General features: G+C 31.8%; 95 protein-coding genes, 5 tRNA genes and 14 pseudogenes (2 of these 114 running past the window's edge). 34 read left to right on the top strand and 80 right to left on the bottom strand.

Going from position 1 to position 115,343, the window contains the following annotated elements; all coding sequences use genetic code 11:
- Positions 1–290 (top strand): annotated as a pseudogene (locus tag JJC03_RS07460) (pirin family protein) (it extends 425 nt beyond the left edge of the window).
- A 123-nt stretch (positions 291–413) separates the two neighbouring features.
- On the top strand, positions 414–794 hold the full coding sequence (locus JJC03_RS07455) for a VOC family protein (protein WP_103715288.1): 381 nt from the start codon (positions 414–416) through the stop codon (positions 792–794).
- Between the two features lie 145 nt (positions 795–939).
- On the opposite strand, the gene JJC03_RS07450 is transcribed toward JJC03_RS07455, so the two are convergent.
- Entirely contained in the window at positions 940–2,565 is a 1,626-nt protein-coding gene (locus JJC03_RS07450) for a hypothetical protein (protein WP_088444731.1), read from the bottom strand.
- 142 nt (positions 2,566–2,707) lie between these two features.
- Here JJC03_RS07450 and fabD point away from each other — a divergent pair, with 142 nt between their 5' ends.
- Positions 2,708–3,577, top strand: a complete 870-nt coding sequence (gene fabD, locus JJC03_RS07445) for an ACP S-malonyltransferase (RefSeq protein WP_088399446.1) — start codon at positions 2,708–2,710, stop codon at positions 3,575–3,577.
- A 55-nt stretch (positions 3,578–3,632) separates the two neighbouring features.
- On the opposite strand, the gene JJC03_RS07440 is transcribed toward fabD, so the two are convergent.
- From JJC03_RS07440 to JJC03_RS07395, 11 genes are all read right to left on the bottom strand, one after another.
- Entirely contained in the window at positions 3,633–4,934 is a 1,302-nt protein-coding gene (locus tag JJC03_RS07440) for a slipin family protein (RefSeq protein WP_258932549.1), read from the bottom strand.
- Positions 4,935–5,638: 704 nt separating this feature from the next.
- A complete protein-coding gene (locus tag JJC03_RS07435) occupies positions 5,639–6,649 on the bottom strand; it encodes an RNA ligase family protein (RefSeq protein WP_235874262.1) in 1,011 nt (336 codons plus the stop codon).
- A 91-nt stretch (positions 6,650–6,740) separates the two neighbouring features.
- Positions 6,741–7,523 carry a hypothetical protein gene (locus tag JJC03_RS07430; RefSeq protein ID WP_235874261.1) on the bottom strand — a complete coding sequence of 261 codons (783 nt, stop codon included), beginning with the start codon at positions 7,521–7,523 and terminating at the stop codon, positions 6,741–6,743.
- A gap of 55 nt (positions 7,524–7,578) precedes the next feature.
- Positions 7,579–7,842: a hypothetical protein gene (locus JJC03_RS07425; protein ID WP_088399439.1), complete on the bottom strand. Its 264-nt coding sequence runs from the start codon at positions 7,840–7,842 to the stop codon at positions 7,579–7,581.
- A 183-nt stretch (positions 7,843–8,025) separates the two neighbouring features.
- Positions 8,026–8,098, bottom strand: a tRNA-Phe gene (locus JJC03_RS07420).
- An 8-nt stretch (positions 8,099–8,106) separates the two neighbouring features.
- Positions 8,107–8,179 (bottom strand) — tRNA-Pro (locus JJC03_RS07415).
- A gap of 84 nt (positions 8,180–8,263) precedes the next feature.
- Positions 8,264–8,335, bottom strand: a tRNA-Asp gene (locus tag JJC03_RS07410).
- A gap of 398 nt (positions 8,336–8,733) precedes the next feature.
- A tRNA-Arg gene (locus tag JJC03_RS07405) sits at positions 8,734–8,807 on the bottom strand.
- A gap of 125 nt (positions 8,808–8,932) precedes the next feature.
- The gene (locus JJC03_RS17600; protein WP_258932548.1) at positions 8,933–9,061 is read right to left on the bottom strand and encodes a hypothetical protein; all 129 of its coding nucleotides are present in this window, start codon (positions 9,059–9,061) and stop codon (positions 8,933–8,935) included.
- Between the two features lie 604 nt (positions 9,062–9,665).
- Positions 9,666–10,214, bottom strand: coding sequence for an ExbD/TolR family protein (locus tag JJC03_RS07400; protein ID WP_088444734.1), 549 nt, complete (start codon positions 10,212–10,214; stop codon positions 9,666–9,668).
- 53 nt (positions 10,215–10,267) lie between these two features.
- Positions 10,268–11,323, bottom strand: a complete 1,056-nt coding sequence (locus tag JJC03_RS07395) for a nucleotidyltransferase domain-containing protein (protein WP_088399435.1) — start codon at positions 11,321–11,323, stop codon at positions 10,268–10,270.
- A 573-nt stretch (positions 11,324–11,896) separates the two neighbouring features.
- Between JJC03_RS07395 and JJC03_RS07390 the strand changes: the two genes are divergently transcribed.
- Together JJC03_RS07390 and JJC03_RS07385 are read left to right on the top strand one after the other, a co-directional pair.
- Complete coding sequence (locus JJC03_RS07390) at positions 11,897–12,241, top strand: hypothetical protein (protein WP_235874260.1); 345 nt, start codon at positions 11,897–11,899, stop codon at positions 12,239–12,241.
- 47 nt (positions 12,242–12,288) lie between these two features.
- Positions 12,289–12,579, top strand: a complete 291-nt coding sequence (locus JJC03_RS07385) for a carboxypeptidase-like regulatory domain-containing protein (protein WP_235874259.1) — start codon at positions 12,289–12,291, stop codon at positions 12,577–12,579.
- Positions 12,580–12,725: 146 nt separating this feature from the next.
- Here JJC03_RS07385 and JJC03_RS07380 read toward each other — a convergent pair whose 3' ends face one another.
- The 6 genes from JJC03_RS07380 to JJC03_RS07355 all read right to left on the bottom strand — a co-directional run bounded on the left by JJC03_RS07380 (position 12,726) and on the right by JJC03_RS07355 (position 16,853).
- On the bottom strand, positions 12,726–13,550 hold the full coding sequence (locus JJC03_RS07380; RefSeq protein WP_235874258.1) for a TatD family hydrolase: 825 nt from the start codon (positions 13,548–13,550) through the stop codon (positions 12,726–12,728).
- Positions 13,551–13,699: 149 nt separating this feature from the next.
- The gene (locus JJC03_RS07375) at positions 13,700–13,915 is read right to left on the bottom strand and encodes a hypothetical protein (RefSeq protein WP_235874257.1); all 216 of its coding nucleotides are present in this window, start codon (positions 13,913–13,915) and stop codon (positions 13,700–13,702) included.
- A gap of 194 nt (positions 13,916–14,109) precedes the next feature.
- Positions 14,110–14,185 (bottom strand) — tRNA-Ser (locus tag JJC03_RS07370).
- Positions 14,186–14,283: 98 nt separating this feature from the next.
- On the bottom strand, positions 14,284–15,642 hold the full coding sequence (locus tag JJC03_RS07365) for an SDR family NAD(P)-dependent oxidoreductase (protein WP_235874256.1): 1,359 nt from the start codon (positions 15,640–15,642) through the stop codon (positions 14,284–14,286).
- Between the two features lie 290 nt (positions 15,643–15,932).
- Positions 15,933–16,169: a hypothetical protein gene (locus JJC03_RS07360; protein ID WP_235874255.1), complete on the bottom strand. Its 237-nt coding sequence runs from the start codon at positions 16,167–16,169 to the stop codon at positions 15,933–15,935.
- A 12-nt stretch (positions 16,170–16,181) separates the two neighbouring features.
- Entirely contained in the window at positions 16,182–16,853 is a 672-nt protein-coding gene (locus tag JJC03_RS07355; protein WP_235874254.1) for a tRNase toxin domain-containing protein, read from the bottom strand.
- Between the two features lie 131 nt (positions 16,854–16,984).
- Here JJC03_RS07355 and JJC03_RS07350 point away from each other — a divergent pair, with 131 nt between their 5' ends.
- Positions 16,985–17,350 (top strand): hypothetical protein, encoded by a 366-nt coding sequence (locus tag JJC03_RS07350; RefSeq protein WP_235874253.1) that lies wholly within the window; start codon positions 16,985–16,987, stop codon positions 17,348–17,350.
- Positions 17,351–17,613: 263 nt separating this feature from the next.
- Here JJC03_RS07350 and JJC03_RS07345 read toward each other — a convergent pair whose 3' ends face one another.
- The 22 genes and pseudogenes from JJC03_RS07345 to JJC03_RS07245 all read right to left on the bottom strand — a co-directional run bounded on the left by JJC03_RS07345 (position 17,614) and on the right by JJC03_RS07245 (position 35,945).
- Complete coding sequence (locus JJC03_RS07345; RefSeq protein WP_088399886.1) at positions 17,614–18,327, bottom strand: hypothetical protein; 714 nt, start codon at positions 18,325–18,327, stop codon at positions 17,614–17,616.
- Between the two features lie 125 nt (positions 18,328–18,452).
- Positions 18,453–19,157, bottom strand: a complete 705-nt coding sequence (locus tag JJC03_RS07340; RefSeq protein ID WP_088399884.1) for a DUF434 domain-containing protein — start codon at positions 19,155–19,157, stop codon at positions 18,453–18,455.
- 139 nt (positions 19,158–19,296) lie between these two features.
- A pseudogene (locus JJC03_RS19410) lies at positions 19,297–19,665 on the bottom strand (phosphatase domain-containing protein).
- A gap of 116 nt (positions 19,666–19,781) precedes the next feature.
- A complete protein-coding gene (locus JJC03_RS17590; RefSeq protein WP_258932546.1) occupies positions 19,782–20,207 on the bottom strand; it encodes an AAA family ATPase in 426 nt (141 codons plus the stop codon).
- Positions 20,208–20,318: 111 nt separating this feature from the next.
- Entirely contained in the window at positions 20,319–20,792 is a 474-nt protein-coding gene (locus JJC03_RS07330) for a cysteine peptidase family C39 domain-containing protein (RefSeq protein WP_235874252.1), read from the bottom strand.
- A gap of 70 nt (positions 20,793–20,862) precedes the next feature.
- Positions 20,863–23,379: a hypothetical protein gene (locus tag JJC03_RS17585; RefSeq protein WP_258932545.1), complete on the bottom strand. Its 2,517-nt coding sequence runs from the start codon at positions 23,377–23,379 to the stop codon at positions 20,863–20,865.
- Positions 23,380–23,403: 24 nt separating this feature from the next.
- On the bottom strand, positions 23,404–24,429 hold the full coding sequence (locus JJC03_RS07320) for an RNA ligase (RefSeq protein ID WP_235874251.1): 1,026 nt from the start codon (positions 24,427–24,429) through the stop codon (positions 23,404–23,406).
- Positions 24,430–24,513: 84 nt separating this feature from the next.
- Positions 24,514–25,185, bottom strand: coding sequence for a soluble NSF attachment family protein (locus JJC03_RS07315; RefSeq protein ID WP_235874250.1), 672 nt, complete (start codon positions 25,183–25,185; stop codon positions 24,514–24,516).
- A 2-nt stretch (positions 25,186–25,187) separates the two neighbouring features.
- Positions 25,188–25,826 (bottom strand): hypothetical protein, encoded by a 639-nt coding sequence (locus tag JJC03_RS07310; protein ID WP_235874249.1) that lies wholly within the window; start codon positions 25,824–25,826, stop codon positions 25,188–25,190.
- A 32-nt stretch (positions 25,827–25,858) separates the two neighbouring features.
- A complete protein-coding gene (locus tag JJC03_RS07305; RefSeq protein ID WP_235874248.1) occupies positions 25,859–26,287 on the bottom strand; it encodes a bpX3 domain-containing protein in 429 nt (142 codons plus the stop codon).
- Complete coding sequence (locus JJC03_RS07300; RefSeq protein WP_235874247.1) at positions 26,277–27,167, bottom strand: hypothetical protein; 891 nt, start codon at positions 27,165–27,167, stop codon at positions 26,277–26,279. Before JJC03_RS07300 ends, JJC03_RS07305 begins: the two co-directional genes overlap by 11 nt.
- Positions 27,140–28,279, bottom strand: a complete 1,140-nt coding sequence (locus JJC03_RS07295; RefSeq protein WP_235874246.1) for a hypothetical protein — start codon at positions 28,277–28,279, stop codon at positions 27,140–27,142. Before JJC03_RS07295 ends, JJC03_RS07300 begins: the two co-directional genes overlap by 28 nt.
- Positions 28,239–28,697, bottom strand: coding sequence for a hypothetical protein (locus JJC03_RS07290; RefSeq protein WP_235874245.1), 459 nt, complete (start codon positions 28,695–28,697; stop codon positions 28,239–28,241). Before JJC03_RS07290 ends, JJC03_RS07295 begins: the two co-directional genes overlap by 41 nt.
- The gene (locus JJC03_RS07285; protein WP_235874244.1) at positions 28,687–29,397 is read right to left on the bottom strand and encodes a hypothetical protein; all 711 of its coding nucleotides are present in this window, start codon (positions 29,395–29,397) and stop codon (positions 28,687–28,689) included. Before JJC03_RS07285 ends, JJC03_RS07290 begins: the two co-directional genes overlap by 11 nt.
- A 20-nt stretch (positions 29,398–29,417) precedes the next feature.
- Complete coding sequence (locus JJC03_RS07280) at positions 29,418–30,557, bottom strand: AAA family ATPase (protein ID WP_235874243.1); 1,140 nt, start codon at positions 30,555–30,557, stop codon at positions 29,418–29,420.
- 2 nt (positions 30,558–30,559) lie between these two features.
- Positions 30,560–31,174 carry a conflict system bpX4 domain-containing protein gene (locus JJC03_RS07275; protein ID WP_165624339.1) on the bottom strand — a complete coding sequence of 205 codons (615 nt, stop codon included), beginning with the start codon at positions 31,172–31,174 and terminating at the stop codon, positions 30,560–30,562.
- 110 nt (positions 31,175–31,284) lie between these two features.
- Positions 31,285–31,455, bottom strand: coding sequence for a hypothetical protein (locus JJC03_RS07270; RefSeq protein WP_235874242.1), 171 nt, complete (start codon positions 31,453–31,455; stop codon positions 31,285–31,287).
- A gap of 152 nt (positions 31,456–31,607) precedes the next feature.
- Entirely contained in the window at positions 31,608–32,054 is a 447-nt protein-coding gene (locus JJC03_RS07265; protein ID WP_235874241.1) for a hypothetical protein, read from the bottom strand.
- 55 nt (positions 32,055–32,109) lie between these two features.
- Positions 32,110–32,487: a hypothetical protein gene (locus JJC03_RS07260; RefSeq protein WP_235874240.1), complete on the bottom strand. Its 378-nt coding sequence runs from the start codon at positions 32,485–32,487 to the stop codon at positions 32,110–32,112.
- The gene (locus JJC03_RS07255; RefSeq protein WP_235874239.1) at positions 32,484–32,837 is read right to left on the bottom strand and encodes a hypothetical protein; all 354 of its coding nucleotides are present in this window, start codon (positions 32,835–32,837) and stop codon (positions 32,484–32,486) included. The genes JJC03_RS07260 and JJC03_RS07255 overlap by 4 nt, the downstream gene beginning before the upstream one ends.
- Positions 32,838–33,190: 353 nt before the next feature.
- A complete protein-coding gene (locus JJC03_RS07250) occupies positions 33,191–33,442 on the bottom strand; it encodes a phosphate ABC transporter substrate-binding protein (protein ID WP_088444756.1) in 252 nt (83 codons plus the stop codon).
- Positions 33,443–34,427: 985 nt separating this feature from the next.
- On the bottom strand, positions 34,428–35,945 hold the full coding sequence (locus JJC03_RS07245) for a TROVE domain-containing protein (RefSeq protein WP_235874238.1): 1,518 nt from the start codon (positions 35,943–35,945) through the stop codon (positions 34,428–34,430).
- Between the two features lie 117 nt (positions 35,946–36,062).
- Between JJC03_RS07245 and JJC03_RS07240 the strand changes: the two genes are divergently transcribed.
- Positions 36,063–36,671, top strand: coding sequence for an HD domain-containing protein (locus tag JJC03_RS07240; RefSeq protein ID WP_235874237.1), 609 nt, complete (start codon positions 36,063–36,065; stop codon positions 36,669–36,671).
- Positions 36,672–36,705: 34 nt separating this feature from the next.
- A complete protein-coding gene (locus JJC03_RS07235; RefSeq protein WP_088399866.1) occupies positions 36,706–37,722 on the top strand; it encodes a helix-turn-helix transcriptional regulator in 1,017 nt (338 codons plus the stop codon).
- A 472-nt stretch (positions 37,723–38,194) separates the two neighbouring features.
- On the opposite strand, the gene JJC03_RS07230 is transcribed toward JJC03_RS07235, so the two are convergent.
- Entirely contained in the window at positions 38,195–39,382 is a 1,188-nt protein-coding gene (locus JJC03_RS07230; RefSeq protein WP_088399864.1) for a pyridoxal phosphate-dependent aminotransferase, read from the bottom strand.
- Positions 39,383–39,403: 21 nt separating this feature from the next.
- Positions 39,404–40,498: a fatty acid desaturase family protein gene (locus JJC03_RS07225; protein WP_088399862.1), complete on the bottom strand. Its 1,095-nt coding sequence runs from the start codon at positions 40,496–40,498 to the stop codon at positions 39,404–39,406.
- A 108-nt stretch (positions 40,499–40,606) separates the two neighbouring features.
- On the opposite strand from JJC03_RS07225, the gene rsmG reads away from it, so the two are divergent.
- On the top strand, positions 40,607–41,227 hold the full coding sequence (rsmG, locus tag JJC03_RS07220; protein WP_088399860.1) for a 16S rRNA (guanine(527)-N(7))-methyltransferase RsmG: 621 nt from the start codon (positions 40,607–40,609) through the stop codon (positions 41,225–41,227).
- Between the two features lie 146 nt (positions 41,228–41,373).
- On the opposite strand, the pseudogene pruA reads toward rsmG, so the two are convergent.
- The 8 genes and pseudogenes from pruA to map form a co-directional block, all read right to left on the bottom strand.
- A pseudogene (gene pruA, locus JJC03_RS07215) lies at positions 41,374–42,998 on the bottom strand (L-glutamate gamma-semialdehyde dehydrogenase).
- Positions 42,999–43,120: 122 nt separating this feature from the next.
- The gene (gene apaG, locus JJC03_RS07210) at positions 43,121–43,507 is read right to left on the bottom strand and encodes a Co2+/Mg2+ efflux facilitator ApaG/CorD (RefSeq protein ID WP_088399856.1); all 387 of its coding nucleotides are present in this window, start codon (positions 43,505–43,507) and stop codon (positions 43,121–43,123) included.
- A 69-nt stretch (positions 43,508–43,576) separates the two neighbouring features.
- On the bottom strand, positions 43,577–44,824 hold the full coding sequence (locus JJC03_RS07205; RefSeq protein WP_088399854.1) for a type IX secretion system plug protein: 1,248 nt from the start codon (positions 44,822–44,824) through the stop codon (positions 43,577–43,579).
- An 80-nt stretch (positions 44,825–44,904) separates the two neighbouring features.
- On the bottom strand, positions 44,905–45,615 hold the full coding sequence (locus JJC03_RS07200) for a DEAD/DEAH box helicase (protein WP_235874236.1): 711 nt from the start codon (positions 45,613–45,615) through the stop codon (positions 44,905–44,907).
- Positions 45,608–47,149: an SNF2-related protein gene (locus tag JJC03_RS07195; RefSeq protein WP_235874235.1), complete on the bottom strand. Its 1,542-nt coding sequence runs from the start codon at positions 47,147–47,149 to the stop codon at positions 45,608–45,610. The genes JJC03_RS07200 and JJC03_RS07195 overlap by 8 nt, the downstream gene beginning before the upstream one ends.
- Before the next feature lie 234 nt (positions 47,150–47,383).
- Positions 47,384–47,785, bottom strand: coding sequence for a hypothetical protein (locus JJC03_RS07190; RefSeq protein ID WP_235874234.1), 402 nt, complete (start codon positions 47,783–47,785; stop codon positions 47,384–47,386).
- Positions 47,786–47,887: 102 nt separating this feature from the next.
- Entirely contained in the window at positions 47,888–48,658 is a 771-nt protein-coding gene (locus tag JJC03_RS07185; RefSeq protein WP_088399850.1) for a class I SAM-dependent methyltransferase, read from the bottom strand.
- Positions 48,659–49,077: 419 nt separating this feature from the next.
- On the bottom strand, positions 49,078–49,902 hold the full coding sequence (gene map / locus JJC03_RS07180) for a type I methionyl aminopeptidase (protein WP_088399848.1): 825 nt from the start codon (positions 49,900–49,902) through the stop codon (positions 49,078–49,080).
- Between the two features lie 121 nt (positions 49,903–50,023).
- Here map and JJC03_RS07175 point away from each other — a divergent pair.
- The 17 genes and pseudogenes from JJC03_RS07175 to JJC03_RS07100 all read left to right on the top strand — a co-directional run bounded on the left by JJC03_RS07175 (position 50,024) and on the right by JJC03_RS07100 (position 70,892).
- Positions 50,024–51,297, top strand: a pseudogene (locus tag JJC03_RS07175) (acetyl-CoA hydrolase/transferase family protein).
- 929 nt (positions 51,298–52,226) lie between these two features.
- Positions 52,227–54,137 carry a type VI secretion system Vgr family protein gene (locus JJC03_RS07170; RefSeq protein ID WP_235874233.1) on the top strand — a complete coding sequence of 637 codons (1,911 nt, stop codon included), beginning with the start codon at positions 52,227–52,229 and terminating at the stop codon, positions 54,135–54,137.
- Between the two features lie 2 nt (positions 54,138–54,139).
- The gene (locus JJC03_RS07165) at positions 54,140–54,523 is read left to right on the top strand and encodes a hypothetical protein (RefSeq protein WP_235874232.1); all 384 of its coding nucleotides are present in this window, start codon (positions 54,140–54,142) and stop codon (positions 54,521–54,523) included.
- 149 nt (positions 54,524–54,672) lie between these two features.
- The gene (locus tag JJC03_RS07160) at positions 54,673–56,847 is read left to right on the top strand and encodes an HET-C-related protein (RefSeq protein WP_235874231.1); all 2,175 of its coding nucleotides are present in this window, start codon (positions 54,673–54,675) and stop codon (positions 56,845–56,847) included.
- Between the two features lie 4 nt (positions 56,848–56,851).
- Complete coding sequence (locus JJC03_RS07155; RefSeq protein WP_235874230.1) at positions 56,852–57,181, top strand: hypothetical protein; 330 nt, start codon at positions 56,852–56,854, stop codon at positions 57,179–57,181.
- A gap of 31 nt (positions 57,182–57,212) precedes the next feature.
- Complete coding sequence (locus JJC03_RS07150) at positions 57,213–58,076, top strand: DUF7738 domain-containing protein (RefSeq protein WP_235874229.1); 864 nt, start codon at positions 57,213–57,215, stop codon at positions 58,074–58,076.
- Positions 58,069–58,902 carry a DUF7738 domain-containing protein gene (locus JJC03_RS07145; protein ID WP_235874228.1) on the top strand — a complete coding sequence of 278 codons (834 nt, stop codon included), beginning with the start codon at positions 58,069–58,071 and terminating at the stop codon, positions 58,900–58,902. The genes JJC03_RS07150 and JJC03_RS07145 overlap by 8 nt, the downstream gene beginning before the upstream one ends.
- A gap of 149 nt (positions 58,903–59,051) precedes the next feature.
- Positions 59,052–59,372: pseudogene (locus JJC03_RS19130) on the top strand (DUF2931 family protein); the annotation flags it as partial.
- Positions 59,373–59,374: 2 nt separating this feature from the next.
- A complete protein-coding gene (locus JJC03_RS07135; protein WP_235874227.1) occupies positions 59,375–59,998 on the top strand; it encodes a DUF2931 family protein in 624 nt (207 codons plus the stop codon).
- A gap of 56 nt (positions 59,999–60,054) precedes the next feature.
- Entirely contained in the window at positions 60,055–60,351 is a 297-nt protein-coding gene (locus JJC03_RS07130; protein WP_235874226.1) for a DUF7738 domain-containing protein, read from the top strand.
- Positions 60,336–60,887: a DUF7738 domain-containing protein gene (locus tag JJC03_RS19405; protein WP_445297853.1), complete on the top strand. Its 552-nt coding sequence runs from the start codon at positions 60,336–60,338 to the stop codon at positions 60,885–60,887. Before JJC03_RS07130 ends, JJC03_RS19405 begins: the two co-directional genes overlap by 16 nt.
- A gap of 149 nt (positions 60,888–61,036) precedes the next feature.
- Positions 61,037–61,984, top strand: a pseudogene (locus JJC03_RS07120) (DUF2931 family protein); the annotation flags it as partial.
- A gap of 937 nt (positions 61,985–62,921) precedes the next feature.
- Positions 62,922–63,248: a DUF6660 family protein gene (locus tag JJC03_RS07115; protein WP_254424653.1), complete on the top strand. Its 327-nt coding sequence runs from the start codon at positions 62,922–62,924 to the stop codon at positions 63,246–63,248.
- Between the two features lie 96 nt (positions 63,249–63,344).
- Positions 63,345–67,659: pseudogene (locus JJC03_RS07110) on the top strand (CusA/CzcA family heavy metal efflux RND transporter).
- A gap of 11 nt (positions 67,660–67,670) precedes the next feature.
- A complete protein-coding gene (locus JJC03_RS17580) occupies positions 67,671–68,207 on the top strand; it encodes an efflux RND transporter periplasmic adaptor subunit (protein WP_258932544.1) in 537 nt (178 codons plus the stop codon).
- Positions 68,147–68,875, top strand: a complete 729-nt coding sequence (locus JJC03_RS17575) for an efflux RND transporter periplasmic adaptor subunit (RefSeq protein ID WP_309597791.1) — start codon at positions 68,147–68,149, stop codon at positions 68,873–68,875. The genes JJC03_RS17580 and JJC03_RS17575 overlap by 61 nt, the downstream gene beginning before the upstream one ends.
- Positions 68,876–68,886: 11 nt before the next feature.
- Positions 68,887–70,892 (top strand): annotated as a pseudogene (locus JJC03_RS07100) (heavy metal translocating P-type ATPase).
- Positions 70,893–71,070: 178 nt separating this feature from the next.
- On the opposite strand, the gene JJC03_RS07095 reads toward JJC03_RS07100, so the two are convergent.
- From JJC03_RS07095 to JJC03_RS07080, 4 genes are read right to left on the bottom strand one after another with little or no spacing between them, the layout of a single operon-like run.
- Complete coding sequence (locus JJC03_RS07095; RefSeq protein WP_088397898.1) at positions 71,071–72,447, bottom strand: TolC family protein; 1,377 nt, start codon at positions 72,445–72,447, stop codon at positions 71,071–71,073.
- Positions 72,447–73,799, bottom strand: coding sequence for an HlyD family secretion protein (locus JJC03_RS07090; RefSeq protein ID WP_088397897.1), 1,353 nt, complete (start codon positions 73,797–73,799; stop codon positions 72,447–72,449). The genes JJC03_RS07095 and JJC03_RS07090 overlap by 1 nt, the downstream gene beginning before the upstream one ends.
- Positions 73,800–73,801: 2 nt before the next feature.
- The gene (locus JJC03_RS07085; RefSeq protein WP_088397896.1) at positions 73,802–75,454 is read right to left on the bottom strand and encodes a peptidase domain-containing ABC transporter; all 1,653 of its coding nucleotides are present in this window, start codon (positions 75,452–75,454) and stop codon (positions 73,802–73,804) included.
- Entirely contained in the window at positions 75,451–76,122 is a 672-nt protein-coding gene (locus JJC03_RS07080; protein ID WP_088397895.1) for a TetR/AcrR family transcriptional regulator, read from the bottom strand. The genes JJC03_RS07085 and JJC03_RS07080 overlap by 4 nt, the downstream gene beginning before the upstream one ends.
- A 183-nt stretch (positions 76,123–76,305) precedes the next feature.
- On the opposite strand from JJC03_RS07080, the gene JJC03_RS07075 reads away from it, so the two are divergent.
- Both JJC03_RS07075 and JJC03_RS07070 read left to right on the top strand, forming a co-directional pair.
- Entirely contained in the window at positions 76,306–77,070 is a 765-nt protein-coding gene (locus tag JJC03_RS07075; protein ID WP_235874224.1) for a DUF5686 family protein, read from the top strand.
- Between the two features lie 235 nt (positions 77,071–77,305).
- The gene (locus tag JJC03_RS07070; RefSeq protein WP_235874223.1) at positions 77,306–78,538 is read left to right on the top strand and encodes a DUF5686 family C-terminal domain-containing protein; all 1,233 of its coding nucleotides are present in this window, start codon (positions 77,306–77,308) and stop codon (positions 78,536–78,538) included.
- Here JJC03_RS07070 and JJC03_RS07065 read toward each other — a convergent pair.
- Positions 78,521–80,731 (bottom strand): annotated as a pseudogene (locus JJC03_RS07065) (cation:proton antiporter). The gene JJC03_RS07070 and the pseudogene JJC03_RS07065 sit on opposite strands and share 18 nt — an antisense overlap.
- Positions 80,732–80,965: 234 nt before the next feature.
- Between JJC03_RS07065 and JJC03_RS07060 the strand changes: the two are divergent.
- The 4 genes and pseudogenes from JJC03_RS07060 to rpoN all read left to right on the top strand — a co-directional run bounded on the left by JJC03_RS07060 (position 80,966) and on the right by rpoN (position 86,966).
- Positions 80,966–83,378: pseudogene (locus tag JJC03_RS07060) on the top strand (efflux RND transporter permease subunit).
- A gap of 109 nt (positions 83,379–83,487) precedes the next feature.
- Positions 83,488–83,808 carry a hypothetical protein gene (locus tag JJC03_RS07055; protein ID WP_235874222.1) on the top strand — a complete coding sequence of 107 codons (321 nt, stop codon included), beginning with the start codon at positions 83,488–83,490 and terminating at the stop codon, positions 83,806–83,808.
- A gap of 165 nt (positions 83,809–83,973) precedes the next feature.
- Positions 83,974–85,419 carry an asparagine--tRNA ligase gene (asnS, locus tag JJC03_RS07050; protein WP_235874221.1) on the top strand — a complete coding sequence of 482 codons (1,446 nt, stop codon included), beginning with the start codon at positions 83,974–83,976 and terminating at the stop codon, positions 85,417–85,419.
- 77 nt (positions 85,420–85,496) lie between these two features.
- Positions 85,497–86,966 carry an RNA polymerase factor sigma-54 gene (gene rpoN / locus JJC03_RS07045; RefSeq protein WP_088444540.1) on the top strand — a complete coding sequence of 490 codons (1,470 nt, stop codon included), beginning with the start codon at positions 85,497–85,499 and terminating at the stop codon, positions 86,964–86,966.
- A 615-nt stretch (positions 86,967–87,581) separates the two neighbouring features.
- Here rpoN and JJC03_RS07040 read toward each other — a convergent pair.
- A complete protein-coding gene (locus tag JJC03_RS07040; RefSeq protein WP_088397888.1) occupies positions 87,582–87,989 on the bottom strand; it encodes a hypothetical protein in 408 nt (135 codons plus the stop codon).
- A gap of 225 nt (positions 87,990–88,214) precedes the next feature.
- A pseudogene (locus tag JJC03_RS19400) lies at positions 88,215–88,806 on the bottom strand (IS982 family transposase).
- A 158-nt stretch (positions 88,807–88,964) separates the two neighbouring features.
- On the opposite strand from JJC03_RS19400, the gene JJC03_RS07035 reads away from it, so the two are divergent.
- Positions 88,965–89,567: a hypothetical protein gene (locus tag JJC03_RS07035; RefSeq protein ID WP_235874220.1), complete on the top strand. Its 603-nt coding sequence runs from the start codon at positions 88,965–88,967 to the stop codon at positions 89,565–89,567.
- A gap of 32 nt (positions 89,568–89,599) precedes the next feature.
- On the opposite strand, the gene JJC03_RS07030 is transcribed toward JJC03_RS07035, so the two are convergent.
- From JJC03_RS07030 to JJC03_RS06990, 9 genes and pseudogenes are all read right to left on the bottom strand, one after another.
- On the bottom strand, positions 89,600–90,283 hold the full coding sequence (locus tag JJC03_RS07030) for a porin family protein (protein ID WP_103714770.1): 684 nt from the start codon (positions 90,281–90,283) through the stop codon (positions 89,600–89,602).
- 77 nt (positions 90,284–90,360) lie between these two features.
- A complete protein-coding gene (locus JJC03_RS07025; protein WP_088397885.1) occupies positions 90,361–92,163 on the bottom strand; it encodes a cytochrome c oxidase subunit I in 1,803 nt (600 codons plus the stop codon).
- A gap of 33 nt (positions 92,164–92,196) precedes the next feature.
- Positions 92,197–93,375 (bottom strand): cytochrome c oxidase subunit II, encoded by a 1,179-nt coding sequence (locus tag JJC03_RS07020; RefSeq protein ID WP_235874219.1) that lies wholly within the window; start codon positions 93,373–93,375, stop codon positions 92,197–92,199.
- Positions 93,376–93,394: 19 nt separating this feature from the next.
- Positions 93,395–94,882 carry a cation-translocating P-type ATPase gene (locus JJC03_RS07015; RefSeq protein ID WP_088397883.1) on the bottom strand — a complete coding sequence of 496 codons (1,488 nt, stop codon included), beginning with the start codon at positions 94,880–94,882 and terminating at the stop codon, positions 93,395–93,397.
- Positions 94,883–94,901: 19 nt separating this feature from the next.
- Complete coding sequence (locus JJC03_RS07010; protein ID WP_088397882.1) at positions 94,902–95,450, bottom strand: c-type cytochrome; 549 nt, start codon at positions 95,448–95,450, stop codon at positions 94,902–94,904.
- A gap of 7 nt (positions 95,451–95,457) precedes the next feature.
- Positions 95,458–95,981, bottom strand: a pseudogene (locus JJC03_RS07005) (DUF3341 domain-containing protein).
- Between the two features lie 6 nt (positions 95,982–95,987).
- Positions 95,988–97,394, bottom strand: a complete 1,407-nt coding sequence (gene nrfD, locus JJC03_RS07000; RefSeq protein WP_088397881.1) for an NrfD/PsrC family molybdoenzyme membrane anchor subunit — start codon at positions 97,392–97,394, stop codon at positions 95,988–95,990.
- 26 nt (positions 97,395–97,420) lie between these two features.
- Positions 97,421–100,447 carry a TAT-variant-translocated molybdopterin oxidoreductase gene (locus JJC03_RS06995; RefSeq protein WP_088397880.1) on the bottom strand — a complete coding sequence of 1,009 codons (3,027 nt, stop codon included), beginning with the start codon at positions 100,445–100,447 and terminating at the stop codon, positions 97,421–97,423.
- A gap of 33 nt (positions 100,448–100,480) precedes the next feature.
- The gene (locus JJC03_RS06990) at positions 100,481–101,815 is read right to left on the bottom strand and encodes a c-type cytochrome (RefSeq protein ID WP_088397879.1); all 1,335 of its coding nucleotides are present in this window, start codon (positions 101,813–101,815) and stop codon (positions 100,481–100,483) included.
- A gap of 215 nt (positions 101,816–102,030) precedes the next feature.
- Between JJC03_RS06990 and JJC03_RS06985 the strand changes: the two genes are divergently transcribed.
- Positions 102,031–102,420 (top strand): SPOR domain-containing protein, encoded by a 390-nt coding sequence (locus JJC03_RS06985; protein ID WP_088397878.1) that lies wholly within the window; start codon positions 102,031–102,033, stop codon positions 102,418–102,420.
- 79 nt (positions 102,421–102,499) lie between these two features.
- On the opposite strand, the gene JJC03_RS06980 is transcribed toward JJC03_RS06985, so the two are convergent.
- From JJC03_RS06980 to JJC03_RS06915, 14 genes and pseudogenes are all read right to left on the bottom strand, one after another.
- Positions 102,500–103,873, bottom strand: a complete 1,374-nt coding sequence (locus JJC03_RS06980; protein WP_088397877.1) for an NADH-quinone oxidoreductase subunit N — start codon at positions 103,871–103,873, stop codon at positions 102,500–102,502.
- Between the two features lie 70 nt (positions 103,874–103,943).
- Positions 103,944–105,379 (bottom strand): annotated as a pseudogene (locus tag JJC03_RS06975) (complex I subunit 4 family protein).
- 12 nt (positions 105,380–105,391) lie between these two features.
- Positions 105,392–107,275, bottom strand: a complete 1,884-nt coding sequence (gene nuoL, locus JJC03_RS06970) for an NADH-quinone oxidoreductase subunit L (protein ID WP_235874218.1) — start codon at positions 107,273–107,275, stop codon at positions 105,392–105,394.
- Between the two features lie 6 nt (positions 107,276–107,281).
- A complete protein-coding gene (nuoK, locus tag JJC03_RS06965) occupies positions 107,282–107,602 on the bottom strand; it encodes an NADH-quinone oxidoreductase subunit NuoK (protein ID WP_088397874.1) in 321 nt (106 codons plus the stop codon).
- A gap of 1 nt (position 107,603) precedes the next feature.
- Positions 107,604–108,113 (bottom strand): NADH-quinone oxidoreductase subunit J family protein, encoded by a 510-nt coding sequence (locus tag JJC03_RS06960; RefSeq protein WP_088397873.1) that lies wholly within the window; start codon positions 108,111–108,113, stop codon positions 107,604–107,606.
- A gap of 1 nt (position 108,114) precedes the next feature.
- Positions 108,115–108,650, bottom strand: a pseudogene (gene nuoI / locus JJC03_RS06955) (NADH-quinone oxidoreductase subunit NuoI).
- Between the two features lie 6 nt (positions 108,651–108,656).
- Positions 108,657–109,694 (bottom strand): NADH-quinone oxidoreductase subunit NuoH, encoded by a 1,038-nt coding sequence (nuoH, locus tag JJC03_RS06950; protein ID WP_235874216.1) that lies wholly within the window; start codon positions 109,692–109,694, stop codon positions 108,657–108,659.
- A 3-nt stretch (positions 109,695–109,697) separates the two neighbouring features.
- On the bottom strand, positions 109,698–110,726 hold the full coding sequence (locus JJC03_RS06945) for an NADH-quinone oxidoreductase subunit G (protein WP_088397870.1): 1,029 nt from the start codon (positions 110,724–110,726) through the stop codon (positions 109,698–109,700).
- Between the two features lie 97 nt (positions 110,727–110,823).
- Positions 110,824–112,191, bottom strand: coding sequence for an NADH-quinone oxidoreductase subunit NuoF (gene nuoF, locus JJC03_RS06940; protein WP_235874215.1), 1,368 nt, complete (start codon positions 112,189–112,191; stop codon positions 110,824–110,826).
- A gap of 4 nt (positions 112,192–112,195) precedes the next feature.
- The gene (locus JJC03_RS06935) at positions 112,196–112,735 is read right to left on the bottom strand and encodes an NADH-quinone oxidoreductase subunit NuoE family protein (RefSeq protein ID WP_088397903.1); all 540 of its coding nucleotides are present in this window, start codon (positions 112,733–112,735) and stop codon (positions 112,196–112,198) included.
- Between the two features lie 4 nt (positions 112,736–112,739).
- Positions 112,740–113,975 (bottom strand): NADH-quinone oxidoreductase subunit D, encoded by a 1,236-nt coding sequence (locus JJC03_RS06930; RefSeq protein ID WP_088397867.1) that lies wholly within the window; start codon positions 113,973–113,975, stop codon positions 112,740–112,742.
- Positions 113,976–113,983: 8 nt separating this feature from the next.
- A complete protein-coding gene (locus JJC03_RS06925) occupies positions 113,984–114,367 on the bottom strand; it encodes a glycosyl transferase (RefSeq protein WP_088444533.1) in 384 nt (127 codons plus the stop codon).
- A gap of 5 nt (positions 114,368–114,372) precedes the next feature.
- Entirely contained in the window at positions 114,373–114,894 is a 522-nt protein-coding gene (locus JJC03_RS06920; RefSeq protein ID WP_088397866.1) for an NADH-quinone oxidoreductase subunit C, read from the bottom strand.
- A gap of 1 nt (position 114,895) precedes the next feature.
- On the bottom strand, positions 114,896–115,343 hold the 3' portion of the coding sequence (locus JJC03_RS06915; RefSeq protein WP_088397865.1) for an NADH-quinone oxidoreductase subunit B. The gene runs 104 nt beyond the window's last position; only the last 448 of its 552 coding nucleotides appear in the window; its start codon lies off the right edge, out of view; its stop codon occupies positions 114,896–114,898.

Raw genomic sequence — 115,343 nt, 5'->3', positions numbered from 1 at the left:
AAATAATTTCTCTCAAATTCTTTCACCAAATCCACACGATGAAGGTGTTTGGATTTATCAAGATGCTTGGTTTTATATGAGTGAATTTGACAACGGATTTTCTAAAAAACTCCCATTAAAAAAAAGAAGGCAACGGTTTTTATGTGATGAATATTGAAGGCGAAATCAAAGTCAGTGGTCAAAAACTAGAAAAAAGAGACGCTATAGGCATTTGGGAAACCAATGAAATAGAAATCAAAGCCAATACCGATTCCAAATTTTTAATCATAGAAGTTCCCTTGAAACAATAGTTCCAATTAAAAGAATATAACAGTTTGTAAAATAATATTATGCCATTTCTTTTAATGATTATTCATTAAATCCTCTTGTCATTTACCTCTTTTTTTATAAGTATAATTCATTTTTTAAAGCTGATGAATTTAAATCAAATCACTGTTCCTTCGTTAAATTTAACGAGATCTACTCCTTTCTATGAAAAATTAGGATTGAAACTTATTGTCAAATCACTTCCTCATTATGCACGATTTGAATGTCCTAAGGGTAATGCAACTTTTTCTATTCATAAAACGAATGAATTACCAAAAGGAGAGGATATATGTGTCTATTTTGAATGCGAAAATCTGGATGAACAAGTTAATAAACTAAAAAAAATTGGAATCGTATTTGAACAAGAACCTACTAATGAACCGTGGTTATGGCGCGAAGCTAGACTCAAAGATCCAGATGGCAATCAACTGATATTATTCTATGCTGGTAATAACAGACTGAATCCTCCTTGGCGAATTGATAATTAGCATTTTTTTATAAAAACTAACAAAAAAAGAGGCTGTAAAATAGTAAAAATTTAATACTTAGCTCAAGATTGGAAAGATCTCACAATGAATTTTCTTTCTTAAGTTAAAATGAAAAACTTTTTGACAGCCTCTTTTTATTATTTCTTTATTTTCCTATTGAAAAATTCTTAAAACTTGATATATCAATTACCTCCTCCGTATCCACATCGTATGTAATTTCTACTTCATCTCCCACACGTGTGATAGGTAGTTCATTAGATAACTGAGAGGAACCAATAAAGATTTTATTTTCACCCTGAATGGTAAAATAATAAAAACTATTTCCATTTTTTACATCATTTTGTATACGACTTACGGCTGCTTTAATTGTTTTCTTATCAGTTGAGGCATCTAATTTCACAGTATCTCCAGACATATTATAGGCATTTTTATAGGCCATCAAAGTCTCACGCATCGTATTACCTACCCCTACTATAGTGTAGTCATGTATAGACACCATAGCAAACATTTTCACCAAACCACCACGATCTTTGAGTGTCATAACATAAGTAGGAATATTATTAATATTATACGGAATAGGTAATGAAGCATTATACCCTTTTTCTTGAACTTTTCCTTGAGCTGAATTTTGAGCTGCAAATTCAGTGGCACCACTTTGTCTATAAAATGTAGCTTGTTTGGTTCGTGTATCTACTAATACAAAACCTACGGATGACTCATCTTTACCTACTGAAGTTAAACCGGTGTACCAATACGATTTATTATCTTTACCATATACTAAACTCATATCCTCAGTAATTTGTAATTTATCAGCATTTGAAAAATTCCAATAACCATGTACTAATTCTCCCCAATCGTTTAACTGATCCTCAATAAAATTAATAGGCTGAATACGGTCAATCCATTTTGGTGTATTGGCTATACTATATTCTTTTATAGCTCCCGTTTGTGCATTTACTACGACTACTCCTGTAGCATCATTTCCTGTAAAGCCTATTTTCTTATCATACTTAGTAACCACCCAAAACGGTTTACCTGTATCATCAATTTCAAACGTAAAATCAGTTAACCCTGTAGAAGTATATCCGTTAAAATAAATATGTCGTTTAATTTCATCTCCAAAATACGCTTTGGGCTGATATTTAATCTTAATTGGATTTCCATTACAATTTTGAACGAGCTTTACATCCCTTTCATTCGTTGCTGAAACCATTACATAACCCGCTGTTCCTTCTATATTATTCAACCATTTAAAAAATCCAGAATGCAATAAAGGAGCTACCCAATACAATTTATTATTTACTTTTTGAATATAAAATTCACCTAGGTGCACTTGACTTCCTAAAGCAGGTTGTGAACCTAATATTTTTTCACCTAATAAATAAGCTAAGTCTTCATCTACTACTCGAATTTCGCTCAAAGAAATGGGTGCTATGTGCTTAGACATTTTATCACCATTAGCTACTTTACCAATTAATTCTTGATGTTTTTTAGTTTGTATTAAACGAGAACTAAAAATTGGTAATACAAATATATATACTAACAAAGCGCCTATAATATACACAAATACTTTTGAAGGGAAGCTTAGCATTTTTACTTGCTTTCCATCACGAGAAATTTGGAATTTTGTAGAAAGAATAATCCATACAAAAACTAAAATCAAAAGCAAAAAAGGAAGACTTACAAATCCGTAATTTAATACCGGTAAATTAAAATAAACAAGTAGAGTTCCTAATACAATTAGAATAAGGACTTTAATAAAATAATTCATTATATAAAAAGTTAAATTAATTTTTAGACGCTATTTATTGAAAAAAGTTACAAAAGTAGTTTCCGAATAATTTTGCTTATTTTTGCTCAGAATTTTAATACTAATTAAAATTTAAAAGTTTTAAAAATAAAAACTATTTTAAATGAAAGCATACGTTTTTCCAGGACAAGGAGCTCAATTTACCGGAATGGGTAAAGATTTATACGAATCATCTGTGTTAGCAAAAGAATTATTTGAAAAAGCCAATGAAATTTTAGGTTTTCGTATTACAGATATCATGTTTGAAGGTACTGCAGAAGAATTAAAAGAAACAAAAGTAACACAACCTGCTGTTTTCTTACATTCAGTTATTTTAGCCAAGGTTTTAGATATAAAACCAGACATGGTAGCAGGGCATTCCTTAGGTGAATTTTCAGCATTAGTAGCTAATGGTTCTTTATCTTTTGAAGATGGATTACAATTAGTTTCTCAACGTGCTTTAGCCATGCAAGAAGCTTGTGAAATTACGCCTTCAACCATGGCTGCAGTATTAAACTTAGAAGACAAAGTAGTAGAAGATATCTGTGCATCAATTGATGGTGTGGTAGTAGCTGCAAACTATAATTGCCCAGGTCAATTAGTGATTTCTGGAGAATTAAAAGCAGTAGAGCTTGCTTGTGAAAAAATGAAAGAAGCAGGTGCTAAACGCGCACTAATATTACCTGTAGGAGGTGCTTTTCATTCACCAATGATGGAACCTGCAAGAGAAAAATTAGCCGCTGCTATAGAGGCTACCTCTTTCAACACGCCTTCATGTCCCGTGTACCAAAATGTAACAGCAAATGCTGTTAGTGACGCTGTGGAAATTAAGAAAAACTTAATTGCGCAATTAACAGGCGCTGTAAAATGGACACAATCCGTAAACCAAATGATTGCTGATGGCGCTACTAGCTTTACTGAAGTAGGTCCTGGAAAAGTTTTAGTAGGCTTAGTTAATAAAATTAATAAAGAAGTAGAAACCATTTCTGCTTAATTTGATAGATTTAAAGAAACGATCCCGCTAATCAGAATAATTAGTGGGATTGTTTTTATTTTACAAAAATTTCTTTCAATTGGCCTATGATGTTTCCACCGCCTGAAATAGAGATTTCCCCTATTTTATCGGCAATTTTTTCTACATATTCCATTTCTTTCAATTTCCATAAGGTTTCGTTTTCTTCCATTAATTTGGCGGTGTTCAACAAACTTCTCATAGAAGCTGTTTCTTCCCGTCTCATAATAATATTAGCTTGTGCTTTTTTCTCAGCTACCAAAACCTGGTTCATAATTTCTTTCATATCACCTGGCAATATGATGTCTCTAATACCAGCATCAAAAACTTCTACCCCTAATTGGGCAACTTTTGCTTTAGACTCTGCTAAAATAACTTGAGTAATTTCATCCTTTTTAGTCAATAACTCGTCTAAAGTGAAGCCGCCCACATAGGCTCTTAATGCCAATTGCAACAAGATATATAATTGCTTTTCAAAATCCTTATTTTCAGTCAATGCTTTTTGAATATCAGTTACTTGATATTTAGCAAAAAAGTTGATTCTTAAATTGGCTTTATCTTTAGTCAATAATTCTTGACCAGAAATTTCCATTTGTTGCTGTCTTAAATCGGCTGATTTAATTTCAATACGAGTAGCATTATTCCAGAAATTATAGGTTCCTGCATCAAGTGTCTTTACAAATTCGCCATTGATAAACAACAAGCCTTTTTCGTGACTTAAAATATCAAATTTTCTTGTAAAAGGTTTCAATTTTGGATGCTCTACTACCGTTTTATCCATTTCATCATTGATGTATAAATCGTTTAAATGAATCCTAACAAATTTGTAATTGATGATTCCTTTCCAAAAAGCATAACGCCCTGCTGAGAACACTTCTCTAAAGTTTCCGTTGATATACTGCAAAACAATTTCGTTATCAGCCACCTCAATAACGTCCAACATATTAGCTAACTTTTCGTTTTGCAACATAATATCTAAATTTACTGAAGGTAAAAATTCTAAAGTCATATTAAATAATGAAAACTGTATATCATCTACATTTTTCCAAAAAGCATATTTGCCTGTAGTTAATACTTCTTCAAATGATTTATTGACAAACTTCAAGGCTACTTGAAATTTTGGTACTTCTACAACCTGCAACATATTTGCTAAGGTTACATTTTTCAATAAAACATCTAAATCTTGAGTAGGTTCAAAAGCTTCTTTCATAGAGAAATACTGAACTTCCTTATTGTTCCCTATCAACCAATGCTTGCCTTCAGTTAAGACCTGAATCAATTTATTTTCTTTAAAAACCAATCCTACTTGGAAAGTTTCTATGGTAATTTTCTTGAACATATCTTTAAATTTTAATCATTTTTACTAATAAAAAACGCAAGAACTTATTCGCTCTTTCAAAAACGGAAAAAAGGGAGTTTACCGAAGTATTAAACTGGTTCTGTATTATTTTTTGTTTGTCTTTTAAACCAGTTAAAATCCAAACCTTCAAATACCGAAGCAAAAAAATAGTTTTGCAAACCGTTCTTTTTCAGGTTTTGTCAAAAGTGTTTCTTATGTAAAGCTTTCAAATAGTCGGAACTAAAATGATTACTTAAAATAAAAAACTTGACAAGTTCTTTACGTTTTTCAATCTTTTTTGGTGAATCTTTTTAACGAGAGATTCCACTCTTTCAAAAAAGCTACATTTTAAGTGTAGTGCTCTATCCAACTGAGCTAATGCAAGTGGAAATTGCATATCGGACTCGAACCGATGCTTTGATTGCTGAAACCCTATTTCAGTGCGTCTGCCATTTTCGCCATTCTTCTTTTACGAAGAAGTAGGAATCGAACCTACAAATCATTGTATTTTATGGTAAATACTAAAACCTTCAAATCAAGTTGCATAGTAAGTTGTAACACGCCTCACGCGTAACCCTCACCACATTAGTGCTATACCGAAACACCCAACAGGACTTGTTTGATATTTTTATAATTCAATGAACTTATTTTCCTTTAACAAAGATTCAAAATAAGCTACGCAATTATTTTGCGCAGCTTTTTGATTATACTTTAAAAGTCATAAATTCTTCTTTAATCTCTTTAACAATCAAAGTGTTTAAGCGTTTGTTGATTGTTTTTTGATGTTCTTTTTCTAAACTATCCCACTCGGTAGGATGATCCTTTTGAAAGTCGGTCATCACGTCTTGACTCATCCAACCTGTTAATTTCCCAAAGATTTTGGGGTGAAATTCCCCTTCTTTGCTCAATACATTGTAGATACGGTTTACCGTTACATAGTCCGTAATTTTTGACCAAATACTTTGTACTTCTGGAGGAAAATCAACCATTTGATGTTCTTTTTTAGGTTTCTCATTTTTTCCTCTTTCCGACCATTTTTCGTTTTTATTTTTTAATAAAACACGGCTTCCGTTTCCAAAGAATAAAGTATCCACAGGACGTATAATCACCCCTTCTACTATGTTGCTTTCCAAAGTGGGTAAGCCTAACCATTCAGGAATTAAACTAGTAAAGTCATTTGGGTATTTCAAACAATCCGTTAAACTTCCTTTAAATAAAGTCTTTGCATAGAAGAATCCTATTTTCTCAAACAATTTGTTCGCTAATTCAACATTCATATAGTGTGAATTATCCACTTTAATATCGAAAGCATAAAAATCATTTTCTGGACTGTAATCAATACCCTTTTGAACCTTGATAGCACCTTGTACCGTGGGAACTTCGGGATGATTGTAATGACCACCAAATAATTCACCAAACACGGTAATAAACTGTGTATTTGGGAATAATTCTTTTATTTCAAAAAATAATGACTTCACTTTAGTATGGTATTTTTCAGCCACTTTATGAGCATTGTAAAACGTATCATTCTCTTCGATAAAATCAGAACGTTTTGTAATTTTAACTTGGATACCATTAGTATAAAACGCAAAGTTTGCCCCGTGCACTTTTTCTTGTACTACATAGTCGACTGTATCAAATTCGTGTTTGATAATTTGTTCCAAAACTGTTTTTTGGTACGTATTTTCTATTGAGTTGTATTTTCTAAATTCCATTTTTTGTTTTTTGTAGTTACACAAAGTCTCACTAAGTTTTCACGAGGTCACACGAAGTTTAATTTCAACCTCTTTGTGAAACTTTATGTAATTATTTATTAATCCATTCTATAACCGTTTCCAAATACACTTGTCTAACTTCTTCAAATCGAGTGATATTCGGAATATGATTCACTTCTAATAATTTTTTATCACCATTAGGCATCACAATATAATCGTTGCCAATCATATCCATCCCTAAATGCTGCTTGATATGCTTGGTATCTGCTAATAATTCATCATCGATTTCCATCAAACAGGCATTATCTGGATGAATTGATTTTAACCAATCGTTACCTTCTAACTTAATTTGCCAATACGTATTTCCTATATTCATTATTCGGACGGCATCTCCTTCAAAATAAGGTTCTAAAGTCGATGTAAATGAACTTGTCCATTCGCCTTGAAACTTTTCTTTGTTTTCGCCACAATGCCAATTTCCCCATTTTGCTACAGTTTCTGTAGCCAAATGCACTTCTGTATGAGCGGATATAAAACCTCTTTGGTGTGGAAATTTAGTTAGCTGCATTGCTTTGATCAAACACGGAATTTTTAGTCGGCATTCAAGCATTGCCAATGGGTTAGGAAAACAAGCTCCATTCCACAAGGCTAAACCTGTAATAAAATCAAAATCATTATCATAAATTCCGTAATAGATCACTTTATCAACAGGAAGCATTCCTACTCCATTTTGTTTTTCCATAAATAGCGTACCTTCTTTTACCAGTATTTTAGGTATGGCTTGATGCCAAATGATATGTCCGTCAAAATTTTGTTTTATGGCTTGATATTCTTCTGTTTCTATGCCTATTAAGGCAATTCTATTGTGTATCATAATTCTTTATTTTGTAAACCTGTCAAGTTGTATCCCTCAACAGGTTTATTTTTGATTATTCAATTATTCCAAGTCTTCGCTGATGTTCTTTATCTCTAACATCTATGGCTCCAAAAGGGCTTCCTTTAAAATAGCCTATATTCTGGAAACCATTTTCTTCGGTAATGAGCGATTCTTTTTTAGTCACTGCACCCGTATATTTTGAGCCATAATTACCTGTTAACTTTTTTGTGGCGGGATCTACATCGCCCCAGGCAGGTGCTTTACCATTGTAAATTGGCTCAACAAAATAAGTGATACCTGTTATTCGAGATTTCATATATGTAAAATTTATTTTTTAGCGGTCATATATGTTATCGCTTTTATTTATTGGTGTTTGCAAGCAAACGAGTCATTTATAGCGATTTCATAATGAGTCTTCCTGTTTCATCGGTATTTGTTAAAAACCTTTTTAAAATGTCTGGTCTCATAATTACTTAATTTAAAATTAAACTTCATTTAGTGGACCAGATTCGACTCGAACGAATACCTCCTGTTCTTCAGACAGGCGTGCACACCGTGTACACCACTAATCCATTTTTTGTCTAGGAAGCAGGACTCGAACCTGCAACCTCCTGCTTCCAATGCAGGTAAACAACCAATCGTTATCTTCCTAGTTTTGTTGATTTGTCTGGATTCGAACCAGAACAAAGAGAGTCAAAGTCTCTTATGCTAACCCATTACATCACAAATCACTTTAGCGGCTCATACGAGAGTCGAACTCGTATCACCTGAGAGACAGTCAGGTAGGATAACCTTTACCACAATGAGCCCGTATTTTTTTAACCTTAGCAAGACTTTCACTTGCACCTGCTGAATAGAAGTCAGCTATTCTATTTTTAAACTATAAGGTCTATTATTCATAAAAAAAGCACCTTAAATAAGGTGCTCAAGATTGAAAACTATTTATATATAGCTATTTAATCACACCTTTGTGTTTTGTATTTGAATGGTAGCGCATCGCTAAATGCAACCGGTTGATATTGAAATTTATTTTCTATTGTATGTAACATATATCTTTAAAATTATTATTTATTAACCATTTATTTTCTTTTAGGGCTCCCACACTCCCAATGAATATTGGGAGTGTGATGGTCCTGAGAGATTGTCAGGAAATCTCGAAACTTCGAGGAAATTGAGCCTGTTGTTCCCTTTCTAAAGAACGCTTTTGTGATTTCATCAGGAGTCGAACCTGAACCCTTTCGCTTCGTAGGCGAACGCTCTATCCTATTGAGCTATGAAACCAGTAAGAGAGTAAGCAGATTGAAGAAGATTATTAACAAACTAATTAAAATTTAAAAGCTTACTCTCATTTAGGAATATAAAAAAGCACCCTAAATAGGATGCTTTTCTTATATCTATTATTTTCACTAATAGGTATATTTTTTTACATCCATGACTTCTAAATCAAAATCTTCAATACATTCAATGCGAACTTCTTGGGGTCCTAATTGTAGATTTTTTTGTGAACTTATCATATGTATATCTATTGTTTTCATTTTATTTTACGTTATTAGAAATGATTTATTATTTCTTTTTTTCTGGGGCAAAGATAAAGTCAAAAAAATGTAACTTCCAAATATTTTTTAAACATATTAGATTGATTTTCAATTAGTTATACTTACTTTTAAACATAAAAATTCCTGTCCGCAAACTTGCAGATGAACTCAAAATAGCCAAATGACTGTCTCTCACTTGATTAACTTTCAATCGTATTTATTTTATATTTTGTTTAAACATGTAACATTTTTTCATCTTTTTTTTGAAAAACTTTTCTTTATTGTTCAACATTCCTTTATTTCTTAGTATGTTTCAAAATTGGGAACAAAAAAAGCGTCCCTTTTGGAAGGACGCTTGATCTATTTTTTAGTTTAAAAACTTACTTCTAATACACTATCATTCAAAACATCCTGAAAATACTATGTAAAAACGATCCTTTGACACTAATTCTAGTATCATTGCGTTTAAACGAATAGGTTGTTTTGTTGTTTTCATCGGCACAAATGTAAGATAATTTTTAAAATCTCTGATTTTGAAAAGATTATTTCCTAAAAAATCCACCATCAATTCAAAAAATCTGCTTGTAAACACTGTTTAAATTGGTTAATGGGTTTCAAACGACCTCAGCAACTGGTTTTCTTCCGGTGTGATGTCCAGAACAGTATAAACAGGAATTTTTACGATTGCCATTTCATCTAGCACATCCACTAGATTTTTATAAGTAGCTTTTTTACTCGGTTTAATCTTAACAATTAATCCTTTTTTAGGATCAGCTGTTTGACTTAGTATTAATTTCGACTTTTCTACCAATTCCTTTCTTAACGATTCTTTATTGTAAGTTAAAAGCTTAGGTGATTCAATGGGTGATTCAAAATTTCCGTGGTAACTTATTATTTTATCATTTTCGCCAATTAAAATTGTCATAGTTCTTAAATCAGATAAATCAAAACACCCAATATAATCTACACAACCTCTTCCTTCAGGCATTCCTAAATCCATTATCTGGGGTCTAGACATATAAGATGTTAACATAAAAAACACCATTAATAAAAAAGCGATGCTTACCATCGCGGATAGATCCAATCGAACTGGTAACTTTTTTGACTTTTGGGTAATTGATTTTCTTCCGAATTGATTTCTTGTCTCGCTCATAACTTTTGGCCTTTAATTTACAAACACCTCCAAAAATCATACCTTTTTATTAATCAATTATAAAGTTGTTTTCGTATGTTTATTAAAATCGCTATTGCTCTATTATTGGGTAATTCGGGTAATAGTGATGATTCAGTTAATTTTTCAATAGAAGTAATTAAATCATCTGCTTTTTGTAATAACGTATCATATTCCATTGCCCCTGATTTGATAGTCAATAATTCTTCACGATTTGTAACACGGATATTCAATCTTTGTGTCTCTAAAATTTGTTGAGCTGTTTGGAGTAAACGTATGGTGTGCATCATATTTTTGCTGTCATAATTTTTTCCGTGTAGCTGATTGGTTTCGTAACGCTCTTCATTACGTTTTTCAATCCAATCCCAATACGTTGCATATTCTTTACAATATTTGGAATAGCCTTCTAAATTACATGATAGATAGCCCAGTTCTTTTGCTCCTTTTGGAATAGAGGAAACGGATACTTCATTAGAAAGTTCATTTTTTATAACGCCTTTATACCCTAACTTTTTATGTTCATCATAAAATAGTGCATATATTCCTTTAGCATTAGGAATATTAATCAAACCGCATTGTTCTTGCTTTAATTGATATTTAAATAACCAATTGGCTAGTGAAATAGAATCATAACCTTGCAAAACAGAACAAAAGTCTAACAAACTTTTACGTTCTTTACTCATTGGATTCACAATTTTCTTTTTTAATCCTCTTGCTTTTTTGATTTGAGTTATGGCATAACCTGCAAAAGTATCTTTGCAAAGTTTAGAAAGAAAGTCTTCAATTTTTAATTGATTCATTAAAGGATGCTTGTATAAAATACAATCTTCTGGAGAAGCTAAAACCTCTAAAATATTTGGATTATTTTTTAATAACAATTCCACAAAACGACCTAATTCATAATATACAATATCATTCGTTTCATTGCTAATTTGTGGAATATATTCTAAACCATAAAATTTATCTTTAGGCATGTAAAATACACCTTTTATATCAGTATCTGATGTTGGAGTATCTAACCCAAAGGACTTACTTCCCGAAATCACTTCGAAAAGGATTAGATTTTGCGATTTAAGGTCTTGTATCGTCATAATGCGTATTTTAAGTGACAAAGCTGACTCTAAAGTACGTAATTATTTTACGGAGTGGTGTTTATTTTTTAATCGCAGTTGAACTACCTTTTTGCAACCGAATTATTTAAGAGTATTATGTAGCTTCATTTATGCTAGAGGGTCGTTATTATATACCAGCAGTTGTCAATTCTATACTAGCAGATTGCAATTCTATACTAGCGATAGTCAATAGCAGCGAATGTCCTAAAAACTGTGGGAGACTATGCCATTTTTTTAAGTAACACAACGTTTCACAAAGTATGACTCAAAGTTACTCAAAGTTTCTAACCATAAAGAACGCTAGGTTTTACGCTACGTTCGCAAAGTTGCTCCGCACAGTTTGTCACTCCAAGGAACGAGGAGTCTCATAATCTTTTTTATAACTTCTAATTTCTAAATCCCTTCCTATCCCAATCTTTTCATAAAAAAAGACCTCTTCTATAAAAGTTAGAAGCAGGAAGATGAAAAAAAATATTACTTGTAATTTTACCTACTTTGTGATTTAATGTCAGCTATGTGCTTAATAAAGAATAAAAGAAAAAATACATCAAAATGAAAAATATAAAAATCACGATACCGCAGCCTTGTCACGAAAACTGGAATGAAATGACTCCAGCGGAAAAAGGTAGGTTTTGTGCGGTTTGTCAAAAAACAGTAATTGATTTTACAAAATCTACCGATAAGCAAATTGCGGAGACATTTGCAACAACACCGCAATTGTGCGGAAGGTTTTTGACCTCGCAATTGGATAGGGATTTGGTTGTACAAAACGAACGAAAATCGTTTTGGTTAGCCTCTTTATTTTTTGGATGTATCAGTTTAACCAACTTTAAAGCACAAGCACAGGGCGAACCTAGAAAAACTGTTATCACTGAGGCTACCAAAAAGCTCAGTTAAAAGTAACAGGCGATACTATTGTTGCTCCTAAAATTGTAACTGGAGTAGTGAGTGATAAAAATGGCTCTATACCTGGAGCAATTGTAAAGATTAAAGGAACAGAAACTTTCACTACTACTAATTTTGAAGGAAAATATACAATAAATGTAAAAGAAGGTGATGTATTAGTTTATACTTTTATGGGTATGGAAGAAGCTACAAAAAATGTAGGTGAATCTAGTGTAATTAATGTAGTATTAAATGATGACAATACACTTTTAGGTGAAATAGGTGTAATAAATAGAAAGAAAACCTTTATGGGAAGGATATTTCATAGAATTGGGAATTGGTTTAGATGAGAAAAAGCCAACTTAATTAGCTTTTAGAATAGAGAAACACGGATTAGAATAATTATTAAAATTTCAAGAATCTGTGTTTCAAAATAAAAGTAGGAAATGCAGATTAAGATAATTATTGGAATTTCAAAAATCTGGGTTTAAAAATTTTAGATGGTGCCTTTAATTAAAAGTTTAAATCCCAAAAAATCTCTTGCCACATCAGTAGTTGTTTCGGCTACTTCGTGAAGGGAAACCTTTTTAACCTGTGCGATAGTTTGGGCTACAAAAGGTAAAAAAGCGGGTTCGTTACGGCGTTCGTTAAATTGGGTTAATTGGCTACGGGGAACATTTTTAGGAAGCATAAAAGGCGCATCGGTTTCAATCATCATTCGGTTCAAAGGTACATATTGTATCACTTCTTTTAAATGAGCAAACCGATTCGCATCTGATATAGCTCCAGTAAAACCAAGGTAAAATCCATTATCAAGGTAATATTTAGCTTGCTGTAAAGTTCCCGTAAAACAATGAACTACCGCTGGTGGTAACTTCGATTGGTATTCTTTACAGATGACTGTAAATCGGTCAAATGCCTCTCGTTCGTGTAAAAACAATGGTTTTTTAACTTCGATAGCCAGTTCGAGTTGGGCTCTGAAACATTTTTCTTGAACTGGTCTGGGAGAAAAATCTCGGTCAAAATCAAGTCCACACTCCCCTACCGAAACCACGTGCTTTTTCTGCAAAAGCTTTCGCAATGTAGGAATACTTTGTTCGTTCATACTCTTAGCTTCATGCGGATGTATTCCTGCGGTACTATATAAGGTGTGTGGAAAATCGGCAACAATTTTATCTGATTCAATGCTGTTTTTTACGCTAGTTCCTGTAAGAATTATTTGTTCAACATCAGCATCGTGTGCATTTTGAACAATTTCGTCAATTTCATCTTCAAACTGACGATTGGTTAGGTTTATACCTATGTCAATGTACGTGATCATTATTTATTATTTGTTTGAAATTTAAAGTTTAAAGTTTGAGGTTTTGGGGTTATTTAAAAACTACATTTATTACATTATTTCTTTTTATACTATCATTCAGTTTTTCTCACTTGAATAAGTACAATAACAGGATTATTTGTTACTTTGATCTAAAAGGGTAATTTTAACGTTTGTACGCTGGTTCCTTTTAGATTTCTTTTTTGTAAATGTACACAAGCTACAGTTTTTAAGGAAAGTTCTTTTTCCAGCTCTTTTTGAGTATTTGACCTCCATTTCCTATTACCTAACTTTTTCATGTAAGGTGGTATTTTCCCATATTCATAACTTCTATAAGTTCCTTTATTGTATAGATTTCTATTTGTCATTTTTAAGAAGTCTAAAAATTTATCTTTTAGGTGCAAAGATGAACTAGTAATACGAAATTATTTTACGTAGTATTGTAATAATAGATTTTGAAAAACTTGTAAAGTTCAAAAAGAAGGCGTTTGGGACTCAAACCCAAAACTCTAGCTTGACTGGCTAGTATTCTTTCAATTAAACTAACGCCTTCTTATATGATTGGAAGCTATTAGGATTCGAACCTAAATCTCCCGATTAGCGATCGGACATTTTTCCAAAATTAAACTATTACTTCCTTTTATTGTTTTTTGCTTTAGGGAAATTGTTGGGATTCAAACCTAAAACTCCATCTGGTTGAATAGTATTTTTCCAAATTTAAACTACTATTTGCATATTACCAATTAGTAACTTTATAATTTTTTAATAAAACACCGTACCAATAGTTACTCCCTTGTATGCCTTGAATAATAGGATCCATAATTCGAGAGGCTCCATCTACTGAATCAAGTGGCGGAATATAACCCGCTTTAAACTGTTTTTCCCTCAAGGCCTCATTGGCACCAGTAGAAATCCAACCTACATCAACGCTCGTCATAAAGATATTATCATTAACAAAATCTTTTCCTGAAGTCAAGGTCATCATATTCAAAGCTGCTTTGGTCATATTTGTATGGGGATGACACTCGGTTTTATTCGTATAACTAAACATTCCTTCAGAGGAAGTTACATTCACTATAAATCTTTCTGTAAACTCCGAATTCAAAAATAACGATTTTAATTCCTTAATCAAAATATAAGGTGCGATATGATTAATTAAATTCACTTCTAATAACTCTGGTAATCCTATTTCATCTAATCTGGAATTCCAACTGTTTTTTTCTCTTTCATCAACAGGTAATCCAAACCGACTTAAACGAATGTCATTGAATGAAGTTTCACCAAAATCTAACTTTTTGATATTTGGTATAACATCTGTTGAGTTAGGAATAAGTAACGTTTCTCTACTTCCAATTTGTAATAGTTTATGTTCTTTTGCGATTAATGAGGCATAATATTTTTCATCATATTTAATCGTTTGAGCTGCATTATTAATCAATATATCAATTGATGAAAATTTACTTTTATAAAATGCCAAAAACTCATGTATCGCATTTAAGTTTCGCAAATCTAAACCATAAATAATTAAATTATCTTTCCAATTGTCATAATCTTCCTCCTGTCGTAGTTGTTCTAATGCCAACGCAGGAAAACGCGTTGTAAGTACAACGGTCGCTTTAGCACGAAGTAGTTTTAAAGCAGTGGCAAAACCTACTTTTACTCTTCCTCCAGTAAGTAGCACTTTTCGTCCTGAAAGATCAATAGTTTGAAAACGTTTATCGTAATTTTCAATAGCGCAATTAGGACAAAGACGAGGATAAAAAAAATGATTCAAATTAAACACTAAATTACAGCAATAACAATGCTTAGAAGTAGTTAAAGTTGAAAATTCGTGCTGCTTTTGTTGGTCATCATAATATAATGTTTTACCATTTAATGCGTGATTAACAATTACTGTTTCTTTAGTAATGTTTAAATCATTATCTTTTTTATCAGAGGCAATAGCCTTTTTATTTAATTTTTTTGCAGTAGTATGAATCTTAGTGATAAGTCCCGAAAACAATTTGTTATCAGGATTATCAAATGGATTGTCTTTAAGTGCTGTGAGTACTTTAAGACAAATTTCCCATTCCTTGTTCGTAAATTTATGATCCATAATTATTTTTTGGACTTATTTATAATGCAAAAGTAAATTAGAACTACGCAATTATTTTACATAAAAAAAATTCTCTATAATTAATCACACTTAATCCACTGTTTATTATGAAAATCCCACCATGATTGATTATCAAAATTTATTTCTAATAAGCATTCTATCCCCTGTTTAAAAGAATTGCCTAGTTTGGTTAGTGTTTCATCGTAGATATAAATGATTAAATTTTCGTCACATAGAATTAAATTATTTTCTTCTTGCCACTCGCCAATTTTATATAATGTAACATCACATCATTCGCTAAATAGTATTTTTTTATTTTTTAATAGCCTAACTGAAAAGTCATATTCATCAGAATAAAGGTTTTGATAAGGTTCTAGAACCAAATCTCCGTATTCAAATAGAAATTCTTTAATTTTTTCAGGTAACTTATTTATTCCTTTTACTTTCGAATAGCGATTTTTGACATTCCGATTTGGATACCATCCTGCTTTTATAAAAGAAGTTTTTATTTTTTCATTAAAATTCATATCACAATTCGTTTATTCATCCAAAAAAGGTTCTAAAAACCCAATTAATTTTGTTCCCTCTTGATTCCAGCGAATACCATTACCATTTTCGATTCGTATTTCATACACATAACCGTGTTTGTAATGACCAAAAATATTCCACCAAGAAGCATTCTTGATCACGTGGTTTATTTTTTGAACTACTAGTGCTTCCTTTTCCTGATTGTTCCCTTTCATCGTACCCCAAAAATCAGTATAACCTCGACTTAAATGTTTCTCCCAAGCCCGTCGGGCGCAACTAATTTCGTGGTTAAAAGGCAATTGACAACTCGCTAAAAGTGTTTCTTTGAGCGGCGGAATACCGTTTTCATCATTCACGCTCGCCGAGGTAAGTCGCTGACCTAAAATGAGCAACAGATTTTGAAATGGTGTTACTTCTAGTAATTGAGCGATTTTGAGACATAACTCTTCTTTATCTTCGGTTAATTCAAATACCATTTTGAACTCGTGTACGGTTTCCGAAAAATCAATTTTGATTTCTTCCTTGTATTGAGGAAGTCTATCTAAATGAACATCATTTTCAAAATAGTAATCGAGGTTATGGCAAAATTGTGTTAGGATTTCGGGATGCAGGAAACGATGGTATTTTTCTTTCCAGTCGGGATTAATTTGATTAATAGATGTTTGAATGTAGTAATTGAGCATATTTTTAACTAACCTTTGGCAAAAATAGAAAAACAAGCTGATTGAAAATAATTTACTCTTATCAATAAGTAACTATTTTCAGTAATTTTGCGATTTAATTTTTAATAATTCATTCCAAAATTCTCATTATAATGAAATCAAAATCATTATTAGTCTTATTCTTTTTTATCTCTTCACTTATTTATTGTCAAAATTATAGCTTTAACAATAATTTGTATAGGAATCAGATGCAGCAACAAGTTCAAATCAATAATCAAATGCGTATGCAGCAGCAGCAGCAAATAAACCAGATGCATATACAAATGCAAATGCAAAATATGATGAGAATGCAAATGCAATCAGTAGTTACCAAAGAAGAGAAGTTGGCTCAAGTTCAAAAAAGCATTGAAAAACTGAATAAAAACATTGAAGATAAGAAAGCTGAAATTGCTGAAAACGAGCAAAAAAAGGAAAATGCTACTGATGAAAAAAGTAAAGATGAAGCTGAAAAAAAATAAATAAATTACAAAAGAAGCTTCAAAAATATAAAGAGAAACTAAACTCAAAAAATGAAGATGCTACTCAATTAAAATCAGAAATTGCTGAAAATAATAAATTAGCTGCTGAAAGTAAAGCTAAATATGAAGCTGAAAAAGCAAAAAAAGAAGCTGAGAAAAAACAAGAAAAAGAAGAAAAGGCTGAAAAATAAAAAATTAGATAGCCGCTATAAATAAGAAGTTTATAGCGGTTTTTAATTTGGTAGAATATGTCGTATACAAGTTTACATCAAAAAATAAGGCGAAAAATCAATTCCTTGTACACAACCAACCATAGGCAAGACGTTATCGCCATTCATCGTTACTTGATACGCCTCACAGGTTAACTTGGCTATGTCTTGATACCAACTTTTAGCATACTCTGTCTGTATTTGTTCTAATTTTATTAAACAATGCAAACCTCCATGGGTTCTAATAAATGTCAAACAATCTGGATTAATAACTTTACTGACATCTTCTTTGAAACGAAGTATCGTTTCTTCAAAATCGGTTGAATTAAAATCAATATCCAAATCGAAAAATAGTTTTCTAGTAGTAGTAGTCTGAATAGCATTCAAGGCTAGTACTTGCGGATTGTATCGATGATCTTTTTGGATAATCTTATCCGTAATTTCCTTAATCGTTTTTAATCCAGCCTGATACAAATCTCTTGGATTAGGAGTAATATAAACCACCAAATTTTCTTGTTGAACGGGCAAACCATCCGATTCATAAGAACCCAACTTTACTTCCATTTGTTTCAGTTTACCTAAAATACGCTCTTTAGTGGCTGTGGTTCTTTTCAGCTGTCCTTTATCGGCTTTTAATCCTGATTCTGGATAGTATTTCTTTCGAGCTAAAAGCGTTATATAATATTGTTCATTAGGCAATAAATCAGGAAGCCAATTGATGAATTCCTTTAGTTTTTCTTCGTTTTTGATTATTTTATAGGTTGACATATTATTTAATATTAAGGTTCACAATGTTACTCAAAGTTCAACACGAAGTTTCACAAAGTACTATAAATCTTTACACATTGAGTAACATTGTACTAAACTTTGTGTGACGTTGTGTTACATTGATTCTAAAACACATTCGCCTTAAATCCTTTACTTTCAATTAAAAACGCGATTAAATTAAACCATTTGGCAGCATTTTCAAGAATATAGGCATCAGACGAAATGATTATTCCTGTTTGCTTTATAATAGTATCATCAGCTTTATCCTCCAAGCGGATTGTCCAAGTCAAATTTTCTTGACTAGCGGTTTCTTCTAGCATTTTCTTGATTCGACCGCTATTAGAAACAGGTTTATCGAAAATCCAAATTATTTCCTTTATTCCAACTACTTTATGAAAATCGACAATTGTTTGAATTGCTATAGGCGTTTGCGATACTTTTTTATAAGTTCCGTGCACACTGGATAAATCTCGATAACAACCATCAGCTCCCTGAAACAAATAAGCGCCAGAAAACAAACTTTCTAATAGAATCAAAACATTAAACCCGTCTATCACAATTGTATTTGCTTGTAACTGGTCTATATCGCACTGAGTAATTTTTACTTTATCCAGATATTGCTCTGAAGCTCCCATTCCCTGCAAAGCTTTGATTTGGCGTTGGCTCAATCGATATCGAGTACCAACTGTATGCAAGGCATTTTTAGGACTATAAGCTCTTGTTAAAAGATAATTCAAATCTTGTAAAGCTTCTTTGAAAATGGATTTTGCTTCTTGATTAAAAAAGAGATCATCTTTTGCTTCTTTGCCTCTATTGGTTTGTTTTGTCATTTGTATTTTAACTTTTACTAAGAATCATTTTTTTATAAATGCCACAGATTATATTTTAAAATTAAGTGTTTTATCCATTTAAACTACCGCGTCTTATCTTGTTGTGCAGAATGGATTCGAACTAGTATCTCTTAAATTGTTAAAAATCCCCATAAAAAACCTGAAAACAAGGCAAATGCAATTCTTTTCGCCACGTATCTACGACCTGATTTCTATCGTCCAATACAAATTCAACGAAGTATTTTTCTACAATATGCTCTTTGTAAATTTCTTTTTGATGATCGAATCTTTACGGCTGTCTTTTGTTTTTCGCATTAACAATTCATCAAATGGGATTTGGTGTTTTTCCAAAAAAACGCAACGTAGGTGCTTGGAATTTATCTTCTCTACCCGAAACCAATAATATCTTATATCCTAATTGGTGGTAATTTTTCAACACATTGGCCACAGGGACATTCAACAAATCTTCATCACATTTGCTCGCATCAAAGGGGTTTCTCCCATTCATTAAGGCTAATGTTCCGTCTAAATCACAGATAATAGCTTTAGGCAATGCTTCATTTTGCGCGATAAGTATGTTATCCAATGGCTGTCTTTTTCGGGTGGAAAAATCGAAATTGGATTTCAAGAATTGCAATTCTTTAAAGTACTTTTCAGTGACTTTTTCTGGAATAAACCGACCTGTTTCTTCAAACCTTTTTTACATCGCTTCTTTAACTCCTCTAACTCTACATCAAAAACCTTGAAACTAATATGTGCTTTTTCTATATATTTATCAATATACGTATTGATGTACTCTGCACGACAATGCGTAGCATCAACTAATACATTCACCCCTTTGTTAATCAATGCCGTAATAGATCCATCGACCATCTCGGTGATTTTTGACTCGTCTTCTGGTGCTAAGTTCGTGTTACTAAAATTCATCATTCTAAAATCGTCTCGACTCACACGCATCCAGTTAGGCTCAGTTCGTAACCAATATTCAGCAAAAGTTGATTTCCCTGCTCCTGTTGCGCCTATCAATATTTTTATTTCGGGTGTTTTCATTTCTTATTTTCTTTTTACAAAGGTTTGAAAAAATATACGCAATTATCTTGCGTTGTTTTTAAATCACACAAAATAATTATGTGCTAATAATAAACTAAAAAATTATGATAGTCATTTTAACTTTTCAAATAATAATGCAATTCCTTCTTCTTTACCCTCATCATCTTTTATCCAATAATTTTTAAACAAATTTAAATCAATATCAAATTTTCCTAATTCAGGATCAGCTATGTAAAATCGATTATTATGTATCCAATACAATAAAATAAACTTTGAATCATCCCAATGCAAGAGCAATGGTAAAGGAGCTTGATGTAGAGCTAATATATCTAATTTAACACCCAATGTTCTAAAATTAAACTGTTTTAAACATTCCTCAACTCCTAAAAGGTTGGTACCATACTCTTCATCCCATTTTGAATGTGTTTTTATTTCATCTAAAGAAGTCTCAATTTTATAATAATCACAAATCATTTTTATGCATACAGGTCCACATTCACTCTCCTGACTTTGAATAATAATTGGAAAATCTGGAATTGAATGATGAGTTGGTTTGAATATTTTATTAAAAAAAGATTTAAACATAATATATTGTTTTAAAAATTTATTTAAGATTGTTTATACCTGACAGGTTTATAAAACCTGTCAGGTATAACTACAACCTCATATCCAACTTATTTTCAATGCTTTCTCCTAAAATTCGGTCTAAAACCAAATTCTTGAGCTTGTAATTTTCGGAATGGATTTCTTGATACGGAATTTGTATCAATTTCCAATTAATCATCCAATCATTGATCGAGCATTTTAATTTGGAATCTATTTTTCGTTTTCCAATATTTGGCTTGAAATTTTCCATAAAATCTATACCGTAGATCATCGTTAAATAATGATTGTTTCGAACCTTAAACGCAGGTGGCATATTAGCAATAAAACTTTGTACAGGTTTGATCATAATGCCTTCTTCCATTTCGCTGGTAAGGCTTTCAAACCATTGATAAACTTTATGTATCGTTTCATTTCTAGTACTTTCATCCGTAAAATCGAGTACTAACATTTCATCGTCATTTACCCAACTGAAAGACGTATTATCATTAGGTATTACTTCTGTACCATCAGAAAATACTTTCTTCAAAATATTGAAGGGTTTGAATTCGATTTCACCCTCGCGACCAAAATGCTCAATTTGTGAACGATAATCGGTTAAGCCTTTTTCGTAAATTGTAAAATCCTTTAGCTTAAATGCTTCTATAGCATCGTATTGACGAATGATATGACTGGCGTATTTTTTCTTAAAATCGGAATTTGAAAGCGTTTTTTGATCACTTTGATAGTTTTGATAAGCTTCTGATTGCTTTACCTTTTCGATTTTAGCATACAAACTAGATTGTTTTAAATGGTCAAAATGTGTTTGATGGGCGTCTAAATAGCCTTTGAAATCATTTTCGACAAGTCCTTTTCCTAAAGCGTTCCAGGGTAATAACTCACTTTGAATAATAACTAATTCCAAATTTTCATTTTGCCAATCAAACTTCTCGTGAATTATTTTCAACTTTTTGATTACTTGGTCTTTATCTAACGAAGCTATTTTATAACCGTTACGGCTAACCAAATAGCTTTCTTCTAAATTTTTATTCAGATAAATATCGCAATACGACCCCATATATTTCTTTTGAAAAACCAACTTAGTAATTCCTTTACTGATGTAATATTCGATGCCTTTTTCGATACTTTCAATTTCATTACGTTCCAACGATTTGGGTGCTGGTGAAATGGTAGGTGAAAAGGCGTTGATTTTGAATTCACAAAATTTGTCAATTCGATATTTTATTTTGGTTACTTCTTCTATAGGTAAATTAATCATACTGTTCTTTTTAGTGATGATACAAACTTGTGTTGGTGACACGTTATCTAATGAATCCCCTATTTGGTCAAACACCAATTCGAAGGTATCATTCTGAAACTGATACATAAATTGGTGGAATTCATTTCCAGTCATTTCAAAATCGTGATCGTCGTGTCGCTTACTGTCTTCATCCTCAAAATAATACTTATTAAAGTCTTTATTTGGTGTAGTTATGACAATTTGGTTAAAGTTATACTTTAGCAGCTTTTCAATTAAAAGTTTAGCCTCTTCTTCCGAATTATGTTCAATTACCTCAGTCAATAAAATATCTAATTTTTGTTGTTGGTACACACCATCAAAAGCTTCCAACGAATTGAAAAAACATAAATTATCGACATTTAATTTTTGTTGTATTTGTTCACCCAAAGCCTCGAATTTCTCCTCTTCATCGATAGCATAATACGGCATTTCATACCCCATTTTTACCAATTTTCTAAAATAGATAAATTCGCCACAGCCCACATCCAAAATCTCATTGGTCAAACTGAGTTTGTCAGCAATATAATTCACTCGTTCCTGATGGTTGAAACCATAACTAAAATTGGCTACAATTCCTTGTTTGGCAAAATAGTCTTCCAACTTTGGCTTTAACAACTCAAACTGTTTATGTGTTTTGATGGCTTTTTTAATATACAGATAGAACACAAAATAAGGAACCTCCTCAAGATTGGTTAATAATCGGGTATATTTTTCAGCAAAACTATCATCAATAAAAGTGAATGGTCCATAATTGTTGGTAATATGCACAAAGACCGAAATCAAATTGAGCAAATTCACTGCTTCAAAAACGGTTTTACCCTCAATGGTCAAATGGTAATTTCGCCCTACTTTATGTTGGACACTAACCTTTGGAAAATAACGAGAGAGTAAAAACTCATTCCCTTTGATCCAACTGGAATTGATGTAAAAGGATAATACGTCAATCGTACAAGACTGATTATCTATTTCTTGATAGCTTTTAGCTAACCATTTAATTGAACTAGAAAAATAGTCCTCACGAGGTTTTAACAAAGTACCCAAAAAATCATTGCTGATATGTAGCACCACTAACGGACTCACATAACTTTGAAAATCGATAGCATTACTATCTTCAGGCAAATAACTGTATTTACTGTCTTGAAAAGTGATTTCATACTCATTTGGTGAAACACAATTACCTATGACTACACCATTTTTTAAATTTTTGGCATATAACCCAAAATCTGTGTTGGGGTTTTTATGCAGAATATCCAGTAAATACGGATTTTCAGATTTTATTTTTAGTATCATTTTTATTTATTTTCTTTATTCCTGTCAGGTTTTGGAAACCTGACAGGTGCCGAATGGCTTTTCAAATTTAGGTTTTATTTTTCTCCAAATGGTTTTAGTATAATCCTTTTCGTTTAGCATATTAAACAAAACATCTTTATGTGGATGTGCTAAAAAATAAAAAGCAGTCTCTTTTCTGGTTTCTAGTACTTTATAATAATTCTTACAATCTTCCTCAATTGCTTGGAATTGCTTTTTTAAATCAGATTCCACTTTTTTAACCCATTCAAAAAACTCATCGGGTACATTCTCTAGCAATACCTGTAAAGAAGACTCACCCGATACACATTCCCAAATATCTACCGTGGAAAATTGGGTTAGAATTCGGTGCAAACGCACATATTCTTCAAATTTAACTTTCACTCTAAATCCATTTTCAAAACGAATCACAAAACCTTCGTGATTATCCCATTGCTGTTGCGTTAACTCTTCAATTTTAGAAAAATGATTATACTCTTTCACTAATGGAAAACCTATATCGACAAGAGGCAATTCGATTCCTGTTTTTGTTTCTATAATGCCGATAAGTACCAATTTCTCTTCGTTTCCATAATCGACCACTACCCTATTTTCAGGGTAAATGATTTCAAATAAATAGGTATTACTCGGATTAAGATACGGAATCACATCCCCATACTTTTTATACAACAATTCGTTGGCTTTATCTGATTGCTCGCTCGAAAACGAACCCCGACTCGCTATAAAAGGTTTATCCTCTAACCAGTATAAAATCCCTAACGATCCATCCAATTTGTCAAAAACTTGAAACGATGAAGCAGGCAATTCTTTGGCTTCTGGTTCGCCTAAATTGAAAAACTTCGGGAAAGGTCTTGCTATAATTTTCTGTTCATCATCTAAAATTAATCCTCTACAAGCTAAAGTAACTTCATTCCAAATACGATCAAATTGGGTAAATTGGGTGTAATTATAGATATACAATTCGGCATTAGGGTGTTTATTGACCTTAATGTAGTCTTGCGCAATCATTTGCTGTAAAAGTTGTAAATCCATTTTTAATTTCTTTGCTGCAAAGGTTTAAAGGCAGTGCGCAGTTATTTTGCGTAAATTAAAAAGAATTAAAAAAACATACTTTAACTATCTTTTTTTCTTAAGGTTATATATACTTATATCATCCCTTAATAAATAATTTTCAGGAACAAAGTGCACTAATGTATTAATTATACTAGGATGTTTTTCCATCCTATTGGTAATAACTTCAAAAGCTAAAGGAGTAATACAATTTTGTAAATTGGGAACAGAATTAAAAAGCGTTTTTAAAACATCAAGAAATTGATTTGAATTTGCATCAGTAACTACATTTGTATAGAGTGAATGAATAGCTATAATTTTAGATTCATCTTCTTCTATATTGTTGATATATTTAGTTAAACACTGATGTTTGTGTTTACTGTTATGCCAACCTTCAAGAAGCCACTTTTGTCCTTCTTCGAACCGATCTAATTTATAGATTAATAAATCAGAGGCTTGTACATATTTATGTTCAGATTTAAGTCTGTCTAAAGCAATGGTATAATATTTCAATGCTTCTTCTTCATTGGCTAATAAACGATATAAATCGGCAATTTTTTCTTCATAATTTTTATAGGTTTGGTAAATCGCAATAGCTTTTTGATAGGAATGACCTAATTCATAACAACGAGCTGCTTCTATTCGTAAATAATTTTCTTTTTCATAAATGCTTGCCGCATCATTATAAAATTTACCTGTTTCTAATGCTTTTCCTGCCTTGTTAGTATCTTTTAGCAATTTTAAATAAATATGACTAGCTTTATGATATTGCCCTTTTGAATATAGTCTTCAGCTAGTTTTTCATATTGCTTTCTAAGGGCTTCAAATTTTTTATTTTCTAAGAGTACTGACGAACCTCCATTACCTGAACTATATCCCGAAAAATTTTCAGAAGATCGTAAAAATAGAAATGAAAGTAAAAATAATAGAACTACTAAGACTACTACAAAAGCTAAACCAGAAACAAGGCTTCCTATCATTCCTTTCGACATCGACATCAGTAAACAACTAATAAAAATAGCTATGAAAATTCCTGAAATAGAATTTATTCCTTTTATTTTAGTTCCTATTTTTCCAATTTCTTCGCTTAAACCTTTACCAAGGTTAGATATAACGTTTGAACCTCTAAACTCATATTTCCCGAGTAAATTCCCACGGGAGCTTCCTATGGTATCTAAAGGCAAGGCAAATTTTAAAGCTAGGTCTGGGTTTTTCTCCAAACAAGCTAGAAACTTATCCATTTCTTTTGCATTCCCTTTCATTAACTTATCTAAATTAAAAGGGGAATCCTCGGCGGTGGCTCCATCGCCCTGAATCATTTCGAGCATTTTCTTTTCGATGTCTTCCTCCTTTTTTTCAACAAAAATGCTTCTAATCATCGAAGGAATATACACCTGTTTGAAGGGAGTAACTACGGTAACTTCTTTTTCTGTAAAAAAAAATCAAGTAGTACACTCCAGTCGATAGGCGCTTCAAGTTGGTAAAAGCCAACTTCTGGATGCATCAGAAAAATGCCTTCTTCAAATAATGTTGAAAAATCGGTCTGTGACATAGTAGGTGACACAGTTGTAAACTCAGGTATAAAAAGTGTATTCTCGATACCTTGTAACAATTGGTGCACTCCTAAATTGTCTTTCATTTTTTCGGTTATATTTCCTATAACTAAACAGCCATAAAGCACATTAGCCTCCCGACTAGGAATGGCATAAAAACGTAGGTTTTGTTCCTGTATCCCTAACTGATCAAATGCAACGAGCCATTGCGAAACGGTTTCGCCACGCACTAGTAGTCCTTGTATAGGATAATTGCTTTGTGATGAAAGTTCTAATTTAAGTTGCATTGGGTATGGATTTATGAATGAATAAATTTAAAAATCTAGTTTTGAATTCTTCTTCTGTAATTTTTTTTAGATTGGAATTCTCAGGGATATAAAAATCATTACCAGCATAATACTCGTGAGTAGCTGCCACGGTGTGACTTTTCAATAAAAAAGGTATATAAATACATAGATTAGTAGAGCCGTCTTCTAATTTTAAAGTTCCGTTATCAATGGTAATTCTTCTACCATCGGCAGTATATAAACTAGAAATTTTAAAATAACACACCGCACCTAAGTCTTCTAACTTTTTCTTTAATGCTTCTACTTCTACTAAATATACATCTTCAAGAATTAGTCCACCAGAGGTGTTAATTATACTAGTCGCTTCTTTAAGTGTTTTATTAGAATTAGTGGTTATACATTTTATTATCTCAAGATTAGCTCCACTCCTATTTTTTTTAAAATATAAATTGGCTTTTTGACTGAATTGAACTCTGTTATTTCTAGTGAATTTATCCAAACCACGATGAGCAAAACCATCTCTTTTAAAATAAAAATTATCAAATTCGAATCCATTGATAAATAATGAATTTTCTACAATAAAAGCACTATCTAAAGTTTGTTTTACCGTTATTTTTAAATAACCGCTTTTTTGGAGTTGTAAGAAAGTTTGGTTATTATCTTCTATGACATCACTAGGAAATTCTATCTCTCTATCTAATCTACCAAATTCTTTAGTTGTAATATTAGCTCTATATAGTATGTTTTTTTCACTTTTACAAGTTAAAACCAAATGACCTTTATTATTTTTTTTAAGAAAGAATTGACCACTTGTTACTGGCAAATTTGCAAAAACTAACGCTACCCCTTTTTTTAAATCGGGTTTATGGAATTTAAACAAACAGAAGTTTTTAACGAAATAAAAATCGTTTTCGAACACAAACATTTTATTAAATTCAGGAACAACGTGATATAAAACAGGAGAATTCCCATCGCTTGAAAAGTTGGGTATTTCTTGTTTGTGTTGTTCTTTTTCCACAAGTCTTCAAGGGGTAAACTAATGGTTTGCAAACAGATTTTTGCTTTTGTTTGATGTTTAAAAACCTGTACAAAACCTTCTAACGAAATTGAAAAAGCATAATTAATTTGGTTAAAATGGTCGTACATCACTTTTTGAAACTTTTCTATACCAAAAACAGATTCTGATGCTATAAAAAATACTTCCGCTTGATTAGGAACTATAGTGTTTTCGTTGAAAAAAGAAACGATACCCGATGCACAATCTAATTTTCCAGAAATATTTTTAGTTGCCGTAATAATATCTGTAACCGAGGCAAAAGCCATTTCTTCTGCCTTTTCCCCTACTAAAATTATTTTGGTTGACACATCACTTTTAGGATGTTTTGCAATCGCTAGTGCTAAGGCAAACGCAATTTTTTTAGGAATCCCCCAGTTGTATATGGAAGTGTCCAAAAGAATATAGCGAACAAAAGTATTTTTTTGTGGCGGAATTTCCCTTTCTATAAATAACGCTTCATTGTTTGCCAAACGCGACATAAAAATATCATCATCATAAGCAAATTCAGAGATTAGAAGCTTGTCAAAATCTCCTTTATTGGTCAAATCAGTAACCCCTCCTAAAGGCTGAAGTCCTGCAAAATTATGATGCATAGGGACAGACAAACCTGCCCAAATGTTTTTAATTAAACTACCTATATGAAAAGTCGCTGCATCATTTATTAGAATGGTATCAAAATTAGCACCAAGCAAGGAAGTTTCTTTTTCATTAGCTACCAGCTCTTCTTTTAAAGAGGATTGAAAGTTTACATCAGTAACATTATGAAAAGCGTTGATAATGGATTCTTTTAACGGAAACGCTTTTTTTAATAAGGCTATTGTTCTAAAGTCGTTTATAAAAACAGCCTTATTAAAACGTTCTTTTTCGGTTGAAGTTAATTTATCTAAAGATATCTCAAAATCCTGAAGTACTTTTTTTTGCTTTCTTCCCTCCAATAGTATTATGCCCGTTTTGGAATAAACGTCTTATCAATAATTTTCTATTTTCACCCTGTTTGTATTCTTCAGGTAATGATTTTAAAAGATATAAAAAATCAATCGCCGATTGATAGCGGAAAAAGTCTTCTTTCAAAACAAATCTTTGTTTGTTTTCTTGGAAATTATTTTTAACAAATTCAATATCATCTTTACAGTCTGGATTAGTAGCAATTATCACGAGAAGCAATGCTCCTAAAGAAGGACAACCAGAATCTGCAATAAATTCAATAACTTCTTTGATATAGTTATGATAGGCAATTGTCACTTGGTTTGTTAACTCAAACACATATTGGGGTGGATCAGTATAATTTTCTTCACTGATATTCCAAAAATTATGTTCATAAATATTTAAATATTTTAATGCTTCATTTTCCATTTTGTACTGTCAATCTAAAGGAGCTTATTGAAAGTGGTCTCAAATTGCCTTTTTCTATTTTTATAAAACTTGATCCTTGATCAAGCACGTAAAAGTTATCCTGTGCCGGATTAATCTTCTGTTGTAGTGGTTTAACTATAAAATTATGGGGTAATTCATAGCCTGTGGGTATCACAAAACTATGGGTTATCCAGTAGGTTTGTCCTTGTATAGGCAACAAAGGTTCACCAAAAATAAAAGCTTCTTTTTCTATAATTACCCAACTTAATCGTTGTAAACGTACCAAAGAGGCCTTTGTAATATAGTCTTCTAGTAACTGTATAGGTACTTTTAAGACTAAAGGTTCGCGTACTTCTTTTGAAGGCACTAGATTTGGAATGATTTTGTCTTGAATACCAAAAAAATTGAAATTTAGTTTAGGTAATGTTATACTAAGTCCTGTTTGAATAGGTTGCCATTGAAATATATCTACCCACTTTTTTTGTGGAAGTAGCGCATTTTTTTTGAATAAGAAACCATCTTTGATTTCCCAAATCACCACGAATGGATTTTTTGCAATTTGAGGACTATTTATTTGGTCAAAAGTAAATCCTTTTAAAAATACACTTTCTGAGGCAAAAGCAATAGTAATTTCCTCCCACCCACGGAGGTTATAAATGGAATCTATGTAATTATTTTCTATTTCGATTAACCAATTCATATTCTGGTCTTCCTTTTCCGTTAGTTTTCTAAAACGAGTTTCCAAATGGAATTTACTTCGTTTAATAAATACTCTTTTTGTTCATCATTTTTAACCCAATCGCATCTGGTTTGCAAGTATCTAAGCTTGTCTTTTAGTACACTTTGCTCATTTAAGTTTACGGCTTTTGATTCCCATTTTTGCTTTAATGAAACTAGATCTTTCATTAATTCTTCAGCATTAGCTATATGATTTTGAAAGGCTTGGGGGTGATTTATTAAAGTCTCACTTTCGTTTTTATTTTTTTCTAAAGTTTCCTTAACTATCGTTTCTAATAATTCGATTTGTTCTTCATTATCCCAAATAAACTTTAAAACCCATAAATCAGAAATTATGGCCTTATCTCTGCCACATAAAACCGCACTTGCAGCAATTAAGTTTTGCAATTTAACTGCTCTACGATCGGATACTTTGATGCCTGTGTTACGTAACACGTGAATCACTTCAATAAAAGCTTGTCTAATCCCTGTAAGATCTACTTGCTTACATAGTGCTTGTAATTCTTGTATGGTATCGACCGAAATAGTTACTTTTTCGCTTACATTTTGATTTTGCTGATTCCAACCCGCTAATAATACTTCTAATAGTAAATCTGGATTTACATAATCGCATTTAACCCGAATTAAGAAACGGTCTAATAAGGCAGCTAATGCTTCATCTTCGGGCAAAGCATTACTGGCTCCCACAAACATTAAGGCTGGGAGTTTTTTTGTTTCTTTACCTCGTTTGAAGATTTTTTCATTCAATGCCATCAGTAAACTATTTAATATCGCTGAGTTTGCATTGAATATTTCATCTAAAAAAACAACCGAAGCTTCTGGTAACATACCTTCAGTATTGGTCATTAACTCGCCTTCTTTTAATTTTCTAATATCAAATGGTCCAAATATCTCATTGGGTTCTGTAAAACGTGTTAGTAAATATTCAAAATTTTTACCTCCGCTAATACGGTTTGAAAGTTCGCGTACTATAGCACTTTTTGCTGTGCCTGGAGGACCAAAAAGAAAAGCATTTTCTCGCGCCACAAGCGCAATTCCTAATAAGTCAACGATCTCATTTTTACCTACAAATACTTTTTTTACTTGTAGTAATACATTATTTAAATTTTCAACATTTTTCATTCTTATAATTCTTTCCAAAATTTTTCTTTATAATCTCCAAAATTCTCTTCTAATCCTTCTTTAAATAAACTATGTCGACCGAGTGTACTGTCATTTCGTTCATAAATGCGATCTAGCAACATTTGTTTCATACAGGGATCATCGAGTAACTGGGGTTCAATTTTTAGATTCTCTATTCTAAAACCAACAGATGAATAATAGAATTTTTGCAATTCTATTTTTAATAAATCAACCAATATATCACCGCTATCAATTTCTTCCAACTTTAAAAATAATTGAGGTAAAAAGCGCAGACATAAATCAGCCGAAAGCATAGCTCCAGGAGTTATTTTTTTATCGAACCCTATCCAGGAATTTTTAAGTTGGTCAATAGTATTCGCTCTACAAAGTAAAAATTGTGTGGTTAGATATACCGTTTTTGCGGCCCATAATGCTGCTTCTTTGTCAAAAGGTGGCACTTGATAGGGATAATCTATTGATTCTCGATGGTATTCATCTTCTAAAAAATCAATCACTTCATCACAATCCTCAGAAGGAATTTTAAAAATTTCTTCGTAAAGAATAAGATGCTCTACTGTTCTAAGGTGATATAGGGTGTTTAAAAAATTATTTTTCATTAGTAACTATCAATAATGCAAATATATTTTATAACTCTAATCATTTATAGAGTTTTTTTTCTAAACAAAGATTCAAAAATAAGTACGTAATTATTTTGCGTAAGTAAAAATCAATACTTTTCATTTAGCATATCCGCATATTCATCATTACAATACAAAAAACCATTTTCTGATTTAAAAACACCAAAATTTTGAATCAAAGCTATCCATTGACTTATAAATCTTTGCAAAATTATTTTATCAGCAATGGTTATATTTTGTCTGTACACAAAAGGAAGCATTTCAGGAAATTTTACTATTAAATCGGCTTTAGTGTATATTTCTTCATCCTCTTTAATTAAAGCGATGTTCTGTCCTACATAAAAAGCAATAATCTTCCAAACATCTGCATCCGAAGTATTTTTTTGATTGAATGTTTCAATATTTTCAAAGTCTATTTTTTTAACACTTCTACTTTTAAATTGAAATCATGGATTCCTTTTAAAATGGGACGAATTTCAGATCTATAGCTAGTACGTGTTAACATAGTTAAAACTGTTCGAACAGCTTTATAAATAGCCAATACTTTATTCCGTTTTATCTTATGATTTATCAGTAAAGGATATACCTGACTATGATGGCAGTATGTTTTTAGTAACGCATTATTAAGTGAATCGATCCAAGATTTTGTATAAATAGTATCAATCATCATTCCATTTTCAATAACTGCCAAGGTCGCATTCCAATTAAACTCGTATATATTTTTCAAATCTAGAACAAAATTTTTACGCTGTTCTTGGGTTGCTGGCATTTCATTTTTAGATATCACTATGACAACATCAGTATCAGTAGAATCGGATGAACCATAAATATAATAAGGATAAGGAAAATCTGTTTTCATTTAATATCTTAATTAAAAAAATTAGAAAAAACAACGTTTAATATTAAGTATGCGATTATTTTACGTAAGTATTTATATACTCATACTCCTCTAAATAGTTCATTTTTGTGGCTCTAATTTCAAGTATTTCTACATACTTAATTAACCAAAATTGCAAATTACTCAAATCAGAATTGATTTCCCTTACGAGGTAACTTCTTAATTCAGGAAAACAGTCGGCAATTTGACTTTTGGTATAGCATTCCTTACCATTATGAAGTGCCATACTTTGCCCTATTTGAAAAGCAATACTTTTGAGAATAGTTATCTCATTTTTTGACTTTCCAAAATTGGCTAAAGTTGCCAAATCAATCTCTTTCAGAACTTGAATTTTGTGATGCAAATTATTTCGCAGTGCGTCTTTTATACTTGTTCTATATTTTGTTTTGCTCAAAAAGAAAGGATTATTCGGCTGCTTCTTAAGAACTTCAAATCAATATCTCTTGGTAAAGATTTTATAATTTGGTTATCAAACTTTTGATTATGTAAACCATAGGTATAGTATAACGCATTATTCAATTCGTCGACCGTGCCTTTATAAACGTGTTTGACTATACCATTTTCTAGAACAGCCAAATTAGGATTAATATTTTTTGTTGGAAATTCGGGTTGTAAAATTGCACTGTATTCTTTTGATAAATTCAATTTTTCCTGAATGGTTTCAGGCATTTTATCGATAAAGAAAACCACATCTACATCTTGTGAATCTTGTGAACCAAAAATTTGATAATTTAAGCTATTCATCAAACTAATTTTTAAACACTTTTTAAGTAATTTATTAAAACAATCAAGGTAAAAAGCAAGAAGAGCTATTGCTCTTAAAAGAGCAGCCGTTCTTATCCGTTGTACGGACAGTGAACCGGTAATTCTACATCTACGAGAGACTTCCATTTTCTTGCGAAAACTTTTACCCTGTTGGTTTTTAACCCAACTTCGCTCATTCGGTCGCCCGAACTACGCAACCTTAGGGCCGTTATAGTACGAAGTAACTCTTCTTTACGACACTTGATTGTTTTTAATTTACAACAACCAATGTTTACTAGGTAATAAGCAAAAAGTCATTTTCTCTTTTTCAAGAGTTTGGACTCGAACCAAAATTAACCAGCGATGTATGACTTTTTTACGACACTAGTTTTCCATTGTGTTTTTCTGTATTTTTTCCAATTGCGTTGGTACTTATTTTCCTTTGAATTAATGGTTTCATACCCGTGTGGAAAACATCTGGAACATCCCATAAAATTTCCATATAAAATTCTTGAAAAACCAGTACCCGACATTTTTTTTGGAATAGCTATAATTCCTAATTCATTTAAACCAAAAGCATCTTTTAGTTTTTTACAATTTTTCATACGTTTTCTATTAAGTTAAACTTAATAGAACGTGTCTTTTAGGGTGTGTTTTATCATATTGTTTTATTTTTAAAATCAAGGTTACAGTCAAAAAGAAACTTATACAGGGTGTTACCATTACACTACTCCTCTCGGAGTCAGGACTCGAACCTGAAATACCGGAACCTAAATCGAAGCAATTCTTTTTACGACACTTGAATATTTATTTTTAAATCAAGGCAAAATGCAAAGAGAGACTATAATAGTATTTTTATTAAACTAATAGATTTCTCAATCTATATAAGGTTTTACTTATATCTCTAGCGGGAAAGGCGAAGTAACTCTCTTTTACGGCACTTGATTGTTTTATTTTTAAAAACCTAAGAGTAAAAAGCAAGAAAAGTCCAGGAGTGCTCTTACCATTGAGCTATCTTGAGTATTATCCCTGATAACTTAAACAAGTGTAGGAATCGAACCTACGGTTCTTACTAATTTTCGAAGTATCTCTTCTTTACGACATCTTTTCTTTTTAAATATTTTTAGCTTTTTCAAGGAACAAATTTATTTTATCACTACGCAATTATTTTTCATTGTTTAAAAAAGAGGCGATTACTATAAAAAGTTGGGCTTTGTTGGAATCGAAGTAACTTTTTACAACGGCACTCTTTGTATATATAAAAGCAATGGACTAAAAGTGTTTTAAATATTTCTATTTCACTATCTTGGAACGATGGAACACTTTTAAAACGGCATTTTATATTTTCTTGACAAATTTATTTTTTTACTACGCAATTATTTTTCGTTGGTATAAAAACAAGGTAAAAATCGATAAATGAAATATATCGTGCTCTACCACTGAGCTACTCTCCCAAATACTTATTCTTTTGCGGAAGAGACGGGATTCGAACCCGCGACCACGTCGTTAACAGCGAAGTAACACTTATCTACGACACTTGTTTTTCTTTAATGCCCTGCCTGCAAAAGACAGGGCTATTATATTTCTAAATTAAAGTGTTATTTCTTTAATTCTTGTTAATGCATTTTCACCATTTTCAATAGCATCAAGAACGTCAAATATTTTATCTGACCAACCCGCTATCAAATGAACATCATTTCGTTTGATATCTAATGGCACTTGACCATAACCTGCCAAGTCGAACAAATACAATTTAGCTTTTGGCGCTATTTGTTTGTAACGATTCCAAGAGTTTTCAAATGTATGCTGTGTTTGGTTACTATTCCACATTTGAACATCCGTAAACAACATTACTTTATCTACAATTTCTTTACGCTGTATCAAATCTTCGATAACTAGATAACCATTAGTAGAATATCCCACCTCACCTTCTCTACGGTAAAATTCTTGAACATTCGCCAATACATTTCGTGGTGACATATTGATAATTTTCCATTTATCACCAAACATACCGCTAACCACATTCTTACATCTCGATTGCATTAGCATACCCAACATCAAACCTATATCATAAAGCAATACTTTACTTTTAGCTGAAATAGGTTGTTGCATTGATCCCGAAACGTCACAAGCAATTACTACGGAAGTAGTACCATCAAAACCTTTGATGTTTTTAGAACTTAGAATTACTGCTTCTTCAAGAGCTTCAAGAATCATAGCCGTAAATTTTGATTTCAGCTCTTTGATTTCACGATATGCCGCTAAAAATCTAAAAGGCAATTGCTTCGAATTGGCAATCGCTTTTTCGTTAGATAAATATTTGCATGCTTTATCTATATACTCAAAAGATACTTCAGCTTGTACTATATTTCTCAAGTTACGCATCGTTGCCATATAACCTAAACGGTTACTATCAATCAATTCTTCCCATTTTTGCTTAACAGCTTCTTTTTTTGCTTGGTCGCTTTCATATTTTTGTTTACCTAATTCTGATAATTCTGTTTCCCAAGTATAAGGTGTTTCAAGAGTATCAGAGGCAATTTTATCAAAGATTGCTTGTTGGCTTTCATCTTTTGCTTTGGGATGTACTAAAAATAATGCATCACGCAATTTTACTTCACCGCTTCGGTTATATTTAGCAAATTGATATTCATCAAAAGTATTGAATGATTCCGCCAAACCTTTTTGAATTTGTTTAGACAAACGATTCAACTTTTTGGTACCCTTACGTTCATTTGCCATTTGGTAATATGCCAATAGTTCTGTGATTTCATCAGCACGTTTTACCACACCTTGCACTGTATTTTTCACAATACTAGTCCCTTGTGACTGCTTTGCTAATTCTACAGTAAGCACCATTGGTATAGAACGCATATACATTTGGTTACGAACATAAATGGCTAATTTTGCTGTAAATTCTGGATTACACTTAGTTATCAATTGTTGAATACGTTGTAAGCGATCATTGCTTTTTTCATAAGTAACATCATTTAATCCTGTAGTTACCACGGCTGTATATAATTCCATTTCAGGATTCATTTTATAGGCTTTTGCTCCTTCATAATTAGAAGTCACTTTTGTCTGTTTGTTAAGAAAATTAAATTTCATGGTTTCTATAATTTTAGATTAACGTGTCACTCATTGACAAGACAAAGATTCAAAACACACTACGTAATTATTTTGCGTAGAAAATAATTCTTTTTATTTTTACGAAAAACTATTCTGATGAATCACCAGAAATTATTTTTAGAAACCCTTTCTACACTTGGCTTTAGCGATATAGAAACCAATATAAAATGGGAATTACTTCATAAAAACTATTCTAAAAAAAATCGCTACTATCATAATTGGTTTCATATTGAAGCAATGATAAAGAGTTGGTCGGACTATAAAAAACAATTAGAAAATCCAGTTGAAGTACTTTTAGCCATTTATTATCACGATGTCATTTATGTAAGCACAAGTAAAAACAATGAATTAAAAAGTGCCGAACTTGCAGTAGCAGCATTACAAAAAGCTACCCAAATTAATACTAAAATCATTTATGATTTGATTTTATGCACTAAAAGTCATGAAGCGAAAACGAATGATGAAAAATGGTTGGTTGATTTTGATTTACAAATCCTAGGCAAGAATTGGGAAATTTATGAAATGTATTATAAACAAATCAGAAAAGAATATCGAATGTATCCCAACTTCATGTATAATCCAGGTAGAAAAAAAGCATTACAGCATTTTTTAGAAAAAGAAGTTATTTACCAAACTTCTATTTTTAGGGATTTGTTTGAAAACCAAGCGAGAGAAAATATTCTAAAAGAAATAGCACTACTTTGATTACGGAACACTAAAAACTGAACACTAAAATAAAATGGCTCAAAATAAAAACGCACTTATCCGCTATAAAACGATTGATAAATGTTTACAAAACAAATACCGTCAATGGACCTTAGACGATTTAATAGAAGCATGCTCAAATGCTTTATACGAATATGAAGGTAAAGAAACCTCTGTAAGTAAACGAACGGTACAGTTAGATATCCAAATGATGCGCAGTGATAAACTAGGCTATAATGCTCCCATTGAGGTTTATGATAAAAAATACTATCATTATACTGAAGAAGACTTTTCTATCACCGATATTCCGTTAACTGAAACCGATATTAATGTATTAACAGAAACGGTTTCGATGTTAAAACAATTTAAAGATTTCTCCCTTTTTAATGATGTTTCGGATATTTTACAACGTTTGGAAGATAAAATCTATGCCGAAAAAACGCATACACAACCCATCATTCATTTAGATAAAAATGAAAATTTAAAAGGGTTGCATTTTTTAGATGAAATTTATCAAGCCATTGTTAAAAAAGTAGTTTTAAAAATCTGTTACAAATCATTTAAATCAAGAAATGAAAATAATTTTTTGTTTCATCCTTTTATACTCAAAGAATATAACAATCGCTGGTTTGTTATTGGAAAAAAGAAAGAAAGCCAACCTATTACCAATTTAGCATTAGATCGAATTATTTCAATTGATTATGATTTTCAAACACCTTATTTAGACGAAGAGTTTAATGCTGATGCTTATTATAAATATACGGTAGGAGTTACAGTAAATAACGGATTACAACCGCAAAAAATAGAATTGAAAGTAAACGCTGAACACGCCCCTTATGTCATGACTAAACCATTGCATCAATCGCAATCTTTGATACAAAGAAATCAAGATGGAAGTGCTATTATACACTTATTTTTAATAGAAAACTTTGAATTTGAACGCATCATTTTAGGTTTTGGAAATGGTATTGAAATTTTAAAACCAGAACATTTACGCAAAAGAATGCAATACCTTTTAGAAAAAGCTTTAAAAAACTATCAAAGCATTTAAAAATGATGATTCATGTATCTTTCCACAACTATTTTCTTAGTTCATTCTACTATTTATATTAGGATTGATATCGCATCATTACAACTCCTAAAGTTTGTAAAGATCTTGATTAGAATAATTAAGCAGTGGTCTATATCAGATTTATCATAGATAAAATGACTTTAAATCTAAAAGAGTACTCTATTTTTTGTTCTAGATATAGGAAAAAACTTCTGTACATTTTTATCTTTTTGCTCTTTCTTCTTTATGGCAAAATATAGAGGCTGTCCTAAAAGTAAAAAATCAACACACAGTTTGTCACTCCTACGTAAGGAGGAATCTCATAATCAGTGCTATGCAATTTGCTTTGCCTGTTCAAGCAGAGCTCTCAGGTCTCCCTTTGGTCGACTAGAGCAAAGCGACTGGACGAAGTCAAATGACAAGATTGCGGACTTTTTGGACAGCCTCGTTTATAGAATTTTAGTAAGTTTTTTTAAACTAAAGCTTCTTTAATACGTTTCATTGCTTCTCTTAATAGTTCTTCGCTGGTTGCATAAGATAATCGAATACAATTTGGGTTACCAAAAGCGTCACCTGTAACTGTTGCCACATTTGCTTCGGCTAAAAGATACATGGCAAAATCATTAGCGTCTTTAATTTCTTTTCCTCTTAAAGTTTTTCCAAAATAAGCAGAAACATCTGGAAAGAAATAAAAAGCTCCTTCTGGCATGGTTAATTTAAAACCTGGAATTTCAGATAATAATTGATATACAATACCTCTGCGGTTCTTAAATGAATCTACCATATATTTAATAGCTGATGGATTAGCTTCTACAGCTGCTTTAGTAGCGCGTTGTGCAATAGTATTAGCCCCACTGGTTACCTGACCTTGCATTTTTGTACATGCTTTTGCAATAAATTCTGGTGCTCCTATATAACCTATTCGCCATCCTGTCATAGCAAATGCTTTTGCCACACCATTTACCGTAATTACATTATTTTCCATACCTGCAATTGAACCGATGCTACAATAGTCGCCAGTATAATTAATATGCTCATAGATTTCGTCTGAAACCACATAAATATTTGGGTGTTTTTTTAACACTTCTGCTAGAGCGACTAATTCTTCTTGACTATAAACAGAGCCCGAAGGATTACAAGGAGAACTAAACCACATCATTTTAGTCTTAGGTGTAATAGCAGCTTCTAATTGATCTGGAGTAATTTTAAAATTAGACTCTACAGATGTAGGCACTTCTACTGGTACTCCTCCAGATAGTTTTATGATTTCAAAATAAGAAACCCAGTAAGGTGCTGGCAAAATTACCTCATCACCATCATTTAACATGACTTGTGCAATATTATATAAGGATTGTTTAGCTCCTGTAGAAACTACAATTTGAGCTGGAGTATAATTTAAATTATTATCTCTTTTAAACTTAGCGCAGATTGCTTCTTTTAAATCTAAATATCCTTCTACTGGCGGATAAGCTGAATAATTATCATCAATAGCTTGTTTAGCGGCTTCTTTTATAAAGTCAGGCGTATTAAAATCAGGCTCTCCTAAACTTAAACTGATGATGTCTTTCCCTTGTGCTTTTAATTCTCTTGCTAAAGCTGCCATAGCCAACGTTTGTGAAACGGCTAGGCTATTAATTCTATCTGATAAGATATGGTTCATGGTAACTATATATGTGTTGTTTTATGCTAATTGTGGTTTTTGTCCTAACTCTCTTAAATGTCTAAAATGAGAAACTATAGCTGCTCTAGTAGTTTTATATTCATGATAAGGCAGGTTGCATTCTTTAGCTGTTTGTTTTACGATTTCAGCTATTTTACCGTAATGAATATGACTAATATTAGGAAAAATATGATGTTCTATTTGATGATTTAATCCTCCAGTATACCAATTGATTAACCAATTTTTAGGAGCAAAATTTACGGTAGTAAACAACTGATGAATAGCCCAAGTATTTTCCATTTCTCCTTCTACATTAGGCACAGGGGTTTCAGTATCTTCTATCACGTGTGCTAATTGAAAAATTACACTTAAGATTAATCCTGCTGTATAGTGCATTACAACAAAACCTAAAACGACTTTCCACCAAGTAATTCCTAAAACGATTGGAACCACTAACCAAATAGAAAAATAAATAATTTTTGTTATGATTAAGGTAGTCCAACGAATAGCAGGATTAATAAATTCTCCATACGATAATTTACGTTTTAAATAACGTTTCATTTGAAGAAAATCAGTTGTAATAGCCCAGTTAAAGGTTAATAAACCGTATAAAAAAATAGAATAATAATGTTGAAATTTATGAAAACGATGCCATTTTGCTTGTTTACTAAAACGCAAAATACGTCCTGCTTCTAAATCTTCATCATGCCCTGGGATATTAGTATAAGTATGATGTAATACATTGTGTTGTACTTGCCAATTGTATACGTTTCCAGCTAGTATATAAATACTTCCTCCCATAATTTTATTTAACCACTGTTTTGAAGAATATGATCCATGGTTACCATCGTGCATTACATTCATCCCTACACCAGCCATTCCTATTCCAATAACAACGTTTAACAATAGGTATGCCCAAAACGGCATTTCCATACCGATTAGGAAGAAGTAAGGTGTAAGGAAAATAGAAAACATTACAATCGTTTTTAGATATAGTTTCCAGTTTCCCGTTTTTTGTATATTATTTTCCTTAAAATAGTTATTCACTCTTGTGTTTAAGGTTCTAAAGAACTTCATCGAATCCGTTCTAGAGAAAATTGGCTCTTTTGTTTGCATAATTATTAATAAATGTGCTCAAATTTAATTATTAATAAATTGAATTGGTAACGAAAAGGGATAATTTTTAAAGATTAAATTGTTTAATTTTGTCAAAAAAAAATAAAGATGGAGCAAATCCTTAGGTATTTCCCTAACTTATCTGAGTTACAAATCAAACAATTCAAGGAATTAGAAGCATTATACAAGGACTGGAATGCTAAAATTAATGTTATATCAAGGAAAGATATTGATGAACTGTATGAAAAACATATTTTGCATTCTATGGCTATAGCTAAAATACAGGAATTCAAACCAGGAAGTACGGTAATGGATGTTGGAACAGGAGGTGGTTTTCCTGGAATCCCTTTAGCCATTTTATTTCCTGAAACACAATTTTATCTAATAGATGTTATTGCTAAAAAAATAAAAGTAGTAAATGCTGTAGCAGAAGGAATAGGTCTTACGAATTTAAAAGCCGAACAAAAACGTGCACATACTGTAAATGAAAAATTTGATTTCATCGTAAGTCGTGCGGTAACTAACATGCCTGATTTTGTAGAATGGGTAAAAGGGAAAACAATGAAAAGTCATAAACATCCTGAAAGAAATAATGGCATTCTTTATTTAAAAGGAGGTGATTTAAGCGAAGAATTAAAAGATTACCCTGAAGCCATTCTATACAATATAGCGGATTTTTTTACCGAAGATTTTTTTGAAACAAAAAAAGTAGTGTACTTACCTTTATAAAGGAGAGACTGTCCTAAAAGTCAGTATGTTTATCATTTTTTAACTGAGGCAACAACCGCATAATACGGATTATGAGACTCCTCTTTACGTTAGAGAGAGAAACGATACGTTACTTTTTACTTTTAGGACACCCTCTTTTTATTGTATTACCCTAAGAAAGGATATCTATAATCTACTGGAGTTACAAACGTTTCTTTAATCGTTCTTGGTGAAACCCAACGTAATAAGTTTTGTGCAGAACCTGCTTTATCGTTAGTTCCTGAAGCTCTAGCTCCACCAAATGGTTGCATCCCTACCACTGCACCTGTAGGCTTATCGTTAATATAGAAGTTCCCTGCACAATTTTGTAAAGCAACTGTTGCCTCTTCTATTGCATAACGGCATCCACTAAATACGGCTCCTGTTAAAGCATATTCTGAAGTAGCATCTACTAACTTTAATGTAGTTGCCCAATCTTTATCTTCATATACATAAACCGTTAATACAGGACCGAATAATTCTGTTTCCATTGTAGCATACTTAGGGTTCGTTGTCAAGATAACCGTTGGTTCTACAAAGTAACCTTTTGACTTGTCATAACCACCACCAAAAATAATTTCTGCGTCAGTATCTGCTTTAGCTTGATCAATATACCTAGCTAGTTTATCAAAAGAACCTTCGTGAATTACTGCTGTCACAAAGTTTGAGAAGTCTTCTGGAGAACCTTGTTTAAAAGTAGCTAATTCTTTAGCCATTTCCTCTTTTATAGCAGGCCATAAAGAAGCTGGAAAATAAGCTCTTGAAGCCGCTGAACATTTTTGTCCTTGGAACTCAAAGGCACCACGTAATGTGTTAGCAACTACTTGTTTTACATTAGCCGTTGGGTGTACTAAAACGAAATCTTTCCCCCTGTTTCTCCTACAATTCTTGGATATGTTTTGTATGTATGGATATTTTCACCTATTTTTTTCCACAACTCTTTAAAAATAAAAGTAGAACCTGTGTAATGAATACCTGCAAAATCAGGTGAAGCTAACACGGTATCCGTTACCATTACAGGATCACCAAAGACCACATTAATTACTCCATCAGGAACGCCTGCTTCTTTGAAAACATCAATAATTACTTTAGCTGAAAAAACCTGACTATCAGATGGTTTCCAAACCACCACATTCCCCATTAAAGCAGCACTTGCAGGTAAGTTAGCAGCAATAGCTGTAAAGTTAAATGGTGTAATGGCATATACAAAACCTTCTAGCGGACGGTACTCTACTCTATTCCATACAGAAGAATCAGATGCCGGTTGATCTTGATAAATTTGCGTCATAAACTCTACGTTATAACGTAGGAAATCTATTAATTCACATGCCGCGTCAATTTCAGCTTGATGAATTGTTTTAGATTGTGCAATCATAGTAGCAGCATTAATTTTAGCACGGTAAGGACCTGCAATTAATTCTGCTGCTTTTAAAAAGATAGCGGCTCTTTGTTCCCATGCCATGTTAGCCCATTTTGTGCGGCTTTCTAAAGCATTTGCAATAGCTTGTTCTACATGCACCTTTTCAGCTAAATGGTAGGTTCCTACCACATGTTGATGATCGTGTGGCGCAGACATAGTACGTGTGTTACCTGTACGAATTTCTTCGCTACCGATATATAGAGGAACATCTACTTTTGAATTCCACATTTCTTGATAAGCAGCTAACACAGCTGCTCTTTCTGGAGAATTTGGAGCGTACGATTTTACTGGTTCATTAACCGCTTTTGGTACGTTAAAAAATCCTTTAAGCATTGTATTGTTATATTTAAATTATACGTTCATTTTATTTAACTCTAACAAAAGTACAAAATGCCTTTCTAAAAAAGGGATTGTCTAAGAAAGTTTTTGATTTTCATAAAATAAATAGCAAATACCTAACTAAGTGCAAAAGGGGCATTTAAATAGAAAATAGGTATTGCAACATCAAATTTTTTAGTAGTAGCAAAATTAATCATTGTAAAATATCCTGTCATACTACCATGAGGAGAAGAAAGTAAACACCCTGAACTATAGGTATATACCTCCCCTGATTTTAAAATGGGCTTTTCTCCAACAACTCCCTCTCCCTCAACTGTTTCTTGATAATTGAGCGCATCATATATATCCCAATGACGCGATAAAAGCTGCACCTGATCTTTACTATGATTTTCAATGGTAATATGATATGAAAATGCAAAATGCACAGACTGATTTTTAAAGTAAGTTCCTTCAAAAATTGTCTGCACTGAAATTTTGATTCCTTTTGTAACTTGAGTAACCATTTTACCTTCTGTTGTAAGTACAAATTTAACAAAAAATAAAAATATCTTTTGCCTTAATATTTGTTAAATTTAATTAGTAATATTTAATGAACTTGCTTCTCCCATACCTATTATACGATCAAAACGCTCTCCATTAGCTCTGTAGTACACAAAAACTTGGTATTTATTTTCAGTTTGATAGTAATTTCCATCAATGGCATTTTGATAATCTATTTGATTTTTTGAATTGACTAAGGTATAATTATAGTTAATAAATCCTTGTTTGATCATAATTGCTTTTTCATACATACCTTTATTTGCATTGTAATCCATTTTATTTTCATCTGTCCGTAAATAATTGTTAAACAAACCTGTTACGTAAATAGCTGATTCTTTTGGGTAATTAGGAGCAAATAAGGAGAAATAAACCCAGCTATAATCCGTTTCGACATCATTATTATCTCGCGCAAAAACGTTTCTATTTTGAAATATTCCATCTACATCTGGAAAAAAAGTATATCCCTTATTCTTCCTAGCCTCATTAGGATATAATAAAGTATTGTATAATCCTGAACTAGAATCTACTCTTGCAATACTATTAGTAGGTATTTTTATATCTTTATTATCATAGTAATAATATTCATTGCCTGCCCAGAATTGTGTTTCTGTATTATAACGATAAATTAAATCATTACCAATTGTATATTGTGGTTTAATATTATATTTAGCAGTATCCCATCGTCCATTTTGAAAAATTGCAATTTTTACATTTTGCAATGGATTTTGAAACAATATATTTTTAGATTTTACAGCTAACTCTACATTTTGTTTTTCATTAATATCACTTAAATTTCTAGAACGCTTGATTTGAACAGGAACTTCAATTTGATCTTCATAAATCATAAATTTTTTTAAGAAAATCAGTTCTTTATTTTTATTAAAAATAGAAAGCACATAATTTCCTGTTTTAATTATTTGACAAAAATTATTGGGAAAATTTAATCTGTAATGGGAGTATCCTTGTAAGGTATTAAAAGAGTTTTGATAATCTTGTATTCGTTGATTATCATTACCGTTTAAATACTCATTCCTAGTTAAATCGGACACAGTCCAATCATAATTACAGTGAGTTATTGTAAAATAATAATCCTCTTCATTACCATATAAATCATCAAAACTAAACTCAAAAGTTTCGCCTAATTTAAAAAAAGGAAATACTACATTATTGGCTTGTTTAAATGCTATTGTTTTAATATTAAAAGGTGGAATATTTTCATTTAATTGAGACCAAGTAAAATGACTAAAAAGAAATAGTATAACGATATAAGTTGATTTCATGACTTACTAGTTTTGTTTAAACTATTTTTAATTGATATATTATAAACTAAATTACTATTTTAAACCTATTTTTACTGTATTTATTGCAATAAATATGCTAAATTTTGAGCTACTGATTCAGGGATGGTACTTTCATCAATAATACTATCAGATAATTCTTTTTTATTTTGTTGTAACTGTAAAATTTTTTCTTCAATTGTATTTTGCGTAATAAAACGAACTACGTTTACTTTATTCTCTTGTCCAATCCTATGAGCTCTGGCAATGGCTTGTTTTTCTGCAAAAGGATTCCACCAAGGATCAAGTAAAATAATATAGGATGCTTTAGTTAAATTAAGCCCTACTCCTCCTGCTTTTAAAGAAATAAAAAAGAATAAGGTATCTTGATCTGTTTGAAACTGTTTTACACTATTTTCTCTTTCTTCCGTAGATGTACTACCTGTTAATGAACAAAAACGAATATTATTTTGAGTACACCAATCTTCATAAATACTTAAATGACTAACAAATGAGCTAAAAATTAAGGTTTTACTTTTCGCTTTAGTTAAGGTATCTAAATACCCTGTTACATCATAAAATTTTCCCGAAGTCATTTGTAAACTGGGATCGACTAACTTAGGATGATTACTCCATTGACGCAATTTCATTAATACATTTAATACGTGTAATATAGAAGGGGTATCTTCTAGCTTAAGAAGATAATTACGAGCTTTTGATTTTTCTTCTTCATACTGCTTTTCTTGCTCTTCATCCATTTGACAATAAACTACTTGTTCAATTAAATCAGGCAAGTCTTTTTAGTACTTCTGTCTTGGTTCTTCTTAAAATATATGGATTGATAATGTTTTTTAATTCATTTATTTTACTCTCGTCTTTATATTTTTCAATTGGTTTTTTAAAATATTGATCAAAAAAAGGAAATTCTCCTAATATAGAGGGATTAATAAATTGCATTTGTGACCATAAATCAGCTAATGAATTTTCAATAGGCGTACCACTTAACGAAACTTTATGTTCTGCTTGTAGACTGGTTAAGACTTTGAATATTTTAGAATTCCGATTTTTAATTTGCTGACTTTCATCTACTATCAAATAATGAAAAGGTATTTTCTCTAACAGTGCGCTATCTCTACTTAAAACAGAAAAACTAGTAAAAATAAGATCATAACGGCTTATTTTTTTTGTCAACAATTTCCTCTCTGTTCCTATATATTTTATACATTTAAAATGAGGAGCAAATTTTTTAGCTTCATTATACCAGTTAAACACTAATGAAGAGGGTACAACAACTAATGCTTTTAGTGATTCTGACGCTTCTAGTTTAGAATTACTAAACAAATCTAATTCAGAGGTTTGAGAAGACTCTTGAAATTGTTCATTTTCTTGAACTGCAATAAGTAAAGCTAAAGTCTGCAAGGTTTTTCCTAATCCCATATCATCTGCTAAACAAGCCCCTACTCCATTAGCATAATGATTAAGTAACCATTGTACCCCTTGTATCTGATAGGGACGTAAAGTAGCTTTTAATAAAGATGAGGAGGTATATTGTAGTGTTTTTTTTATATTTTTTTCTGTTTCTAAAACAACATGGTCTAGGTTTAAATTCTGAAAATGACTTTTAGGTAAAGCAATGCTTCCATCTGCTTGCTTTGTCCCAAATTGAACTAAATTACTATAGCGCTTCATCCATTCAGCTGGAATAATAAAATAAGTATTATCTGATAATAAAAACCATTGATTACCACTTTTTATATTAGATATAATATCTGAAAATGGGAAAGCGTGATTCCCACAAGAAATTGTAATTTTTAAATCAAACCAATCTGCTTGCTCTGTACTTTGTAAAGAAAGTACACTTTTTTGAAGTTGAACTTTTTTATGATCTACAAAAAAATCGTCTAATACAAAACCAGCTGTTTGCATAGCTTCTAAATGGTGCAAAATAAATTCTACACTGGCTAATTCGTCAGATGAATTAGGTAAATAAAAATTACCTTCTCTATTTTTTTCAAATCCAAAATCAACTAGTTTTTTTTCAATTACTGATTCTTCTGAAAGGTTTCTTTTAAACTGAATTACTTTTACAGTATCATCTGTTTCAAACGCTATAAAGGAATGTTGTTTTTTATCAGTATTAGATGAAAAAACATATCCATTGTAATCAAAAAGTATTTGCACAAAAAATTGTTTACTTAAAAAATCATGGCTCGCTTTTACATTATAAGAGGCTATTTGATCAAAAGTATGAATCGTAAAACCTTCCGTTTCTACACTTACTTTTTTTACAATATCATTAATAAATTTTTTAAAATACTCTATTTCCATTCGTTTGGGAATGTGTACTGATTGATTTTTTAAAAAGGTTTTAACTTTAGCCCATCTATATCTGGAATTAACGTTAGCTCTTTATTAAAAACTATCCAGCAAGGAAACTGATTTAATATGTTTATATTATGTTGTTGCGGATGTATTTTTTTCCATTATCAAGTAATGTGAGAGTATAAACAACCCCTTCTTCATTTTTAGAAAAATGCAATTGAGCAGGCATTATTTTATCAGTTAGATAAACCTGATGTAAATAAAATTCTTTTTTGAATTTAAATTTACGCTAAGTGGTATTTCTATTTTTTTTATACTATCTAAAATAGCTCCTAGTTTCCTATTTAGGTATTCTTGTAAGATTGTTTTAAGTGTTCGATCTTCTTTTAGCAAACTTAATGAAGTAATCTTTTTATTCTTGGTAAGTTTTTTAAGTATATTTTCTGTTTTTAAATCCAACACTAAAAGCCATAATTTCTTTTCTTCTGGCGTTAATTCTTTTGAAATACTTTTTAAAGTTTCTTCATTGGCATTTTTAAATACATACAAAGGAAGTTGACTTGTATTAATCAAATATAAAAATGGAACCCAACGATCTTCTAGCTGATTCCATGATAAATCGAGTGCTAACGAAAAAGACATTTTTTTTTACTTATTTAGAATTATTACTATTATCCTATAAAAAAGAGGAACCTCTTTTAATTTAATCAGGTTCCTCTTCTTAGTTATTTAGCTATATCCTTTTTATTTAAAACAAACGGGAATAATTTCTCCTTTTGCCAAACAATATTTTTCAACTAATGGATTTCCTAATTTTTTAGTATAATCTATTTCTTTAACAAGAAATCCTATACTTCTTAATTTATCAAAATAATCTAATCCATATACGCGCACATGATCATATTGTCCGAATATTTTTGCACGTTCTTTAGGATCTGTTATCGTATCATCTGCAAAAGTTGTTTGACGCGAATAATCTTGCGGAATCTGAAAAATGCCCATTCCGCCGGGCTTCAAAACACGATACAATTCTTGCATGGCTTTTGTATCATCTGGAATATGCTCTAATACATGATTGCAAAAAATAATATCATACGAATTATCTTCAAAAGGGAGGTTACAAATATCTGCTTTTACATCAGCCAACGGTGAAAATAAATCGGTAGTTGTATATTCTATATTTGCTTGTTTTTTAAAGCGTTTATAAAACTCTTGCTCAGGAGCAAAATGCAATACTTTCTTTTTTTCTCTGGCCGTAAAAAAATCAGTTTCATTTTGTAGATATAGCCATAATAAACGATGTCTTTCTAAAGAAAGTGTACTAGGTGAAAGCACATTGTTTCTTTGATTTCCATAACCGTACGGAAGAAACATTCTAAAACTTTTTCCATCAATAGGATCCGTAAATTTAGTTCCACGTAGTAAAAATGCCAAGATTGGGCGAATAACAATACTAACTCGTATAAGAATAGGCCTTGGCACTACATTTAAAAAGAATTTGAATATTTTTTTCATTTCTAGCTCGTAAAGATTCACAAAAAACTCAAAGTTTCGTAGAACCTTATTTATAAATCTTTTTATTTATATTTTAAAATCAATTGATCCTAATGAATGTATTGAGTTAAATCTTAAACCAGTTAAGTTTTCAAATATCATAAGATGTAAAACTTTCAATGATTTAAGTTGAGTTACTTACTTTCTTTTAGGCACTAAATCCTCCCTTCTATTCCATCTAATCTAATGATCAGTAGGTAATTATTGTTCACTAATAAACGTTATACTATAAATTCAAAAAAAAAAAAAAAAATCCTTTTCATTATTTTATTGCAAAGAATTAAGGTTTATTTTTTTTATACAAACAATTACATAATAGCTCAGATCACTTCACTTGATTTTTGTAAAGGGTAGTATTTGCTTTGAGTAACTGTATGTTATTAAACGGTAAAAGGTTGTTGTCTAAATTCATCTTCCTCATTACTGGTAATACCTAATGCTTTATAAATATAAGCAAAGGTAGAAAGTAATTCAGGTTTACCATCTATTATAGCTACATCATGTTCAAAGTGAGCAGAAGGTTTACCATCAGCAGTTGTGATAGTCCAACCATCTTTATGCTGTTTAATATTTTTAGTTCCCATATTAATCATAGGTTCTATGGCCAGTACCATTCCTTCTTGTAATAATTTACCGCGTCCTTTTTTACCATAATTAGGCATTTCAGGAGCTTCGTGCATGGTTTGTCCTATTCCATGCCCCACTAATTCACGAACGACTCCATAACCATGGCTTTCACAATATTTTTGAATAGCATGTCCCACATCCTCTGTACGATTACCTGCTTTTAGCTCACGAATTCCTACATAAAGAGATTCTTTAGTAGTCTTTAACAACATTTTGGTTGCTAAGGAAACCTCTCCTACTTCAAAAGTATAAGCATGATCTCCATAAAAACCATTTTTTAAAGCCCCGCAATCTACCGAAATAATATCTCCTTCTTCTAACGGTTTATCTGTTGGGATACCATGAACTACTTGTGAATTAGGACTCATACAAAGTGAATTAGGAAATCCATACATTCCTAAGAAAGCAGGAGTGGCTCCATGATCACGAATAAAAGTTTCTGCTAATTTATCTAAATATAAAGTACTCACTCCAGGTTTAATTTCTGAAGCTAACATTCCTAACGTTTTGGATACAATTAAAGCACTTTCTCGCATTAATTCTATCTCTTCTCTTGTTTTTAATATTATTTTACTCATTTCTTCAAAGTAAGTCTGCAAAAATACAATAATAGTTTAATAAACGATCTAATTTTAAGCATGAGATTTATCATATTACGATCCTTATTAAATAACTAGATTTGGTCTAAAATTTTAGGTTATGAGTAAATATGTATCAGCAGCAGCAGCTGTAAAAATCGTTAAATCTGGTGATCGAGTTTATATACAAGCTGCAGCTGCAGCACCAAGCATACTAACAAAGGCTTTATCTGAAAGAGCCTCTGAATTAAAAAATGTAGAAATCTGTCATTTACATACTGAAGGAGATGCACCATATGCGGATCCTGCTCTTGCAGGAAGTTTTCATGTTAATTCCTTTTTATAGGTGCTAATGTACGCCATACTTTAAAGGAAGGAAATGGTTCTTATACTCCCGTTTTTTTAAGTGAGTTACCTAATCTATTCCGCAAAAAAGTAGTTTTACTAGATGTTGTTTTTATTCATGTATCACCCCCAGACAAACATGGTTATTGCTCATTAGGCACTTCTGTAGAAGCTACTTTAGCAGCTATAGAAAATGCAAAAACGGTTATTGCTCAAGTAAACCCTCAAATGCCAAGAACTTTTGGCGATGGCATCCTACATGAAACCGAAATTGATTATATGGTTGAGGTAAATCAGCCTATTTTTAGTCATGAAGTAGCTCCTATTTCTCTAGAGGAAGAAAAAATTGGAAGCTATGTAGCCAGTTTAATCGAAAATAAAAGTACCTTACAAATGGGGATTGGCTCAATCCCAAATGCTGTACTATCAAAACTCACAAATCATAAGGATTTAGGACTACACACTGAAATGTTTAGCGATGGAGTAATTGATCTTATTGAAAAAGATATTATTAACTGTAATTACAAAGGAATATTACAAGGGCGGGCATTAGCTACTTTTTTAATAGGTTCACAGCGACTATATGATTTCGTAAATGATAATCCTTTTATTGAAATGAAAGAATCTTCATTTGTAAACGATACTGCTCGAATACGAAAAAACAAAAGAATGGTTGCTATTAATTCTGCTATTGAGGTAGATCTTACAGGACAAGTCTGCGCTGATTCTATAGGAATGAAAATGTATTCAGGAGTAGGAGGACAAATGGATTTTATTCGCGGAGCTTCTCTTAGTGAAGGAGGAAAAGCAATTATTGCTCTACCTTCTATTACCAAAAAAGGTGAAAGCCGAATTGTTCCTTTCTTAAAACAAGGTGCTGGTGTGGTAACTACCCGTTCCCATGTTCAATATATTATTACAGAAAATGGAATAGCTGATTTATATGGCAAAACACTCAAACAGCGTGTCGCTGAAATGGTAAAAATTGCACACCCTACTCATCAAGAACGCATTGAAAAAGAATACACAGCATATTTAAAAACAATATAATTTTAAAAGTAAAAAGCTTTGTAAAGAACGCATCATTCCACAAAGCGTATAAGTTAAAGTGTGTCCCAAAAGACTACAAACAATCCTATTGAGAGATAAAAATCACATAATACTGTTTATAAAACTCCTCTTTCCGTTGGAGAGACAAACTGTGTGTTGGTTTTTTACTTTTGGGACACACTTTTTTTAAATCAACTCTTGTCAACCCCTTAGCCCTCATTTTAAAAACAAAAACACAAACAAGAAAAGCAGGAGCTCACATTATTTTCCTATCCCTTTCCATAATCCCCCTCTTAGAAAATACAAGACACAATCTTTATAATTAAATAGATTAACACTCCGTATAATCTGTGTGGATTTTTTTTAAAATATTTTTTCCGCACAAAGTTGTGTAGTTTTTTTAAAATTTTTTTTCCACACAACTTTGTGTAGTTTTTTTAAAAAATATTTTTTCCGCACAAAGTTGTGTAGTTTTTTTGAAAATTTTTTTTCCACACAACTTTGTGTAGTTTTTTTTTGTGAAAAAAAATTCCACACAAAAAAATTCAGTAAGCATACAAAAACATTGCCCCATCAATAGACTGAACCCAAATTAGGCAACAGACTTTGCAATGCAGAACAAAAGAGCCAAAAGAGGAATATGAACCGCAATTTTTCCCGTAGTTCTAGTTTTACTCCATTGAAGACAAAAAATGGAGTGTTTTTTTTCGATTCAAAGCCCTTTTAACAATAATAAATTTCCAACACCTATATACGAGGTTTAACGTTTTGAATTAATTTTATTAAAACCCCAAACAAAGCCATTAACTAATCTTGGTTTTAATACAAAATATTGTATTTTTAAGCCATCGTAAAATAAAACAATGCGTTGTGTTATAATAACCGCTATTTTTAAATAAAAAAACAAGAACTAAAAAAATAAACAAACTATGGAAAACTACAACAGTGATTATGGAAGGCTCAACCACCCAGATGACCTAGCCAAATACGCTAAATTACGCACCTTTAAAGACTACCTAACAGACAAATCTGATTTCTTAGTGTACTGCACCCTAAGTATAGAAGGCAAAGACTTTTTAGAAAAATCCCATTTTAACCTAGCATTCCATCAAAAGACTAACGACCACGACAGCTTTACCCTAGATACCCGTGCTGATTCTCTAGACAACGAAGAGGCGTACATCATGGAAAATTCTAAAAGCTATCTAGGCAAAACCCTACAGATCCACCTACACCGATTTGGGGAAATAAAACAAACCTTTACAGGAATTATAACCCACCTAAACCTCTTAAAAAAAGACGGTTACGGCAGACTTTACATAACAGGACACGCCCCAACGATTATGCTAGAACAAGGCCTTGAATCCCAAAGCTTTGAAAACAAAACCCTAGGAGAAATAGCCCAACAAATAGCAACAGATTACCCCAAGACACTCAACCTCATTACCCAAAATAACAACACCCAACACGTGTTGCCCTACACCGTACAATACAATCAAACAGATTACCAATTTTTAAAACAACTGGCCATACGCTATGGCGAATACCTCTATTACAACGGACAAAGCCTAGTATTAGGCAACAAAGTAGGCCCTAAAATCATCCAACTAGAAGAAGGCGCAGACCTAGTACACGCATCCTTTGAAATATCTGTAAAACCCCAGCAATTTACCTACACCTCCTACGATGTAGAATCAGGCAGCACCCTACAAAGAGATAGCGCCTCAGCTCAATTACAAAACAAATTCAACCCCTACCAAGTAACCGCAATAAACGCCTCAAAAGACGTATTTCATAAAAAACCCAATAAACACTACAACTCAACGGGTATTAATAATAAAACAGACAGAGAACTACAAGAGGCCGTACGAAAACAAAAAGAACACAGAGAAAACCTGATGATCGTAAAAGGCAAAAGCAAAGATCCCGAACTCAAACAAGGCGTTCTAACCAAGCTGATTGACATTAACGACAGACCCATGGAAACCTACCGCATCATAGAAATCAATCATTTTCATAACGGAAAGGATTATTACAACGAATTTGTAGGAATCCCTGATATGTGGACCCCACCTTATTTTGACGACAACATCCATTCTAACTGCGAAGAACAAACCGCACGCGTAGTAGATAACAACGACCCTATGGGAATGGGTAGAGTACGCGTACAATTTCCTTGGCAAGAAAAAAAGAATCAAAAAACCCCGTGGATTCGCTTGATACAACCCCACTCAGGAGCTGGCAAAGGCTTTCATTTCATCCCTGAAATAGGCGAAGAAGTCCTTGTAGGATTTGAAAACGGCAATGCCGAAAAACCGTTTGTATTAGGGACTCATTACAACGGAAGCGAAACCAGTGGGTACCATACCCCAGGAAATGATCAAAAAGTCATTCATACCCGATCTGGCACAAAAATAATCCTAAACGATGCCCAAGGTTCCGTTTTTATAGAAGACCCAAGCGGCAATACTTGGACAATGGACGGGCAAGGAAATATCAATGTAAATGCACCAAAGAATTTTACTGTAAATGCAGGAGACAATGTCTCGATAACCGCAGGTAAAAATGTTTCTATTAGCGCAGGAAAAAACATGACTAATTCAGCTATAAATGATATAACTCAAAGTGCAGGAAATAATATAAAGCAAACAGCGACTGGAGAGATTTTAGAAACTTCAAACGAAAGAAAAGAGATTTCTGAAAATGAAATATATAGAAACTCTAAAAGCAGTAATACACTCGCTGAAAAAATTGATGTTTTTAGCGAGAAAGAAAGCATGACGCTTAAAAGTGGAAAAACCATTCAAAATAATAGTGCAGAAAAAACAAATTTATTTTAAAGATGGGCATTTTTAAACAAGCAGGCAAAATTACTATTAAAGTAAAAGAAAATTACCTTATAAGAGCAGGTAATATTAGTGAGATTTCTGAGCAGGTCAATATTGAATCTATGAAAGAAAACCTTACTTTAACTAGTAATAAAAAAGTTCAAATGACAGGTGATGATGGGGTAAAATACGATAAATATTCTCCCCCTGAATTAAAAATTGAAGAGAGCGAATACAAATTAGAAAGTAGATTTGCTTTAGAACAACTCTTTAGCTTTGCCAAGAAAGATAGTAAAGCAATGTTTTGTTTTTGGATGGCAGAAATTTTTGGTGCCGATATCCCTCTTAAAGCCTATGAAAAGTTATATCAAAATGCGAGTGATAAAAAGAAGATATAAATCCTAAGATAACAGTAGCACTTGACCTTCCTGGTTTTGGTGCTGCCTATTATAGCGGTAATGAGCAACCTAAATACAAAAACCACATCATCATTTCTCAAGGGTTTATTGAGGGGGCTTTAGAGAATAAAGGCTATCATAAGCTACTAATGATTGCTTTAGTAGAAGAATTTGGACATCATCTAGATTATTTGTTGCGTAACGAATATTCGAGTACAAAAGGAGATGCAAAAAATGATGAAGGAGCAGTTTATACTTCTAAAATGAATACAAAGTATAAAAAATATGCCATAGATCCTTTTAAAAACAAGGACCAGCATTATGCAACAGCTATCATCAAGGGGCAAGAAAAAAAATTAATATGGGATTTTACCGATTTGCACGAAAAGCTTAACGAATATGTTGATTCTAGAGCACAAGAAGACGATACAAATAAATATGCAGGTTTTGAGTTTTTTGGTGCAGGATTAGGAGACGATTTGCACGGCTTAGGGCATCAATCGATTGAAGATAGGGCTTTAAGTGGCTTAAAACTTTTTGCGGGAAAAGAAAATATAAATAGATCTCAAGTTTATTTTGGTAACTGGTTACGTGATTTTTCACAGTTTATAGATCCAATGATTATTCGCCCTATGGCAAATGCTCTTGATATGCTAAGTGAAGAGTATAAAGCGCAATATACCAATGCTAAAGAGGACAAAAGTGTTATAAAAGATTTAAAAAATATATTAGACGAAAATAGAGTAACGTATACCGATGAGCGCACCTACAATTACCCTGTAGATTATACCTTTTCATTAAAAAATTGGGAAGCTCATTTAGTTTGGAAGTCTACCACGCTCTCCCCTGTAAAGCTAAGCCGTGAAGGAGTTACCTCACTCGTAGAGTTAATGGGAGTCAAAGAGTTTGGGAAATTAAAAGTAAAAGCTGATAATGCTCAAGGAAGACCTCAAAACTATATGAAATACTTAACCGATTTTAGAAATAGTTTTGCAGCGGTAACTACCGACTTACTTGGGGTGTATAAACCTCAAGAGCATATAGACAATCCTCTTGCTTTGCACCCTAAATTTATTTGTGAAGCCAATAAGAAAAAGGGCAAGGAATGTCCTCCGCCCAACCTTAATCATCAACTAGATCCTGATTTTGTAAAAGACCCTATAGATGCACAATGGAATGTTAACACTGCTACGGGTACTAAAAATTATATACGTGGCAATAGCACAGAACCGTTTGAAAGTGCCTACGATTGTTTTATCAATTTTTTAAACAAATCAAACCCTAATACGGTACAAGGACGTATCAATTTTGGGGCTGCTTTGCATATCTTAGAAGATTTTTATGCACATAGTAATTTTTGTGAACTGGCAGTAATTAAAGTGTATGACCCCGAAGTGTTTCCATGGGACAATATTACCCATACAGTACCACAAGAAGAACTAAAAAAATATAAGGCAGATAGTAGTTCAAATAGCTTTATTAAAAATAGTGTCATAGATCGAAGCAAAATAAAATTTAACACTATTACTAATCCAGATTTACATAGCAACGCAGTAAAACAATACCTTAAAACAAATCCTGGTAAAAAAGCTTCCGATTATTATACAACTCTAGGTAGTAACACAACTAGCAATAAAGGCTTATATTATGCACAAGCAGAATGTGCCATGGTACAAACAGGTAGTTTTGGAATGCTTGACACCATAGCGAGTATTGCACCAAAAATGAATAATAAAGCATTTTCTATTGATATAGAAGAACAAGAAGGGCTTAAAGAAGGAGAGCGAACTTTTAAGGATGCATGGATATACGAAATGCTAAAAGATGTAACAAACGCTCAAAGTAATGACACCAAAGAAAAAAATACTGCCTATAAAGGAACAAACGATAATTCATATTCTGAAGCCTTTTTAAAATATCTTGATTTTAGAGATTTTATGGTAAAAGAAAGGGTATTAGGCTATTCTTTTAAAGATGTTACCAATGCTTTTGGTATTTTTGATTTCATCAAACAATACATTAGTGTAATACGCAATGTCCGCAATCATTTTTTAACTTTATTTCTTATCAATTTAATTGATGATCTTCAAACACAATTAGAACAAGATATTACCGCATTAGAAAACGGTACTTGGAAAGTAAACCCGTATGGACCCACTCATACACAATTAGCAAAAGATAACGGCATACAACCTTTGCACCACCTCGCCGTAACGCTTGCTGCTAAAGCCGTAAATGCCGTTGGCGCATTGTTTGAGAAGAATGATTTAACAGGGATAAGAAAATTAGCTGAAAAACTTTTTTTTACACCCTATATATACTGATTATATGGATGAAGAGGTTATAAACTGGTGTCAACAAAATAAGAGTAGAGTAAAACTAGCTCATCAAGCCAGCATTGTTTTATACGGTCTTTTACATTCTTATCAAGAAATTTCTGAACTTTCTCGTGAAATTCAATTAATTAGAGATTTTGAATTAACAAAAGACGAAAATAAAGTTTTAGAATCTGCCATAGCCAATATGAAAACGCGCTGGCAAAACGGTTTTAATAGATTAAACGAATTGCGAAAAAAACAGGGGTTGAGCAAGATAACCCCAGGCGATGGAAAAAAAGCTTATGATGAAAAGAAAAAAGAAAGCGGTTATGGTAAATAAAGTAGTAACACTAATAATAACAATAATTATTATGTCAAATTTAGCGAGTTGTCAAAATACGAAACAAAAAAGTAATAATTGCCCTGAACAAGGCTTTTGTATTCAAGATACCCTATTGTATTACAATACAAAAAGAATAAATGTAGGGGAACCTATTGCTAATTTTGTAAAAATTGCGGGCAAACCCGACAGAATTGTTACCGATTCTTTAGGAGGCGGTACAATAATAGATTATATTTGGAAGGAAAAAATGATTAGAGTTAATAAACATTACTCAAATAATTATTGTTTACTATCAAAGCAGAAGATAACTAGTAATGGTGAGATAGTAGATGATACAAGTCAAGACCTTATAGAATACAATTCCATAGAAGAAGTAATTAAAAAATATGGTAAATATGATGAGTACAAGGAGGATAAGGTAGATTTAACAATAAGTAAGTTTTATGTTTGGGACAATTTAGGAATAAGTGTGTGGATCAAATCATTAGACAAAATAGGTCAAATTAATATTTATCCCATTTTGAGTTCAAAAACCTATTTCTATGATATGACTAAGGAAGATGATAATGCAGTTTTTAAGCGTCATCCTTTAAAAGAATACAAGGGTAATTTTACTTATAATCATCGTACAGTGAATTTATCAAAAGTAGGATATACAGGATGGGAAAAATTTGTAGACGGGTTAAAAATAAATGGTGTAGATTTTGACCCACCAGGAGATTCAAAAACAATGTCTAGATGGATAAAGAAAACAGATGATTTATATGTTTCAATAAATAGATATACAAACGAAGAAGAATACCAAGAAGGATTAAGAGTTCAAGACAATGGAAAAATAGATGGGATAAAAAGTATAGAAATATGGTCAGTTAAAGCAGATGGTAATGAATAGTAACATCGTTGCACTTTTGTTTTTATTAATCACTTCATGTCAAAGCAAAGGACAAAATAAAGAAATTAATCCACAAGGCTTTTGTATTCAAGATACCCTATTGTATTACAATGCAAAAAGAATAAATGTAGGGGAGCCTATTGCTAATTTTGTAAAAATTGCGGGCAAACCCGACAGAATAGTAACGGATTCGTTAGGAGGAAATACCAATAAAACTTGGAAGTGGCATAAAACAGGAGATGAAGCTTATTTGGCTGAAAATAATAAGATTAAAGTTTTTAATTCAAATAGTACAGAAGAAAGCAAAGTATTTAATTCCATAGAAGAAGTAATTAAAAAATATGGTAAATATGATGAGTACAAGGAGGAAAAACAACCTCTTAATGTACGTAAATATTATATATGGGATAAATTAGGTTTTTATGCTTATACAAATCAAGAAAATTTTTTAAAAAGTATTTATATCAATATTTTCCATCCTAATAAAATAAACGTTGTTTCTAAAGAGCAAATACAAGATCCTCATTTGATTTATAATAATACTCCTAATGGGGAGTATAAAGGGATGTTTACTTATGATGGTCATACGGTTGATTTTAGTAAAATGGGATATGATAATTGGTTTAAAACTATCAAAGAATTAAAAATAGAAGGGGAGCAATATGACCCTCCTGGAGATTCTAAAAAATGGTCTAGAATTATTACAGAAGATAATTTAACTATAGAAATATTTCGTCATAATAATAGTATTAGTAATGGAGAAGGATATTCAGTTGAAAAAGTTGGTGAAATCAACACAGTTACAGAAATAAATATTTTTCGTTAATTTATAATATGATTAGTAAAAACTAATCTACATTTTTAAATATAGATTTATGCCTATTAATTGCATTCGATATGTAATAATTAAATTATTTGTAATCATAATTTTGTCAAATTTAGCGAGTTGTCAGAATATGAACGAAAAAAAAATTTGAATGGCTTCCTACCGAGAGTTCGCCCGCATTATACCCTATGACTATTTATAAAGGGTATTTAATTTTTAAGGACAGTACCTCTATTTATATCCCTTGTTCATTTAGATCACATACCGGCTGGGGCAATAGTGGTTCTATGCACGTAGTGGGCGAAGATTTTAAACCAGTGCCCGTAAAACTTGAAGTAACTTGGGCATCGTTTTTAGAAAACAAGTTTTATACAGGAAGTTGGGATTTACCCTATGACAAAATGCTCAAACTCTTTGAAGAGGGTTATATTAATTATGATACTAAAAAAGGGAAACTTACAATGAGATAATAGTGGGCTTAGCACCGGGCGGAGCCGTATCAGTATGGATAGGTGGTTCAAAGTCAACAATAGAAATAGCCCATTTTAGAGCCCAGCCTACAACGGTTTCTATGAAAGATATGGTGCCTGGAAATCCCGAAATTACGGAAGAGGAGTTCTTTAATCGGTTTGATCCAAACGATGCCTATGACAAAAAAATTATTGACAATTTTAATAAAAACGGAATCCCTTTTGGTATTTGGAGTACTGCTTATAGAGAAAAATACCATTGGAAAATAGACATTGCTTTAGAGAATAAAGCATCTCAATTAATCTACAAACAAGCTAATTTACTCAACGGCGAAATTGAAATTTTAGTAGAAGATTTGTTAAAAAACGATAAAGAAAAACCTAGAGGTTTACCTAGAGTATTTCATTTGGAATGGTTAACACCTGACAAAAAAGCCAAGGCAGTAGATATAGAGGTTAACGAACCTCAATTATTTGAGGTTATTAAAAAAATAGATAAAAATGTAGCGTTTCAATTCCTCTTTAAGCATACCGCTCAAAAAACAGGGCTGTATATCCTACAAAGGGATCAAGAATATTTAGTGCAAACTATAGCGCCAACTGAGGTTTATGATAAACGTTCGTAATGATTCACCAGAAAATAGTATTTGATATAGGGCTTATTACACATGATTTTAGATGTATGAAAAAAACAATCCTTTTTATGGCCTTTTTAATGATGTCATTATTAAGCAGTTGTCAGAATATGAATGAAAAAAGTAATAATTGCCCTGAACAAGGCTTTTGTATTCAAGATACCTTATTGTATTACAATGCAAAAAGAATAAATGTAGGGGAGCCTATTGCTAATTTTGTAAAAATTGCGGGCAAACCCGACAGAATAGTAACGGATTCGTTAGGAGGAAATACCAATAAAACTTGGAAGTGGTCAAAAGGATTTTCTGCTTATAATGATGAAAAAAAATTATTTTCAGATTAAAAGAAGGAGAATATCTAGAATACAATTCCATAGAAGAAGTAATTAAAAAATATGGTAAATATGATGAGTACAAAGAGGAAAAACAACCTCTTAATGTACGTAAATATTATATATGGGATAAATTAGGTTTTTATGCTTATACAAATCAAGAAAATTTTTTAAAAAGTATTTATATCAATATTTTCCATCCTAATAAAATAAACGTTGTTTCTAAAGAGCAAATACAAGATCCTCATTTGATTTATAATAATACTCCTAATGGGGAGTATAAAGGGATGTTTACTTATGATGGTCATACGGTTGATTTTAGTAAAATGGGATATGATAATTGGTTTAAAACTATCAAAGAATTAAAAATAGAAGGGGAGCAATATGACCCTCCAGGAGATTCTAAAAAATGGTCTAGAATTATTACAGAAGATAATTTAACTATAGAAATATTTCGTCATAATAATAGTATTAGTAATGGAGAAGGATATTCAGTTGAAAAAGTTGGTGAAATCAACACAGTTACAGAAATAAATATTTTTCGTTAATTTATAATATGATTAGTAAAAACTAATCTACATTTTTAAATATAGATTTATGCCTATTAATTGCATTCGATTTGTAATAATTAAATTATTTGTAATCATAATTTTGACAAATTTAGCGAGTTGTCAGAATATGAACGAAAAAAAAATTTGAATGGCTTCCTACCGAGAGTTCGCCCGCATTATATCCAATGGAAATTTATAAAGGGTATTTAATTTTTAAGGACAGTACCTCTATTTATATCCCTTGTTCATCTACATCGCATACCGGTTGGGGCAATAGTGGTTCTATGCACGTGGTGGGCGAAGATTTTAAACCAGTGCCCGTAAAACTCGAAGTAACTTGGGCATCCTTTTTAGAAAAAAAGTTTTATACAGGAAGTTGGGATTTACCCTATGATAAAATGCTCAAACTCTTTGAAGAGGGTTTTATTAATGATAGAACTGAGAAAAAGGAAACTTATGAAGAAATAGTAGTGGGTTTAGCGCCAGGTGGCGCTGTATCAGTATGGATGAATGGAACAATGTCAAGAATAGAGATTGCTCATTTTAGAGCCCAGCCTACAACCGTTTCTATGAAAGATATGGTGCCTGGAAATCCCGAAATTACGGAAGAGGAGTTCTTTAATCGGTTTGATCCAAACGATGCCTATGACAAAAAAATTATTAACAATTTTAATAAAAACGGAATCCCTTTTGGCATTTGGAGTACTGCTTATAGAGAAAAATACCATTGGAAAATAGACATTGCTTTAGAGAATAAAGCATCTCAATTGTTATGCAAGCTAGCTGATTTACTCAACGGCGAAATGGAAATCTTAGTGGACGATTTGTTAAAAAACGATAAAGAAAAACCTAGAGGTTTACCTAGAGCATTTTATTTGGAATGGTTAACACCTGACAAAAAAGCCAAGGCAGTAGATATAGAGGTTAACGAACCTCAATTATTTGAGGTTATTAAAAAAATAGATAAAAACGTAGCGTTTCAATTCCTCTTTAAGCATACCGCTCAAAAAACAGGGCTGTATATCCTACAAAGGGATCAAGAATATTTAGTACAAACTATAGCGCCAACTGAGGTTTATGATAAACGTTCGTAATGATTCACCAGAAAATATTCACTATGTAAACCAATATATTTGACATTCTATATTAAAGACCAAGAAATATATAAAGCGCCTAGTCAATACCCTGAAAACATACCTCATAAAACGGTAGTTGTACCTGTGTATTAATGATAATCAGATGTGGGCGGATGTTACACAGATTATATGGATGAGCTAGAGGTGACACTATCCTAAAAAGTGTGTAAGTTATAATAATGGGGTTTGACTTTTTAATTAAACTTAAACCCCTTTTTAAATATAGCATAAGAGTTGATTAAGGATTAGCCCTCAATTAGGTATTGGCATTGACCCTTTTTGGGTTGCTTATCTAAGAGCCTAATATACGAATTTCAGAACCGCTTCATCAGTTAGGAATGATCATTTGTTTTCGTGTATTTTCTAATTTTTCCCTGTAGTTTTTTAATTAAATTGTAGTATAAATTTTTCTTCTAATTTCTAAAAGGAAGGCAAAAAATCGTTAATTCATTCTCATTTCCCTTCCAAAAATTAAAAAACATAGCCTCATTTAAATTTGCTTTTTTAAGGAAAATATTCTAATCCTAACTTGGTTACTTGTTTTGTTTGTGCTGTATCAACACGTTCTATATTTATTGTAAATAGCTTTTTATTTTTCCTTACGACACATGTAAAAGGCTTTCTGGTATGCTGATCTTGTCAAAAGGATTTTCAACACTAAATCTTCTTTATTTATAATAACTACTCAACACATGAAATATAAAAAGTTTGTGTTATAATACGTTTAGAATTATGATATTTTATCACGAAATCAAATATTTTTTATACAAAAAGGCCAACAAAAATATTAGACCTTAATTAGTCTGGAAATAAATTAGGTTCTTTTACCTATTAACTTCTTTAAACTAAAAAATCTTCTTTGTTTGTAGTTATTTTTTTTATTTATTTGTAGCAGATGAGATTGCTATACATTATATTATCTGTTTATTTCTTAATATTGTCAGGGTTACCTTGCCTAGACACTATAGAGCATGAACGATCTATAGCTAAATCTGCAACATCAGACCATTCTCATAAAGGACATACTCATACAGATGATTTATGTTCTCCTTTTTGCACCTGTAATTGTTGCGGTACTCAAGTATTAGTCTATCAATCAATTATTTCATACGATTTTGAAAATCTTCCTACAATAATTACAGAAAGAAAAGAATCTTTATACAAATCTGTTTTTTATACTAATTTCTACAACAATATTTGGCAACCGCCCAAAATCGCATAATAAATTATATACTATCAACGAAGTTACACACTAGACAGTATCTTCTTTAACAGCAAATATCGTATTTGCTCATCGTTAATTTATTATATTATTTCAATGTTAGATAAGATTATACAATTCAGTATAAAGAACAAGTTTCTTATACTGCTTTTTACTATTATATTAGTGGCTTGGGGAAGCTACTCAGTAAAACAACTCCCACTTGATGCTTTACCAGATGTAACCAATAATCAAGTACAAATTATTACCACCGCTCCTACCCTTGCTAGTCAAGAGGTAGAACAACTAATTACTTATCCTTTAGAACGATCTGTAAAAACAATTCCAAAAATTGTTGAATTACGAAGTATTTCTCGATTTGGTTTATCAGTTGTTACGGTTGTTTTTAAAGATGATGTTGACATTTATTGGGCTCGTGAACAAATTTTTCAACGCTTAAAAGAAGCTCAAGAAAATATTCCTGATTATGCAGGATCTCCTGGATTAGCTCCTATTTCTACTGGACTTGGCGAAATTTATCAATATGATGTGTACGCTAAAAAAGGTTATGAAGACCAATATGATGCAGTAAAACTGCGAACTATTCAAGATTGGATCATTGTACCTCAACTACAAGGTATAGAAGGTGTAGCTGAAGTTAGCACATGGGGAGGAAAATTAAAACAATATGAAATAGCTGTTAATCCAAATACTCTGAACAGTTTAGGTGTTACTATTTCTGAAATTTTTCAAGCTCTGGAAAAAAACAACCAAAATACAGGAGGTGCTTATATTGAAAAAGATCAATATGCCTATTTTATTCGTGGTGTAGGAATGGCTACAGGAATTCAAGATTTACAAAATGTAGTAGTAAAAAATAGAAATGGAGCTCCTGTCTTAATTCGAGATGTGGCCACAGTACGGGAAGGTATTGCATTACGATACGGAGCCTCTACAAAAGATGGAAAAGGTGAGATCGTTAGTGGATTAGCTCTAATGCTAAAAGGAGAAAATTCTAGTGCAGTAGTAAATCGTGTAAAAGAAAAAAATAGAGCAAATTAATACAACTCTTCCTGAAGGTGTAGTAGCCGAAGCTTTTATTGACCGGGGTAAATTAGTTGATAATGCTATTGGAACAATTACTAAAAATCTAATAGAAGGAGCTCTAATTGTTATTTTCGTATTGATTTTATTTTTAGGTAACCTACGTGCAGGACTCATCGTGGCATCTGTCATTCCTTTATCAATGTTATTTGCTGTGATACTAATGAATTATTTTGGAATAAGTGGCAACTTAATGAGTTTAGGAGCTATTGACTTTGGAATTATTGTAGATGGAGCTGTAATTATTGTAGAAGCCACTATGCATCATTTATTTTTTATCAAACGAAAAGCTCCTCTTACCCAATCCGAAATGGATGAAGAAGTATATCAATCAGCATCTAAAATTAGGAGTAGTGCCGCTTTTGGTGAAATAATCATCTTAATTGTTTATTTACCCATTCTTGCTTTAGTAGGAACTGAAGGTAAAATGTTTAGACCCATGGCTATGACCGTTGGGTTTGCGGTTATTGGAGCTTTTACTTTATCACTTACATATGTGCCAATGATGTCTGCTTTGTTTTTATCAAAAAACACAGAACATAAAGAAAATTTTAGTGATCGAATGATGGCTTGGCTCGAAAGTAAATATACTCCACTACTAGAGAAAGCATTAACTTTCAGAAAAACAATTTTAGGTATCGCTATTAGTCTTTTAGCCTTAGCCTTATTTACGTTTCAAAATATGGGAGGTGAATTTATACCCACAATAGAAGAAGGAGACTTAGCAATAAATGCTACTATTATGACCGGAAGTTCATTATCTCAAATGGTAGAAACAACAACAAAATATGAACAAATATTAAAAGCTAAATTCCCCGAAATTAAAACAATCGTAACAAAAATAGGAAGTGGAGAAATACCTACTGACCCAATGCCTATTGAAAGTGGCGACTTAATTATTGTACTAAAAGATAAAAGTGAATGGGTAACCGCTGATAATTGGGAAGATCTAGCTAATATGATGAAGAAAGAAATGGAAACTATTCCTGGAGCAAATATTGAAATATCACAACCTATTCAAATGCGTTTTAACGAATTAATGACCGGAAGCCGTAGCGATATTGCTATTAAAATTTTTGGTGACGATTTAGAAGTATTAGATGTAAGGGCAAAAGAACTCATTTCTAAAATTAATACTATTGATGGAATTGGCGATTTAAAAGCAGAACGAGTTAGTGGTTTACCTCAAATAACAATAAAGTATGACTATAATAAGATTGCTTTATACGGTTTAAACATAACAGATATTAATAAAATCATACGCTCTTCTTTTGCTGGTGAAAGTGCTGGTAAAATTTATGAAAACAGCAAACGATTTGATGTTGTAGTAAGACTAGACAAAAATTTTAGAACAGATATAACCGATGTGAATAATTTATTTATTCCATTAAATAGTGGGCAACAAGTACCCCTTTCACAAGTTGCTTCTATTACATACGAACAAGGTCCAGTACAGGTTTCTAGAGAAAATGGTAAAAGAAGAATTACAGTTGGTCTAAATGTAAGAGGACGTGATATTAAAAGCGTAGTAGAAGAAATTCAGTTAAAATTAAACAAGGATTTTAAACTTCCTCCTGGCTATTTTATAACATATGGTGGACAATTTGAAAATCTAGTGGAGGCAAACAAACGATTATCAGTTGCATTACCTATTGCGCTTGCTTTAATTATGGTTTTACTCTATTTTACTTTTAATAGTATAAAACAATCTTTATTAATTTTTACAGCCATTCCTCTTTCTGCCATTGGTGGTGTTTTTGCTCTATGGCTACGAGGAATGCCTTTTAGTATTTCTGCTGGTATTGGTTTTATAGCTTTATTTGGTATAGCTGTTCTAAACGGAATAGTTCTTATTTCTTACTTTAATCAACTTGAAACAGAAGGTATTAGCGACCCTATAAAGCGTGTGTTTTTAGGAACTAAAACAAGGCTACGTCCTGTATTAATGACTGCAGCAGTGGCTTCTTTAGGCTTTATGCCAATGGCACTCTCTACTAGTGGAGGTGCAGAAGTACAAAAACCACTAGCAACAGTAGTTATAGGAGGTTTAATTTCTGCTACCTTACTAACCTTAATTGTCTTACCTATTCTTTATTTAGTATTTGAGAAAGGAATGAAACACAATACAAAAACCAATACTTCTTTACTTTCTATTATTGTATTATTTTTTAGTTCTCTGAGTTTTGGACAAAATACAAAAATGATTACGCTTTCTGAAGCAATTGAATTAGCTAAAAAAAACAATCATGAATTAAAAATAACAGACCAAGAAATTCAGAAACAAAACGCTCTAAAAAAGGCTGCTTTTCAACCTGATCCGATACAAATCCAATATCAAGGAGGTCAATTTAATGCTAAAGAGTTTGACCATAATATTACTATTCAACAATATTTTCCGATTGGAGGGATTACTAAAGCAAACAAACAATTACAAGATGAATTAATTAAATTAGCAGAAAAGCGTAAAGCAATTACAGAATATGAATTGGAAAAAGCGGTTACATTAGCGTTTTATCAATATTTATATGGAATTGCGGTTCAAAAATTAAATACTGACCTAAATGATATTTACTCTAATTTTCTAAAAAATGCAGAATTAAGACACAAAACAGGTGAAACTGGCAGTATAGAAGTTATTAGTGCTAAAGCCAAAGTAAAAGAAATTGAAACACAAAAGAAACAAATCATACACGATTTAAGTATTTATCAAAAACAATTTCAATTTTTCTTACAAACAAAAGAAGATGTTCTACCTAACAGCCTTATTCCTTTAGAATATAAATTAATTTCAGAGGGGAAAAATAAAATAGAAAATTTAGTTAGAGACTATTATACTCAACAAATATTAGTAAATCAAAAAGAAACAGCTGTATACAAAGCGCTCAGAGTTCCTAAAGTAGGTATTGGCTATTTTTTTCAAACGATTCAGTTGCAATCTCCTTTTCAAGGTTTTACAGCAGGTTTACAAATTCCATTATTTGGAAACGTAAACAATTCAAAAGCTAAAGCTTCTGAAATTAACACTGCCCAATCAGAATTATTATTGAATAAAAACAAACTTTTAATTCAGTTACAAAATCAAGAATTAGTAGAAACCTATGAAAAGCAGAAAAAAAGTTTACAATATTATCAAAGTGAAGGCTTACAATATGCCGATCAAATCATAGTAGCCGCACAAAAAAGTTATGCTAATGGCGATTTAAGTTACTGGTCATATATTAATTTTTTAAATCAAGCTATTGATATTAAAAAACAAAATATAGAAGTAACAAACACTTATAATCAAAGTGCCATTTCTTTACAATATCCATCAATACCTAACAACTAATTGATATTAAAATGAACAATATACAATCACAATTTAAAAAATTTTTACTTCTTAATACATTTTTTCTAATTCTTCTTTCTTCTTGTAAGGACAATAAAAAGGAAGAATCTCAAGAAGAAATTCCTGAGAATGAAATAGCTCTTACTAAAATGCAATACAAAACTATAGGCATTCAAACAGGTAATATAGAAAATAAAAATCTTAATAGCTCAATAAAAGCAAGTGGCTACACAACCGTACCTCCACAAAACAAAGCAGATGTTTCTACCTTAATAAGCGGTGTAATAAAAGATATTTATGTTCTTGAAGGAACCTATGTATCTAAAGGAAAAGTATTAGCAACTATTCAAAACCTAGAAGTAACTAAAATTCAAGAAGATTATCAGACTGCAATGGCTAATATTGAGTTTCTTCAATTAGAATACAATCGTCAAAAAACCTTGAGTGATGAAGATGTTAATCCCAAAAAAACGTTTCAAGAAGTAAAATCAAAACTAGCTATCGAAAAGCAAAAGCACAAAGTGCAAAAAATAAATTACAGGCTTTAAATATAAGTTTAAAAGGAAGTACTTCACTAATTCCTATTCTAGCTCCTATTAGTGGTTATGTAGGAAAAATAAATATTACGAAAGGTGCTTTTGCTGATACTGGACTTGCTTTATTTGAGGTTGTTAATAATAGCGAAATGCACCTAGATCTTAATGTATATGAAAAAGATTTAGATAAAATTGCTGTAGGACAAGAAGTAGATTTCATCTTAACAAATCAATCAAACCGAATCATTAAAGGAAGGATTTTTGGAATTAATAAATCTTTTTCTAATGAAAGTAAGACAGTTGCGGTACACGCTAAAATTAACCCTAATGATAGTAAAGATTTGATTACAGGAATGTATGTTACGGCAAATATTAATGTTACGAATCAAACTGTTCAGGCTTTACCAAAAGATGCAGTAGTTAGAAATGGAGAAAAATACTATATCTATATCATAGAAGATTCTCATCTAGAAAACCCAAATGCAACACACCAAAACAAAGAAGAAGAAGAAAAAAATGAAATTCACTTTAAAGCAATAGAGGTCGTACCGGGCACTACAGACTTAGGCTATACAGAAATAAAATTAGTAGAATCTATTCCTTCTAATTCTAAAGTTGTTATAAAAGGAGCTTTTTATTTATTATCGCAATCTAAAGGTGGAGGTGAACACGAACATTAAAATCTAGTAAAATGAAAACTCAAGATAAACATAATGTAAACAAAAAAAACCTTTGTTGCTCTATAGAAGAAAAACATCAACATTCCGATAAAAAATCGGGATGTTGTACGAATCAAGAAATTCATTCTGATCATGATCATCATATTAGTACAAGCCCTTTTAAAATGTTTTTCCCTTCTATCATCTCATTTATTTTATTAGTAATAGCTATTATTTTAGAAAATTATATTCCTCAATTATGGTTTACAAGTTGGATCAAAACGAGTTGGTATATAATAGCTTATTTACCTGTAGGCTTCCCCGTTTTAAAAGAAGCTCTCGAAAGTATTATGAATGGTGATTTTTTTCAGAATTTTTACTAATGTGTATTGCTACACTGGGCGCATTTGCTATAAACGAATTTCCGGAAGGTGTCGCGGTTATGCTTTTTTACTCAGTAGGTGAAGTATTTCAAACTTTAGCAGTAACCCGAGCTAAAGCAAATATAAAGTCATTATTAGATCAAAGACCTGATGAGGTAACTATCCTGAATAACAATTCCTCCACAACGATAAAAGCTTCCGAAGCAAAAATTGGTGATATTATACAATTAAAACCAGGAGAAAAATTAGCTCTAGACGGAGAACTTCTTTCTGAAAAAGCAGTTTTTGATACAGCTGCTCTTACTGGTGAAAGCAAACCTGATACAAAAACTAAAGGAGAAACGGTTCTAGCAGGAATGATAAATTTAAATAGAGTTGTACAAATTAGAGTAACAACTGATTATAAGAATAGTAAATTATCTAAAATTCTTGAATTAGTACAAAATGCTACTGCACAAAAAGCACCAACTGAATTATTTATTAGAAAGTTTGCTAAACTTTACACTCCCCTCGTTGTTATTTTAGCCCTCTTAATTTGTATTATCCCTCTCTATTTTGTTTCTGATTATAAATTTAATGAATGGTTATATAGAGCATTAGTCTTTTTAGTAATTTCATGTCCATGCGCTTTGGTTATCAGTATCCCTCTGGGATATTTTGGAGGAATTGGAGCCGCTTCTAAAAATGGAATTTTATTTAAAGGAAGTAATTTTTTAGATAGTATGGCTACCATTAAAAATGTAGTAATGGATAAAACAGGTACTATGACAGAAGGAGTTTTTAAAGTACAAGAAGTTTCTTTTGATTCTAGTTTTAATAAAGATGAAATTTTAGATATGGTAAATGCACTAGAAAGTCAAAGCACACATCCTGTAGCTACTGCTATCCACAATTATGTTGGAAATCTTAATTCATCTATTCGATTAGAAAATGTAGAAGAAATAGCGGGACACGGATTAAGAGCATTTGCTAATGGGAAAGAGTTACTGGTAGGTAATTTTAAACTAATGAAAAAGTTTAATATTCAATACAATATAAATCCAGATCATATTGTCTATACCTTAATTGCAGTAGCTTATGATAAAAATTTTGTAGGATATATTACAATAGCTGATTCTATCAAAAAAGATGCACAAACAACTATTGATAAACTAAAAACATTAGGTATAAAAACCACTATGCTTAGTGGAGATAAAAGTACAGTTGTGCAGTTTGTTGCTTCTAAGTTAGGTATTACAAAGTCATTTGGTGATTTATTACCGGAAGATAAAGTAACCAAAATAAAAGAAATTATAGCCCAAAATGAAACTGTAGCTTTTGTTGGAGATGGAGTAAATGATGCTCCTGTTATTGCATTAAGTAATATAGGAATAGCCATGGGGGGTTTAGGAAGTGATGCGGCTATAGAAACGGCTGATATAGTAATACAAGATGATATGCCTAGTAAAATTGCTATGGCAATAGAAATAGGAAAAGAAACTAAAAAAATTGTTTGGCAAAATATTAGCTTAGCATTTCTAGTAAAAGCTATTGTCTTAATACTTGGAGCAGGTGGTTTAGCTACTATGTGGGAAGCTGTTTTTGCAGATGTAGGCGTTGCTCTATTAGCTATTTTAAATGCGATTAGAATTCAACAAATGAAATTTACACCATAATTAATATTATCATCTATCTTATAAAACCATTTAAAAAAAAGTAGGTAATTTTTAAACTCACACACTTTTTAGAATTGTGTATCAGATAGGTACGCCCCAAAATCTTAATACTACTTTTTTGGGGCGTTCTTATTTAGGGTCATGTAAAAAATAAATTAGAACCTAGCTTATAACTTCTTTACAAATCATATTTACCTAATGATTTATAAATACTAATCAATAAATTATAGAATCTATTTTCTAAAGCAATATTTGATAATTTAGAACTTACTAATGAATTTTCTCTTGAATTAATTAAGAATAAAGAGCTTTCTCCCATTGCAAATAAATGCTCTTCTGCTGAAAGCATTTTTTCAAAATCAGATACTAACTTTTTATTAATTTGAAGCTGTTTTTCTAATGAAGTTTGTTCTTGATATAATGCTTCTACTTTATTTTTTAATTGTTGTTTTTCAAATTCTAAACTAAATTGTACATCTTGTATTTTAAGTTTAGCCAGTTTTAAACTTCCTCTTTCTTTTCTTAAAAACAACGGCATACTAAAATTTATTCCTAATTTATAATCCTGAAAACGATATTTCATCAAATAATCAGGTTCTGAAAGATAATTATAACTCACGTCTAATTTAGGTAAAAGGGTATTAGCCTTTAAACGTTGCTCAATAAGAAGCATATCTATTTTAGCATTTAGAGCTTTTAGCTTAGGATGATGATCAATTATTAATTGTTTTAATTGAATATTTGATAAGGTATTTCGAATTGTTTTTTCTAATTGAATTTCGGGATAGAGAGTATCATCTATTTCCAAGGGAATGTTGTCTTTTGTCCAAATATAATTAGAAACTTCTAGTTTTGCTTTTCTTAATTTTAGTTGAGCATCTTCTAAATTTAATTGGCGATTTCGTACTGCTATACCTGCTTCTATACTATCTATAGCAGGCTTATCTCCTTGTTCTATTAGTTTTTCTATTCCTTTAAACCGAACAGAAGCATTTTTAAAATAGGATTCGTATAATTGTACTTCATGATAAGCGCGTTTCCAATTAAAATAGCTATTGGATGCTTCGTATATTATTTCTAACGCTTGTAAATCTCGTTCAGCTGTATTAAGTGTAAGTGCTAATTTGGCTTTACGAAGATCAGCCATTCTCTGGTTTATAAACAGACCTTGTCCAACAGGTATACGAATTCCTAAAGATGTTAATCCTTGATTAGGTGTTGTTATTTCTGGATTAACAAAAATACCTTCGCTATTGTTAAAAGCTGCTTTCAACTCAATTCCGTACCAAGTTGGAATTTTAAAACTACTATTAAAAATAGAATAGTAGTTTTTATCTTTAAAATCTTTCTTGTCAAAATCAACTTCAATTTTAGGATCAAACGCACCGCGTGCTTGCATTAATTGAGCTTGTGATTCAGATATATTTAAATTTGCTTGTTTTACTAATGGATGGTATTTTTTTACATAACCTAAAAACTCATTATAAGTAAGTTCTTTAGTTTGTGCAACTATTAGTATTGGAATGAAAAAGAGTATTAAAAATAGATGTTTCATTATTTTTTCTTTTCTTCTTTAGTTTTTTTATCAACCTTATAAAAATTTGGAGGAAAGCCATTTAAAGTCCTCCAAATTTCAAACCAAATAGGCACATCATTTAGCAATGCTAAAGTCTCTGCTCCTGCACCTATACTTAATAAAGTAGGCCATTGCTTATCTTTTGGATCAGGTGCTATTAACACTCTATATTTACCATTATCACTGATAAAATTTTCTTTGGCTACAATAATCCCTCCAAAAGTTCCGTAAGAAACATCAGGCCAACCACTAAATACGATTGTAGGCCAGCCATCAAACCATACACGAACTTTCTCTCCTTTATTTACTAATGGAAAATCAATAGGATCTATATAGGTTTCTACTGCAATTTCAAAATTAGCAGGCATTATACTTACAATTGAAGTTCCTTCTTTTATAGTTTCACCTATTCCTGATTGTAATGCCCTATTTATATAACCATCTTGTGGTGCTGTGATATAATAAAATTCATTCCTAATTTTATAATTAGTATACTGATTTTTTAATTTATTTACCTGTGCTTCTGTATCATACCTTGAACTCAGGGCCGTTTGCTTATCACTGTTTGCTTTAGCTACTTTTTCAGCATACTCAGCTTGAATACGATTAAGTTCCATTTGAGCATTCAATACATCATTTTTAGCTGCAATGTATTTGTTTTCTTGGGTACTATTTTTTGCTTCTACATCTTGAAGTTTTACTCTTTTTTCTTCAACATCTGTTAAAGCTTTTAATCCTTCTTTATTTAAATTTACAGAACGATTAAACTGGGTACGAGCAATCTTTAACTGAGTTTTCACAGCTTCTAAATCAATACTATCACTTTTTACTTTTAAATAGGATTGTTTTAATTTGTTTTGTGCCTGTTTATATTTTAAATTTCTCTCTGTTTCTATAGCTCCCATTTGTCCCTCTAGCGCTTTTACTTTTTGGCTATAGGATATTACAGCATTTTCTTTTGCTTTTACTTGATTTCCTGTATTTTCAACTAAGTTAGGATCAAAATAATCTTCTTTAATTTCGGAAATATAGACGATTGTATCTCCTTTTTTTACAAAATCTCCTTCTTGAACAAACCATTTTTCGATACGCCCAGCAATAGCTGTTTGAATTTCTTGTGGTCGTTGATTGGGCTTTAGTGTTGTTACATATCCCCCTCCTTTTATATTCTGTGTCCAAGGAAGAAAGAGAAAAAATATCAAAAGAATTCCTGTACTAATAAAAATTCTTTTTATGACTTTATACTGCTGATTTTGAACAAATACTCTAGTTGATTTATACTTATGCAAATCAACTGATTTTTCTATTCTATTGTGTGTTATATTAAGCATATTTATACTAAATGACCGTTATCGATAGTAACTATTTTATTACATTTTTGCTCCCAATATGGATTTTTACTGACCACAACTAATGTCCAATCGTGTTCTTTATTGGTCAGATAATCAATTATTTCTTTAGCTGATTTATCATCTGATTTATCTACAGGATCTTCAAGGAATAAAATTCTAGGTTGTTGAATAATACAACGTGCTAAAACAATTTTTTGAGTTACTGATGAATTGATTTGCTTTCCTTCAGGAAAAAGTTGGGTATCTAATCCATTTGGAAGATTTTTAATTACTTCGGTTAATTTTACTTTGTCTAAAACATCTATGAGTTGTTCCATAGTAATATTACTATTATTACACGTAATATTTTCTAAAATAGTTCCTTCAAACGGTGCTTCATTTAAGGTAACAATAGCTATTTTAGCTCTAAATTCTTCTAATGAATATTTTTTATAATTAGTTTCATTAAGATAAATAGTTCCTGAACTAGGTTCTATCAATCGTGCTAATAATCGTATAAGTGTTGTTTTTCCTGCCCCATTATCCCCTTTAATTAGTACACGATCTTTTGGTTCTATTTTTATATTAACATTAGATAAAGCAGGTACGTCTGTTCCTTTATAAGAAAATGTTAGATCCTTTGTTTCTATATGTATAGCGGTTATTTTTTCTAATTTATATAAACTACTATCTGTTGTTAAAACTTCTACTTCTTTATCTACAACAGCTCCTAACTTTTCTAATGAAGTAAGAACATCATAAAATAATTCTAAACCTGAAAATAATTTTTCTACAGCGGCTACAATACTTAAAATTACAATTTCAGCGGCTACGAACTGACCTATATTCATTTGCTGATTTAGCACTAAAATCCCTCCTATTATTAATAAGCCAGCAGTTAGTAATATTTTAAATCCTACTAATTGAACAAACTGTTTTCGTAATATTTTAAAATGACTTTCTCTCTGTTCTAAATATTCATTTACTAATTTGTCATTTTTTTCTAAGGAAAATAAGAATAGATTCTGATTTTTAAAACTAATATGATTACGAGCTATCTCCTGCAACCAATGAGCTACTTTATATTTATATTTTGATTCTTTTAAACTAGTTGCTAATCCAACTTCAAAATTCATACGGTAAATAAGGTATAATAAAATTATTAATATTATTCCAAAAAAAATAAAGAAGGAATGATATAAGGATAGTAAAACAATTCCAAAAAGAATTTGTAATAATGCTGTAGAAATATCTAATAATAATTTTGAAACTCCTTTTTGTACATTTAAGGTATCAAAAAAACGATTAGCTAATTCAGGAGGGTATTCATTATGAAATTCACTCGTTTTTATTCTTGGAAATCGGTACGCAAATTCGAAAGAAGCACGAACAAATATTTTTTGTTGCAAGTTTTCAGTAATTCGAAACTGCATAATTTTCATAATTCCAGCTAGGGCAACACCTACAATTACTACAAAGACTAACACAACCCAAGATGTACTTATTTGTCCTGCTTGTATAAAATTTATAATAGTTTGTATTCCTAATGGTAATGATAAACTTATTATACCGGCAAAAATGGCGTATAAAAAAATCTGATATATATCTCTTTTATCTAAAGAAATAAGTTTTTTAAATCGTTCAAATGGCGTCATAATATTGTTTTTTTAGCTAAATCAATAAAGAAACTAGACACATCGTCTTTTTCATTAAAATTAGTAATTGTTTTAAAATGTTGTTTTATAAATTGTTGATGTAATGCTCCTTCTACTATAGTAGAAGACAAACTTTTTGCATACTGGTAAGAAGGATTTATTTCATTAATAATATCAACTAATCTATTTACTACCCTTTTATATACTAAAAAATAACCTTCTTTATTTTCCTCATCTACTTCTTTAGTTAAAAAGGTTTTTGTAAACTCTGAAACAATGATTCTATTTAAAATAGCTTCATTTATATGAGGTGTATTAGTATCATCTTGTATATTTTGAGAAACTATTTGAATAGCTTTTTCTAACTTTTCTTGTACATCTTTAATATTAGTAGTGCTAAAAACTATATGATATTCCATCCAAGCCCAATACCAAGATGATAAATACAACATCAACTTGTGTTTATTTTCAAAATAACGATAAATAGAACTTTCATTAGATTGAATTCGTTCTCCTAGTTTTTTAAAGGTAAACAAATCAAAACCTATTTCATCTATAAGAATAATACTATTCTGAATAATTTTTCTTCCTAATTCTGAAGTTTCAGGATCTTTGACATATAATTTGTCATTGACTGCTATTTTTATGTTTGAAAAAAGATGTTTCATTATTATCATTTTAAACAAACATACAAACAAATATAATAGTAACACTATTAATTTAGGAAGTTTAACTTTTATTTAATAAAACCCACTTAATTAGAAGACTATTGTCTTAAATAGCATAATTATAATCTATAAAAATTCACAAAAAATAAAGCGGCTTTTTGTAAATTTGGGTAAAAAGCCCCAATGCCCAAATACAATTACTTGATAATCTTTATTTTGTTGTTTCCTATATGTTTATATGGACAGGAAACTGCTGATTTTTATATAAAAAAAATCTTACTTTATCAATATAGTAATCAAACGCCTAATTATCAATTAACCAGTTATAACAAACTAATCATTACAGCGGATCCTAAAAATTCATACGGTCATATTGATACCATTTATAAATATAAAAGGGGTAATAAAATCATTAAAGAAATTGATTCGTCTGATTACAAATTCAAAAAAATAATATCAAAACAACATTTGTATCAAGCCGAAAAAATTTCAGTTATTACTAAAAATAAAAAAAACATAAAAGAAGAGATAATTGCTACACGTATGGCTGGCTTTAAAGAACCTATAGCAGAATACTTTACACTACAATTACATCCTTTTAATCTCTATGATTCAAAATTAGAAATTGCAGAAAAAGAATACACAAATCCTATTTCAGAAAAAGGCTTAAATAAATACATTTTCTCTATTCTTAATTATACATCTGAACAAAATCGAAAACTTGTACGAATAAAATTTAATCCAAAAAACTCTAAAAATAAAAGTTTAGTAAAAGGAGAAATACTTGTAGATATTGAAAACTTTAATATTGCCAAGGCTCGTTTTTATACATTAGGAAAAATAGAATGCCGCTCAATACATTCATATACTTATAATGAAGTAGCTCATCATTGGATTCCTTCACATACACAATTAATTCTAAAAAAGGAAATAGCAAATATCCAATAAAAATTTTAGGAGAATATATTACTTTTGAAGATTCTGAAAAAAATACAACCCGAAAGGGAAGAAATACGCTACTGATTTTCTTGAAATAATTGTTACTACTGAGTATTCACAATTAACTTTAGGAAACTTTCCTATAGAAAAAAAATATTTTCCTATTTCTTTATCTAATAAGGCTACTAACCGAAAAGAATCCATTTCGTTTGAATCTTTTAATGATTCTATTGATAAACGGAGTTTGCCTACTTACCTATCTTTAGACAGCTTAATAACTGCCAGAAAATATGAAAAAAAGCTTAAAATTGGTCGCAAAATAATTAATGGATACTACCCTATAAGTTTTTTCGATTTAGATTTACGCTATCTCTTCAAATTCAATAATCATGAAGGTATTCGTATAGGATTAGGAGGTATTACTAATGATCATTTTTCTAAATATTTCAAAACAGAAGCTTATTTTGGTTATGGAACTAAAGATTATGATTTTAAAAAAGGGCTTACAGCTTCCTTTTTACTAGACCGTACTTCTGAAACATGGTTTGGAATTGGTTATCAAGATGATGTAACTGAAATAGCTAACAATAATTTTGAAATAGATAGAAAAACATTTAAAATTTATGACTCAAGACCTTTTAACTTAACGACTTTCTTTGATCATCATACTTATAGAGCATTTATAGAAAATAAAATAATTCCCAAAACGGAATCTATTCTTCAACTAACAAAAAGTAATATCACCCCTTTATTCAATTATCATTATGAAATTGATGGTCAATCATATAAAACATTTTATTTAAACGCACTTACCTTTTCTTTACAATGGAATCCTTTTAGCAAATACATGCAAACTCCTAGCGGTAGAATTGAATATAGAAAAGAATATCCAAAATTTACTTTTCAGCTTTCAAAAACACTTCCTTTCTCTTTAAATGACTTATTTCAGTATACACGGTATGATTTTCGATTTGAATACCAAAAAAAAGTATTCAATAATCACAAAATTGATTTTAAAATAGAAACAGGATATATAGATGGCATAGCCCCTATCACACATTTATACAGTCATTCACCTAATAATTTACAAAAGGAAAAAATGATTGAACGAATAAATTTTGCTGGAAGAGAGAGCTTTGAGACAATGTTTTTTAATGAATTTTTTTCAAACAAAGCTCTTTATGCTCATATTCAATATCAACTCCCTAAATGGGAAATTAGTAGACAAATAAATCCTATTTTTAATACTGTTCTTAGATACGGATTAGGAAGTCTTAACTCAAAAGACAATCATAAAGAAATTACATTCAAAACCCTTGAAAAAGGTTACTGGGAATCAGGTATAGAAATAACCCAAATCTATAACGGCTTAGGTATTTCTAGCTTTTACAGATTTGGGCCTAATCAACTACCTTCATTCAAAGATAATTTAGCTATAAAACTAAGTTTACAAATTGATTTAGGGTTTAATGATTAATACTGATGGCAAATTACTAAGCCATAAATTATTAGAAGCTACTAGTTTTTTCCAACTTTCAAGACTAATCAACATTAAATCTTGTTTAACTAAAAATGCTTTTTGAACTTGATTTTCTTTCACTATAGAAATATTATCCGGGAATTCTCTATCTAATGATTCAATGGCATTTTTTATTAAATAATTTGTTTCTAATTGATGTTTTACATCAATTACATTCACCTTAGAATTATTATTGTAAACAAACTTTTGAATATAATCAACTAAAAAAGCATCTTCCGAGCAAAAGAAAGGAACAAAAATTTTATCTAAAGATTGCAATTCATTATCTGCTAGTATTCCAAGAGGTGTTTTATTTTTAGAAATTATTTGCTGTGTTCGTTCATCAAATATAGAATTAGCAAATAAGCCTTCTTTACCCGTTAACTTATCCAATAACCTATCTGGATTAATTAATCGCGTAGTAAACCCAATTACTTTTCCTAAAAGGGATCCTTCAAAAATTGATTTACCTAAACCAACTAGTAATAAATCATAATCTCCTTTTCCTGCTACTTCAGCAATATCTGTTTCTATATCTACTGTAGCCTTAAAAATAGTAGATATTTCTTGGTTTAAATTTTTAGATTCTTCTAAAATAGGGATAAAAGATTCTTTTTCATATTCTTCTGTATTATAACCGTGCATTTCATCGCTTACAGAAAGGTGCATGGCTGTAATAACAGAATTTTCTTTTTTTTTTTTGTTAAAGCATTAGCCACTTTTAATAATGATTTCCCTTTTTCGTGATTTCCAAAAGAAATTAATATTTTAAATTTATGAATGCCTTCTACAATATCTGGAACAATTTGATCTTTTGTTCTAAAAATAAAATTGATTAAATCTAACGCAGGACCTGTCATAAAGGTTGTAACTAAAGCCATGATAACCATCATAGTAAAAATTTCAGAAGTAAGCACTCCTAAATCATATCCTATATTTAAGACTACTAACTCCATTAAACCGCGTGTATTCATGAGGGCTCCTATCATAAAACTATCTTTCCAAGTCTGCCCAACAAATTTAGAAGTCAATGCTCCTCCTATAAATTTACCTGTTACAGCAACCAGTATAATAAAGCCTGTTACCTTCCATAAATAAGGCTCATTAATTAACCCTATCTGTGTTCTTAATCCTGTAAAAACAAAAAATAATGGAAGTAATAAAATTAAGGAAACATCTTCAACCTTATCTATAAAAATATGTCTAAACTTAGCTATATCAGGCATAATCGCTCCCGTCATAAAAGCACCAAATAAAGCATGAATCCCTATAATTTCAGTACAATATGAAGAAATAATTAAAGTCAAAAAGAAAATAGCAACCACAGGTTTACTCAAATTGTCACTGGTTGAATATAAATCTCCTACTCTTTTTAGAAAGGGTTTCACCAAAAATAACATAACCAATACATAAATGGCAGCTAATGCAATTATGTATAATGAACTAGCAAAAGTACCTGCTTTTACAATAGCAATAACTGCTGCTAAAAGGCACCAAGCGGTTATATCATCAGCTGCCGCACATGTGATTACTACAGTGCCTAGTTTTGTTTTATGCAATCCTCTTTCTTGTACTATACGAGCTAAAACTGGAAATGCGGTAATACTCATAGCAATGCCTAAAAACAAAGCAAAAGATAAGAATTCTACTCCTTCAGGGGCAAATTTATGATATACAAAATAAGCTAAAACCATTCCTAATGCAAAAGGAATAATAATACTGGCATGACTTATAACAACTGCATCATTAGCCTTATTTTTTAATACTTTTAAATCCAGTTCCATCCCAATTACGAACATAAAAAGAATTAACCCTATCTGACTTAAAAATTGAAGATTACCTAATGATTCAACAGGAAAAATAAGGCTTGTAAATTCTGGAAAATACATTCCTACTACAGAAGGTCCTAAAAATATACCTGCAATAATCTCACCTATTACAGACGGTTGACCAATTTTTCTAAAAATCCAACCAAAAAAACGAGCCACTATGACTATAGTGATAATCTGGGCTAATAAAATTGCTAAAGGATGTTTTATATTATGAATAAGTGATTCTAAAAATTGCCCCCCATAATGTATGATTTGAATTAGGAGCAATCACTTTCCTACCTATCTCTAAGTTTTTTCCTTGTTGAACAATCCAGTACATTAGCGCTGTAAAAACTCCAGTAACAGTAAAATAGAAAATAGCGTTTTTAAGTTTTTTTCATTTTTTCATAAATACATAATGTGTACAAATATGGTAAAATATGAATTGAAATAAAACAATAAGACACACATTTAATTAAAAAATAATGTTACAAAATCTTCTCTACAAAAGTTAGATGAATTGACTAAAAAAATAGAATTGGTTTTTCTAAATTTGTAATCGCTTTTACAGAATATGAAAAAATTATTAAGCCTTGGTTTTTGGGAGTTAATCGCCCGACTTATTTTACGCAACAAAATTACTGTTTTATCAATTGTTATCGCGTTAACAATCGGATTAGCTTCTCAATGGAAACACATTCGTTTTACACAAACAGAAGCAAATCTAATACCTCAAGATGATAAGATAAATATTGATTACACCCATTTTCTTAAAACTTTTGGAGAAGAAGGGAACTTGATTATTATTGCTACAAAAGATGCTAAACTTTTCACTCCTAAAGTCTTTAAGGACTGGAAAGTAATGATAAATAATATTCAAAAACAGGAAGAAGTAGATTTAATTATTTCACCAGACAACCTAAAGACACTTGTAAAAGATGATTCCCAACAGACTTTTGTTTTAAAAAATCTTGTTGATTCTACAAAAACTAGTAAACAAGATTATCTAACTAATGTAAAAAAACAATTATTAGATAGTCTCCCTTTTTATGAAGGATTATTATATAATAAACAATCAGGTGCTATTCGTGCAGCTATTTATATAGACAAAAAGATTGTTAATACTAAAAAACGAAAAGATTATGTACTATATAAACTTATTCCTGAATTAGAAAAATTTGAAAAAAATACGGGTATCACACTTCATAAATCAGGAATGCCTTACATACGTACATTAAATGCTAAAACCATTATTGACGAAATAGGCCTTTTCATAGGAGCTGCTTTATTAGTAACTGGGCTTATTTTCTTCTTCTTTTTCGTTCTTTTCGAGCAACTGCTATTTCTCTTTTAATAGTAATAATAGGGGTTATGTGGTCATTTGGTTTATTAGGATTACTAAATTATGAAATAACAGTTTTAACAGCTTTAGTTCCTACTCTAGTCATTGTTATTGGAATACCTAACTGTATTTTCCTAATCAACAAATACCACCAAGAGTATTATAAACACAAAAACAAAGCTAAAGCCTTACAACGCGTTATAACGAAAACAGGAACGGCTACCTTAATGACGAACCTAACTACCGCTTTAGGGTTTGCCACTTTTATTGCAACAAATAACACTTTATTAGTAGAATTTGGAGTAATTACTTCTATTAATATTTTAGCTATTTATGTACTCTGTATGCTTATCATACCTGTATTTTTTAGTTATATTCCTGCTCCAATTCCACGACATCTAGGACATTTAGAAAGAGAATATTTAACCTCTTTCTTTAATTGGATTATAAATACAGTTAAATATAACAAAATAGGAGTTTACACTGTTTCAATCTGTTTACTAATTATTGGAATGATTGGGATTCATAAAATTAAGATTTCAGGCTCTATTATAGAAGACATGCCTAAAAAAACTGCATTTTTGATGATATACGTTTTTTTGAAAAAGAATTTGACGGTGTAATGCCTCTTGAAATCATGATCGACACCAAACGTAAAAAAGGAATCATGAAACTTTCTATGCTCAAACGTATGGAAGAACTAGAACAAACTATTCATGAAATACCAGAATTATCTAAACCATTATCTATTGTAAGCTTAATAAAATATTCTAAACAAGCCTATTACAACGGTAATCCCGATTTCTACGAATTACCCACAGCACAGGAGCAAGCTTTCATCCTTTCCTATGCTAAAAATGCGACTAAAAACTCTAAAGATAACTTAATGAAGAGTTATGTAGATCCCACAGGTCAATATGCACGTATAACCACTTTCATAAAAGATGAAAATGGAGAAAAAATGGAAACTATTGAATCTCAGCTTCGCACTAAAATAAATAAACTATTTCCATCGCCTCGCTACGAAGTTATTATTACAGGAAAACCATCTGTGTTTCAAAAAGGCACTCAATATTTGTTAGACAATTTACTTTCTTCCTTATTAATGGCATTTGCTTTAACAGCGGGATTAGTAGCCATCATGTTCCGTTCTTTCAAAATGGTTATAGTATCTATTATTCCTAATTTATTACCTCTATTAATGACTGCTGGATTAATGGGCTTTTTGGGTATTCCCTTAAAACCTTCTACCATTTTAGTATTCGGAATTGCATTTGGTATGTCTGTTGATGATACCTTGCGATTTTTGGCACAGTACCGTTTAGAGCTTTCTCGTAACGACTGGAAGATTAAAAAATCAGTTTTTGCTACTTTCGACGATGCGGGCATTAGCATGTTTTATACTTCAATCGTTCTTTTCTTTGGTTTTTCAGTATTTATGCTATCTAGTTTCGGCGGAACAGTTGCGCTAGGCGGATTAGTAGCCTTAACATTAAGTTTTGGTATGCTTTCAAACTTAGTCTTACTTCCTTCATTAGTACTTTCTTTAAACAAAACATTAGCAAACAAACAAGAATTACCTGAACCTATTATTGATATTCTAGAACCTAGTGATGAAGCTGTGGAAGCAGTCGAGAAAAAATAAATTTGAAATTTTAGCCCTAACAGGTTTTAAGAACCTGTTAGGACTGCTCATTTCCAAACTAATCAAGCTTAAATTATAATATTCCATCATGAACCGATATTTTAATTTAGTGATTCTGCTACTATTTATAGCAGCATGTCAAAATAGAACCTTAGAAAAATGGAAAGAAGACAAAGAAGCTTGTAATGGGTTTAGAAGTGTAGGAATAACCGAGGAACTATTAAAAAAAATCCCAATTCAGAACAAGACTTATCTATTTATCATTGATAAATTTGGAATTCCTGACAAAGAACACCATACATCTAAATTTAACAAATTCCTTAAATACACGATAGAAAACAACTGTCATATAAAAGAGAAAGACATTTGTATTTTAACAATTAATATAGAAAGAAACAAAGTAATCAATTTCTCAATCAGCTGTACGTAATACATTTTTTACTTACCAGACCTAACAGGTTTTGAAAACCTGTTAGGTCTTACAGATAATAACTTTCACTTTTTAACCAAATCCACTATATTTGCAGATTATAACCTTAAAAAGTTTTTAGGTTCAGTTATTCTGAATTCAAAAATCTAAATTCTCGTATTACAAATGAAACATACAAAAATTAAGGACTTACTAAACAGTACCAAGACATTACATGAAGTAACCGCTAAAGGATGGGTAAGAACTTTTAGAAATAATCAATTCATCGCGTTAAATGACGGTTCAACGATTCATAATATTCAGTGTGTGGTAGATTTTGAAAACACTGCTGAAACTACTTTAAAAAGAATTACTACTGGAGCGGCTGTAGCGGTAACTGGTGAATTAGTAGAAAGTCGTGGTTCGGGTCAGAAATACGAAATTCAAGTAACTAAATTGGAAATTTTGGGAGATAGCGATCCCGAAAAATTCCCAATGCAACCTAAAAAACACTCTTTAGAATTCTTAAGAGAAAATGCACACTTACGCATCCGAACAAACACTTTTGGAGCTATTATGCGTGTGCGTTCCGCTTTATCTTTTGCAGTACACCAATATTTCCAACAAAAAGGATTTTTCTATGTAAATACGCCTATCATTACAGGTTCTGATGCAGAAGGCGCAGGTGAAATGTTTAGAGTTTCTGCTTTACCTTTTGATGAAACACCTAGAAATGAAGATGGAACGATTAATTTTAAAGAAGATTTCTTTGGAAGAGAAACAAATTTAACGGTTTCTGGTCAGTTAGAAGGCGAAACTTATGCCATGGCTTTAGGTCAAGTCTATACTTTTGGACCCACTTTCCGTGCAGAAAATTCAAACACCTCTCGTCACTTAGCTGAATTCTGGATGATTGAACCAGAAGTAGCTTTCAACGACTTGGCTGACAACATGGATTTAGCGGAAGATTTCATCAAATATGTAATCAAATATGCTGTTGACAATTGTTCAGAAGATTTAAAATTCTTAGAATCACGTTTATTAGATGAGGAAAAACAAAAGCCTCAAGCAGAACGTAGTGAAATGCCATTATTAGAAAAATTAAGTTTTGTATTAGACAATAACTTCAAACGTGTTTCGTATACAGAAGCTATAGATATCTTAAAAGATTCAACTCCTAATAAAAAGAAGAAATTCCAATACTTGATTGACGAATGGGGAGCTGACTTACAAAGTGAACACGAGCGTTTCTTAGTGGAAAAACACTTTAAATGCCCTGTAATCTTATTTGATTACCCTGCAAAAATAAAAGCTTTCTACATGCGTTTGAACGAAAACACAGAACCTGGAAAAGAAACCGTACGTGCTATGGACATCCTTTTCCCAGGCATTGGTGAGATTGTAGGTGGTTCACAAAGAGAAGAACGTTTAGACGTTCTGATCGAAAAGATGAAAGCTCTAGGCATTCATGAAGAAGAGTTATGGTGGTATTTAGACACACGTCGTTTTGGTTCCGCAGTTCACTCAGGCTTTGGCTTAGGCTTTGAACGTTTGGTATTATTTGTAACGGGTATGACTAATATTCGCGACGTAATTCCTTTTCCTAGAACTCCACAAAATGCTGAATTTTAATCAATAGTTGATTCGTTGATTTGGTTATTTTTAAAAAGAACAAATAACCAAATCGACAAATAACCGAATAATCGAAAATGTTAAAACAAAATTTAAACTTAAAATTATCTCAAAAACTTTCTCCTCAACAAATTCAGTTGATGAAGCTCATACAATTACCCACACAAGCTTTTGAACAACGTTTGATGGAAGAAATGAACGAAAACCCTGCGCTAGAAGGAGGAATCGTAGAAGATGAAGAAAAGTTTGAAAAAGATGAGTTTGACACTGATGAATATGATGATTTTGATGATTCAGATAGCATTGATGCAAACGATATTAATATAGATGAATATTTAAGTAACGACGAAACTCCTGATTATAAAACACAAAGTAATAATTATAGTGATGATGACGATGAATACGAAGCTCCTTTTATCGCTTCAGTCAGTTTTCATCAGGATTTAATAAACCAGCTCAATACTTTTGTCTTAACGGATGAAGAAAATGATATAGCTGAGTTTTTAATTGGCAGTATGGATGATGACGGATACTTACGCAGAAGTATTGCAGACATAGTAGATGATATGGCATTTACACAAGCCATCTACACTGATGAAACTCGTGTTAATAAAATTCTTTGCTCAATCATCCACGAATTAGAACCTTCTGGGGTAGGTGCTCGTGATTTACAAGAATGTTTATTATTACAATTAAAACATAAAACCCCAACAGAATCTATTGAATTAGCTATTCAAATTATCGAGGACCAATTTGATGCTTTTACCAAAAAACACTACGAAAAACTATTGCAAAAATACGGTGTTTCCAAAGAATATTTAAGAAAAGCAATTGATGAAATTGAAAAACTAAATCCTAAACCGGGAGGTGCCTTTGCTGGTAATACTAAAATCACAGAGCACATAGTTCCTGATTTCATGATTAGGATTAACGATGATGAATTAGAATTAACTCTAAATGGCAGAAATGCTCCTGAGCTTCACGTTTCTAAAGACTATCAAGAAATGATGAAAACGTATAAGGACTCTAAAGATAAATCAAATGCACAACGTGATGCTGTTCAATTCATCAAACAAAAACTTGATTCTGCTAAATGGTTTATTGACGCAATTAAACAACGTCAAGAAACTTTGTATGTTACCATGAATGCAATCATGCTTTTTCAAAAGGAATATTTTTTAGATGGTGATGAAACAAAACTAAAACCAATGATCTTAAAAGATATCGCCGATATGATTGGGTTGGATATTTCTACAGTTTCTCGAGTAGCAAACAGTAAATATGTAGACACTCCTTACGGTACAAAACTACTAAAGGATTTCTTCAGTGAAGCGATGATGAATGATCAAGGAGAAGAAGTTTCAACTATTGAAATTAAGAAAATCCTCCAACAAGTCATTAAGGAGGAAGATAAAAGCAAACCTCTTCCTGATGATCAATTAGCTGTCATTTTAAAAGAGCGCGGTTATCCTATTGCCAGAAGGACAGTAGCTAAATATCGTGAACAATTAGAGATACCTGTTGCGAGGATGCGTAAGAAAATCTAATTAAATCCTGTAAAAAAGGTTGTGTAAAAACAAACAATACCAATAAAAGAAATACTAAAAGCATTCTATACAAATATAGATTCCACCTGTTGGTACTATTTCTTAATAGTAAAACCCAAAATTAGAAAATGTTTTTTGTTTTTACACAACCTTTTTTTACCACTTTGCAACTCGTTTGTATCTATAAAAAAGATATTATTGCCTCTTAAAAACGCTCTAAAATAAAATATTTTCAAAAAAGTCACTGAAGATTCACACTATCTTTTTATAATAATATAGATAAAATTTAACCCTAAATTATTATACACGATTCATTAGCAATAATTATTTCATCGAAATACAAAAACTACAAAATTAGAAATAGCAAACGTATCCCTGAACAAAATAAATCCAATTTATATAAATCAATATTTTTTTAATAATAAAAAGCACTCTAAACAAATCTTTTCTAATAAAGCATTGTGATTTCACTTATAAACACAAGACTCTTTAAATTGTTTTTTTATTAAATAGAAATACAAAAAGAAGGAAAAACCTCCTCCCATATTATCTCTTTTTAAAATAATTTATAATTAGTAAAACGCTAATTAATAACTAAAGTATATTATTCTTAAACTAATTTTCTATTTTATGATCCATAAAAGTATAATAGGTATTTTTATATCCTGAAATTTTAGTATCTGTAAATCTTATACTTTCCCCTACGAATTCAAATTCATATTCATCGATTGCTTCATTTACATCAAAAACTTCATAAAACTTACCATTTTCAACCCACCAAGTTCCTTTTCGATACGTTTCATTTACATTATCTTTTTGATCAATTAGAACAAAAGAAAAGACACAACTACCATTAGCAAAACGACATGTTTTCCACTGTTTACTAATTCCTTTTTCTAACTGTTCTACTTCTGATCCTTCCCAACAACCTACAAATCTAGGGTCTATCATTTTCCCTTCCATCTGAGCAGAACTTACACCTATGCTTAATAACGTCATTAATAAAAACAATACCTTTTTCATCACTTACATTTTTTAGCAAAATCTTTTTAACTACGATTCTGATGATTATTACACATTTAGTAAAAAATAATGTTTTTTAGTTTTTGTTTATTTTTATACAATATATGTATTTTTTTTATTAAAAATATTTTTTATTTATTTATTTTAATAATATATAAATATATTTTCTTTATAGTTTGTTAAAATATTTAATAAAATAATAATTAATTCAAGTTACCAGTTGATTCATTTACTTAATTTCGATCTGAATACAAACAAAGTCAACTCTATTCTAAATCCATCTAAAGTAACCACATGTATGATTGTTTTGAATAATTTTTAATAGCACTGATAGTTTTTTCTACTGTTTTTCTCATTTTTAGTTTTTCTAATTTTTGTTCTAAAGTGTCAATTCTTTTGAATTAGATTTTCGTTGAATTTTTAAAAAATACATTTTCTCTCAAAAGCAGAATCTAAATAGGCGCTTTCTCAATAAATAAAGACTTCAATAGGTAATTTATCTATCATTTATTTTCCTTATAAGCTTTTACACCAGCTCTTTTTCTTAACGTAAAATAAAACTTACAATCTCAAATCATTCATAAAGAAGTTTATCTATTTTATCAAAATACCTATTGAATCTACTCTTATCTAATATATTAGGAATAAAAAATCTATATTGCTTTATAAATTGAATAGCAGAACTATGATTTCCGTAAAAACTTGTAAAGAAAATAATTGGAGTTAGAATAATCTCGCTATTCACCTACTTGTCTTCTTATAGCTTCTTTGTGTGAATTGCTTATAAAATTTCACCGATTAAACAAAAAATTGAAATAGTTTTGTCATTTCAAAACATTGTTTCGTTCTTTGGTCAGCAAAACAAATTTACTATAACTACATAACTAGTAGCTTAAATAAATTAACTTGAAGCCTAACATATTAATATAAAAATATTTTAAAATTACATACTTTTCCACCCCTATATAATAACAAATGAAACGATTATTCCCTATCTTATCTTATATATTCCACCCTTTATTTATATCCTTTTATACGATAGTAATTTATTTATTCAGTATAAAATCTAATAATTTTATAAATGAAATAAATTATATTTACAAAGCATTTATTATTACTGTTTTCATTCCTCTAATTATTTTCTATCTACTTATTCGATTTAAAAAAATAGAAAACAGTATGATCAATAATGTAAATGAACGAAAAACACCTCTTTTCCTGCAATTAATTTCATATTTCATTACCACCCTTTCTTTAGTTCATTATAGCGATCGTTATTTATTAAACTATTTTATAGCAAGCGGCATTAGCACAATTATTGCGTTATATTTTACTTTTTTAAATAAAAAAATCAGTTTACACATGCTTAGTATAACCGGTATGAGTTCGTGGATAATTCTTAACCATATAAAATTAGATTCTTTATATTTTCTATGTTTGACAATAACTCTTCTAGTCCTAAGTTCTTGTGTTGCCATATCAAGATTAGTAATGAAAGCACACACCCGAACTGAATTAATACTAGGTACTCTTAGCGGAATTATTCCTCAAATAATTTTATTTATATTGCAACAATGAATACTTAATACTCTATTAAAAAGAATAACTATTTATAGAATATAAAACATTAATCCAAAATTTAAGGAACGAATTTTTCCAGAGTTCTCATCAAATAGTGTTTTCTTAAAAAAGTCATTTAATCCATAAGACACATAGATATTTCCACTATTATACCCAGCTGTTAGATAAACCGAATAAAGGAAACGGTTAAAATCTGGATTATTAACCACTTTATATTCATATTTAGAATCAATAAATTGAGATTGATTATATAACACATAACTCGCTTTTACTCCTCCATAAATCCGCCAAAAACGATGACTTTGAGGTGTAGAATTACGCCAACGAAACTCTAGAGGCACATCGACTGTTACAAATGACAAGCGATTTTTATCATAGATCTGATCCTTAGGAATAATAGAATAGTTAACAGTAAATTCATTTTTTTTGATAAGCAAATTTTGTTTAAAATTAGAGTAAGAAAAACCCATACCTGGTGCTACTGCAAAGGTTCGTAATTTATTAACAGGTATATCCCTCAAAAAGCCTAAAAAAATACTACCTGAAGTTGAATTTTGAGAAACTCCATAGGGTTTATTTTTAAGTATATTATAAGTAATCCCAAAATAGAATTGATCTTCTCTATAGAGAGAATCCAACACCTTTATTTCTGGCAGATTTTGTGAAAAACCAAAAAATGAGATAAAAAAAACTAATAGAAAAGATCGTTTCATAAATATAAAAATCAATAAGAATATAAAAATAAAAAAATGCCTCTCAAAAGAGAGGCATTTAAAGAAAGTTTTTATAATTAAGCGTGATGTAATTCTTGTTCTCCTTCTTTCATCGGAACAGTTTGAGGTACAAAATCATCCTCATGTCCTGGCTTAGAATAATCATAAGCCCAACGGTGCACTGTAGGTAATTCACCTGGCCAGTTACCATGAATATGCTCAACAGGCGCAGTCCACTCTAATGTATTTGATTTCCAAGGATTTTGTTCTGCTTTCTTACCATAGAAAATACTATAGAAGAAATTCCACATAAATATTAACTGAAATACTGCTCCAATTAATGCAAAAACAGTAATTATCACGTTAACATCAGCTAGATCATCAAACAAAGGAAAGTTTGAATTTGTATAATAACGACGTGGTAAACCAGCCATACCGATAAAATGCATTGGATAGAAAACTCCATAAGCACAAACTGCTGTAATCCAAAAATGGATATATCCTAATGTTTTATTCATCATTCTACCAAACATTCTAGGGAACCAATGGTAAACCCCAGCAAAGAAACCATATAATGCAGAAATACCCATTACTAAGTGGAAGTGAGCTACTACGAAATATGTATCATGAACATTGATATCTAATGTAGAGTCCCCTAAAATAATACCTGTTAAACCTCCTGAAATAAATGTAGAAACTAAACCTATAGAGAATAACATGGCAGGATTCATTTGTAAATTTCCCTTCCATAAAGTAGTAATATAATTAAAAGCTTTTACAGCAGAAGGAATTGCAATCAACAACGTTGTAAAGGTAAATACTGATCCTAAGAAAGGGTTCATTCCTGACAAGAACATATGGTGCCCCCAAACGATAGTTGATAAGAAAGCAATAGCTAACATTGAAGCAATCATTGCACGGTAACCGAAAATTGGTTTACGAGCATTTGTAGCAATAATTTCAGATGTAATACCTAACGCAGGTAATAATACAATATATACTTCAGGGTGTCCTAAAAACCAGAATAAGTGTTCAAATAAAACAGGTGAACCTCCTTGATAATGTAATACTTCACCAGAAATAAAAATATCTGATAAAAAGAAAGATGTACCTAAACTTCTATCCATAATCAACATTAATGCTGCTGATAATAATACAGGGAAAGAAACGATACCAATAATTGCTGTAATAAAGAAAGCCCAAACGGTTAATGGTAAACGAGTCATTGACATCCCTTTCGTTCTTAAATTAATAACTGTAACTACATAATTCAAAGATCCCATTAAAGAAGATGCAATGAAAATAGCCATTGAAGCTAACCATAAAGTCATACCTGTACCTGAACCTGGAATTGCTTGTGGTAAAGCAGATAGTGGAGGATAAATAGTCCAACCTGCTGATGCTGGCCCTGACTCAACAAATAATGAACAGATCATCACTACTGCAGATAAAAAGAATAACCAGTAAGAAACCATATTCATAAATCCTGAAGCCATATCACGAGCTCCAATTTGTAATGGAATAAGTAAGTTACTAAAAGTACCACTTAATCCTGCTGTTAATACAAAGAATACCATTATAGTACCATGTATCGTAACTAATGCTAAATAAATATCATTACGCATTACTCCTCCTGGAGCCATTTTTTCACCTAAAAGCATTTTGAAAATCCCAAAAGACTCTTCAGGCCATGCAATTTGCATACGGAATAATAAAGACATTACTACCCCAATGATTCCCATTATAATACCTGTGATAAGGTATTGTTTAGCAATCATTTTATGATCAATACTAAAAATATATTTAGTAATGAACGTATCTTTATGGTGGTGTGCGTGATCGTGATCGTGTGCGTGATCGTGCTCATGTGCTGCTGCCATATATTTCTATTTAAGTTTCTTGATTACGTTATATTATTTTTTAACAGCTGTTGAATCAGCTACTTCAGCTACCATTACAGTATCCGCTTTTTTAGGAGCATCCACTTCTTTTTTAGCTCCTGCTGCTTCAGCTGCTTTAGCAGCTTGCTCTTCTTTCACAGCTTTAACAATAGTACCTTTATCTTTTAACCATGCTTGGAACTGATCAGGGGTATCCACCACAATTTTCATTTGCATATTGTAGTGAGAAGCACCACAAATTTTGTTACATAAAACTAAATAGTCAAAAGTATAAGGATCTAAAGCTGTTTTACCTTGCGCTACTAATTCAGCACTTTTTTTCGCTCTAATCTTATTAATTGCAGCTACTTTTTCTACAATTGCAGGATCTTGACGCATTTCATCTGTTGTCATAGTAGGCGTAAAGGCAAACTCAGTTACCATACCTGGCACACAGTTCATCTGCGCTCTAAAGTGAGGCATATAAGCGGAATGAATAATATCTTGTGAACGTAATTTAAACAATACCTTTTTACCTTTAGGAATATGCAATTCTTGAACTGCAATATCATCTTGCGCGTTTGGATCATTTAAATCGACTCCTAAAGTATTAACACCTTCAATTAAACGAACATTAGCTTTACCTAATACATTATCTTTACCCGCATAACGAGCTTCCCAGCTAAATTGCTTTGCATATAATTCTACAACTAATACTTCTTCATCTTCATCAACAAACATGATATTTGTCCATGTATAAAGACCATAAAGAATTAAACCTGCTAAAGTTATTACTGGAATGATAGTCCATATAAACTCTAATTTATCGTTATCTGCATAGTACAAAGCTTTTCTACCCGCTTCTCCACGATATTTAAAAGCAAAATAATGTAATAATACTTGTGTAATTGCTTGTACTAAAAATATAATCCCTAATGAAATACTCATCAAACGATCATAATCAGGGCCATGTTCAGATCCTGGTGTACCCAAAGCTAAATGTCCCCATTTTAACAATCCATAGATCATGAAAATGTAAAGGAATCCAAGAAAACCCATCATTAAATATCCATGAACTTTATTATCATTATCGGTAGCAATTTGTGAATCATCACCTTTTCTACCCACTTGAGTCAAGTCGAAAATTTTAGTCATTTGCCATATAGCAATCGATAATAAGACTAAAACTGTTAGAACCAACAAAGTTGTCATCTGTTTTCTTGTTTAATTATTAATAATGAAAATGTTTACTTTCTTCGATATAAGGATTACCTTTTGCTAATAAAGGAGCTTTAGTTAAAGCAGTAAATACAACGTAAATAAATAAACCTGCAAAGAAAGCTACCGATCCAATTTCTGCCGCACCAATAAACCATTGATCTCCTACTGTAGCAGGGAAAATCATATTATGGAAATCTAAATAGTGACCACATAAAATTACGACACCAGCCATAGTAATAATCCAAGGCACTCTTTTAAAATCAGAATTAATTAAAATTAATAATGGAAAAATAAAATTCATTACAACCATACCGAAGAATGGTAAATTATAATTTTCAATTCTAAATTTAAAATAAGTAACTTCTTCAGGGATATTAGAATACCACATTAACATGAACTGAGAGAACCATAAATAAGTCCAAAATACAGAAACACCAAACATAAACTTAGCTAAGTCATGGAAGTGGCTATTGTTAATAAACTCTAAATATCCATTTGATTTTAGATATAATGTAATTAAAGCAATTACAGTAATACCACTCACAAAGAAAGAAGCAAACACATACCAGCCGAATAATGTAGAGAACCAGTGTGGATCTACTGACATAATCCAATCCCAAGACATCATTGATTCAGAGACTAAGAAAAATGCTAAGAATGCTGCAGATGCTTTAAAGTTCTTTTTATAATATCCTAGATCTTTTGTTTCATCTAAAGCTAATGAATTTTTACGAGTGTAATGACGATAAAATATCCAACCTCCTAAAAATACAGCCGCTCTAATTAAGAAGAAAGGTACATTTAAATATCCTGATTTTCCTTGAATTAAATGATCATGAGCCACTACTTCAGGGTCCATCCAAATAAACAAATGATTAATATGAACTCCTGCTAATACTAATAACACAAATATTACGATACCTCCAGGTACTATATAAGATGTTATTGCTTCCATTACTCTAAATAAAGCTGGAGACCAACCTACCTGAGCAGCCCATTGAATAGCATAAAATGCTAATACTCCTAATGAGATTAGAAAGATAAACAATGCACCTACATATAATGCAGCCCATGGTTTATTCTGTAATTGATGGAACACATGTTCAACATGTGCTTTATGATCATCATGTGAAGCTACTTCAGCGTGTACCGCAACTTTTTCTTCATGTTTTACTTCTTTGTGAGAATCAGCTTCTGCATGAGCTGCTTTCACATCTTTAGCCAGTGTATCTAATCCTTCTGTAGTAGTCACAGCAGAATCAGTTGCAACTATTTTATTATCAACATGAGTTTCCTCTTTATGTTCAGAAGTCATTTCATGCTTAGCTTCAGCATGGGCTGGCGCAGCATGGTGTTCACCATGTGCATCAGCTGCTAATATTTTTTCTACGTCCTCAGTAGTCTTAGGTGCATTGAAAAAACCATACCCTATTCCTAAAAGACCAAGTGCCATTAGGACAAATGATAAGGTTCTTAATTTGCTTGAAAATGTATACATAACTTAATCGCGTATTTTATTATTTTAATTCAGACTTAAGTTTCATTACGTACTCAGCCACTTGCCATCTTTCTTTTTTATTCAATTGATTAGCATGTGAACCCATTGCATTTAAACCATACGTTTCTACGTGAAAAACACTACCTATAGTAATTGCACGATCTTTATAACTAGGTACCCCTAAGAACTTTTCTCTTTGAACTAACTTTCCTTTACCATCTCCTTTTTCACCGTGGCAAGAAATACAGTAAATATCAAATAATTCTTTACCTTTTTCCATATTCACAGCAGAAGAATCTAAAGGCGATTTCATTAATTTTGATGCTTCGTAACCAGCTGGTGTATTAGGTAATTCATATGGAACAAAACCTCTCTTGATAGAACCTTGAGCTGGCAACTGTCCTTCTTTACCATTTTTAAAAGCATTTGATTCTGAATAAGTTTCATAAGCCACTGATTCATACATGTTTGGAAAAAACTGATAGTTTGGCTTATCATCACTTTTACATGAAAACAGTAATGAAGATAACCCCATTATTGCTGTTAAGGAATATACTACTCTTCTCATAATCTTATTAATGCTTTTCTACCACTTTTACTTCCACAGCACCTGTGCTTTGCAAGAAAGAAGTTAATTCGTCTTCATTATTATTAACAGCCACCTCCATTAAAAAATGGTCGTCTGTTGTACGTACATCTGGATTTTCTGCTTCTTTAAATGGCCATAACTTACTTCTCATGTAAAAAGTAATTACCATTAAGTGAGCTGCAAAAATACAGTTTCTTCAAACATTACCGGCACAAAAGCTGGCATATTCTGATAAAATGCAAAACTTGGTTTACCCCCAATATCTTGAGGCCAGTCATTAATCATGATATTATTTAATAACCAAGTGGCAAATGATAAACCTGTACATCCATATAAGAATGCTGCAATAGCAATTCTTGTAGGTGCTAACCCCATTGCTTTATCTAAACCGTGAACCGGGAATGGAGTATAGACTTCTTCGATATGGTGATGTGCTTTACGGGTAGCTTTTACTGCATCCATTAACACATCATCATCATTATATAGTGCATGTATAACTTTATGACTCATGACTTATTAGTGATTATCGTGATTATGACCATTTTTTTCTCTATCTGCTTTGTAATTATCACCAGAAGTTTTTAAGATTGTTTTAACCTCTGCTTGTGCCACCACTGGGAATGTTCTAGAATATAACAAGAACAATACAAAGAAGAAACCAATTGTACCAACAAAGATACCTATATCAACAAATGTTGGAGAGAACATTGTCCATGATGATGGTAAGTAATCACGGTGTAATGAAGTTACAATAATTACGAAACGTTCAAACCACATACCAATGTTTACTACAATTGAGATAATGAATGAGAACATGATACTTGTTCTTAATTTTTTAAACCACATGAACTGTGGAGAAAATACGTTACAAGTCATCATTCCCCAATAAGACCACCAGTAAGGACCTGTAGCACGATTTAAGAAAGCATATTGCTCATACTCTACTCCTGAATACCAAGCTACGAATAATTCCGTAATATAAGCACATCCTACAATGGAACCTGTGATCATAATAACGATATTCATTAATTCGATATGTTGAATTGTAATATAATCTTCAAGATTAGAAACTTTTCTCATGATGATTAGTAATGTATTTACCATTGCAAAACCTGAGAAAATTGCACCTGCAACGAAGTAAGGAGGTAATATGGTAGTATGCCATCCTGGAATAACTGAAGTTGCAAAGTCAAATGATACAATAGTGTGTACAGAAAGTACTAAAGGAGTTGCTAAACCAGCCAATACAAGAGAAACCTCTTCAAAACGTTGCCAATCTTTTGCTCTACCTGACCATCCAAAAGATAATATTGAGTAAATATGTTTTGTAAATGGAGTTACAGCACGATCACGTAACATTGCAAAGTCAGGTAATAAACCAGTCCACCAGAAAACTAATGATACTGATAAATACGTTGAGATTGCGAATACGTCCCATAATAAAGGCGAGTTAAAGTTAACCCATAACGAACCAAACTGATTTGGAATAGGTAATACCCAATAACCTAACCATGGACGTCCCATGTGAATAATTGGGAATAAACCAGCCTGAACTACTGAGAAGATAGTCATTGCTTCAGCAGAACGGTTAATGGCCATTCTCCATTTTTGACGGAATAATAATAATACAGCAGAAATTAATGTACCCGCGTGACCGATACCTACCCACCATACGAAGTTGGTAATATCCCATGCCCAACCTACTGTTTTATTTAACCCCCAGGTACCAATACCTTCGGTTATAGTGTATAGCATACAGCTAGCTCCCCAAAGGAACATAGCTAATGCGATATAAAATACTGTCCACCATTGTTTGTTCGCTTTTCCTTCTACAGGACGAGCTACGTCTACCGTTACATCATGGTAGCTTTTGCTACCAAGTACTAAAGGCTTTCTGATAGGTGCTTCGTAATGAGACGACATAATCCTTTATCTTATTTCAATTAATATTAATTTCTAACTTTAACTTGGTAAACCACGTTTGGCTGTGTACCGATGTGCTCTAATAAATGGTAAGAACGATCGCCCGCAGCTAACTTAGCTACTTGAGATTCTTTATCATTTACATCACCAAATACCATTGCTCCTGATGTACACGCATTAGAACATGCTGTTTGGAACTCACCATCTTGAATTACGCGACCTTCATTTTTCGCTTTTAAGATAGTAGCTTGAGTCATTTGGATACACATTGAACATTTCTCCATAACTCCACGAGAACGTAAGTTTACATCTGGATTTAAAGCCATACGTCCTAAATCATCATTCATATGGTAGTTAAACTCATCATTTTGATTATATAAGAACCAGTTAAAACGACGTACTTTATAAGGACAGTTATTTGCACAGTAACGAGTACCTACACAACGGTTGTATGCCATATGGTTTTGACCTTGACGACCGTGTGATGTAGCAGCCACAGGACATACAGTTTCACATGGAGCATGATTACAGTGCTGACACATTACAGGTTGGAAAGCAACTTGTGGGTTTTCAGATGGGTCTTCCATATCTCTTAAAGTAGAAATAGACGCCATTAAACCTTCAGTAGCAGCTTTAGTTTTGTTATCACCATCAAAAGTAGTTTCTGAAGAATAATATCTATCAATACGTAACCAGTGCATATCACGGCTTCTTCTTACTTCTGATTTACCTACAACTGGTACATTATTTTCTGCATGACATGCAATAACACATGCTCCACAGCCTGTACAAGCGTTCAAATCAATAGATAAATTAAAGTGGTGACCAATAGTTCTATCGAAAGACTCCCATAAATCTACTGATGTAGAAGGTACTTCTTTATGATCTAAAGATACTACAGGCATTACATTCCATTCAGCTGCATCTTTAGTATTAAAAATTTCTAAAGTAGTTTCTTTAATGATATCATTACGACCCATTAATGTTTTTTGTAACTGCACACAAGCAAATTCATGCTCATCATTTCCTTTTTCAACAGAAACATTTTGTACAGTATTGAAGTTAACATAAGCAGGGTAAGCATTAACACCTACTTGCATCTCTTCTTTTAAAGATGCCTTACGACCATAACCTAAAGCTAAACCAATAGTTCCTTTAGCCTGACCAGGTTGAATCATTACTGGAACATTTTCTAGTTTAACTCCTCCTACAGTAAGAGTAGCTGTATGACCATTTAAACCTCCGTTTGCAACATTCCAATTTTCAATACCTAGTTTTTCAGCATCCGCTTTAGACATTGTTACATAATTATCCCAAGAAGCACGAGTAATTGGATCTGGGAATTCTTGTAACCATGGGTTATTAGCTTGTTGACCATCCCCCATACCTGTTTTAGTATATAATACTAACTCCATACCTGCTGATTTAGCGTTAGCTAAACTAGCTGCTGCTGCATTGAAATCAGATCCGGCACCACCAGCTGTAGGTAAAGATATAAATTCAACTCCATCGTGTACTAATTGATTCCAAGTTTTAGCACCTGTATAAGCACTACGAATATAGTCATAATATGATTGAGCATTTCCAGTCCATGATAATAAAGCATCTTGGAACTGAACTGTATCAAATAATGGACGAATAGTAGGTTGTGTGATAGCATAGCTACCTTTTACAATACTTACATCACCCCATGATTCTAAATAATGAGGAGTAGCTATAGCAATGGTAGAAGCTAAAGCTGTCTCATCTTCTTTCATTGTGAAAGTAATCGCTAATTTTACTTTTTTCAATGCGTCTGTAAATTCCTTACTGTTAGATAAAGTATAAACAGGATTCACACCATTCATAATTAAGGTGTGAACAGCACCAGCATTCATATCGGCAATTAATTGTTTAACATCAGCATTATTCCCTTTACGGATCTGACGTGTATTACCTGTTATAAAAGCTTCGCTTGATAAAGCACGGTTAATTGCTAATACTAATAGTTGAGCATTTTTATCATCAATACCAGAAACTAGAACACCTTTAGATCCAGCTGCTTTTAATTGCTGAGCTGCTTTTGCAACTTCAGGATTGTTAGCAGAACCAACTGTAGAGCCTGTTACAACATTATAAATCTGAACTAAAGCTTGTTTTTGTTGTGCAACCGTCATTGGAACACGTTTATCAGCAGCAGCACCAGATAATGTCATGTTAGCTTCAAACTGATAGTGTTTAGACATTTTTCCATTTTGAGGAATACGTCCTTGAGCATATGCAGCATCAAAACCACCTCCCTGCCAGTCTCCTAAGAAATCAGCACCAACAGACACAATTACACTAGCTTTTGAGAAATCGTAATCAGCTAAAGCTCTTTCCCCATAAACCATTTGAAAAGCATCTAAAGCTTCTGATGAAGATACTGCATCATACACTACATGTTTAGCATTAGGGTTAACAGTTAAGAATTGAGCAATTAAGCGATCTGTAGATGGAGAAGCAGAAGTATTAGTTAATAAAACCACTTTTCCCCCCTTAGCTTTTGCTTCAGCAATACTTGCTTTAATCATTGCATTTGCCTCAGTCCAAGATGACTCTTTCCCTGCTATTTTAGAAGTTTTTAAACGCAAACTATCATATAGCGATAACACAGACGCATGAACACGAGCATTAGCATGGAAGTTAGCTCCTTCCATTTTGTTATTTTCAATCTTAATAGGACGACCTTCACGAGTCTTTACCAAGATATTAGCAAAATCAAAACCATCCGAGAATGAAGTAGCATAATAATCTGCAATTCCAGGAATGATTTCCTCAGGTTGAACTACATAAGGGATAGACTTATGCACTGGACCTTCACAAGCTGCTAAAGTAGCTGCAGCCGTGCTGAATCCTACATACTTAAGAAAATCACGACGTGTTGTATTAGACGATGCAAGTGTAGCAGCATCACCTAAAAACTCATCTGTTGGAATTTCTTCAACAAACTCGTTATTTCTAAGCGTCTCAACAATAGAGCTATTTTCGTTTAGCTCTTCAACACTTTTCCAGTATTTTTTGTTTGATGACATATTATATATAAAAATTAGCTTCTTAATAAATTATTAGTAGTGACATTTACCACATTCTAAACCTCCCATTTGTGCAGCCGTTAATTTGTCTACACCATATTTTTTAGAAAGTTCTGCATGGATTTTCTCGTAGTAAGCATTACCTTCTACCTTAACCGCTGTTTCACGGTGACAATTTACGCACCATCCCATTGTTAATGGAGAGTATTGCTTCATGATTTCAAAAGTCTCTACAGGACCATGACATTTTTGACATTCAATTCCTGCAACTGAAACGTGTTGAGAGTGATTGAAATATACAAAATCTTGCAAATTATGAATTCTAACCCATTTTACAGGTTTTTGTTTACCTGTGTATTTTTGAGCTGTTTTATCCCATCCTACTGCATCATATAATTTTTGAATTTCAGCAGTATAGAATTCTTTAGTATATTCAACATAAGTTGAATCTTTATCCCCTTGGAATTCAGAAATATTTTTATGACAGTTCATACACACGTTTAATGAAGGAATACCCGCATTTTTACTAGTACGAGCAGCAGAGTGACAGTATTTACAATCAATACCATTATCACCAGCATGGATTTTGTGCGAGTAATGAATTGGCTGAATTGGAGCATAATTTTGATCCACACCTATCTGCATTAAATAGCCATAAGCAAAATAAGCACTTACTAAAACTAACAAGATAGTTGATACCAATACTAAAAATTGATTTTTAGCAAATGACTTCCATAAAGGCAATAAACTCAACTTACGATCTTTCACCTCTACTCCATTAGCAGCTGAAATTTTACGTAAAGTACTGTAAACCATATACAACATACCCACTAAAATTGCTAACACAACCGCTAACAACCCTAACACTACATTGTTAGAAACACCCGAAGAATCAGCACTTTCACCATTTGCAGCTGGACCAGCGGCTGGTGCTTTAACTTCATCTTTTGGCTCTGAAGTATACGCTATAATGTTATCAATATCTGCATCTGATAACTGAGGAAAGGCTGTCATTGGAACCTTATTAAACTCCTCAAAAACTTTCACAGCATCAGCATCTCCTGATGCAATTAAACCTTTTGAATTTCTAATCCACTGTCCTAACCAAGCTCTATCACGACGTTCTGCAACGCCACGAAGCGCAGGACCTGTCATTTTAGCATCTAACTTGTGACAAGCCGCACAATTTGCGTTAAACAAAGCCTTCCCCGCAGCAGCATCTCCGGCAGCAGCTGGAGCCGCAGCAGCATCAGCTGGCGCTGAAGCAGCAGGTTCTTGAGCAAAAGAACTTAAAGAAACAGATAATAGAAACGCTAGATTTAACGCTACTACTCTTAAAAACGATTTATGGTTTCCCACCTTTTTCATAAATTAAATGGTTATCATCTAAATTTGGCATATTTTCTGCGGTACAAATCATACCGAATACAATACACCATTTAAAAAACTCCGACAAAAATACGACTTATGAAGTATTCTCAAAACCTTAAATATATCTTAAATATTAATTTATAATTGTTCTAAATAATTTAAAAGACATTCTTTTTAATTATACCTTACATTTGCCAAAAAAATCATTTACTATGAATATTTTAACATTTTGTAAATCTGCACTTTACATCAGCATTTCTTCTTTTTTGAGTGTCTGTACAAATGCACAAAATCCACAAAAAAACATTCAGCAAGATCCTCGATTTGAACAACTTTTAAATGAAAAAAGAAAAATAAATAATAATATCCCCCTTTATGATTATTTCAAAATTCAAATTTTCACAGGAGAAAATGAAGATGCTAAAAAAACACTCATCGAATTTCGCAAAAACAATAAAAATTTAGAAGGTACTATTGTATTTCACACCCCCATCTATAAGGTTTGGATTGGAAACTTTAGGACACGAATAGAAGCTGAAAAAAAACTATCTGATCTAAAGAAAAAATACCCAAATGCTTTTTTAATAAAACCTAATAAATAATATTTGTTTTTAATAAATAAAAGAGGGAAATATCGTGTTTCGATATTTCCCTCTTTTTTTATTATTAAGAACCTGACTTTCACCTAATCAAATTCAATATTATATTTGGAAGTAAACCCATAGCTAAATTAACTATCAATGCTATAACACCTAAAACTAAATATACTGTGGGCATTTTTACCATTTCTTGAACATTTGAATCTTTTGTATACATAGCTAAAATTAGTTTAAAATAATAGCCTACACTAATTATAGAGGCTATGACAGCCACAACAACTAGAACAATCCAACCTGAATTCATTACTTGATTTAATAAGAAAAACTTTGCGAAAAAACCTGAAAAAATTGGAATACCTGCCATAGAAAGCAATGATGTTGTAACAATTAAAGCAGCAATAGGATTCGTTTTTCCTAAACCATTAAAAAGATCTATAGTTTCATTTTCCTTTCCTTTTGTAACATATAAAATCACAGCAAAAATAGCTAACCCTGAAACTGCATAAGCTGTTGCATAATAAAATAATATATTAGCAGATAAATTTGTAATAATTAAAGCCATCAGCATAAACCCAGTATGAGATATACCTGAAAAAGCTAACATACGCTTTACATTATTCTGACGTAATGCCATTATATTTCCAACTATCATAGAAGCAATAGAAACTACTACAATGAGCAACTGAAAATGATAGGTTTGAAAAGGCACTAATAATGACATTAATTTAAATAAAGTAGCCATTGAAACCACTTTTGCTAAAGTAGCCATAGTAGCTGTAGTCAAAGCAGGCGATCCTTCATATACATCAGGAGACCAGAAATGGAACGGTACGGTAGCCACTTTGAATAACATACCGATTAACAAGAAAACTAATCCGATGTTATACCACTGTGGATAGTTCATTGTATGAACCGTTTGATAAATCGCTTGGATATCAAAACTTCCCGTTGCTCCATAAATTAAAGCAATACCAAATAAAATAATTCCAGATGCAAAAGCTCCCATTAGGAAGTATTTCATACCTGCTTCATTACTTTTTAAACTCAAACGATTACTCGCCGCTAAAACATATAACGAGATTGATAACACTTCAATTCCTAAAAAGAACATCGCTAAGTTACCGAAAGACACCATAGCTACACCTCCCGCAAGCATAAATACTTTTATGGAAACAAAATCAGAAATGCGTGACATTCTATCTTTATAAAACTCGCCGCCCATGGCAATTAAGAAAATAGCAATTACAATAAATAAACTTGAGAAAGCAACCGAAAAACGATCAACAAACATCATGTTGTTAAAATAAACGCCTAATGCATTGTATTCAGAAATATTGTAGCCCAAAATGCCCAATAATCCTAAAATGGTAACAGGTACAATTGCCTTTCTTGCATTCATCATTTCTGCAAGCATAACAATAACTCCTAATCCTGATATTGCGATTAATGTATTCATTTGTATATTTTATATTTTAGATTTCAGATTTCAGATTTTTCAATCTGTCTCTAAAATTTACTTTAAATTCTTAGCTATTAATTTTCGTTACAATTTCTTGTAAAGCTGGTGTAATCAAATCATTGATTGGTTTAGGATACAAACCAAAGAACAACAAGAAGGCAATTATAATTACAAAAACAATTCCTTCTTGAACGGTAACATTTGCAAATGATTTGGCATTTGTTTCACCCAACATTACATTTTGGAACATTTTTAACATATAAAAAGCCCCTAAAATAATAGTTGTCCCTGCAATTACAGCAAACCAAATATTTACATTGTACAAGCTATATAATGCCGTAAACTCACCAATAAAATTGAAGGTTGATGGCAGAGCAACCGAAGCTAGCATCACAATCATAAACATCGAAGCAAATTTAGAATCTTGTATTCGAATACCTCCCATATCTGCAATTTCTTGCGATTGGAAACGTCTTTCAATTACTTCAGCAGCGAAGAACAAACCAACTACTACAAACCCGTGAGCAATCATTTGTAATACAGCTCCTCTTAAACCATCTAATGATAGTGTATAAGTTGATGCAGCAATTAAACCTACGTGAGCTAATGACGAATACGCCAATAACTTTTTCAAATTACGTTGTTTTAAAGCTACAATTGATCCGTAAACTACACCAATGATGCTCATTACTAAAAGTATATTCATATAGTTTTTAGCGGCCAATGTTGTTAATGGCAATTGCCAACGGATCACACTGTATAATCCCATTTTAAGCATAATACCAGATAATAACATGGTACCAACCGCTGGTGCTTTTTGATAGGTATTTGCCTGCCAAGTGTGGAAAGGGAAAATTGGAATTTTTATAGCATAAGCTAAAAAGAATCCTAAAAATACCCACAATTGTTCCGTTTCTGTTAATTGAATAGCATATAAGTCCATTAATAGTAACGAACCTGCTTTTTGGAATAGATACAAGAAAGCCGCTAACATGAATAATGAACCTGCTAAGGTAAAGATGAAGAATTTTAAAATAGCTCTTTTGCGCTCTTCTGCATCCCCATTACCCCATAATAAAGCAATGAAGTAAATAGGGATTAACGCTAATTCCCAAAAAATGTAATATACTAATCCGTCAACACTTAAAAAGTACCAACCATGGCAAAGTTCATAAACACTACTAAAGCATAGAAAACCTTACTATTTTCGAATGTATTACCAAAAGAAGAATAAACAATTAATGAGGTTAAAATAGTAGAAAGCAATACCATTGCCATAGACAAGCCATCAACTTTCAAAGCAATATAAACATTTGGGTAATTAATCCATTGTTGTATAAAACTAGGATTTGTACCCGTATTATGTAAATTCAAAGTATAAAATGAAAATACAGTAGCTGCTAAGCTAAAGCCTAGGGCAACCATTTTGGCCCACTTGTTACCCGAAAGATACGTAGCAACAGCACCAAATAATAATAAAACAAGTAAAAATGATATATTCATTGTACTATAATATTAAACTAAAAATATATATACTAAAATAGAAGATAGTCCTATTACAAAGGCTAATAAATACACTCCTATATTTCCATTCTGAACTAATTTACCTTGGTTTGCAAGTGCTTGTGCTACTTTTCCTAAACCAAATAAGCTTTCTGAAATTAAAACTTCAGTATATTTTCTAAAGAAATGAGACAATTGATAGATAGGCTTTACAATAATGGCTTCATAAATTTCATCTACATAAAATTTGTTATAAGCTACCTTAGCAAGACCTTCCATTTGTTCGTCTTCAACAGGAACTTGTTTTTTGACAATATATTTTGAATAGGCTAAATAAACACCTACTAAAGCCCCTACAGTTGCAATAGCCATCAACATATAAGCTGTTCCATCTAAATGATGTACTTCATGTGCTTTGTGGAATAAAGGCGCTAAATAATGTGTTAACCAAGTACTACCTGGCAAATTAATGGCACCACCCACTACAGCTAAAGCAGCTAAAATCATTAATGGAATCGTAATTAATAAAGGACTTTCATGCAAATGTTTCTTTTGTTCATCTGTACCTCTAAATTCTCCAAAGAATGTTAAATACATCAATCTAAACATATAGAAAGCAGTCATAATAGAAGCCACAGAACCTACTATCCATAATGCTTTGCTACCGTGGAAAGCAGTCATTAAAATTTCATCTTTTGACCAGAAACCTGCAAAAGGGAAAATCCCCGAAATCGCTAAAGTAGAAATCAACATGGTCATATACGTAATAGGCATTACTTTTCTTAAACCACCCATATTGCGCATATCTTGTTCGCCATGTAAAGCGTGAATTACCGATCCTGAACCTAAGAACAAACAAGCTTTAAAGAAAGCGTGCGTGATTACGTGGAAAACCGCAACTTCATAAGCGCCTAAGCCTAACGCAAGGAACATTAACCCTAATTGCGAAACAGTTGAATAAGCTAATACTTTTTTGATATCATTTTGTACTAATCCAATAGCTGCTGCAAGTACCGCAGTAGCTGCTCCTATAATCGCAATGATTTGTTGTACAGCTGGAGCTAAATCAAACACAAAGTTCAAACGCGTTACCATAAAAATACCTGCCGTAACCATTGTAGCCGCGTGGATTAATGCCGATACAGGTGTTGGTCCTGCCATCGCATCAGGTAACCAAGTATATAAAGGAACTTGAGCCGATTTACCCGTAGCTCCAATGAATAAACACAAAGCTGCAACTGAAAGTAATCCAGCGTTTTTAACAGCCAACCCTTTTTCAAAAATACCATGTGCAATTTCAGAATATTCTAAACTTCCAAATACATAGGCTAAAATGAAGATTCCTATTAATAATCCTAAATCACCAACACGGTTCATGATGAAGGCTTTTTTAGCTGCATCATTGTACTCTTGGTTTTTGTACCAGAATCCGATTAATAGGTAAGAGCATAAACCTACTCCTTCCCAACCGATGAATAAAATCAATAAGTTGCTACCCATTACTAACGTAATCATAAAGAATACGAACAAGTTTAAGTAAGCAAAAAACTTATGCGTGTTTTCATCGTCGTGCATATAGCTAGCTGAATACATGTGAATCAATGTACCAATTCCTGTTACGAATAATAACCATAAAACAGACAATTGATCTAATAAGAACGACATTTTTACATTGAATTTCTCTAATTGAATCCAATCAAATAAGTCGATTTGAATTCCTTTTCCAGTACTTTGGATTAAGGTAAAGAAATAAGTAGTTGCAAAAAATGAGATTAGTATAGAAAGTGTTCCTAATAATCCTATGAAACCTTTTCCGGCTTTTTTACCAAAGAAAATATTGGCTAAAAAACCAAAAAGTGGTGCTAATACTAATACTAAAGCTAAATTTTTTTCCATTAGTATTTATCCTTTTAAATTCTTTAAATTATCAATATCAATCGAACCTGTGTTTCTAAAGATCGAAACTAAGATAGCTAGACCCACGGCTACTTCGGCGGCCGCTACTGCCATTGAGAAAAATACGAATACTTGTCCTTGCGCATCTTGATGATAAGTCGAAAAAGCAACCAATAGTAAGTTAACCGCATTCAACATAATTTCTACCGACATAAACATAATGATCGCATTACGACGGTATAATACCCCAAAAGCTCCAATACAAAACAGTAAAACTGCTAAGTAAATGTAATTTTCAATTCCTATTTGTTCTAAAATATTTTGCATCTTATTCTAAGGCTTTTTCTTTTTTAGACAATAATACAGCTCCAATCATTGCAACTAGTAATAATACAGAAGCAAATTCAAATGGTACCATGTATTCATTTAATAATACTTTTCCTAAAATTTTAATTGATTGAAAATCAACTCCAGCAGTATTGTAGGCCTGAATAGCAGGCATCGCTTTTATAAAGGTAGCCAACATTACGAATGCTAATAATCCAAAAGCCAAGGTAGCGGATATTTGAGAAAGCATATTCTGATTAGGTTCATTTTCTTTATTTAAATTCATCAACATAATAGTAAATAAGATGAGGACCATGATTGCTCCAGCATATACTATAATATGTACCAAAGCCAAGAATTGTGCATTGAATAATAAATAATGCCCACCAATACTAAAGAAACATAAAACCAAATAAATGGCACTATGGATTGGGTTTTTACTGATTACCGTCATAAAACCAGTAGCCAGTGTTATAGCTGCTAAAATATAGAATATAGTAAGTATCGACATTTTAGTTGTTTTTTGAGTTTCTAATTGCCATTTCTAAAGGCATTACTAATTTATCTTTACCGTAAATAAAATCTTCACGGTTTGATGCTGATTTAACAATCACTTTTGATTCTGTTAAATAAATAGCATCTTTAGGACAAGCTTCTTCACATAATCCACAGAAAATACAACGCAACATATTAATTTCATAAGTCGATGCGTATTTTTCTTCTCTGTACAAATGCTCTTCTCCTTTTTGACGTTCAGCCGCCGTCATGGTAATGGCTTCAGCTGGACAAGCTACCGCACACATACCACAAGCTGTACAGTTTTCACGACCTTGTTCGTCACGTTTTAACATGTGTTGTCCGCGATAAACGGGACTAAAAGGACGAACTTGTTCAGGATACTTGATAGTCACTTTTCTTTTGAATAAGTGACGAATTGTAGTAAATAATCCTTTTACAATCGCTACCAGATACAAGCTTTCCCAGAAGTTCATCTTTTTGTTAGAGACTTCTTTTTTCTTCCTGATAATGAAATATTTTCTATAGACATTTCTTCTTAAAATTTATCAGCTATAACAATTACAATTCCAGTGATAACAACGTTTGCAATAGCTAACGGAATTAACATTTTCCAACCTAAATTCATCAACTGATCATAACGAAAACGTGGTATTGTCCAACGCACCCATATATAAAAGAAGATGAAGAATAATATTTTTGTGAATAAAGCTAAAACTCCAATTATATTAGCCGCATTTTGTCCTAATGACTCTGCTGCCATATCCATAAATGGATAATTATAACCTCCAAAATACAATAATGAAATTACTGCAGATGAAACAAACATAGCTGCATATTCACCAAATAAATAGAATCCCATTTTCATTGAAGAGTACTCAGTATGGTGACCACCTATTAGCTCTGCCTCACATTCTGCTAAGTCAAAAGGCGTTCTATTAGTTTCTGCAAATGAACATACTAAGAAAATAATAAAACCTAATGGTTGGTAAAAAATGTTCCAATTCATTCCGTGTTGCTGAGTAACAATCTCTTTTAAACTTAAGTTACCATTCATCATAATAATAGCAATAATGGATAATCCCATAGCAACCTCGTAAGAAATCATTTGAGAAGAAGCACGTAATGCTGACATTAATGAATATTTATTATTTGATGCCCATCCACCAATCATAATACCATAAACACTTATGGATAGAACAGCAAAGACGTATAAAATAGATACATCTAATTCAGCGGCTTGTAAAACTACTTTTCTTCCAAAAATTTCTAAAGTGTCTCCCCAAGGTAAAACAGCGCTAGTAATTAATGCCATACTCATTGAGATAGCAGGACCTAAAATGAATAAAAATTTATTAGGCGTATCAGGCATAAATTCTTCTTTAGCGAATAATTTCAAGCCATCTGCTAGCGGTTGAAGAATACCACCTTTACCCGCGCGGTTTGGACCAATACGATCTTGTAACCAGGCTGCAATTTTACGTTCTGCTAAGGTAGTGTACATAGCTGCCAACATGGTAATGGCAAAAACAGCAACAATGATAATTCCTTTTTCTATAATTAATGCTTGTTCCATCCCTTATTGATTTGAATTATCTTTGTTCTCTAAAGGAACATTGCTCATACTAATTTTTTTACGGTCTTGCTCACGTCCAAACAAAATCTGATCTTCTGTTTTGATTTCTACTTTTGGTGCGTTTAGTGTATATTTATTACGGTTGATTACCGAGAATTTTTCGAATTTACGTGGCCCTTCAATCGTCCAATCCTTAACATCTTTCTTATCAAAACGACACGTGTTACAGATGAACTCTTCTACTTCGTGAAACTCATCTTTACGACCTGTTACACGTTGGATTTCATTACCAAACATCCAAACCGTAGTTTTTCCACAACACTTATCGCAATCTCTATGCGCATCATACGGTTTACTAAACCATACACGAGATTTGAAACGGAAAGTTTTATCAGTTAAAGCACCTACTGGACAAACATCAATCATATTTCCAGACATTTCATTGTCAATTGCTTTAGAAATACAAGTTGAAATATTTGCATGATCCCCTCTATCCATTACTCCGTGAACACGGTTGTTAGTCAATTGGTCAGCTACAGCCACACAACGTTGACATAAAATACAACGATTCATATGCAACTGGATGTATGGTCCAATATTTTCAGGTTCAAACGTACGTTTCTCTTCAATATAACGCGTTTCGGATTTTCCGTGTTGGAAACTTAAATTTTGCAAATCACACTCCCCTGCTTGGTCACAAACTGGACAATCTAGTGGATGATTGATTAGTAAAAATTCTGTTACCGATTTACGAGCTTCCTCTACACGAGTAGAATTTTTACTATTCACCTCCATACCATCCATAACTCCTGTTACACAAGATGCTACTAACTTAGGCATAGGTGTAGGATTTGCGTCACTACCTTTGGTTACTTCAACCAAACAACAACGACATTTCCCTCCTGTTTTTTCTAACTTCGAATAATAACACATGGCAGGTGGCACGCTTTCGCCCCCTATCATACGAGCCGCTTGCAGGATGGTTGTTCCTGGTTCGACTTCTATACTTTGTCCGTCTATGGTTACTTTCATATTTTCAGCCCCCTAACCCCCAAAGGGGGAATCGGGAAATTAAAATTAATATTATTTGTCTCCTTCACCTCCCTAAAAGGGAGGATGGGAGGGGCTATTATACTGTTTGCTTTGCTACTAAATGTCTTACCTTTTCAAAAGGTTCGTTCACAAAGTGCTCTCTATTTTTAATTTTTTCTGGGAATCGAACGTGGTATTCAAATTCTTCTCTAAAGTGACGAATAGCCGCAGCTACTGGCCAAGAAGCAGCATCACCTAATGGACAGATAGTGTTTCCTTCGATTTTAGATTGAATGCTCCATAACAATTCGATATCTTCTTCACGTCCTTGTCCGTTTTCAATTCTCCAAAGGATTTTTTCTAACCATCCTGTTCCTTCTCGACAAGGTGTACATTGACCGCAAGATTCGTGGTGGTAAAAACGTGAGAAATTCCAAGTATTACGAACGATACAAGTAGTGTCATTATAAACGATAAATCCACCAGATCCTAACATAGAACCAGTTGCAAAACCACCATCAGATAATGATTCGTACGTCATTAAACGATCGTCACCATTAGCTGTTTTATAGATTAAATGTTGTGGTAAAATAGGCACCGAAGAACCTCCAGGTACTAAAGCCTTCAAAGGACGATCATCAATCATACCACCAAGGTACTCATCAGAATTCATAAACTCTTCTACTGAAAGACCTAATTCAATTTCGTAAACCCCAGGATTTTTAATATGTCCAGAAGCTGAAATTAATTTAGTACCCGTAGAACGACCAATACCAATTTTTGCATATTCTTCCCCTTTGTTCATCACAATCCAAGGCACAGCAGCAATAGACTCAACATTGTTTACTACGGTAGGATTTGCCCACAAACCTGAAATTGCAGGAAATGGTGGTTTGATACGAGGATTTCCTCTTTTCCCTTCAAGCGATTCGATTAAAGCAGTTTCTTCACCACAAATGTAAGCACCTGCACCACAGTGAACGTGTAAATCTAAATCGTATCCAGTTCCCAATATATTCTTTCCTAACCAACCCGCAGCATAAGCTTCCTTAATCGCTCTTTCAAGGATTTTGAAAACCCACATATACTCACCACGGATATAGATATAAGATAAATTAGATCCTAAAGCATAAGACGAAGTAATCATTCCCTCGATTAACAAGTGAGGAATATACTCCATCAAGAAACGGTCTTTAAAAGTTCCTGGTTCCGACTCATCGGCATTACATACCAAGTGACGAGGCTTACCCGATTTTTTATCAATAAAGCTCCATTTCATTCCCACTGGGAAACCTGCTCCACCACGACCACGAATACCTGAAGTTTTTACTTCTTCCGTAACTTCATCTGGTGTCATTGATTTCAAGGCTTTTTCTACTGAAGCATAACCACCATTTTGACGATATACTTCATAGGTTTTAATCCCTGGGATGTTAATTTTTTCTAATAATATTTTTCTTCCCATAGCACTATTTATCCAATAAAGTTACTTTACCAGCTTTACAGTCGTCTATAAGTTGGTCAATTTTATCTTTTGTTAAGTTTTCATGGTAAAAATCTCCTAACTGAAGCATAGGTGCATAACCACAAGCTCCTAAACATTCTACACCACGTACTTCGAATAATCCATCAGGGGTTGTTTCACCTATTTTTACACCTAATTTTTCGCAGGTGTAATCCATCAAGTTTTCTACACCACGAGTAGCACAACAGGACGTTTGACAAAACTCAAACATATATTTACCTATAGGTCTTCTATTAAACATAGTATAAAAAGAAACTACCTCATATACTTCTACAGGTTTTATTCCTAAAATTTCGGCTACTTTATCTTGTAATTCATAGCTTAACCAATTATCATGAGCATCTTGTACTTCGTGTAAAACTGGTATTAAAGCTGATTTACGCTTATCTTCTGGATAATGACTGGTTAATTCGTTAATGCGAGTCATTAACTCAGGCGTAATATTGATTTCTTGTTTATAATGGGTATAATCGTGTTTTTCCATAGCATTAAGCGTCTAATTCTCCAGCAATAACATTTAAACTTGAAAGGGTAGCAATCGCATCGGATAAGTTTTGCCCTTTAACCATTTCAATATATGCTTGGTAGTATATAAAACAAGGTCTTCTAAAATGTAAACGATACGGTGTACGGCTTCCATCAGTAACTAAATAAAAACCTAATTCACCATTTCCTCCTTCTACTGAATGGTACACTTCTGTTAATGGCACAGGCACCTCACCCATTACTATTTTGAAATGCCAAATTAGAGATTCCATAGTCGAATAGACATCTTCTTTTGGAGGCAGGTAATATTCAGGAACATCAGCGTGGAAAGGACCTTCAGGCATTTTTGCTAAAGCTTGTTTAATGATACTAATACTTTCCCAAACTTCGGCATTACGAACGCAAAAACGATCGTAAGTATCACCTGATTTACCTACAGGTATATCAAATTGAAAATCTTCGTAAGAAGAATATGGTTGTGCCACACGCACATCATAATCGATTCCAGCTGCACGTAAATTAGGACCAGTAAATCCGTAACTCATAGCTTTTTCTGCTGAAATAGGACCTACATTGATGGTTCTATCCATAAAGATACGGTTACGAGATAACAAACTTTCAAATTCTGCCCATACTGGAGGGAATTCTTCAAGGAAAGCATCTATTTTTTTCCAAGTTTCGTCAGACCATTCTCTTTCAAAACCTCCAATACGTCCCATATTGGTTGTTAAACGAGCACCACAAATTTCCTCGTAGATTTCGTAAATTTTTTCACGATATTCAAATACGTAAAAGAAACCTGTTAATGCACCTGTATCTACACCTAAGATTGAATTACAAATAATATGATCTGCAATACGTGCTAATTCCATCACAATAACGCGCATATATTGTACACGTTTTGGGATTTCTATTCCTAAGGCTTTTTCTACCGTCATCCACCATCCCATGTTATTTATAGGTGATGAACAATAGTTCATACGATCTGTTAATACATTTATTTGATAAAACGGACGGTTTTCAGCGATTTTTTCGAAAGCACGATGAATATACCCTACAGTTCCTTCTCCATCAAGGATTCGTTCTCCATCCATTAATAGGATATTTTGAAAGATACCGTGTGTAGCAGGGTGTGTAGGCCCTAGGTTTAATATAGCTAATTCGCTACCGTCTTCGTTTCTTCTTTGTTCGATGACTTTTGCGTATCGCTCTTCTGGTTTTAATAATAACTCTGACATTTATAGAATTATTTTAATTTAAAAATATCTTCGTAACTAGTATAGTCCTTTCTTGCAATTGTATAGATAGGATTTTCATTACTGTCTTTTATCAATCCTACTTCCTCCGAAGAAGCAATTGGAAAATTAATATGGTATGTTCTTCCGTCTTCTAATTGAATTCCATACGTTTCAACCGAATTTTCAATTGAAACTTGATTTTGAGAATATTCATATTTAGAAATTTGACCTTTACTGTCTTTAACTGTAAAATTTTTAGCATCAAAATTTATTTCAAATTTCTCACCCTTAGAATCCAATGCTTTCCATTTTCCTCTATAAGTATCTGATCCACTACAAGAAACCAAAAGTAATAACAAAACCGAACTAAAAGTTACAATAATTCTTCTCATACTAACTAACAATTATGTTGTGTTCTTCCAAAGAAACGGTCATCTTTATCTGTACGACCTCCGTCTTCTAATGGGAATTCTTTACGAAGTGGGAATACAGTCATTTCATCCATATTTAAAATACGTTTTAATTGTGGATGTCCTTTGAAAGTAATTCCGTAAAAGTCGTACGTTTCACGTTCTTGCCAGTTAGCTCCTAAGAACAGTGAGGTAACCGAGTCTATTTCTGGATTTGAAATAGGTAAGAAACATTTGATACGTATTCTAACTCCATCAATCCAATTATGCATGTGGTAAACTACTCCTAATTGACGATTTGAATCATATTCAGGGTAATGTACTCCACATACATCGGTTAAAAAGTTGAAACGCAAAGTAGCATCTTCTTTTAAGAATTTCATTATTTCTAAAATAGCCTCTGGAGCTACTTCGAAAGTTAATATATTATGAATTTCAACGAACTCAGATACTTTTAATCCAAATTGGTCAATTAATTTTTGTTGAATAACAGCGTTCTCTAATGCCATATTATTTGATGTTATAAGAACCTAATAATTCTTTATATTCTTCTGAGCTACGACGACGTACTGATTCATTTTTTACAATGTCTTGTAAACGCATAATTCCGTCTAATATTTGTTCTGGTCTAGGTGGGCAACCTGGTACGTAAACATCTACAGGAATTACTTTATCGATTCCTTGTAAAACTGAATATGTATCGAACACTCCACCTGAAGAAGCACAAGCTCCTACAGCTATAACCCATTTTGGTTCTGACATTTGCTCATATACTTGACGTAAAATGGGAGCCATTTTTTTAGAAATAGTTCCCATTACTAATAACATATCGGCTTGTCTTGGAGAAAAACTCATACGTTCCATACCGAAACGCGCAACGTCATAATGCGCACCTGCCGTTGCCATAAATTCAATACCGCAACAAGAGGTAGCAAATGGCAATGGCCATAAGGAATTA

This window comes from Flavobacterium oreochromis (assembly GCF_019565455.1).
GTDB classification, from domain to species: Bacteria; Bacteroidota; Bacteroidia; order Flavobacteriales; family Flavobacteriaceae; genus Flavobacterium; species Flavobacterium oreochromis.
Note: the sequence above shows the minus strand (reverse complement) of the source record. Positions and strands in the feature narration are given on the sequence as shown.

Excerpts from the sequence above, each read along its gene's own strand:
- JJC03_RS07360 (WP_235874255.1), bottom strand. The coding sequence starts at position 16,169 with ATGAATTTTAATGAAAAAATAAAAACTTCTTTTATAAAAGCAGGATGG.
- JJC03_RS07375 (WP_235874257.1), bottom strand. The coding sequence starts at position 13,915 with ATGACAAATAGAAATCTATACAATAAAGGAACTTATAGAAGTTATGAA.
- JJC03_RS07270 (WP_235874242.1), bottom strand. The coding sequence starts at position 31,455 with ATGCTTCCTTTTGTGTACAGACAAAATATAACCATTGCTGATAAAATA.
- JJC03_RS07075 (WP_235874224.1), top strand. The coding sequence starts at position 76,306 with ATGCCCAAATACAATTACTTGATAATCTTTATTTTGTTGTTTCCTATA.
- JJC03_RS06920 (WP_088397866.1), bottom strand. The coding sequence starts at position 114,894 with ATGGCATTAGAGAACGCTGTTATTCAACAAAAATTAATTGACCAATTT.
- nuoF (WP_235874215.1), bottom strand. The coding sequence starts at position 112,191 with ATGGGAAGAAAAATATTATTAGAAAAAATTAACATCCCAGGGATTAAA.
- JJC03_RS07165 (WP_235874232.1), top strand. The coding sequence starts at position 54,140 with ATGGGCATTTTTAAACAAGCAGGCAAAATTACTATTAAAGTAAAAGAA.
- JJC03_RS07030 (WP_103714770.1), bottom strand. The coding sequence starts at position 90,283 with ATGAAACGATCTTTTCTATTAGTTTTTTTTATCTCATTTTTTGGTTTT.
- JJC03_RS07430 (WP_235874261.1), bottom strand. The coding sequence starts at position 7,523 with ATGATACACAATAGAATTGCCTTAATAGGCATAGAAACAGAAGAATAT.
- JJC03_RS07250 (WP_088444756.1), bottom strand. The coding sequence starts at position 33,442 with ATGAAAAATTGTAAAAAACTAAAAGATGCTTTTGGTTTAAATGAATTA.
- JJC03_RS07155 (WP_235874230.1), top strand. The coding sequence starts at position 56,852 with ATGGATGAAGAGGTTATAAACTGGTGTCAACAAAATAAGAGTAGAGTA.
- JJC03_RS07310 (WP_235874249.1), bottom strand. The coding sequence starts at position 25,826 with ATGATTAGAAGCATTTTTGTTGAAAAAAAGGAGGAAGACATCGAAAAG.
- JJC03_RS07130 (WP_235874226.1), top strand. The coding sequence starts at position 60,055 with ATGAAAAAAACAATCCTTTTTATGGCCTTTTTAATGATGTCATTATTA.
- JJC03_RS17585 (WP_258932545.1), bottom strand. The coding sequence starts at position 23,379 with ATGATACTAAAAATAAAATCTGAAAATCCGTATTTACTGGATATTCTG.
- JJC03_RS07040 (WP_088397888.1), bottom strand. The coding sequence starts at position 87,989 with ATGAAAAAGGTATTGTTTTTATTAATGACGTTATTAAGCATAGGTGTA.
- nuoL (WP_235874218.1), bottom strand. The coding sequence starts at position 107,275 with ATGGAAAAAAATTTAGCTTTAGTATTAGTATTAGCACCACTTTTTGGT.
- JJC03_RS07010 (WP_088397882.1), bottom strand. The coding sequence starts at position 95,450 with ATGAGAAGAGTAGTATATTCCTTAACAGCAATAATGGGGTTATCTTCA.
- JJC03_RS07035 (WP_235874220.1), top strand. The coding sequence starts at position 88,965 with ATGAAACGATTATTCCCTATCTTATCTTATATATTCCACCCTTTATTT.
- JJC03_RS07240 (WP_235874237.1), top strand. The coding sequence starts at position 36,063 with ATGAATCACCAGAAATTATTTTTAGAAACCCTTTCTACACTTGGCTTT.
- JJC03_RS07275 (WP_165624339.1), bottom strand. The coding sequence starts at position 31,174 with ATGAAAAATAATTTTTTAAACACCCTATATCACCTTAGAACAGTAGAG.
- JJC03_RS06960 (WP_088397873.1), bottom strand. The coding sequence starts at position 108,113 with ATGTCGATACTTACTATATTCTATATTTTAGCAGCTATAACACTGGCT.
- JJC03_RS07095 (WP_088397898.1), bottom strand. The coding sequence starts at position 72,447 with ATGAAACATCTATTTTTAATACTCTTTTTCATTCCAATACTAATAGTT.
- nuoH (WP_235874216.1), bottom strand. The coding sequence starts at position 109,694 with ATGGAACAAGCATTAATTATAGAAAAAGGAATTATCATTGTTGCTGTT.
- JJC03_RS07265 (WP_235874241.1), bottom strand. The coding sequence starts at position 32,054 with ATGAAAACAGATTTTCCTTATCCTTATTATATTTATGGTTCATCCGAT.
- JJC03_RS07230 (WP_088399864.1), bottom strand. The coding sequence starts at position 39,382 with ATGAACCATATCTTATCAGATAGAATTAATAGCCTAGCCGTTTCACAA.
- JJC03_RS07025 (WP_088397885.1), bottom strand. The coding sequence starts at position 92,163 with ATGGCAGCAGCACATGAGCACGATCACGCACACGATCACGATCACGCA.
- JJC03_RS07015 (WP_088397883.1), bottom strand. The coding sequence starts at position 94,882 with ATGTATACATTTTCAAGCAAATTAAGAACCTTATCATTTGTCCTAATG.
- JJC03_RS07080 (WP_088397895.1), bottom strand. The coding sequence starts at position 76,122 with ATGAAACATCTTTTTTCAAACATAAAAATAGCAGTCAATGACAAATTA.
- JJC03_RS07195 (WP_235874235.1), bottom strand. The coding sequence starts at position 47,149 with ATGGAAATAGAGTATTTTAAAAAATTTATTAATGATATTGTAAAAAAA.
- JJC03_RS06995 (WP_088397880.1), bottom strand. The coding sequence starts at position 100,447 with ATGTCATCAAACAAAAAATACTGGAAAAGTGTTGAAGAGCTAAACGAA.
- JJC03_RS07185 (WP_088399850.1), bottom strand. The coding sequence starts at position 48,658 with ATGAAAAAAATATTCAAATTCTTTTTAAATGTAGTGCCAAGGCCTATT.
- JJC03_RS07425 (WP_088399439.1), bottom strand. The coding sequence starts at position 7,842 with ATGAAATCTCGAATAACAGGTATCACTTATTTTGTTGAGCCAATTTAC.
- JJC03_RS07190 (WP_235874234.1), bottom strand. The coding sequence starts at position 47,785 with ATGTCTTTTTCGTTAGCACTCGATTTATCATGGAATCAGCTAGAAGAT.
- JJC03_RS07380 (WP_235874258.1), bottom strand. The coding sequence starts at position 13,550 with ATGATCACGTACATTGACATAGGTATAAACCTAACCAATCGTCAGTTT.
- JJC03_RS07365 (WP_235874256.1), bottom strand. The coding sequence starts at position 15,642 with ATGGATCATAAATTTACGAACAAGGAATGGGAAATTTGTCTTAAAGTA.
- JJC03_RS07255 (WP_235874239.1), bottom strand. The coding sequence starts at position 32,837 with ATGAATAGCTTAAATTATCAAATTTTTGGTTCACAAGATTCACAAGAT.
- JJC03_RS07145 (WP_235874228.1), top strand. The coding sequence starts at position 58,069 with ATGAATAGTAACATCGTTGCACTTTTGTTTTTATTAATCACTTCATGT.
- JJC03_RS06985 (WP_088397878.1), top strand. The coding sequence starts at position 102,031 with ATGAATATTTTAACATTTTGTAAATCTGCACTTTACATCAGCATTTCT.
- nrfD (WP_088397881.1), bottom strand. The coding sequence starts at position 97,394 with ATGTCGTCTCATTACGAAGCACCTATCAGAAAGCCTTTAGTACTTGGT.
- JJC03_RS06990 (WP_088397879.1), bottom strand. The coding sequence starts at position 101,815 with ATGAAAAAGGTGGGAAACCATAAATCGTTTTTAAGAGTAGTAGCGTTA.
- JJC03_RS07390 (WP_235874260.1), top strand. The coding sequence starts at position 11,897 with ATGAAAAATATAAAAATCACGATACCGCAGCCTTGTCACGAAAACTGG.
- JJC03_RS07160 (WP_235874231.1), top strand. The coding sequence starts at position 54,673 with ATGATTGCTTTAGTAGAAGAATTTGGACATCATCTAGATTATTTGTTG.
- JJC03_RS17580 (WP_258932544.1), top strand. The coding sequence starts at position 67,671 with ATGAACAATATACAATCACAATTTAAAAAATTTTTACTTCTTAATACA.
- apaG (WP_088399856.1), bottom strand. The coding sequence starts at position 43,507 with ATGGTTACTCAAGTTACAAAAGGAATCAAAATTTCAGTGCAGACAATT.
- JJC03_RS07085 (WP_088397896.1), bottom strand. The coding sequence starts at position 75,454 with ATGACGCCATTTGAACGATTTAAAAAACTTATTTCTTTAGATAAAAGA.
- JJC03_RS07225 (WP_088399862.1), bottom strand. The coding sequence starts at position 40,498 with ATGCAAACAAAAGAGCCAATTTTCTCTAGAACGGATTCGATGAAGTTC.
- JJC03_RS07170 (WP_235874233.1), top strand. The coding sequence starts at position 52,227 with ATGGAAAACTACAACAGTGATTATGGAAGGCTCAACCACCCAGATGAC.
- JJC03_RS07280 (WP_235874243.1), bottom strand. The coding sequence starts at position 30,557 with ATGAAAAATGTTGAAAATTTAAATAATGTATTACTACAAGTAAAAAAA.
- JJC03_RS07245 (WP_235874238.1), bottom strand. The coding sequence starts at position 35,945 with ATGAAATTTAATTTTCTTAACAAACAGACAAAAGTGACTTCTAATTAT.
- JJC03_RS07305 (WP_235874248.1), bottom strand. The coding sequence starts at position 26,287 with ATGCAACTTAAATTAGAACTTTCATCACAAAGCAATTATCCTATACAA.
- JJC03_RS07440 (WP_258932549.1), bottom strand. The coding sequence starts at position 4,934 with ATGTTCAAGAAAATTACCATAGAAACTTTCCAAGTAGGATTGGTTTTT.
- JJC03_RS06980 (WP_088397877.1), bottom strand. The coding sequence starts at position 103,873 with ATGAATACATTAATCGCAATATCAGGATTAGGAGTTATTGTTATGCTT.
- JJC03_RS07455 (WP_103715288.1), top strand. The coding sequence starts at position 414 with ATGAATTTAAATCAAATCACTGTTCCTTCGTTAAATTTAACGAGATCT.
- JJC03_RS07340 (WP_088399884.1), bottom strand. The coding sequence starts at position 19,157 with ATGACAAAACAAACCAATAGAGGCAAAGAAGCAAAAGATGATCTCTTT.
- JJC03_RS07345 (WP_088399886.1), bottom strand. The coding sequence starts at position 18,327 with ATGTCAACCTATAAAATAATCAAAAACGAAGAAAAACTAAAGGAATTC.
- asnS (WP_235874221.1), top strand. The coding sequence starts at position 83,974 with ATGAAACATACAAAAATTAAGGACTTACTAAACAGTACCAAGACATTA.
- JJC03_RS07205 (WP_088399854.1), bottom strand. The coding sequence starts at position 44,824 with ATGAAATCAACTTATATCGTTATACTATTTCTTTTTAGTCATTTTACT.
- JJC03_RS07285 (WP_235874244.1), bottom strand. The coding sequence starts at position 29,397 with ATGAATTGGTTAATCGAAATAGAAAATAATTACATAGATTCCATTTAT.
- JJC03_RS06930 (WP_088397867.1), bottom strand. The coding sequence starts at position 113,975 with ATGTCAGAGTTATTATTAAAACCAGAAGAGCGATACGCAAAAGTCATC.
- JJC03_RS17590 (WP_258932546.1), bottom strand. The coding sequence starts at position 20,207 with ATGAAAACACCCGAAATAAAAATATTGATAGGCGCAACAGGAGCAGGG.
- JJC03_RS07400 (WP_088444734.1), bottom strand. The coding sequence starts at position 10,214 with ATGAGCGAGACAAGAAATCAATTCGGAAGAAAATCAATTACCCAAAAG.
- JJC03_RS07020 (WP_235874219.1), bottom strand. The coding sequence starts at position 93,375 with ATGACAACTTTGTTGGTTCTAACAGTTTTAGTCTTATTATCGATTGCT.
- JJC03_RS07090 (WP_088397897.1), bottom strand. The coding sequence starts at position 73,799 with ATGCTTAATATAACACACAATAGAATAGAAAAATCAGTTGATTTGCAT.
- fabD (WP_088399446.1), top strand. The coding sequence starts at position 2,708 with ATGAAAGCATACGTTTTTCCAGGACAAGGAGCTCAATTTACCGGAATG.
- JJC03_RS07355 (WP_235874254.1), bottom strand. The coding sequence starts at position 16,853 with ATGCTCAATTACTACATTCAAACATCTATTAATCAAATTAATCCCGAC.
- JJC03_RS06935 (WP_088397903.1), bottom strand. The coding sequence starts at position 112,735 with ATGGAAAAACACGATTATACCCATTATAAACAAGAAATCAATATTACG.
- rsmG (WP_088399860.1), top strand. The coding sequence starts at position 40,607 with ATGGAGCAAATCCTTAGGTATTTCCCTAACTTATCTGAGTTACAAATC.
- JJC03_RS07290 (WP_235874245.1), bottom strand. The coding sequence starts at position 28,697 with ATGGAAAATGAAGCATTAAAATATTTAAATATTTATGAACATAATTTT.
- JJC03_RS06925 (WP_088444533.1), bottom strand. The coding sequence starts at position 114,367 with ATGAGAAGAATTATTGTAACTTTTAGTTCGGTTTTGTTATTACTTTTG.
- JJC03_RS17600 (WP_258932548.1), bottom strand. The coding sequence starts at position 9,061 with ATGAAAACAATAGATATACATATGATAAGTTCACAAAAAAATCTACAA.
- JJC03_RS07150 (WP_235874229.1), top strand. The coding sequence starts at position 57,213 with ATGTCAAATTTAGCGAGTTGTCAAAATACGAAACAAAAAAGTAATAAT.
- JJC03_RS07320 (WP_235874251.1), bottom strand. The coding sequence starts at position 24,429 with ATGGATTTACAACTTTTACAGCAAATGATTGCGCAAGACTACATTAAG.
- JJC03_RS07450 (WP_088444731.1), bottom strand. The coding sequence starts at position 2,565 with ATGAATTATTTTATTAAAGTCCTTATTCTAATTGTATTAGGAACTCTA.
- JJC03_RS07435 (WP_235874262.1), bottom strand. The coding sequence starts at position 6,649 with ATGGAATTTAGAAAATACAACTCAATAGAAAATACGTACCAAAAAACA.
- map (WP_088399848.1), bottom strand. The coding sequence starts at position 49,902 with ATGAGTAAAATAATATTAAAAACAAGAGAAGAGATAGAATTAATGCGA.
- JJC03_RS07395 (WP_088399435.1), bottom strand. The coding sequence starts at position 11,323 with ATGACGATACAAGACCTTAAATCGCAAAATCTAATCCTTTTCGAAGTG.
- JJC03_RS06945 (WP_088397870.1), bottom strand. The coding sequence starts at position 110,726 with ATGAAAGTAACCATAGACGGACAAAGTATAGAAGTCGAACCAGGAACA.
- JJC03_RS07115 (WP_254424653.1), top strand. The coding sequence starts at position 62,922 with ATGAGATTGCTATACATTATATTATCTGTTTATTTCTTAATATTGTCA.
- JJC03_RS07350 (WP_235874253.1), top strand. The coding sequence starts at position 16,985 with ATGAAATCAAAATCATTATTAGTCTTATTCTTTTTTATCTCTTCACTT.
- JJC03_RS07330 (WP_235874252.1), bottom strand. The coding sequence starts at position 20,792 with ATGTTTAAATCTTTTTTTAATAAAATATTCAAACCAACTCATCATTCA.
- nuoK (WP_088397874.1), bottom strand. The coding sequence starts at position 107,602 with ATGCAAAATATTTTAGAACAAATAGGAATTGAAAATTACATTTACTTA.
- rpoN (WP_088444540.1), top strand. The coding sequence starts at position 85,497 with ATGTTAAAACAAAATTTAAACTTAAAATTATCTCAAAAACTTTCTCCT.
- JJC03_RS07235 (WP_088399866.1), top strand. The coding sequence starts at position 36,706 with ATGGCTCAAAATAAAAACGCACTTATCCGCTATAAAACGATTGATAAA.